Origin of the sequence: Anthropogastromicrobium aceti (assembly GCF_020687335.1) — a bacterium.
Taxonomy (GTDB): domain Bacteria; phylum Bacillota; class Clostridia; order Lachnospirales; family Lachnospiraceae; genus Anthropogastromicrobium; species Anthropogastromicrobium aceti.
The window spans coordinates 1-108,387 of sequence record NZ_JAJEQN010000008.1 but is presented as its reverse complement, the minus strand read 5'-3'; the positions used below and the strand labels follow the sequence as shown (position 1 = coordinate 108,387).

The following is a 108,387-nucleotide window of genomic DNA, read 5'->3' as shown; positions in this document are numbered from 1 at the left end:
GTTTTTGCGGGTCCCAAGCTCAAAAACCTAATCGTGCAAGCACGAACGGCTTTTGGAGCTTTTGACCCTGGTATCATTTTATTTAAAACCAACGCATGATCTGCAGCATAGATACAGCTGCCGCTGCAACTGTTGCCGCTGTCAATGCAATATGATGAAGCCACTGAATAAACAGACCTGCACGAACCTGTCTGGCCACTTGGCTCATATCATGCTCAAACTGCTGCTTTAAGTTATATGTCTTAAAGCGATCCTGATCCATTCCGTCAATTGCAGTACGAACCGTATAATAAATTTCCAGATCCTCTCTGCAGCCGGAACATTCTTTTATATGCTTCAAAAAATGATCGGTCTCCTCCAATGAAAGAGCACCCTCCAAAAAAGGAACCATCATACGGTTCGCAGTTTTACAGTCCAAACAATCCCCTCTTTTCTGTCAGGCAATGACGTATTGCAAAAACGCCTCCATCTGGTCCTTTTCACTAAACTTAGCAATATACATCTGATCTCCCATGCCCTGTGCTAAAACAGCCGGCATACGGTCACTCATCGTGATATTTGCACGGTAACGGGACAAAATCTCATTGTGAGCATTCTTATGCGGATTACAATCGCGTCTTCCCACATATATGCAATAGAACTTATCTGCATACTCAGACAAAGTACAGCGATCAAACGCGATCATATCTGCCCAGATCTTATACACATTTGTACTGTTTGCATAATTAAGCATATCTGGTGTGAAACCGCCGCTTGGACGCATATTGACTTCAAGCGCAATTATTTCACCCTTGTTTGCAACACCCGGCATGTCCTTATTCAGACGGAAAAACTCAAAATGAATAAAACGGCTCTTTACATCAAATGCTTTTACGCATCGTCTTCCTGCATCGCGCACATCATCTGGCAGCTGCTTTTCTATGTAAAAATAAGCATCTGCCTTATTATTTACAATATCCATAATAGACACAGGAGTCACATTTCCAGATTCAAAAAGAACATCTCCCTTGCTGTTGATGATCGCATCATAGGAACAGATCGTACCATCTACATACGGTTCTGCTAAATATCCTTCTCTGTCTGTTTCTGCAAAAAATTGATCAAGCTCCTGATCATTTGAGATGCGATAAGTATTTTGTGCACCAACACCATTATCTGGCTTTACTACAATTGGATAGCCATACTTTGCTGCAAAAGAAAAGCAGCCCTCGCGAGAGCCAATTTTGTAGCACTCCACTGCCGGAACACCTGCCTTTTTGTAATATTCCTTCATGTGCTTCTTGGACTTAAAAGTCTCAATCTCATTTAGCTGAAAACCACTGGTGATATGAAAATCTGTGCGCAGTCTGGCATCCTGTGTCAGCCAATACTCATTATTGCTCTCAAGCCAATCAATACGGCCATATTTAAAAGTGAAATAAGCGACTGCGCGCATCATCTGATCATAGTTTTCCATGGACTCTACCTTATAATACTCGGTAAGTACATTTTTTAGGCTATATGGCAAGGAATCATAGGCACTGTCACCGATTCCTAAAACATTTACTCCGTTGTTCTTCAGCTCCGCACAAAAATGGTAATAGTTGGTTGGAAACTGAGGCGATATAAAAATAAAATTCATAAAGATGTCCTCCCAAAGTTGTTGCAGTTCACGCATAGTATACGTCAAACTTTTTCGATTTGCAAGTAATGATTCCTTTTGCCAATTCTGGAAGTTCTGGCTTAGTAATACCATACCAAAAGTCCTTTAGTCTTGCTGCCATCTCGCGAAACTCTCTGTACAATTGCCCGCGGTAAACAATATCGCTGTCTGCTGACACGCCATATGCATTAAGCCCCATACACTGCGCCAAATAAAGTGCGCGGTAAAGATGATAGCTTTGAGTCACAATTACAATTGTTGATCCCTTATTAAAAAATTCCAGACTGTGCACAATGGTATCATATGTATTTAAACCAGTATGATCCATATATACCTCATCTGCTTCAATTCCGCCTGACACTGCAAGTTTTTTCATAACGGATACTTCATCGTAATCTTCATTTAAATTATCTCCACTGACAAGCATTTTTTTAGCAGAAGCTTCCTTATAAAAAGAAATCGCTGTCTGCATTCGATCATTCAACATTGGACTTGCTTCCTTATTTGGTCTTACTGCACAGCCCAAAACAACAACACCATCTGCTTTAAAATTTGCCCACTGATCTTTTTTTAAAATACGCCCTTTTGTCCCCCATACCATATAGACATTGATTGCTGCTGCCCCTATTGCTAAAACAATTATAACAATAACTATCAGGCAAAACAGCTGTCTGATTTTTGCGCGCATAAAATTTTCTCCTTTAATATTGACCAGTATCTTCATCCCAGTTTAAAAAGAGCCGGATTGCTCCGGCTCAAAGCTCAATTCTAATTAGAACGTTTTATTTTGTTCCGAAGATACGGTCGCCTGCATCGCCAAGACCTGGGCAAATGTATGCATTCTCATTCAGCTCGCGATCTACATGTCCAACATACAGCTGAATGTCTGGATGTGCCTTCATTAGTCTTTCGATACCTTCTGGTGCTGCGATTACGCACATAAACTTAATCTTCTTTCCACCATGCTGCTTAATAAAATTAACTGCCTCAACTGCTGATCCGCCAGTTGCAAGCATCGGATCTACAACAACTATAGTTCTCTGCTCGATTGGTGACGGCAACTTACAGTAATACTCATGCGGCTCGTGTGTAACCTCATCACGATACAGACCAATATGACCAATCTTTGCACTAGGAGTAAGTGCGGTAATACCGCTTACCATTCCCAAACCAGCTCTTAAAACAGGAACAATTGCTAACTTCTTTCCTGCAATCATAGGTGTCATACATGTTTCGATAGGTGTCTCAATCTCTACATCCTCAAGCGGCAGATCACTCAATGCCTCATATCCCATCAGCATTGCAATCTCCTCAATAAGCTTACGGAACTCATTTGTTCCTGTATTTTTATTTCTCAGCATAGAAATTTTATGCTGAACCAGCGGGTGGCTATTTACGTATACATTACTATACTCTTTATACATTTTTTCTTCCTTTCTGAGTTTTATCTCACGTTTCTTTGGCTATCATATCATTCTTTTATATTTTCTTCAACTATTTTCAAAAAAATGCTTGCTTTTTTTTGAAAAGCATGGTATTATTTACATGTTGTCAGCCGGTGTGGCGGAATGGCAGACGCACGTGACTCAAAATCACGCGGAGCGATCCGTGCCGGTTCGAGTCCGGCCACCGGCATCAAAAAGGTGTTCATGAGTAGTTTTACTTGTGAACACTTTTTTTTATTACATTTAACATAACGATTAGTATCACTTAAGCAATAACTTTCTTAATTTTGTGGAGGTATACGTAAATATGATATTAAAACCCAAAATACTAAAAAATGTAAAAGATGTTGAATATATGGATGACTTCGATGACTGGTATATCTTTAAAGAAAATTCGTCAGACTACGCAGAGCTTCCGAAAAATATGATTTTCTACGGTCCACCTGGAACTGGCAAAACATATCACACTCTCCTCTATGCTGTTGCAGTCATTGAGGAAAAGTCATTATCAGATATTGTGAATGAACCTTTAGAGGATATAATAAAACGCTATCATCACTATAAGGCAGATGGGCTAATTGAATTTACCACATTCCATCAATCATACAGCTACGAAGAATTTATCGAAGGCATTCGTCCCGTAATGACTAGTGACAGCGATAATGTGATTTCTGATGTTAAATATAAAGTCTCCTCTGGCCTTTTCAAGAATTTCTGTGACCGCGCAAAGCAATCGATTCAAACTAATCACGTTTTTATTATTGATGAGATAAACCGCGGCAATATTGCAAAGATTTTTGGTGAGCTTATCACGCTGATTGAGCCTTCAAAACGAATTGGGCAGCTGGAAGGAACTTATACTCGACTTCCATATTCAAAAGAGTCTTTCGGTGTTCCTGACAACATTTACATAATTGGAACAATGAATACAGCAGACCGTTCCATATCTACAATCGACACTGCTCTTCGCCGTCGTTTTCAATTTAAAGAAATGCAGCCTGATCCATCAGTTCTAAGTGAAATTTATGTTGAAGAGCTTTCAATTCAACAACTTCTCTCACACATGAATCAAAAAATCAGCGTGCTTTACGACCGTGAGCACACAATTGGTCATGCCTATTTCATGCCGTTAAAGAACAATCCAACAGTTGAAACGCTTGCTTCTATTTTTAAAAGTGCAATTCTCCCTCTACTGCAGGAGTACTTTTATGAGGACTATGAAAAAATTCGCCTTGTACTTGGAGACAATAAAAAGGTAAATGAGAGCGAACAGTTTATTATTAAAAATGTGGTTGACTATGATGCACTTTTTGGCAGCACAGATTTTGATCTTGGCGATTCCTTTCAATATAAAATAAATGCAGCGGCTTTTTCAATAATCAAAGCATACCATTCTATTTAAAATCTATTTTTTTAAAGTTGAAAGGATCATATATGTCAAAAACAATTTATCAGATAAGCGAATATGGATCTTTTATCACAGGCAGACAAATAGAGGGATACACTACTCTGCCGCCTACCATATTTGAGCAGCTGGAAAACTTTATTCTCTCCAGTAAAAATGTAAGCTCCACTCATACGTTTCATAAGTTTTTCGGCACAAGCAGTGACACAAATGCCTTAGAGCTAATGGGGATTTCATTCAGAAAAGAAATCGGCAAAATTATAACTGCCAAAAACTATATCGGTGTTATTACATTCGATGATGGCACTGCCATTGAAATCTTACCAAAGATTGTCTCTAACACGCAAAAAAGCAATCAAAAAATCAAAAAACTTGTGACAGACATGATCAAATCACTCACGAATATCTCATATAAAAGCTTGCAAGTTACAGATGTCGATATTGAAAAAATGCCGATTTTGGATATCTTCATACGAATGTTTATCGTTGAAGCATTTTGTTTGGCAAAACATGGACTGCGCAGCAACTATGAAACCATAGCTGAAAACAGATCTTATTTTAAGGGAAAAATTTTGTTTCCTGAGCAGCAAAAATACAATATTTCCCACAAAGAACGTGTTTTCACAGAATCTGATGAATTTACACCTAACTGCCCTGAAAACAGACTGATCAAATCGACATTAATGCTTTTATATAAACAAACACGCTCTTTGAGAAACAAGAACGATATAAAAACATTGCTTGCTGCTTTTAGTAATGTCCCGTTTTCTACAGACTATGCCAGTGATTTTTCAAAAATAGGACTTGATTACAATTCAAAAAACAATGTGAACTTTAAAAATAAAAGTCATAGCAGGGACTATTCCACACTCCTTCTATGGTGCCAACTTTTCTTGAGTGGAAAAAGTTTTTCTTCGTTTTCTGGCTCTGGTGCTGCATTTTCTCTTATGTTTCCTATGGAAACACTATTTGAGCGCTATGTTGCCGTGCAGTTAAAAAAATTTCTACCGGCAGAGGATTTTTCAATCTCCATACAAGATGCCACACATTATCTGTTCACACAGCCTAATAAGAAATTTATATTACGGCCAGATATTGTAATCACCAGAAAACATGACAACGCCATTTTTATTTGTGATACGAAATGGAAACTTCTCTCCAGCCAAAAAGTAAATTGGGGGATCTCTCAAGCGGATATGTACCAGATGTATGCATACCAGAAAAAATACAATGCCAAAAACATTACAATGCTCTATCCAATGACTGAAAAAGTCAGTCAAAAGATAGAGCATGAAAAAGAAATCAAGTTTACTTCAGATGATGGTGTGATCGTTAGGGTACGATTCATAGATTTGTTTGACATCAAAAAAAGTTTAATAGGATTGATGGACCTGTGACAAAAGCATTATAATGTACGCAGGAAATCTTCGATGAACCAACTCTCATACAGATGAGCTTTGATATTTGGATGAGAGTTTCTTCCTCCCACCTTAAATGCTTCCATGCGAAGCTCTTTTGCACGATCACAATGAGCAGGGTTTGTAGAGCGATGCATCATTGGTGTACGCTCATCTCCGTTTAAGTCGATATATGGAATGCCCCATTTCTTTGCCACCTCAATGGTTGCCAGACGATAATCATCAGTCTCACATCCATTTGACACTAAAATGCCAATATGTGCATACGGATGATGCGCAATCAGATATTCCAAAACAACATTCCAAGCACCATAAAATGTAGTATTATCAGTATCATCAATCGTGCCCAGATGAATTATTCCTGTCTGATCTTCGCCATCGCTTCCTGTTGATGATGGTCTGTGGTGTGAATCATTGATTCCGTAGTACAATGTGATATAATCAACATCCTCATCAATAGTCTTATAAATTCCATTGGAAAATGAATTGGAAAAAGTGCCTGGAACAGGCGGCATCGCCATTGTCTGGCCACCTACTGCTAAATGCTGCACTGTCATCTGATTTCTTTCAGCTATTAAATAACCATATGTCTTATATTTTCCGGCAAACGGACCATCTTCAAATGTCTCGCTATATCCTCCGGAAAAATCTCCATTTGTAAAACTATCACCGCAAACTGCCCATTTTTTTCCATAAAGAATATTTGTGTTATCCATTTTTTCTCCTTTTCGTTAAAAATGCATCGCTGCAAGACGCTCATATGACAATGTTCCGCCAAACAAATCAAGTGCACTTCCAATTGTCATATCAATCTTTCCTTTGCCCAGTTTTTTGAGAAGCTCAATATCGTCCCAACTATGAACTCCTCCGGCATATGTAACAGGAATACCGTCATAATCAGACAGCATCCTAACAAGTCCCGTCTCTATTCCTCCATTTTTGCCTTCTACATCGACAGCATGTACTAAAAATTCATCACAATATGCAGACAGCTCCTCCAATAATGGCAGTGTAACTACTTCCTTTGTAAACTTCTGCCAACGGTCTGTCATGATACAGTAGCCTTCATCTATCTTTCTACAGCTTACATCAAGAACTAGCCTTTGTTTTCCAACTAACTGTGTCAGTTTTTTTAAACGGTCATACTGAATACATCCATCGTTAAACACATATGATGTGACAATTACATGAGATGCACCTGCGCGCAAAAAATCAAGTGCATTATCTGGAGTGATACCGCCGCCAGCCTGCAATCCTCCCTCATATGCATGCAGTGCTTCAAGTGCCTGCTTTTTTGTCTTTTCATAATACGGGGAGGACTGTGGATTCAAAAGAATCACATGTCCTCCCTGCAATCCGTCTTGCTTATAACGCTTTGCAAACCACGATGCATCACGATTTGCCACATAATTCTCTGATGCCTGATCATTCTCATCCTTCAAAGAACTTCCAACAATTTGCTTCACGATACCATTATGGATATCAATACATGGTCGAAATCTCATACTCTCACCTTATCCTGTCTGATCTATTATGTCAATGCAAAACGTCTGCATACCTTATCCGATACGGTTAATTCTGTGGATTCCCCACAAATTATCCCGTTTCAGATTCAGGTATTCATTGTACGCTCTCTCGAGTATCTGCTTTTCATTTGAAAACTTCAGCAGATGATACGCCTCATGATACTTATAATATCCGGAATCTACAAAATACTCTTCCTTCTGCGGCTTACTGTAGTAACTGTCTGCCATCATTAGATACCAGTGCACTTCTTTTTCTACAATATCCTGCGGTACATGGAATGTATACTCACTTACACCGATATATTTCACAATGGATGCCTCGACACCTGTTTCTTCCCGTACCTCGCGCAGCGCTGTCTGCCAATGCTCCTCTCCGGGTTCAACGGTTCCCTTCGGTAATACCCAGCCTTCATACTTGCTCTTGTAATTCTTATATAAGACTAAAATTTTACCGCGAAATATCACCACACCGCCACAGCTCGTTGCTTCTATCATTGCAATTCCTCCTGACTATGGTGTGTTTTGGCCAGGGCAAATCTCTGCCCTGGCATCATATAAAATAAGTATACTTGAAAATGCATACAGTTTCAAGGTTTTTTTTATCTGCTGAAATAATAATCAAAAATTTGTCCCGCAACCGGTGCTGCAACAATTCCGCCGGCACCGCCCTTTTCAATCATGACACATACTGCGATTTCACTTACATCATTTGTTCCATAACCACAGAACCATGCATGATAATTTTTTGTGGAATCATACTGCGCTGATCCTGTTTTTCCAGATACTCTCGCATATTGGCTGCCTCCGGCTGCTGCCGTTCCATTTGTAATAACATATGTTAGAAATTCATCCATCAGTTCTGCTTCTGCCTTTGTGCACACACTGCGCAGCGCCTTTGGTTTTGTCTGTTCTACAACATTTCCATCTGCATCCAGATAGTGATCTACCAGATAAGGTGTCATCATTACACCATCATTTGCGATAGCTGCATATATCATCAGATTTAATAACGGTGTTACAGTTGTTGTTCCCTGTCCAATGGCAAGCTGCATTCTTGACCACACGCTGTCATCTGAGGCAATATCAAAATGGCTCTTTTTGTACGGGAAATCCACCTGACTTCTGTCACTTTGATTGTATCCAAAATCCTCTGCCAGCTTCTGCCATTTTGTTGAATTAAGTGTCTGTGCTATCGTATCAAACGCGCCATTGCACGACATACCTAAAATTCCATAAATATCCAGTTCTCCATGCGCAACACCATCATGACAATTTACAACGTAATCACCGTTTGTATATGTTCCGGTGCAAGTATAGTGAAAATCCTGCCATGTATCTGGATTTTCACGAATATATTCAAGCAATGTAATAAGCTTAAAGGTAGATCCCGGAGGATAAGTTCCCTGCGTTGCATGATTCATCATGTTCTGCGTTGTATTTTCCTCTGATGTCAGCCAGCTCCATTGCTCCTCTACTGTGTTTGGATCAAAATTAGGCGAAGAAACCATAGCCAAAATCTTTCCAGTAGATGGCTCCACCACAGTAATTGAGCCTGTCTTTCCATCAAGTTGTCTATAACAAAAATCCTGCAAACCAGAATCAAGTGTTGTCACAAGCGTATCTCCCTGTGTCTTAACACCAAGAAACTCATTTTTTAACTTTGTCCAAAAATCAACATGACTTGTCAGAAGATTTAACTTCTGAGTATCTTCAAGACCATAGCCACCAAGCACGGAATAACCTACTGTATGCGCATACCAATTTGTGTATGGATATGCGCGCACCTCAGTTCCATCCTCTCTTGTCTGCGTAGTCGCCACTACAACACCATCACTTGTAACAATATCGCCCTTTCGAATCAGCTGTGCCATATTTTGCTGTCTTGTATTATATTTACTTGAAAGAACATCATCCTTTCCTTTCACCTCAAAATAAATAAAATACAAAAGCATTGCACCAAGCAGTGATACTAAAATTGTACCTGCCACTTTAATTTCATGCTGGCGGCTTGTCGGCTTTTTTTCTTTTTTTACCCCTTTTTTAGTGGTGTTTTTTACTTTTTTCTGCACCTTTGGTTCTTGTTTTATTTCTTCTTGGTTTATTTTTTCTTTTTTGATTTCTGGCTTTTGCTCCTGTTTCTCTGCAGCTGTTTCTTCATTCTTTTTTTCTGGTTTTACTTCTTCGTTTTTCTTTACAGCTGCTTCTTTCTCGTTAATAATGGACTCTTTCTTTGATTCTCTCAAGTCTTTCCACCTCATTCTGACGTTTAATATACAGTTCCTGCATGATTCCAAAAATAATAAATGTACTTAACACAGAGCTTCCTCCATAGCTGACTAGTGGAAGTGTTACACCTGTAAGCGGAATAAATTTAATTCCGCCTCCGATTGTCAAAAAGACCTGTGTGCCATATATGGCTGTAAGACCAATTCCAATCAGCTTATAAAATGGAAGATACAGCTCTGCTGCGACTGCAATAAACATTAACAGACATGCAATACAAATTAAAATCAGACAAATGCCAATGATACCGCCAAGCTCCTCGCAGACTGCTGTAAAGATACAGTCCATGATAACCTCTGGTGTTTTAGATGGCTGTCCTTTGTAAAGTCCCTGTCCGAACCATCCGCCTGTTCCAATTCCAAACAAGGAATTTCCAATCTGATTTCCTTTTCCGTAAAAATCAGCAAATGGATGAAGCCATGTCTGAACACGCACACGCACATGGGCAAACAGATAATACGCTGCGATGCAGGCAAAAAAGCCGACAATCAATCCAATAAAAAGATAAGCTTTCTGTTTCGTTGCCACATATAACATCATCAAGTAAGAAACAAAGAAAATGAGTGCAGCACCAAGGTCTCTTGAGGCAACAAGAATTATTCCGTGAACTGCTGCGATTACTGCTGACAAGAGTACACGCTTTATATCTGTGCGCTCACGAAGCAGTACCGCAATCAGCAATACAAAGCTTATCTTTACAAACTCAGACGGCTGAAAGCTGAAAAATCCCAGATTGATGTAAAGATTTGCACCTCTTGTAATTTTACCAAGCACAAGCACTATGCCAAGCATCAAAATACCGATGATGCCCATCACAATTGCCCAGTTACGTGCAGCCTTCAGTTTTGCAAACATTTTGGGAACTATTAGAGTAAGCACAGAGGAACCTACTACTATAATATACTGCTTTATTGACTGTTTTGGATTTAGCCTTGTAAGCAGTATAAAACCAATTGACAAAAACATAAGCATATGGCTTAGCAGCGCTAAATTTGCTTTTTTGTACATATGGCGGTATACAAGTAGATACACCATAAAATAAAGCATAATAGCTGCATAGTAGCCCACTATCAGTATGCTTCTCTCTTTCACTGCGATCACAGCAAAACCTAGTGTCAAAAATGAAAAGGTCAAAAGGTTCATTCCCCAATAACACCCTCTCATATTTTCAACACTCTTATATCGAAGTGACCAAAATGCCAGCACCGTATATAAGATCATCACAATGATCATCGAATATTTACATACACTCGTTAATAATGTTGTCATCTATTCTTCCCTTTCGTTGTCTAGTATACTGCTGACCCCTTTTACTCAGCGCCTCTTTTATAATGACCGCGTGTTGTATTTTCGAGTTTTGCCGACGTCTTTCCTGTCTTAGCAAGCTCTTTGTATACAGCTAATACCTCTGCCATCTGCGTTTGTGTTTCTGTAGTAAAACTTAATCTTACACTGCGAAGCGAAAGTGTACGCACAGACGACCACTGATCGGCCAGAGACAGCGGCAGACTGTTATAAATCACGTTATAACATTCCCTGCAATTATTTTTAACAGGAAAACGGTTTCTCATTCGGTCTACAAGTGTCAGTTCTACTGGCTGTTTTTTACATCCAATCGTATTTTTACAAATACACTGTGCAGACACCATCATTGGAAGCCTGCCATACACAATAAGTTCGCTTGTCAAATCTGCCGATGCTTCCAACTCTTTTCTATTTAGCTCAACAGAAAGCGTCCTGTATTGATTTCCCCATGAAGAAAGCTCCTTCGCAGCCTGTGTATTCCAGCTATACAGACTATGATCAGCTGATACCTTTCCTGGCAGCAGATACTTCTGCGCAAATAGCCACGCCTCCGGCGTAGAAGCCAAAATGCCATCAAAGCCTGCAGCACTAATGATTTCTTTATGCTCTAAATACCATGGCTCATTCTCCTGACGAAAGACCTTTGGCAAATATAAGAAACACATTTTTCCTGCCTGATGTGCTTTTTGCACGAATTTCTCATATTGATCTGGCTCACATATATGACTGTCAATTGTCACCTGACTAATCCAATCCTGCGATAAAAGCACTTCAAATTGCTCTTTTGTCTCAGCCGATGCATGCCAAATCAATGCCAAACCTTGCACATCTGTCACTGTCTTCTGTGCTTTCTCTTTGAAAGTCTCTCCTGATATGACAGATTCTCTGTGCCATACTTTAAGAAGCTCATCTTTGATTGACTGTACTCCTGCTCTTCTAAGCTCATTTAGCACACCAACTGGGCAAAATGATGCTTCATCTGTCTCAATCATAAGAGACTCCCATGAAAAATCAGTATCGCCAAGCTTTTCCATTTGCTTTTGAATAGCTTCCTTTGTGAGCGGACGGCTTTTTGCTTCCTGCACCATGCCTGCACTGACAGTAATCTCTTTTTTTTGCAGCACGCTCACGTTACCATCTTCACACGCTGCAGCCGCAGTCACAGATAGTATAGCAGGTTTTCCCTGATAAATCTTTACCGTTCCTTTTATATTTTCTTTCAATTTTGTTCCAATATAGTCGGTACGGATCTTTTCAAGGAATACATCCTCTCCTGCACGAAAATCAGGTGCCGTATATGTTATCATGGAAGTGCCGTTATGTCTTGTATAATAGCCATCTGTAAATCCTTTTCTGTTAAACAGACCAAGCAAATGCTTCTTGTCTGCCTCAGACACACGATATGGTGCTTTGGGATTTGCCAGATAACGATCAAGATACTTGCGGTAAATGCTGACTACACCTGCTGTGTACTCTGGCTTTTTCATTCTTCCTTCAATTTTAAGGGAATACACTCCTGCCTCTATAAGTTTGGGTAAAATTTCTATTGTACATAGATCCTTTGGACTTAAAATATAGCCCTTTTGCTGCGGCAAAATCACTTTTCCATTTTGTTCAACGCTATACGCCATACGACATGGCTGCGCACAGCGTCCTCTGTTGCCGCTTCGTCCGCCTGCAATACTCGAAAACAGACACTGACCTGAGTAGCAATAGCAAAGTGCTCCATGCACAAAGCTCTCAATTTCCAGATCACAGCTTTTATGAATGCTGCGAATCTCATTAAGTGAAAGCTCACGTGGTGTTACTATACGCGTTGCACCGAGTTCTTTTAATTTTTCTGCTGAAAGTTCTCCGCTCATTATCATCTGTGTGCTGGCATGAATCGCCAGATCCGGAAACCACTCACGCACACTGCGAAAGACACCAAAATCCTGCACAATCACTGCATCAAGTCCCTGGCGATAAAAAGGCAAAAGATACTCATACAGTTCATCCATTTCCTGTTCTTTTAATAACGTGTTGACAGTAAGATATAATTTTTTTCCATGCAAATGCGCATAATCAATCGCATCTAAAAGTGATTCACTCTCTGCATTGTCTGCATAGGCTCTCGCTCCAAAGCGGCTTCCTCCTATATATACAGCATCTGCACCTGCCGCAAAGGCCGCGTACATCGTCTCTACAGACCCGGCTGGTGCAAGCAGCTCTGCTATTTGTTTCATCTTTTATGCCTGCCTTTCCTTGTAAATTATCTTTAATTAATAACTATTAACTTAAAGCACAAAGCCCCGGCACACTGCCCGGGCTTTTCTATAGTTTATTTTTTCTTGTGTACCGCTGCACTGTTTGCGAATGATCCATACGGCGGATATTGTTTTTTCTCTTGTGATGCCTGCGCGTTCTGTGTATTTTTTGCCTCTGTCTCTTTTGCTAACGACTGCAGATATGGACATACTGCCTGCGTCTTGGGCTTCTCCTGCAGCTGCTTTTTTAAGCTTGCTATTGTCATCTGCATATTGACCATCTCGCGCTTCATATTGTAAAATTCTGCTTCCTGCTGCTCGTACTTTCTTGTTGCTTCCTCTGCCTGCTGCTTCATGTGACAGTAATCATCTGCCATATTCATAAGCAAAATGATCTGGCGAAAAGCATTTGCCTGCTTGCTGTACGCTGACTGACGATGCAAAAGCTCCATTTTTTCATTAATATACTCTGCAAGCTCTCTTACGTAGGATGCGTCCTGATCGGTGCTGATCTTATACACCTTATCTTCTATTATAACATCTGTACTATTTCTTTCCATGTTCTTAAAACCCTCAAAAATCTCATACTTTAGGCACCGGTCTGTGAAGGTGCTCATAAGCTAAACGTGTGATTGCTCTTCCTCTTGGTGTACGCTCGATCAGTCCGTTTTGAATCAAATATGGCTCATAAACGTCCTCAATCGTGCCTGAATCTTCGCCTAATGCAGCTGCGATTGTATCTAATCCCACCGGACCGCCGCCAAACTTATCTGCAATTGTCTCTAAAATTGCGCGGTCTCCCTTGTCAAGTCCAAGGCGATCTACCTCAAGAAGATCAAGTGCATACTCTGCAACTTCTTTTGTGATAACACTGTCATAACGTACCTGCGCAAAATCACGCACACGCTTTAACAGACGGTTTGCAAGACGCGGTGTTCCTCTTGAGCGGCGAGCAAGCTCTAACGCACCTTCTTTCTCAAGCGTAACATCCAGTACATTAGCAGAACGCTCAAGCACTTGCACAAGCTCATTTGTCGTATAAAAATCAAGCTTATGCACAACACCAAATCTGTCACGAAGAGGTGCTGTTAAAAGACCAACTCTTGTTGTTGCACCCACTAATGTAAATTTAGGCAGGTCTAAACGGATAGAACGCGCTGTCGCGCCCTTTCCGATCATTATATCAATCTCAAAATCCTCCATTGCCGGATATAAAACTTCCTCGACCTGACGGCTCAGGCGATGAATTTCATCAACAAAAAGCACATCATTTTCAGATAAACTGTTTAAAATAGCTGCCATATCGCCTGGCTTTTCAATGGCTGGACCTGACGTAATTTTAATATTGCTGCCCATCTCATTTGCAATAATTCCGGCAAGTGTCGTCTTTCCCAGTCCCGGAGGACCATATAAAAGCACATGATCTAGTGCTTCTTTTCGCTTCTTTGCTGCCTCTATATATACCTTTAATATCTCCTTGGCTTTTTCCTGTCCAATATACTCTGACAGATACTGCGGCCTGAGATGGTTTTCCAGCATGTTTTCATTTTCTTCGAGCTGGGTCGTGATAATTCTTCTTTCCATGTTGTTCCTCTGTTCTTTTCTTCGCAGTTATTCGGCCAGATATACAGCAGACACTGCAGACACAATTTCTGACACCGCGGTTTTTACAATGTTTTCTTTAACGCAGCCTTAATTATTGCTTCTGTACTTAGTGTCTCAATATCCTTAACTCCAGAGACTGCTTTGACTGCCTCAGATGCACTAAAGCCAAGTGCTGTCAATGCCTCAATTGCCTCAGCACGATTTGCATTAGTTTTCGAATCCACAGCATCAGCTGAAACCATAGCAGACTGCTCTCCAAGAGTATCTGCAAGCGAAATTTTATCCTTTAACTCAAGAATCATTTTCTGAGCTGTCTTAATTCCAATGCCAGGTGCCTTTGCAATCGTCTTTGCATCCTGTGCATAAATTGCAAAACGAAGTGTGTCCATTGACAATGCTGACAAAATGCCAAGTGCTCCCTTCGGGCCAATACCGCTGACACCAATCAGCAGCTCAAACATTTCCTGTTCCTCTTTACTTATAAAACCATATAGCTGCATAGCATCTTCCTTCACATGAAGATATGTATACAGTTTAAATTCGCTATTCTTTGCCGGAAGACGATTCAAAACAGTCTCCGGTACCCGGATACAAAAACCAATTCCGCCACACTCAATTACCACGGCATCTGTGCTGTGTCCGGCATATATTCCTGAAATATAGGAAATCATTTCATTCTCCTTTAATACACCTTAAAACAAAAAGGCATGTTCGCTTTAGTATAACATGGAAAAAGGCACTTGGCAAGATGAAAGAAAAGACGTGTATGAGATAAAAATCCCAACACGTCTCTCTTACACTATATTAATTTACAGATTCGCATATGTTTACAGATGTTCAGCTTACAGATGCAATACACGTTCCTTAATCTCTTGTGTTCTTCCTTGATTCCAGAACTGAGTTCCGATGTAGCCGCATGTACGTCTTGCGACATTCATCTTATCCTGATTGCGGTTTCCACAATTTGGACACTCCCATACAAGCTTTCCGTCATCATCTGATACAATTTGTATCTCTCCATTGTAGCCGCATACCTGACAATAATCACTCTTTGTATTTAACTCGGCATACATGATATTTTCATAAATATATTTCATAACAGAAAGAACAGCATCGATATTGTTTTGCATGTTTGGAACCTCAACATAGCTGATTGCACCACCTGGAGACAACTTCTGAAACTGTGACTCGAACTTCAGCTTATCAAATGCATTGATCTTTTCTGTTACATGAACATGATAGCTGTTTGTGATGTAATTCTTATCTGTGATTCCAGGAATCAGTCCAAAACGCTTCTGCAGACACTTTGCAAACTTATATGTAGTGGACTCAAGCGGTGTTCCATACAAGCTAAAATCAATGTTATGCTCTGCCTTCCACTTTGCACATGCATCATTCATATGCTTCATAATCTCAAGTGCAAATGGAGTTGCCTGAGGATCAGTATGGCTTGTTCCTGTCATGTACTTAACACACTCACATAAACCTGCATAGCCTAAGGAAATTGTTGAATAGCCATTATATAACAGCTTATCAATCGTCTCGCCCTTCTTTAAACGAGCTAGTGCACCATACTGCCACAAAATCGGTGCAACATCAGACGGTGTTCCCTTTAAACGATTATGTCTGCACATTAATGCACGGTGACACAGTTCAAGACGCTCATCAAAGATCTTCCAGAAACGATCCTTATCCTTTCCTGATGAACATGCAACATCAACAAGATTGATTGTGACAACACCCTGATTGAAACGGCCATAAAACTTTGGCTTATTATTTTCATCATGATATACAGTCAAGAAGGAACGACATCCCATACATGGATAGCAGTTTCCATCTTTGAGTTCCTTCATAACCTTCTCGGAAATATAATCTGGAACAAGTCTCTTCGCTGAACACTCTGCAGCAAGCTTTGTCAGATAATAATACTTGCTGTCCTCGTGAATATTATCCTCTTCGAGTACGTAAATCAGCTTAGGGAATGCCGGTGTAATCCATACACCCTTCTCATTCTTGACACCTCTGATACGCTGATGAAGCATCTCCTCGATAATCGCTACAAGATCCTCTCTTGTCTGACCTTCCGGTACCTCATCAATATACATAAATACTGTAATAAACGGTGCCTGTCCATTTGTTGTCATAAGCGTGATAACCTGATACTGAATTACCTGAACACCACGGTTAATCTCTTCCTTTACACGCTTTTCTGCGATAAGATTGATCTGCTCCTCTGTTACCGGGATTCCTGCTTCTTCCATCTCCTTGCGAACCATACGACGGAATTTCTCACGGCTGATCTGTACAAAAGGTGCAAGATGTGCCAGTGAAATACTCTGTCCGCCATACTGTGAGCTGGCTACCTGTGCGATGGCCTGTGTTGCAATGTTACATGCAGTGGAAAAGCTCTTTGGCTTTTCAAGCATAGTCTCACTGATTACAGTGCCATTTTGCAGCATGTCCTCAAGATTAATCAGACAACAGTTGTGCATGTGCTGTGCATAATAATCTGTATCATGGAAATGAATGATTCCAGCATCATGTGCCTCCACAATATCCTCTGGCAGCAAAAATCTTCTTGTAAAATCCTTATTTACCTCACCTGCAATGTAGTCCCTTTGTACACTGTTTACAGTCGGATTCTTATTTGAGTTTTCCTGCTTTACCTCTTCGTTGTTGCACTCAAGAATACTCTTGATACGTTCATCAGTTGTATTGTGTGTTCTGGCTAACTCGCGCTCATAACGATACCTTACATAATTTCGCGCTACAGAGAAGGCCTGCTCACGCATAATGGCATTCTCCACAAGATCCTGTATTTCTTCCACGTTTAAGGAACGATTCACTGCAAGGCACTGCTTCTCTACTTTTTCCACAATATGAGCGATCTGATGATAGCTCAGTCTTTCAGCCTCAACCACGCTGTCATTGGCCTTTTTCACGGCCTGTGCAATCTTATTTGCATCAAAGATTGCCTCTGCTCCGCTTCTTTTAATAATCTTCATTATGCAGCCCCCTTAATCAAGTTGTTCCTCACCATTATACAACATCTTGTGTTTTTGTCAATGTATTTATACTGTATTTGGTGTCTATCGAATTCACAATTGTAGTGGGTGCTTTTGCAACTTTGAAAAAATTTTTCCAGTTTTTTCACGCAATACAAACCTGTGTTCCCTATATCGCCAAAATATTATGATGTCTTTAGGGAACTTTTGTCATATCGTCTGACTATACTTTCTGTGTCTTTGAAATGAAAGACTTTCGATAATCGCTCGGTGAGCATCTCATCACCTGATGAAATACCTTTCCAAAATAGGCAGGATTGGAAAATCCAACCATCTGGGCAATCGATGTGATACTGTCTTCTCCCTTGATCAAAAGGGGCAGACTTTTCTCAATGCGGTATTCCAGCAAATATTCAAATATCGTCTGATTCATATGACGCTTGAAAAAACGGCAGCATTCACTCGCGCAGATATTAACATTTTCTGCGATAGCTCCAAGAGTCACATGCTCATGATAATGCTCCTGCAAATAAGTAATCGTCTTTCTAAGACGCTCAATATCTTTGTACTGAGCCGATGGATCTGGCGAAATTTCACTCCATACGTTTGTATACAATGTATTCCATATTTGCAAAAGTGTCTGACAAATTGCAAGCTCAAATCCTGGCAAATGACCCTCATAATCTGTCACAATAGTTTGAATCGACAAAAGTACCTGTTTTTGCCACTCAGTATCTGGCACAAGATGTAGTCCTCCAAGCAAATCATTTCTTGTTACAGGCTCTACATATTTTTTGTCAACTGCACTTCCCTCAAAGCCATAAATCATTCGCGGATGAAATGTAACGGAAAGATAGCGGCAGTCTCCCTGATTCAGCATATGACCAGTGTGAAGTGCATTTGCATTGCAAAAAAGTCCTTCTCCTGCCTTAAGGCAATATACAGTGTCATTTACCTGATATTCGATTTGTCCCTCCTCAATATAAGTTAACTCCACCTCCGGATGCCAGTGCCAGGCAAATGCGCCTCTCTCGTAATCAGACAGCACTTCATGGCTAACAAACACTGGAAATTCATAGCTTCCGTGAAATTTCAGTTCTTTTTTCTCATTATTAATTTTTAATTGCATAGAAACCTCAAAATACTTATAATTTTTTCGAAAATAGTTGTTGCCATACCATTCCTCTCTCATTATAATTGTAAGTAGAGGAAAGTCAAGACGATTTCCAAATGCACGTTAAGGCAATCGGCTAGCGCTGCGGCCAAAATTGTCTATACGCCTACTAAATATTTTATTACACACGATACTACTATTTATTATTTATCGCAGCGCAGAAATGGGGTTATCATGAAGATTTTAGTTACCGGTGGCGCCGGCTATATCGGCAGCCATACCTGCGTCGAACTGTTGAACGAGGGATATGAGGTTGTCATCATGGACAACCTGTACAACGCCAACATAAAGGCCGTTGAACGCATCGAGCAGATCACCGGAAAGAAGGTTACTTTCTACCAGACTGACATGTTAGACCGTGAGGGTGTAAAGGCAATCTTCGATAATGAAAAAATTGATGCAGTCATCCACTTTGCAGGTCTCAAGGCTGTCGGCGAATCTGTTGTAAAGCCAATCGAGTACTACACTAACAACATGTCCGGCACACTGATTCTGTGTGATGAGATGCGCAATCACGGCGTTAAGAACATTATCTTTAGCTCTTCTGCTACTGTATATGGTTCTCCAGCTGAGATCCCGATTACTGAAAACTGCCCGAAGGGTACTGCAACTAACCCATATGGCTGGACCAAGTGGATGCTTGAGCAGGTATTAACTGATATTCACACTGCTGACCCAGAGTGGAATGTAATCCTGCTTCGCTACTTCAATCCAATCGGTGCTCATAAGAGCGGCCTGATCGGTGAGGATCCAAAGGGTATTCCGAACAACCTGCTTCCATATGTTGCTCAGGTTGCAATTGGAAAGCTTCAGTGCATCAACGTATTCGGAGATGACTACGATACACCAGACGGAACCGGTGTTCGTGACTACATTCATGTAGTAGACCTTGCAAGAGGCCATGTAAAGGCAATCCAGAAGTTAGCCGACAAAGACGGTGTTAACATCTACAACCTTGGTACTGGAAAGGGCTACAGCGTTCTTGATGTCATCCATGCATTCGAGAAGGCATGCGGCAAAAAGCTTCCGTATGTGATCAAACCTCGCCGTGCTGGTGATATTGCAACATGCTACTCTAAGTGCGATAAGGCTGCCGCTGAGCTTGGCTGGACTGCACAGTATGACATTGATGAGATGTGCGCAGATTCCTGGAACTGGCAGACAAAGAATCCAAACGGATATAATGACTAATTTTACCAAAAGAAGGACCAATGGCTTTTTGCCAAAGGTCCTTTTTTGTAACTATTTAAAGTCATATAGAATTGCTTGCTGTTAGTTATCTCTTACAGTGCAGCAATTGCATCTGTCAGTGCCTTGATCTGCGCATCATTTGTTGCCCAGCTTGTGCAAAAACGAACAATCGATTTGCCATCTTTTGCTTCTCCCCAATATTCAAAGGCAAAATCTTTCGCCAGTGCTTCTTTTTGTGCATCTGTTAAAATCGGAAACTGCTGATTTGTCATAGAGCTTCCATACATGGAAATTCCTTTTGCCAAAAACGCCTCACGCAGAGTCATTGCCTTTTTTACAGCCTCGCCGCAAATCGCTTCATACAAACCGTCTGTAAACAGCGTATCAAACTGAATGCCTAACAGACGACCCTTTGCAAACATGCCGCCGCGCTGCTTAATCATATAGCGAAAATCCTTTTTAAGTGATTCCTTTAAAATGACAACAGCCTCACCGAAAAGCGCACCGCACTTTGTTCCGCCGATATAAAATACATCACAAAGATTAGCAAGCTCTGGCAGTGTAACATCACATGCCGGACTCTGTAAGCCATAGCCAAGGCGTGCACCGTCAATAAAAAGCGGCATATCATGTGCTTTGCAGACTGCATATATATCAGTCAGTTCCTGCTTGCTGTAAAGTGTTCCGCTTTCAGTCGGAAATGAAATATATACCATACCTGGCTGTACGATATGCTCACGGCTGCCGTCTTCATAGTGCTTCTTCACAGTCTCCTCAATCTGAACTGCTGTAATCTTTCCATCCTCTGATGAAAGTGCCAATACCTTGTGACCAGTTGCCTCGACTGCTCCAGTTTCATGGCACGCAATATGACCTGTATCGGCACAGATTGCGCCCTGCCACGGCTTTAACGCTGCCGCGATGACAGTCATATTAGTCTGCGTTCCGCCAACAAGAAAATGCACATCGGCATCCGGTCTTCCAACCGCCTTTTTAATCTTTTCTCTTGCACTCGCACAGTACGGATCCATACTGTATCCTACCGTCTGCTCCAGATTTGTCTCATTAAGTCTTTTTAAAATGGCTGGATGACAGCCCTCCTCGTAATCACACTGAAAATATATCATGAATTTTCCTCAAATCTTGTATTTTTTTCTATCAAATAAGGTAAAACACCACATTTGTAAAACTATATTTGTGAATGTTTTATTTTATCGCAGTAAGTTTGCTGACTTTGATGGGATCACAATCTTACCATCCTCTACGACCACTGCGCCGCCAATCTCATAGAGAGTTTCTTTCCAATCACCCGGCACATTCAAAACAGCCTCACGATCGGCAGGATTTACGACAACCAAAATTTTCTCATCTGCACTGCTTCTAATATAGGCAAGCGGTGATCCATCTGCTCCATCTGATACAAACTCAATATCGCCATCGCTTAACAAAGCACTATGTTCTCTTCGAAGCGCAATCAGCTTTTTCACCTCGTAATACAATGAATTTGGATCTTTCATCTGATCCTCTACTGTCGGACTGTTCGGCTTATCATCGGTCGGAATATACAATTTTTCTGGTGATGCATTGCTGAATCCTAAATTCACCCCGTGATTCCACTGCATTGGAGAACGAGAACCGGTACGGCTGTAGCCGCCCTCAACTGATACCAGATTTTCGACATAACGAAGACCAATCTCATCTCCATAATAGATAAATGGCGCACCTGGCATTGTCAGAAGGAATGCAAATGCAACCTTTAACTCATCGCCATGCAAGGTTCTCGCCAGACGATCCATATCATGGTTTCCAGATGGAATACAGATTAATCCCTTCTCTCCTGCCTTTTTGCGGCTCTCCTTATAATTTTTTACAAAGGCTGCCGCACTACCCTTTCCTCTAGCGGAAAAATATGGCTCCTCACAGCGAAACAGGTCGTTGTAGTGAGATGGTCCAAAATGCAGCAAAAAGTCCATATCAAAGCCTGCCTGAAGTGACTTATCTGGCTCACCCCACTCTGATACCATCGCTGCCTCTGGAAATTCTTTATCAAGAAATGGGCGAATGGTCTGCCACAGGCGGATGGTTCCAAGTCCATCCGGGTCATTTTTTACAAGTGAGCCTGCCATATCGACACGAAAGCCATCACAGCCCATCTGAAGCCAAAAGCGCATAACCTTTTCCATCTCAACAATTGTTGCCTTCGGTCCCTCTGCATCCATCGGCTGCTGCCACGAGCGCTCACAGATATAGTGACCATAATTTAATGCCGGCTGGTGGGAAAAGAAATTTACCACGCAACAACCGTCTCTGTCCGAAATACCCTTGATCGAGGCAATTCCCTCTGGCTGCTCCCAGATATTGTCTGTCCAGATATAGCGATCGGTATATGGATTTTTCTGTGCCTTAAGTGATTCCTTAAACCACGGATGTTCTACTGACGTGTGTCCAGGAACCAGATCCAGAAGAATATGCATTCCTCTCTTGTGAACTTCATCAAACAGTCTCTTCAAATCACCATTGGTTCCATAACGCGGTGCTGCTGTGTAATAATCGGACACATCATAACCAGCATCGCCAAATGGAGATTCAAAGCATGGATTCATCCAAATCGCATTGCAACCCAACTCCTTAATATAGTCTAGACGATCAATGATTCCCTGAAAATCACCGATTCCATCTGCGTTGGTATCCTGAAAAGACTGCGGATAAATCTCATAGAAAACTGCATCTTTCAACCACTCTGCCATACTTCCTCCTTCTTGACTGTTATACAGTCAATTTTGTATTTTAAGTCAATTTCAGTTTTTATTCTACTTCGCTGTACGCGATCTGTCAATTTTCTATTTCAATTCTTAACTTCTTGATTTTTTTTGTGATAAGGCATACACTTATTCTACTGATACGAAAGGTAGGTTTGTTATGTCCACAAAAAAGATTACACTTCCAACACATTTTATTGACTTACATTTACATCTTGACGGTGCAATTACACTAGATATTGCAAAAGCACTTGCAAAACTTCAAAATCAAACGCTTCCCTCATCCTCCGATGCCGAGCTTTCTAAGCTTCTTAGCATCCCTCCTGACTGCGAGGACTTAAACGAATATTTGCGCCGCTTTGATCTTCCAATCTCACTATTACAGACAAAGGAAAGCATCAGCGAGGCTTTTTATCTAGTTCAAGAAAAGCTGATCGCACAAAATGTCATCTATGCAGAGCTTCGATTTGCCCCTCAATCCTTTATGCAAAGAGGCTTAAGCCAGCGCAAGGTCATTGAAGCTGCCCTTGATGGACTTTCTCGGTCTCATCTTTCTAGCAGCATCATTCTCTGCTGCATGCGTGGACTGGAACGTGAAAAAGCCAATCTGGAAACAGTTCAGCTTGCAAAAGAATATCTGACAACTCACGATGGTATTACTGCACTTGACCTTGCCGGTGCAGAAGGCTTGTTTGCGACAAGCGATTATAGAGAACTGTTTTCCCTTGCATCAAAGCTAGACGTGCCATTTACACTGCATGCCGGAGAAGCTGCCGGTGCCGACAGTGTGCGCTGTGCAATTGAGATGGGTGCCCGTCGCATTGGCCATGGTGTGCGCGCCTTTGAGGATGATGCACTTTTGTCACTTTTAAAGGGAAATCAGATTCCTCTTGAACTTTGCCCCACCAGCAACCGCCAAACGAAGGTTGTTTCTGATATGAAGACCTATCCGCTCTCAGATTTTGTAAAGCGGGAACTGGCAGTCACCTTAAATACCGATAATCCAGCGATCTCAAGCACAACGATTGCAAATGAGTTTGCCTACGCCCAGTCTCTTGGCATCACACTTGCACAGGAAGAAAAGATGCTTTTAACCGCTGTAGATGCCGCCTTTACAGACAAGGCTACAAAAGATAAATTAAAACAGTTGCTTTGCAAATCCAATTCAATTGAATAAATTTGATAAAGAAAAAATATCGACTTCCAATTATGATATCTAACGATTGGAAGCCGGTATTTTTCATTTTAAGTATTGTTAATATCACTTATTTACTTTTCGGTTTTACTCGTGTCGCAGTGCCTCAATTGGGTTTAGATTTGCCGCTGAAATGGATGGCAGTAAACCAAAGACAACTCCAATCAATGTAGAAAATCCAACTGATACTACGATGGATGTACCATTGATTGCAACTGGTGTAGATGACATCTTCGAAATCACCTCTGCCAGTCCGATTCCTGCTGCTACACCGAGCAAACCACCCATACTGGTAAGGATTGCCGCCTCGGTTAAAAACTGTCCGAGGATTCTGCCCTTTTTGGCTCCGATTGCTTTCTTCAAACCAATCTCCTTTGTACGTTCTGTAACAGAGACAAGCATGATATTCATGACACCAATTCCTCCGACAAGAAGGGAGATGCAGGCAACCCAGATTAACATGCTGTTAGTAGAGCTTTGCATATCCTGCAACTGCTTTGCCTGCTGCATCAGATCCTCTGAGCGATATGTAATACTTGAATCAGACACATTCATGTTCTGGTTCATAATATTTGCTGCAGCCTTTCCTGCTGCCGCCATCTCATCTGCTCCGCTTGCCTGCAAAACAAGGTTCTGTGCTTCATCAAACTTATAGATTGTTCCCCATACGCCCTTTGGAATATAGATATTACCACTTGAGGAACCACCCTGATAATATGTCCAGTATTCTTCCTCTGAGTTTATAACAAGCTCACTTTGACCAACCTGCGTACATACACCCACTACTGTAAATGGTTCTCCATATATCTCAATTGTTTTTCCAATTGGATCTTCATCTGGAAACAATGTACGCAAAACTGACTCATCGATAACTGCCACCTGACGCTTTTTTTTGCTGTCCTCCTGAATAATTTCACGCCCCTGCATTATCTGATAGCCTGCCGTGCCAAAATAGTATTGATCAATGCCAAGCACCGTACAGCTGCTTAACGACTGATTATTATAAAAAACAACACTATTATACTCGGAACGCACCTGATAAAATGCAGCACGCAGCACGTTTGGAATTTGCAGAATCTCCTGACGCGTATCCTCATCAAAGAGCGGCACACCCTCTGGTGATGGACTCCATGTGCTGATCTCATATGTGTAATCATCCTGTGACAGCTGAACCTTTACCGTATGACGATTATTGCCCATCATGTTCTGCTTGATTAATTCATTTGTTCCTTCAATGGTAGAAACAATAGCAATAATGGCTGCAATACCGATGATAATGCCAAGCATTGTCAGAAACGAACGCAGTTTATGTGACCAGATTCCCTGAAAGGATAATCGTATATTTTCAAACATTTACTGATCCACCTCCCCATCATCTGCCATGCTTTCATTGTACATCATGCCATCATCTGCCATACTTGCATCATACATCATTCCATCATCTGCCATACTTGCATCATACATCATTCCATTGTCATACATGCTTGCATCCATATCTGGATTCATACCTGGATCCATCTGTCCATTGCTGTCATCACCATACTCACTTGTCGTCTTAACACCTTCCTTTACAGTCTTTCCAAATGGTACTGCAATCATATCATCATTTGTTAATCCTGATTTGATCTGGTAATAGCTGCCATACAGACTCTTTCCAATCGTGACATAGCGCTTTTCAAGAAGACCAGTCTGTTGATTTCTCGCATATACAAAGTATCGATTATCTTCCTTCTTTACATACATCTGACTTATATAAAGAGAATCAGCATCACCCTGAGTCGTCAGGCTGATATCAACATAAGCGCCATTTGTAAGTCCCTTTCCATCCTCTGGCGTAATATATGCTACAAACGGATAATATGAAAGATTTGGATTCTGTGAACCTCCCATCGTATTTGTAGTTGGATACTCAGAAACTTCTGTTACTACCGCTGTACAGAAAATTGATGAATCATTCACCCAGCTGTTGCATGAAATCTCCATTCCCGGCACAAAAGTATCAAGAAGATCCTCTGTGACTGTTCCCTGAACGTAATATCCTTCGCCTCCGTTAATAACGGCAAACGGCTCAGAATAATCAATATCATCCATATTTTGCAGTTCTTCTACTGTTCCCTTTACGGTACTGCAGATAGTTGCGCTTTTTGCCAGCTCTTTCTGCTGCTTTGCATATTCAAGCTCTAACTTTCTGCGCTCCAAATCCATATCACGCAGACTCTCCTTCTGAGACTGAATCTCCTTCGCAAGTTCTTCTGCTGTGTAGCCGCTAAAATCCTCATTCTGGAATGTTGGAAGTGAGATATCGGCTGGTGCTGATCCATTGCTGTCATCATCTCCGCTGCCAGCTGCCGTCAGTGCATGACGTACAGATGCTGTTGCCAACATTGCCGTGCGCTCCTCTGTGATATTATATGCGCTCTGTGTGCCAGACTCTGTCGATGGCTCTGAAGATGGAATTGTTGGCTGCACATAATTAGGATTTGCCTCTGTCTTTGTTGCACCGCATACACTGCACTGGTAATAATTCCACGGACTTGTCGTGCCGCCATCATAATACAATACATACTGATGTGCATTCGGATCTGGGTCAGTCTGCTGCGTTTCAATCACACCACATACTGAACACTGTCTAACAAGATATCCTTTTGTCACACATGTTGCAGGGTTATTTACAATATCTACAAATACATGATCTGCCTTTTCACCCTCCTGCACAATGTAGCCATCACCGCATCCGTCGCAACGATATGTTACAATTGACGGCGACAAACATGTGGCCTCTGTGCGGCTTTCTTCTATATAATTATGTGTATGAATAATCGGCTTATCATCCTCAGAAAGAATCATCTTTGATAAATCAAGATCATACGCCGGCATTCCACTCTCATTATAAAAACGAATTGTTGCATATTTTTTCTCACTTACAAGCTTACGGATCAGTGCATTATCAAGCTTTGCATCAGCACCGCAAAGGAACAAATATGGTGACTGTTCGCTTCCATCACCGCTTGCTGCCTGCTCTATTTTTGTAATTTCTTTTCCAATCAGCTGTTCTCCATTTGCGCCTGTCGGATCAGGTGCCGTGGTCGGTTCTGGCGTTGATTCCTCACTTGGCTGCGTACTCGGATTTTCTGAGCTTGACTGCTCTGTACTAGATTCCTCTGTGCTTGACAGATCTTGACTTGACTGCTCCGCAGACGATTCTGAAGATGAGCTTTGAGATGGACTTTCCGAGGACGGCTCAGTACCTGTCGGCTGCTCTGCACTTGTCTGCTCACCGCTCGACTCCTCCGGCTTTGTTGGCTCTTCACTGCTTGATTCCTGTGATGAGGTCGGCTGCTCAGAAGAACTCTCCTGTGTTGAAGAACTTTCCTGTGCAGAGGAACTCTCTTTTTCACTTGAGCTCTCTTCCTCACTTGAGCTCTCTTCCTCACTTGAGCTCTCCTCTTCGGATGAGCTCTCTTCTTCACTTGAGCTCTCCTCTTCGGATGAGCTCTCTTCTTCACTTGAGCTCTCTTCTTCGGATGAACTTTCTTCCTCACTTGAGCTTTCTTCTTCGGATGAACTCTCCGTTGGCTCTTCCCAACCCGGATCCCAGCCTGGATCCCAGCCTGGATCAAAATCGCCCGGATTAAACGGTGCTGCCGGTGTCGTCTTCTGCAATTTGTCTAACCGTTTAAAACCATCTGAAATCTCAAGGACCTTTTTCTGAATCTGAATATCAAGATCCTGCAAATTCAAATTATCCATTGTTGTGTCCATCTTTAAAATAGGATCACCAATATTTACCTTGTCGCCTTTTTTCACTAAGACCTCTGAAATTTTCTGTGAGGTCGTAACACTTATTTGCTGGCGCTGATTATTGACAACCTGTCCATACATATACATATCGGAACCATAATCGGATGTCGATATGCTGCTGACAGGAACAACTTTTACATATGTATTTGCCTGCTTATTTTTCTGATACACATATACACCGGCTCCGCAGCTTCCTACTATCAGCGAAGGTACCAGAATATAAACTGCTAATTTTTTCATACTGCCCTCCATTTGCCATATCTTATGATGTTGCGGGTCCCAAGCTCAAAGCCTTATCGTGCAAGCACGAACGGCTTTTGGAGCTTTTGACCCTAGTATCATCTTATTATTGTTCTGCAATCTGTCCATCGCGAATGTGAATGACACGCTGCGCATGTGATGCAATTTCTGAATCATGTGTAATCATAATAATTGTTACACCTTCCTCGTGAAGACTCTGAAAAAGCTCCATAATCTGTGCACCAGACTTGGAATCAAGTGCACCCGTCGGCTCATCCGCAAGCAAAATTTTGGGATGATTGGAAATGGCTCTTGCAATAGCTACTCGCTGACACTGTCCACCTGACAGCTGTGTCGGTTTATAATTCATACGATCTTCCAGTCCGACACGCTTTAGCGCCTGCGCAGCAATCTCCTTTCTCTTTCGCTTTGGTATTCCCGCATATGTCAGCGGAAGACACACATTTTCAAGTGCCGTCTGCTTCATCATCAAAAAGAAACTCTGAAATACAAATCCAATCGTATTTAAACGCACAGTTGAAAGTGCATTGTCTTTATATTTTAAAATGTCCTTTCCATCCAGATAAAAGCTTCCTGAAGTTGGCTTATCTAAGCATCCGATAATGTTCATTAATGTTGATTTTCCGGAACCTGACGGTCCCATGATTGCCACATACTCGCCTTCCTCTACACTAAAATTGACATTTTTTAAGACGGGCATTTCCTGCTTTCCCTGAAAATAACTTTTATTTATATCTTTTAGCTCTAACAGCATACTGCCTGCCCCCTTACTCCATCACATTCATCACACCGGCATTTCCAGCATCGCCCTGATTTTCACCATTCTCCATGCTGTCCGGCAAAATAGCCTCCATACCTTCCTGTGTCAGTTCATCTGGAAAAGCAATGTAGTCATCCTCTGTCAGTCCATCAAGAATCTGGTACTCAAGCATTTCCTCATCAATCTCTCCAACACTTATCTCTTTCTTGCATACCTTTTGATTGTCATCACAGCTCCACACATAGTAAGTATTTGTCTCATCATCTGATACTACATAGTAGTTTGGAATCCAAAGACCTGTCTTTTCCTCTGTTTCTCCAGTATCCTCCTCCATGATTACATGCTGTCCAAGCATCAGATCCATTGCCTCATTGACAGTCACATAGAAGTGATACTTGCTGCTCTCTGCTGAGGAATCAGAATAACCGTTATTATTATTATTATCTGTTGCCGGCTCTGTCTCTATTTTGCTTACAACACCAGTATATATCTTATCCTCATCAGCTCTTGGACGAATTACCATCTGCTCACCCACATATAAGCTGTAAATATTCATTTCATTGCAGGTTCCCTTAATTCTGTAATCACCAGTAGCCAGAATTGTCATAAATGCATTTGAACCAGAAGAACCATAATTATATGAATCACCGCTGCCTGATGAATCAGAATTGATACTTTTTACAATACCGTCAATATCTGAATAGACAACTGCATTATCAACATTTTTCTCCAACTGTGCACGCTCTAGCTGCTTGACACTGATATTATATTCCTGCTTATGAATTGAATTTTGTGCTGAAAGAATCTGAAGATTATACGCCTGCTTCTCAGACTCCTTCGCCTTAGATGCCTGCACATTCAGCTCATTTAACTGCTGGTTCATCGTCTGGAGTGTATTATTCATCTCCTCCAATTCCAGATCAGCTTCCTGAATCTTTTGCTTCATTGCCTCAACATCATAGGAAAACAGAGGATCACCCTTTTTAACTTCATCTCCAACTTCTACAAAAGTCTCCTTGAGCTGCTTATCAGAATCAAGCTTGATATCCTTTGACTCCTGCGGATCTACAACACCGACAAGGCGCGTCTTTATGCCAAGTGCGCCCTGATCCATAATGTCAGACACCTTGCTCATATAAACAGATCCTTCTGCAGACTCTGCAGATGCCGATTTTTCCTGAGTATAATAATTTTTATAATAATACAAGCCGCCGCCTGCCGCAGCAATTAAAACAAGACCGATTAAAACGGTTCTTTTTCTCATACTTTCCATCCCTTCCCGCAATGCGGTTTGTTGTTCTTTTTTTAATTTAGATACAGTATATCACTTTCTGACAATATTTAAAAGTGTTCAATTCTTACGATAAATTTAAAATGTAATTTCAGTTATTAACTTTTCTTTAAGGCAAAAACCAAGAAAGGCCAAAACCTCATTCAAAGCGAAAGAAAGGTTTTGACCTTTTGGCAGTTTTATGAATCAAAACTTGTAAAGTGGTATATAATAAGATCAATCTAACAATTTTCCCTCTCTATATGACCACTCAAGATAGTTTGGATTTTGATAATATAAATCAGTATTAAAATTCGATATCTCATCACTAATAAAAGAAGAAAATATTTTCATCAACTCTGAAACTTCATCTCCCGGCTTCGCACAGTCCTCTATCATAATACTATATAATTTACCAATATCAAGAAAACTCGGGATCGAATACTTGCAAGCCGATATTGTATCAAAATTTCCCTGCTTTATTTTATAATAATCAACTACTTCATCGCTAACCTGTTCAAAACTAAGGCAGTGATCTACCTCTGCATCATACAAAAGCTTTTTTATACCATCTTCACCAATTTGATTCACAATATCTCCACGATGATTTTTTGTTTCTCTTGCAATATATTCAATTAGTGCGCACACATAAAAATAATCATTTCTTTCCTTCTCTGTCATAAACTACCTCACTCTTTACAAACGTCAGACAATCAAGCGCCGACAATGTATGGAAACTTATTTGATGTGTCGGATATTTAAATTCTGCCAACACCCAAAACTGCTTTCTGTTTATTCGCCCTGCTAGAAAATCATTTACGTAATTCCATACTGTATCATTTGCCATAGGTCCCTCTACAATATCATAGGAATGTGTTTTTCCACTTCTACACTCTGCAATAAAGTCTAACCACGCATCTGATATTTCTGGAAATCTTAATATATTTAATTTTTCATTCGGCTTATATTCATAGTAATTGATTATCGGATCACCAATTCCGCGATTTGCCCATCTTACTGCCTGTTTAAAATTATTGGTGCAATAAAATCCCCAAGAAAAATCTTTTGTATACCTTGCCTTTCTTACTTCTGGGTACTGAACAATCTCTTTACTCGCATGATATAGTTCCATTCTTCACCTCTTTATTAAATTACCATCTTGTTCTACTTACCTTTTAATAATAGTAATAAAAAAAGTGTCTGTCAAGTTTTTGCTCTTCCACATTTTTGGTTGTTTTCTTTCGTTTCTTGTGGTATACCTATTATGAAAAAAAGACTGACTTTGAGAAAGGCTTATTATTATACATATGAATATCCAAAACATTGATTTATTTGAAATGCACGAACCTTTAACAGGTTCTTTTCCTTTTGCTGCCCTGACGGCTGTTCTGCCTGATGACATTTCTTCTATATCGATTCACTGGCAGGACACGATGGAAATTCTTCTAATCCGTGAAGGAAATGGACGAGTATCAATTGACCTTGAAAAAATTTCGGTAAAAAAGGGCGATATCTGTCTGATCTTACCAGGTCAGCTGCATTCCATTGACGCAGATTCAAACTCCTCACTGAAGATTAGCATGATTCAATTTCCGCTGTCTCTTCTTTCTGGAGGTACAGATAATGACGATGCATTTGCATTTTTAGAGCCACTCTCAAAGGGAGAACAAGTCATTCCATGGCTTATCACGCCTGAAGACGGCTGGTACAATGAGTTTCGTCAATGTTTTGAGGAAATGTTTCAGCTGCAGACGTTTTATTCAGCAGCTTACCCGCTTGGCATAAAGAGCTGTCTCTTTCGCCTGTTTTATCTGCTATTTTACAATGAGCCGTCTGTAAAACCAAAGAGCCGCCCACAAAAATCAGTAGTAAAGACAAAGCAAATCATTAGCTATATCACAGATCATTACAGTGAACCGCTGTCTACTGAGCAAATGGCAAAAGTATGTGAATTTAGTGAGTCTCACTTTATTAAGTTCTTTAAGTCCACGATTGGCATAACATTCACAGAATGCTTAAACAGCTATCGCCTGTCTCAAGCTGCTAGACTTCTGCTTGCAGACACTGATGAACCAATCATGGACATTGCAAGAAGATGCGGTTTTAACAGCATTCCTCATTTTAACCGCGTCTTTAAGAAAAAATATGGAATTACGCCAAGTGCGCTTCGCGGCACAAAATCTTCTCCAGAGAAGGCAGATCCATCGCTCTCATAACAATATCACAATTTGCCGTCTCTCCTTCTGGTGACAAATTGGAATGAATGTAGCATGCACCCATACCAAGTGATTTTGCAGTACGTATATCATCATATTCACTATTTCCGATCATCATTACCTTTGTGGGATCTAAGCCTTCTGACGTTAATAATGCCTTAAAATAAGCAGCATCTGGCTTTTTGCAATGGTAATCTGATGACAGGCACACCTTATCAAAGTAATCGTAAATACCAAGATAGCGCAGCTCGCTAGCAGTAAATACCTGCTGCGCATTGCTAAGCACATAGAGCTTTTTTCCTTTCTTTTTCAGGTGGGCAAGAAGCTCTTTTGCACCATAATATAAGCGAACATAGCGCAGTGAAAAGCTTCGAAATACCTGCGCGGCATCCACAGCCTCCTGTATAGAAACACGCACACCCTTTTCTTCATATAAACGCATAAAGACACGCTCTACCTGCGGCTCAGGAATCTGCTTGGGATTTTCATGCAAAAGCCGCTCTTCCTCATCATGAATCAATGCACCATATCTCCAGCGAAGCTCCCATGAGCCGTACTTTGCTCCTTTGTAGGCATAATATTTTGCCATAAACTCCCAAAGCTCATGATCACCCTCTTCTGTATGAATGTCAATCAGAGTGCCATACAGATCAAAAAAATATGCCTGATAATCTGGCATGTTAGGCGCAACAATCGGTGTATACCGCTCATTTTTGATATAGCGTCCTTTTTTTCCTGCTTGTGAAATGAGGATGCCATCACCGTCATTTATGGTACAGATCTTTCGTCCTGTTTCCTCCTCGTAACTTTCCAGTATCTCCTTTGTCTGTTCATAAGCAGTCAGATATGCCAGGTAATGCGGCATAATATTTAACGGCACAATGCCAAAACCGCTGCAGTCTACATTTTCTCCAACTTCCTCAATACCACCGGGTTCAATCTGACAGGCAAACTCCATCGTATCGCCAAGAACCATGCTGCCGGCACTTATTCCTATAAGCACATGGCGGTTAGCAAGCTCAGTCAAAACTTCCAGACTATTTTTCCACTTTTTTAAATGCTTGCGCAGATAAAATGGATTTCCGCCCATCAAAATAACAACATCATATGCCAATAAAAAAGTCGCGTCCTGAAATTCCACGTCCACGCACTCCGGCTCAAGTCCAAAGCGCCTCATGAGCGCACTTAATACTGGAACATTATGATCTTTTTCTTTGTACCGGCACGAGGCGGTTGTCACAAGCGCTGCTCTTCTTGAGATTGGCACAAGTGCTTTTTTTATTTCTTCCTCCAACTGCGGGGATGTTATGCCGTCCGATGTCAGTAATATCATTTTTTCCTCATTTCCGCACAAAACTGTGCTAATTTTATAAACTAATTATACCCTTTCCCACTCCGATTTGCAAGCAAAAGGGCGCGCACCCTGCGGTACGCGCCCTAAATTTTTTATTAAGTAATTAGAAATCTACTTCTTCATCGTAGTAGCAGCACTTTAACAGCTTTGCCATCTGCTCTGGGTTAATGCTTCTTGGATTGGATCCTGTACAAGCATCACCTACTGCAAGCTCTGCAACTGTTGGCAGCTTCTCCATAAATTCTTTCTCGTCGATGATTCCGCCCTCATAATCCTTGATGCAGGTCGGGATATCAAGCTGCTTATTCATGTTCTGGATATGAGCGATCAGTGCATCTACAAGCTCTGCATCGGTGCTTCCCTCTAAGTGAAGGAATCTTGCGATATTTGCATATCTCTTCTGTGCTTCTGGCTCTACTGCATTGAAGCGGATAACCTTTGGCAGGTACATTGCGTTTGCACATCCATGAACGATATGTCCGCCACTGTAAGCTGCACCAGTCTTATGTGCCATGGAGTGAACGATTCCAAGCAGTGCGTTAGAGAATGCCATACCAGCCAGACACTGTGCATCATGCATCTTTGCACGTGCATTCATGTCGCCATTGTAGGATGGAATCAGATACTCGCTGATCAGCTCGATTGCATGAAGTGCTAACGGATCAGTGTACTCGCAGTGAAGAGTAGAAACATATGCCTCGATTGCGTGAGTCATTGCATCCATACCGGTGTGAGCAGTCAGCTTCTTTGGCATGGTCTCTGCTAACTCAGGATCTACGATTGCAACATCTGGTGTGATGTTAAAGTCTGCTAACGGGTACTTGATACCCTTCTTGTAATCGGTAATAACGGAGAATGCGGTTACCTCGGTAGCAGTACCTGATGTAGACGGAATCGCACAGAACTTAGCCTTTGTACGAAGTGTCGGGAAGTTAAACGGAATGCACAGATCCTCAAATGTAACATCCGGATACTCGTAGAATGTCCACATAGCCTTTGCTGCATCAATCGGGGAACCTCCGCCGATCGATACAATCCAGTCTGGTCCAAACTCGGTCATCGCTGCTGCACCCTTCATGACAGTATCCACTGATGGATCCGGCTCTACGCCTTCAAACAGCTTAACCTCCATACCTGCTTCCTGTAAATAGGAAACAACCTTATCCAGAAAACCGAAACGCTTCATAGAACCACCGCCGACAACGACGAATGCCTTCTTTCCTTTTAGCGTCTTTAATGCTTCAAGTGCTCCCTTGCCATGATACAGATCTCTTGGTAATGTAAATCTTGCCATGATAATTCTTCCTTTCTATTCTGGTCTGTCTAACTTCAGCCAGTTTTTATTAAATGATATATTTTTATTCCATCCTGCTTTTGCAAGACTTCGTTTGTTAATTATCAAACAAAGTTACTTTATCACATTTATCCGAAATAATCAAGCATTTTTTTGTAAATTTTCCAAGAAATTTCTGTATAAAAAGATCTGCTCATCCGTTTTTTTCAACAGATGAGCAGATCTTACTACTCGTTTAATAGTTTTACTAAAATCTCGTTTACAGCTGTTGGATTTGCCTTGCCTTTCATGACCTTCATAGTCTGTCCAACTAAGAAGCCGATAGCCTTTTGCTTTCCTGCCTTATAGTCTGCTACTGACTGTGGATTTGCGGCAATGACTTCCTCTACTGTTTTCTGCAGTGCATCTGTGTCACTTACCATACCAAGACCATGCTCTTTTACATAGCTCTCTGGCTCAATGTCGTCTGCAAAAATCTTTTCAAAAACTTCCTTTGCAATTGTCTGGTTGATTGTTTTTTTCTCAACAAGTGCGATCAGCATAGCCAAATGCTTCGGTGAAAAATCAAGCTCATCAGGATCCATCATCTGCTCTTTTAAAAGACGCATTGTTTCTGTCATCAGCCAGTTTGATACCTTCTTTGGCGCTGCACCAAGAGCAACAGTCTGCTCGAAAATATCAGCCATACGCTTAGAACCTGTGATAATATCAGCATCATAATCCGGAATCTCATATTCTTCCTTATAGCGTGCCATCTTTTCATCACGAAGCTCCGGCTGAGCAGACTTTAAGCGCTCAATCCACTCGTCTGGAATCTGAAGCGGCGGCAGATCTGGTTCTGGGAAATAGCGATAATCCTGCGCATCCTCTTTTGAACGCATAGGATATGAATATTCCTTATTGTCATCCCAGCGTCTCGTCTCCTGAACAACACTCTTGCCTTCTTCAATAAGCTCAATCTGACGCGCTCTCTCCGATTCAATGGCACGCGCAATAGCCTTAAATGAATTTAAATTCTTCATTTCGGTACGTGTTCCAAATTTCTCTGCACCAACAGGGCGAACAGACAAGTTGACATCAGCACGCATAGAACCTTCCTGAAGCTTACAGTCTGAAGCACCAAGATATTGTATAATCAGGCGAAGCTTTTCAAGATATGCAATAACTTCATCAGCACTTCTCATATCTGGCTCAGAAACAATCTCTATAAGCGGCACACCTGAACGGTTATAGTCTACTAATGAGACATCCTCCCACTCATCATGAACAAGCTTTCCTGCATCTTCCTCCATATGGATCTCATGGATACGTACAATCTTTTTCTGACCGTTTACATCTATCTTGATACCGCCATCATGACATATCGGATAATACAGCTGAGAGATCTGATAGTTCTGCGGATTATCTGGATAAAAATAGTTCTTACGATCAAATTTGCAATACTGATTGATCTGACAATTAGTTGCCAGTCCAACTGCCATTGCATACTCAACAACCTGCTTGTTTAATACAGGAAGCGAACCTGGAAGTCCAGTGCAGACAGGACATGTATGGCTGTTTGGAGCACCTCCAAATGCGGTGGAGCAGCCGCAGAAAATTTTTGTTTTTGTTGCCAGCTCCACATGAACCTCAAGACCGATCACGGTTTCATACTGTGCCATCACGCTTCCTCCTCTCTTGCCTTTTCATACGCAAAACCTGCGCGAAGCAATGTTTTTTCCTGGAAACAGCCGCCAAGAAGCTGCATTCCAATTGGAAGACCCTTATTGTCTTTTCCGCACGGAATTGACAAACCTGGGATTCCGGCAAGATTTGCAGATATTGTATAAATATCACTTAAATACATCTTGATAGGATCCTGTAAGCTGCTGCCTAAAAGCGGTGCAGTAGTTGGTGCTGCCGGTGCCAGAATAATATCATATTTTTCAAATGCCTTATCAAACTCCTGCTTGATAAGTGCTTTTGTCTTTAATGCCTTTAAATAATAAGCATCATAATATCCTGAGCTTAAAACAAAGGAACCTAACATGATACGGCGCTTTACCTCTGAACCGAAGCCTTCAGAACGTGTCTTTTTGTACATGCTGTGAAGATCACCATATTCTTTTGTGCGGTAGCCATACTTTACTCCATCAAAACGCTCAAGGTTTGAGCTAGCCTCTGCCGATGCTATGATATAGTATGCCGGAATTGCATATTGAACAAGACCTAAATCAAACTCCTCTACAATAGCTCCCATACGCTTAAAAGTTTCTGCTGCCTTAAAAATTGCTGCCTTTACTTCGCTGTCAAGACCTTCGCCAAAATAGTCCTTTGGAAGTCCGATGCGAAGACCTTTTACATCTCTTACAAGTGCAGACGTAAAATCATACTCTTCGCGTTTCATCGACGTGCTGTCTTTTTTATCATAGGAAGCAATTGTCTCAAGAACAGCTGCGCAGTCAGTAACATTTTTTGTCATCGGACCAATCTGATCAAGTGAAGAACCATAGGCAATAAGTCCATAACGGGAAACCGTGCCATATGTTGGCTTCATACCGGTGATACCGCAGAATGCAGATGGCTGACGAATGGAACCGCCTGTATCAGAACCAAGTGCAAAAAAACATTCATTTAAGGCAACTGCTGCTGCACTTCCTCCTGAAGAACCGCCTGGAACATGGTCTGGATTATGAGGATTTCTTGTAACACCATAATATGAAGTCTCTGTTGTACTTCCCATCGCAAACTCATCCATGTTTGTCTTTCCAATGATTACACAGCCTGCATCAGTTAAGTTTTGAACTGCAGATGCCGTGTAGGTTGGAATATAATTTTCCAAAATTTTTGAACTGCAGGTAGTCAACAGTCCTTTAGTGCACATATTATCCTTGATGGCTACCGGTACGCCGGCAAGTGCTCCTGTCAGCTCACCCTTGTCTATTTTTTCCTGAATAACATCAGCCTGCTTGTAAGCGCCCTCTTTATCGAGTGTCACATACGCATGATACCTGCCTTCTGTCTGATCAATCTGTGCGAAAACTGCATCAAGCGCCTCCCGCACGGAGATCTCTTTTTCTTTTATCTTTTTTCCCAGCGAAACTGCTGTCAATTTTTGAATCTCCATTAAACTGTCTCCTGTCTCTCCACTACCTGTTATCTAATCAAGCCAAATGTTTTGTAATTATTCAGAACACCATTACACAGTCTTTGGAACCTTGAATGCCCCGTTTTTCTGTTCCGGTGCATTTGCAAGTGTCTCCTCGCTTCCATCTCCATTTGTAACTACATCCTCACGGAACACATTGAAAACAGGGAATGCATGACTCATTGGCTCTACATTGGATGTGTCCAGCTCACCAAGCATATCTATATAGTCAAGCATATCAGACATATCTTTTTTTGCCTGCTCCTTTTCCTCTTCGGAAAGCGCGAGCTTTGCTAATATTCCAACATACTCTATTGTCTCATCATCAATTATATTTGCCATCGTGATTTCCTTCCAATTTTTCTTTATATTTTTACGAAAGCGTTTTGACTTCTTCGTCTCACCGCTCATTAAATGTTACGGCTCCAGTCTGGAAAGATCTCTTGGGAAGAGGCAGGTCTCACGCACGTTGTCCTCACCGATCAGCTTCATCGTCAGACGCTCTAGGCCAATGCCGAGTCCTCCGTGCGGCGGCATTCCATGCTTGAAGATATCAAGGTACTGATCCATGCCTTCAGTTGTCATACCCTTTGCCTCGATCTTGTCAAGAAGCATCTGATACTCGTGAATACGCTGTCCTCCTGTTGTAACCTCAAGTCCCTTAAATAATAGATCGAAGCTTTGAGTGAATGTCTTGTCATCTGGATCATCCATTGCATAGAATGGACGCTTCTTGCTCGGATAGTGAGTAACAAATACGAAGTCTGCGCCATATTCTTCCTCGAAGTAGCGGCCAATCAGTGCTTCCTCCTCTGGTTCAAGATCATATGGGTTTCTGATCTGTCTGTTATATTTCTCTGCCACAAGACGCTTTGCCTCATCGAATCGTACCTGTGGAATCTCATCAACCTTTGGAAGTGTAATGTCAAGCATATCAAGCTCTGTTTTATAATCCTTCTTTAACAGCTCCATTGTGTACTGTAAAAAGCCGGTTTCCATTGCCATGATATCCTGAAAGCTGTCGATAAAGCCCATCTCAAAATCGAGACTCGTATATTCATTTAAGTGGCGTTTTGTGTTATGCTTCTCTGCACGAAATACAGGTCCAGTCTCAAACACACGGTCAAACACGCCGACCATCATCTGCTTGTAAAACTGCGGGCTCTGTGCGAGTACCGCCGGACGGTGGAAATAATCAAGCTTAAATACATTAGAACCGCCCTCTGCTCCCTTTGCTCCGATCTTTGGAGTTCTGATCTGCGTGAAGCCCTGTGAAGTTAAAAATTCACAAAAGCCTCTTGCAATTCCCTCCTGAATGCGAAACTTTGCTCGCTCTTTCAAATTGCGAAGAGATAATGGACGATAGTTTAATTTTGCTTCCAGTGAAGTATTTAGTTTCCATTTGTTGACAGGTAATGGCATTGCTGCCGAAGGCTCTGATAAAATAGTCACTGATGTTAAACGAAGCTCTCTTCCAAACGGTGCTCTCTTTTCTTCATAAACAACACCCTCTACACGAATTGCGCTCTCATCCTTTAATTCGCCTAACTCAAAGCCTGCTGTTTTTTCTTCATAGACACACTGAATGAGTCCCTCTGCCTTTCGTAAGATCACAAAGCGTACATCGCCCATGTCTCTTACGGCATGAACCATTCCCTCCATGCGAACAGTCTTTCCATCACAGCTTCCCTGTGCTAATTCCTTAATACTTGCATACTCTTTTTTGCTGATTCCACTGATAAATTCCATGTTGTCCTTTCTTTTCAGCCAAAATACGAGTCTCCATGGTTGATGCTGGTACCTTTATTTATTATAATGCTTACGAATTGCTCCGTTACTCCGTAACTCTCGCAATTCTAAAAATATTCGGATTCGCTAACTTGTTTTGCAAGTTGCTGCATTATACAAAAAACCCCGGAAACTGTAACTTATTACAGTCTCCGGGGCGAAACATCTTCGTTCCGCGGTACCACCCGCATTCAATCCATATCTGGATCACTCTATGGTTATAACGTAAACCAACGTGCAAACCTACCCTTTTACTCATAATAAAAGCTCAGAATGCCCGCTCCGGAGCGTTCCCACACCCAGTCCCTCATGACGGCGCTCTCAGTCGGTGACGCCCTCTTCCTGTCAAGATCGTTGGGATAGAGTCTCCTTCAATGCGTTTCTTATGGTTCATTACTATAGCACACTAAAGTTTAAATTGCAAGTAAAAAATATCTAATCTGTGAACTGTAGTTTAGAAATTGTCAATATTCACAATATGGCCGTGTTCAAAATGCATTATTTTTGTAAATTCAATCGTTCCTTGTGGGTCATGCTCAACGACAATTATAAATTTATTCTTCTTTTTTGCAATAAGATTTAACAGCTGCTCATATTTTTCTCTTGTTTCCTGATCAAGACCAGCCTCAATTTCATCTACAATCAAAACAGATGCTTCTTCGATTCTAAGAAGCATTTTCATGATTAACAGCTTCTTTCGCTGTCCCACCGACAATGATTTTCCCTCATTTTCGATGGCACGATCCGCCGCTATATCATATTCTTTTAACAGATATGTCACAGCTTCTCCATCGTTTTGTGTGATAATGTGTAAATAATCTTCTACTGTCTCGTTTAAAAAAATCTCCTCCTGACCAACATACAAAAACTGGCGGCTCATATCCTGTTTGCTATAAACATCAACTGATTGTGAATTGATTCTTATTGTTCCACTGTCTGGTCGATAAAGTCCGAGCAAAAGCTTGATAAATGTAGACTTTCCGCAGCCATTTTCACCCATCAGGCGAACCATCTCTCCTTTTTGCAGACAGCAAGAAACTTGTGTTAAGGCAGGTGCGCCGCTTGCATAAGAAAAATAAACTGAGTTGAACTCGATTGATTCAACATCTGTTAATGACTCTGTTTTCTGGCGTGGCTCTAATTTGCACACCTTATCTACATTCTCAAAGCTTACTTGTGCACGCATAATTTGCCGCAGCAATTCCTGTACATTCTGACCCTGCGAATTAATTACAGTTGACAACATCGTAAAAAAGATCAAATTTCCAATTGATCCCCCCCATGAAGGAATTAACAATAAAACAGACAGCAACATAGTAGATATTGTGTTATAATGTTCGGACAACTTGGACCAAAAAAGCATAAGGCGATCTTCTTTTTTTGCAGTCTTAATAAAATCACTTAATTTTCTCGTTGTTTCCTGCTGAAAGTAATCGAGCACATCATTTGTCTGGACAAGTGTCATTGAGTCAATATACTGATTGCAGACGGCATGGCACTGTTTCATCTTCTGATTTGTCTTACCTGCCTTTTGTGAAATTCGTTTTCGCCCCAAAAATGACACATACCAACCAAGACCAACTGAAAACACCAAAAAAACTGCAAATTTTATGCTAAATGCAAAGGCCAATACCATACATACAATAGTTGTCAATACCGCACTGATAAACGACGGTATATGATGACCTGTCACGCGAAATACATCAAGCACATCAGCATACATTGTATGCTTTAGCACCTCTGCACCAATCTTATCAGCATCGGATAAGGAAGCGGCCGCAAGTGCTGCCTCCATCTTGAGTGTCAAGTCTCTCATACAAAGACCGCCTAACTTATCTAGCAGCAAATACCATCTAATTTCCATCCAGGTATTAAACCCCATACATGATAAAAATGCTGCGAATGCGGCAAGCAAAAAAAGAAGTTCTTTCTGCCCCAGATTGTTTGCCTGTGAGATACGGTCTACCAAAAAGCGCATTCCACACGGAATCAAAAGGTTGCTCACGGTCACTGCCGCCATGATCACAAATGACATCACAAAAAGCTTTTTATATGTGATAATCATTTTTTTGTAATAGGTCATTATCAATTTCATTATTTTATTTATCCCTCAATATTTTCTATTGCATTTTGCATATTTATGATATCATTTATTTGCTATCATTGTCTGTTCTAAGAGTGTTTTACATCTGCCTTTTTTTATGGTTCATGCGCTCTTGGCACCAGCTTCCTATCTCGGTGAGGCATAAAAAAAGGAGTATTAAAAAAAGGCCTGGAATCAAAATCATCCACCATGCGCGCATAACGAAGGCATTCTGGGCAAGTGCGAGCATACTGCCCCACGAGATTGTCTCTATTGGAAGACCAAGCCCCAGAAAGCTAAGTGTTGATTCTTCAGCTATTGCTGTTCGTACACTCATAATAATCATAAATAAAATGGATGGAAGAAAATTTGGTGCAAGATGCCAGTAAAGCACATGAAAAAAGCCGCCGCCCATGCACTGTGATGCCGTGACAAAGCCGCTTTCTTTTACTGTTTTTGCCTGTGTGCGCACGATTTTTGCCATTGAGAACCATCCACAAAGTCCTATCGCTGCACTCATTCCTATGATATTTTTTCCAAATACTGCCTGCACAAATAAGACAAGCAAAAGCGACGGAACAGAAAGAAGCACCTCTACAAGACGCATCAAAAGCCTATCCAGCCACGCAGGTGACAGTGCACTTGCTGTACCATACAAAACTGCAATAACTGCTGATATCGCAGCAGACAAAAAGCCAATGGTAAGAGAAACACGTCCGCCATGCCATATACATGAAAATAAATCGCGTCCCATCGTATCTGTTCCAAAGAAAAATTCACGCCCTGGTGCGCGGCTGCAGTTCATAAGATCCATATAGGACGCATCTTTGCAAAAAAATGGTGCAAACACACATCCCATAATCAAAATACCAAGCAGCACAAAGGAAAGAAACGGTACTTTTTTTCTCTTCATTATATGTTTTTCAGAACTCATTTTTCCTCCTGCGCCATATATGGATTTAGCCTCGCGTTTACTAGCTCTGCAATCGTGTTTGCTGCTATCATCACTACTCCTGTTAAAAGGCATAGTACCATAAGCATGTTGTAATCAGACGTTTTGGCACTCTCATACGTAAGCATACCAATTCCCGGATAGCCAAATACTGCTTCTACCAAATAAGTACCGCCAAGAATATGCGCTACCGAAACTGCCATAAGACTAATATAAGCTGGCAGCACATTTTTTAGGCAGTGCCGAAATAAGATTGTGCTGTCTTTTGTTCCCTTTGCACGTGCAAGCACGATATATTCTGAACGTGTTTCTTCGCAGAGCATATTTCGCACCATATAGGCAAAATACCACAAATGACCAGCCACTGAGGCAATCAATGGCAGCACAAGATGACGCAATCTGTCAAGTAAGCTGCCTCCTCCAATTGAATATGCACCGCTTGCCGGGAGCCAGCCAAGCAATACGCTGAACACAAAAATCAGTATGAGTGCCATCCAAAATTCAGGAATGCAGCTTGTAATCGTTCCAAGGCGCACAATAAGTCTGTCTGCAAATTTATTTTCATTCCAAGCACATAAAAGTCCTAACAGCAGTGCTCCAATAAATAAAATCACATAGCTTAATACGCCTAAAATAAGTGTATTTTGGATACGTTCTTTGATCACAATAGTAACGTCCTGCTTATATTTGTAGGAGATTCCAAAATCACCGGACAGCGCCAGCTTAAGCCAGCGCACATATTGTACCGGAATCGGATCATTTAATCCAAGGCGTTCTCTGGCACTGTCCTTTTGTTCTTCACTCATTTTCTCTACGCGCTCACCATAGTACGACTGCAACGGATCAATCGGCGTAATTCGTGATAAGAAAAACACAATGGCAGACAGCACCCATATGCTGATAAAAAATGCAGCAATCTTTTTGAAAAGCACACTAAGCCATTTGTTCTTCATCGCTCATTTCCTTTCGTTTTGTTACTGATTTTCAATTGTCCAGTCACAGATATTCCAGAAAATGCCTACACCGTGATGACCTAATACAGTATCTTCATCTATTCCCTGAATCGTATTCTCTGCTGCGTAAAGCGCATCAATATAGCAGAAGAATGTGTAAGCCGGTGTCTCTGCTAATGCTTCCTGAAACTTTGCATAAGCCTCCTTACGCTCATTTTCATCCTCTGTCTGGCGTGCCTGTGTTAAGTATTCATCTACAAGTGCATTTGAATATCCAGAATAATTTGCTCCCTTATCTGTACCAAATACCTTGTATGTATGATCATCTGCATCAAACGGAGATCCCCATCCAATGATGCAGCACTCCTGTCCTGCCCAGTCGATTCCTCCTGCCGGTACATCTGCTTTTACATCAAGTCCTGCCTCGCGAAGCTGCTGTGCTGCAATCTGCGCCATATCAATGCGCACCTGATCACCTAGTGTCGCGTTAATTGTAAAGCTAATTCTCTCTCCGTTTCTGCACCAGTAGCCATCTGCATCTTGTGTGCATCCTGCTGCCTCAAAAATCTCTGCCGACTTTTCTAAGTTATAATCGTAGTGCTCCACATTTTCATTGTTATATTTATTTCGCTGCAGAGGACCATATGCCACTTCACCCTTATCTAACAACACTGCATCAAGGATTGCCTTACGGTCAATCGCATAATTGATTGCCGGGATCAGATCGGCATTTTCCTGCCAATACTCGTTATTAAAGTTGTAGAGAATGCCTCTGTAGTCAGAAGTTGTCATATCGTACACTTTAAATTCGTCATTATCAGCAAAAAGTGATTCTTCCTTTGGTGTAATCTGCGCCAAATCAAGCTCGCCGCTTAATAGCTGCATTGCCTTTGCATTATCATCTGTCACAATCTTAAATACAATTGTATCAATATTAGCTGCACCGGCAAAATACTCCTCATTCTTTTCCATTGTAATAGTCTGTCCTGCATCCCAGCTTACAAACTTATATGGTCCTGTTCCAACTGGTGCACGGAAAAAGTCAGATGTCTGCCAATCTTCACCCTCTAACAGATGCTTTGGCATAACAGGTTTTGTCATATATTCCAAAAAAGCGGTATTAACGTTAGAAAGATGAAAAGCTACCGTATGTTCGTCAATCACCTCAATGCTCTCTATATCCTCATAATCAGGTGCATTCTCTGATTCATTTGCCGGATCCATAATTGCTTCGAATGTAAATTTTACATCCTCTGCTGTAAAAGGCTCACCATCATGCCACTTGACTCCTTCCTCAAGATGAAACGTGTATGTTAAATTCTCCTCATCATACTCCCAGCTCTTTGCCAGACGTGGAATAATTTGATTATCACCATCATGATCAGTAAGACCATCAAATAACAGCACGTTTATTTCGCAGTGCTCATCCATTGCCGGGTTAATGCGTGTATAGTCAGTGCTTCCATATACAAGTGTAGTTTTGTCTGCTTCGTCTGCAAATGCTGTTTTTGAAAAGCCTGCTGAAAATACAAATGCTGCCGCCATAAACGCAGCACAGCCTGCCGTTAAATTTCTTACATGTTTTTTTCTCATATCATTCTCCTTTTTTGTAAATAAAAATTCTAATCAGCTTTTTTATTTATCAAAGTCACTTGCAGTCTGCCTTGCTTCGCGAATGGATATTCCCTGCTTTCTTGCAATTGATGCCAAATCTTCATACTCATACTTTTCATGTGAAGTACCATAGCCTGTCGAAACTTTCTTTCTCACATCACCATATGGAGTCTTTATTGTCTTTATAGAGCGTGTCATAGTATAGCGTCTTGAAAACTGCTCTCTAACACCAAGCGTAGTTGTATGCAAAAATATAAGTTCAATCATGCGGTCGCGGTCTTCCTCACGGCACATCACCTCAAGTAAAATGCCTGGTCTGGATTTTTTCATTCCTGTGGAGACAGTAAACACTTCCAGAGCACCTGATGCTAAAATTGTCTCTGTTGCAAAGCCAATCTCCTCTGCAGTCATATCATCTATGTTGCAGCAAAGCTCAGAAACACGGCTTACATCATCTGCTGTCTCTCCTAACATCGCACGGACACAATTTGCCATCTCAAAATCCTTCTTGCCCATTCCATAACCGATAGCCTTCGTCTTCATAACTGGCATATCACCAAATTTTGTGGCAAAATGTTTTAAAAGTGCTGCGCCTGTCGGTGTACAAAGCTCTCCCTGAATCCTTCCTCCATAAATCGGCACATCCTTTAAAATATAAGCAGTTGCCGGTGCTGGTACTGGCAAAATACCATGTGCACAGCGTACTTTTCCGCTTCCAACATGAACTGGTGATACAATCACCTGATCAACAGAAAGCTCCTCCATAAGCATACATACTGCTGTAATATCAGCAACGGCATCCATAGTTCCTACTTCGTGAAAATGAATTTGATCAACTGGTACACCATGTGCTGCACTTTCAGCCTGGGCGATCAGCTGATAAACTGCCATTATATCATCCTTTACGCGATCTGATACCGGCAGATGATCTCTTACGATATGCTCAATATCATGCAGGCTGCTGTGGTGATGATGTGCACCATGCGCATGATCGTGGTCATGATGATGATCTTCATGATCGTGGTCATGGTCTTCATGATCATGATGGTGGTCGTGGTCATGGTGATGGTCTTCATGGTCATGATGATGATCGTGATCATGATGATGCACATCAAGGCTTTCCTCTTCCTCACCATTTACTGTCACCTTACTGTGTGTTCCTGTAATACCGCATTTTTGCGTTTTTTCTTTTTCAAAATGAACTCCCGGGATTCCAAGTGCATTCATTTTTTCAAAAAATGCATCCTGATCAGGCAAAAGCTCTGAAAGTGCTGCTGTCAGCATATCACCTGCTGCACCCATTCCACAATCTAAATATAATGTTCTCATTTGTTTTTTCTCCTTTATTTCAAATGATTAATAGTTACATATGATTCATCATTCCTGCCAAGTAGCCGGCGCCAAAACCATTGTCAATATTTACTACAGATACACCGCTTGCACAGGAATTAAGCATTGATAAAAGTGCTGAAACACCGCCAAAAGATGCACCGTATCCTACGCTTGTAGGAACTGCAATGACGGGGCAATCTGCTAAGCCGCCTATTACACTTGCTAGTGCGCCTTCCATTCCGGCTATTGCAATGATTACACTTGCACTCATGATTTCATCCATATGATTTAATAAACGATGCAGTCCTGCCACTCCAACATCATATAGGCGCACAACCTCGTTTGCATGAATTTCTGCTGTCAGCGCTGCTTCCTCTGCTACCGGAATGTCAGATGTTCCGCCTGTCGCCACAACAATCTTTCCCTTTCCAGTCGGTTTTGGCATTTCTCCGATAATGCCAACTCTTGCATCTTTGTGATAATGCAATGGATGTACCTGACTAATCATATCTGCTGCTTCTGATGATAAACGTGTAATTAAAATGTGATCCTGACCATTTTTTAACATAGTAGATACAATTCCAATCATCTGCTCTGGTGTCTTTCCTGCACCATAGATTACTTCTGCTGCGCCTTGGCGGATTTTTCTGTGTAAATCCACCTTTGCATATCCAATATCCTCAAAAGGCTCTTTTTTTATTTCAAGCAGTGCATCATCTATACTCATACTTCCTGCCTTCACTGCTTCTAGTATCTGTCTTGCCTCGCTATTCACAACTTTATCTCCCCATATAATCAAATTTTTTATCTGGCCTGCAAATCAAGCAGCACTTCTTTGTAATATTTTTTCAATTCTATAAGAATTTCCTCTCGCATTTCTAAAAGCTTTGTCATCTGTGCTGCCGGCATCTGAATCTTTGCAGAATCATTTAAATAACGCACACGAAAATCTGTAAAGCCAAGAGAGAACAGATAATTTTCTGCTTCTTCCGTCTTTTCAAGCTTTTCTGCAGTAATGCGCTCGTTTGTTGGGATACGTGTTGCCAGACAGGCATAAGCTGGCTTATTCCATGTAAAAAGACCTGCTTCTTTTGAACGTCTTCGAATTTCCGTCTTTGTAAGACCACAGATGCGAAGTGGTGAGTAGACACAAAGCTCTCGAAGCGCACGCATTCCTGGGCGGTCATCTTCCGCATCAGATGCATTAGTTCCATCCATCAGTACTGTAAAACCATCCTTCTTCGCCTCTGCAAGAATCATATTGAATATAACATTTTTGCAGTGATAACAGCGGTCTGACGGATTCTTCACTACTGTTTCATTTGAAAGAACATCTGCTGTTAATACCTTCATATCAGCATTTAGCTGTTTTGCAAGACGCATCGCATCATCAAGCTCAAATTGTGGCTGAAATGCAGCATTGACATAGTAGGCACGCACCTGCGCTCCACTCTTTATTGCTGCATAAAGCAGATACGAAGAATCTACTCCTCCAGAAAATGCCAATGCTACTTTATTGTGCTCTTTGAAAAATTCATTTAAATCCATTTTTGCGTCTCCATTTCTGTCTTTTTATATCATTCTAGTATTTTAATTTTGTCTTATTGAACAAAAAAAGAAGGCATATTATCTCCCTTCTGGGAAATCATATACCTTCTTAGTATATCTGTTTCTATTATATGTAAGCATCAACACACGCCCCAGTTTACTGAGGCATTTATAACGTTTTAATTGTAAATAATATATGTACTCTTCTGAGTACAGCACATGCTTCATGCATGCCACAAAAGTATGTGTATTTTACCATATTTTTCTTTGTTTGTAAACTATAACTAAACTGGTCCGTCGACAAATCCATTCACCTTCGGGCTTTGCTGCAAATACGAAAAAAGCCACAGGCATATTGCCTGCGGCTCTCTCATCTTAATGTGCCCGAAGGGATTCGAACCCCCGACCCACGGCTTAGAAGGCCGTTGCTCTATCCAACTGAGCTACGGACACATTTTCATAAAAAATAACTGAAGCGTTATGTAACAGATCAGTTATCAGCTCCCCGAGTAGGGCTCGAACCTACAACAACTCGGTTAACAGCCGAGTGCTCTACCATTGAGCTATCGAGGATTATGTGCTTGTCGGTTTCGTTTGTTCTGTGTTCTCTCAACCAACATCCTTATTATAACACATCTTGCAAATTTGTCAACACTTTTTTTAAAGAAAATTCAATTTTTTTAATTGCATGTCTAATTTGCAACGATTCAAAGCATTTCAAAGAAGATTACACCCTGAATCGCTGCTATCTTCCTTTAAATAAGATGCATCAGCCAGTAAATTAATCCGAATAGCCAGCTTGCAAACACACCGTACAAAATTACTGGTCCTGCAATCGTAAATATCTGCACACCTTTTCCAAAAATCTCACCCTCTGGCGCTGCTTCCACTGCAGGTGATGCCACTCCATTCGCAAATCCTGTTATCGGAACAAGGAGACCTGCTCCTGCATATTTTGTCAGCTTTCCAAATAAATGCAGTCCCGTCAATATAATTGCAGCTAAAACAAGAGCAATCGAGGTCCACGTACCTGCTACCTCTTTTCCCATACCCATTTTTTCAAAAAATACGCTAAGGATCTGTCCTATCACGCAGACCGTTCCGCCTGTCCAGAATGCTCTAAATATATTTCTTGGTGTGTTGTGCGTTGGTGTAATTTCCTTTACGTAATCCTGATATTCTTTTTTCTGTTCTTCACTTACCATATTTTCTCCTTTTTGTTTTAAAGATTTGAGAAGTACAAATATGCGCCTAACATTTTTCCAATGCCAATTGAAAGCACCATCCATGGAATACCGCTCTGAATGCGTCCTCTCCTGAGAAGAATTGGAAATACATCTAATACCTCTGCTAGTGACATAATAAGCCCTCCCACAAAGATCCCCATAAAAAGTCCGGCTGCTGCCTCAAGAATTTCTTTTCCAGGCAGTGATGGCTGCAGTAAAAAAATAAGATTCCCCGCCGTTCCGCCTAAAATAACACTCCATTCATACAAGCTTACATGGCGGGCTGTCCTTGTGTGACCTGCCCACCTGGGCAAAATTCCAATTACTGTAATCAACGCAAATACGCCAGCAGAGGCTGCGGCACCTGCTGATAAGCCAACTAATACCTCTGCTGCCGCTTTTATTGCTGCAAACAATTTTATTTTTATACTCATACGCGCTCACCCCTGCGCTTTTGTTTGCTTTTTATGCGTTCATTCTGGTCAAGGATTGACTGATTGACAGTTCGTTCATACTCCCTAATCTCTACTTCAAGAGGTGTCGGATCCATCACGCGTTTTTTTGTTCTAAAATGATTGTAGAAAATCAAAATGCCAAGAAACAATCCCGCTGCATATCCACCCTCTAACCAAGTAATGGCAGTTCGCTCCTGCCCTGTCATCAGCCTGTGCAGATCACCAAATACCTGATCTACGCTGACGTCGGCATTAAATGTCATAATAGAAAATGCTGAACCAAAGAAGATCATCATACAGACAAGCACTACCTTAGTATACTCCCACACAGGTCTTTTTTTTCGCTCCTGCACATACTCAATAATAAAATCAGTTTCTCCAAGATTTTCAACTTGAACTGCCGGATACTCTTTTTGAATCAGCTGTGTTACCTTTAGGATATCTCCGACAGCGCGCTGCCCATAAACAGTCGTATAATGAAGTGCCTTGCAGTGTGCTTGAATTGATGCATTGGCGCACCATAAATCTCCCAGCTCACCAATGCTTACAGATGGCTGCGTCACTCGAATTTTCTGTCCTATTTTAATATATATAGTATCTGCCAAAACAAGCCTCCTGCCGCTTGTTCTTTTTTTATTTTGCGGCTATATTTAGTATGTGCCATTCGTTTCTTTTCATTCAATAGTAAATTACATTTAAAACTACATTTCCAAAAGCGCCCTCATTTTCTTTAATACACGTTTTTCAATCCTGCTGACCTGTACCTGTGAGATTCCAAGACACTTTGCAGTCTGCACCTGAGTCTGTCCTGAATAGTAACGCATGATAATAATTTTCTGCTCTTGATCTGGAAGCTCACACATTACTTTTTTGAGTGCCAGACGATTCACAAGTTTTTCCTGTTCATTTTCCTTTGACTCAAGGCGATCCTCAAGTAAAATTGCATTACCATCACTTTGATATATCGTCTTTTGAAGACTTTCTACTTCCTGTGAGGAAGACAGCGCTGATGCCAATTCCTCTGGTGCAATCTGCATAAGACTTGCCAGCTGACAGACCGTAGGTTCAATCCCATACGCAGCCTCATATTTAGCCTGCAGCTGTCTGGCACGCACCGCCGTCTCCTTTACAGTACGGCTGACCTTAATCATTCCATCATCTCGCAGAAATCGCCTGATCTCTCCAATTATCATTGGCACTGCATAAGTTGAAAAACAAACGCCAAATGTCTGATCAAAACGATCAATTGCCTTCATAAGACCAATACAGCCTATCTGAAACAGATCCTCCTGCTCGTATCCTCTGCCGCGGTATTTTTTCACCACACTCCATACAAGCCCTGTATTATCAAGCACTAGCTGATCTCTTGCCTGTGCATTACCATTGCGGGCCTGTTCAAACAGCTTTGACAAACACTCCAGAGAAAACACCTCTATTCTGTTCTCTTGCCGCCGCAGATTTTTTTCTTCATCTGTACTAACGTTCCGTTTCCAACTGATGAGGACACCTTTAAATCATCCATAAATGCTTCCATAAAGCAAAAACCCATTCCAGAACGCTCCGTTCCGCGTACAGATTGACTGTACATTGGCTCCATTGCTTTTTTGACATTTTCAATGCCACGCCCCCAGTCACGAATCTGAACTGTCAGCGTATCTTTTTCGATTGCACACACAAGCCGGATCAATCCTTTTTCATAAGGATAGCCATGCACAATAGAATTTGTCACTGCCTCTGATACTGCCGTCTTTACATCATCAGTCTCTGCCACTGTCGGATTCATACGTGTCATAAAAGATGCCACACATACTCTGGCAAAGCTTTCATTTCTCGAATCACTCTCCAACATAACCATCATGCGCTGCACACCCTCCTGCAGCCATTTGCCATCCAATTCTTTTTGTTGTTCTTCCATATCTCCTCCATCTGCAGCAGCTGCTGCGAACCTTACTCTTATTACAGTGTTCCCACCACCTGATACACACCGGAGATGCGAAGAAGTCTTCGAATTTTCGCATCCTCACCTGTCACAAGCACTTCACCGCCCATATGATGCATGCGCTTGTAGCGTCCAAGCAAAATTCCAATACCTGAGCTGTCCATAAAGCCAGTCTTAGAAAAATCAAAAATCAGCTTCTGCACCTTTCCAGCTGAAATATAGCGGTCTGTCTCCTCACGAATGCCATTGCATACATGATCATCAACCTCCTCTGGCAAACCAATAATCAAAACAGGTCCAGCCTGCATATATGTTACATTTTCCATTTTTTCCATTTCAAATTCCTTTCCCTTATTTTTTCTAACAAAAAAGACACAGAAACAACTTCGCTTCTGTGTCTTATCTTTCGTACATTTTTTTAATTTGCTGCTGGTTCAGCTGCATTTGGATCTGCCGCTGGTTCTGCTGCGTTTTGATCAGCCGCTGCATTCGGATCTGCCGCTGGTTCTGCTGCGTTTGGATCTGCCGCTGGTTCTGCCGCGTTTGGATCTGCTGCCGGTTCCGGTGCTGCATTTGGCACCTCTGGTTTTGCATCAAGTGACCGAAGTACCTGCGGTGCAATAGCATTTAAATTTACACGCGCATCCTGAATCTGAGGTCCAACTGGGAATCGCTGTATGTACTGCGTATACATGTCAATTGCAAGGTCGTTTTGATTTAACTCCTGTGCACTGACGGCAACATAAAAATATGCTTCACTGTATGATGGATCAAGCTCAATAATCTTCTGGCACAACTCTATTGCTGCCTGACGATCACCTTCATGCTCACGCTTCCAGATCGCTTTCTCGAAAATACGATCATTTAAGTGATTTTCCATTTGTTCCTTGATTGACTGATACATTTCTTTATATGTATCATCATCTACTGCATTTGCATCAAGCGCTGCATACAGATCAATTGCCTGCGCATAATCTTCCTCAACAAATGGCTTTGCCACTGCTAAAAGAGCTTGATATGCATTGACAAGCTGCTCACTCTCACTGCTGCTGTGCTGATAGCTCTCAGCATCCTGATCTTTCTCATTCTGAAGCTTCTCTAACTTATCTTCTAACTCTGTGATATCAGCATTTAATGACGCATACTTGTCTTCATACTGCTGAATCTTTGCCTGACTCTTTTCATCAAGCTGTGCCTCCTTGCCTGGCATAATAACATAATATAATACGCCAAGAGATAGCAAAAAGCCAACCAGCACATAAGCTGCTGCCGCCAGATAGCTTCCGTAGTCGCGCATGCGGACTGGGATGATTACTTCCTCACGCTCAAGCTCGCCTGCCACACCAATAGAATTCTTTTTCTTTGAAGCCTTATAGGTTGTCTCTAGCTCTCTCTTATAAGAAAGTGCACCTGGATTTCCTCTGTCAATCTCAAGGCAGCGGTCAATGACGTCTAATGCCTGATCATATTTTTGATCTTCCATATAAAGAAGCGCCAACAGCTGATATGCCTTTATCATTCGTGGGTTAACATTTATAACCTTCTTTAACTGAATGACTGCCATATCCTTTGATCCAGTTTTCGCGTATTCAAGTGCCTGGTTAAACTTTCTTATACTGTGATCTGCACTGTCTAATGACTGGCGGTTATCACGCATATCTCTTATATAGTCATCAGCAATATTTCCTCTGTGACGAAGATTTTTACTGATAACCCATTCCTTTAATGCCAGCGCTGCCTCACCCATCTCATAATAGACAAGTCCGAGCAGATTTCTGGCGCTTATATTTTTCTTATACAGCTGCAGACTAGTTCGAAGACATTCTGCCGCTCCCGTCAAATCTCTTGCCTTAGCTCTCGCCAGACCAAGATTATAATATTGATTGGATGCGTAAATAATCTTACGGTACAGTCTAATGTCAGCTCCGCATTTTGGGCAGGTATCCCGATCCGGGGACAGCCTGCAGTTACAAGCATAGCACTTCATGCATTCCTCCGTGTGTTTATCTTTAACTATTTCTTAATCTCATTCATCAGTTCCTGAAGGATGTCGGTAATATCTACCATCTTATCATTCAAGATGGCTTTTTCCGTTTCATCCACTTCAAGACTTGGCTTAAATTTAGCCAGCTCTTCTTCAAAATTTATCATACCTTTATACCTTTCTTCATATAGTCTTTAGGCCTTCTGCATCATAATACCTATTTTTGCAAAAAAAATCAACCCTCAAACATTTTCAGTATCGCATCACGATAGATTGCCTTCGCAGTGATGTACTGTTTCTCACCTGAGGAAGCAAAATGCTCCATCATGACACCAGCGTTGACCTCGAGTACCTTCCAGCCTGCCTCAGTTTTAATCATATCAATCGAAGCAAAACGGATTCCTAGTGCCTTGGCAGTTTTCTTTACAAGACTGACAAGCTCTTCCTCCAGATCTGGAATGGAAAGTGTGAGTGCGCTTGCTCCCTGTCCAAGATTGTGCTTCCAATTTAACAAATAAGTCTTACCTTTTTCCGGTACCTTGGAAAGCTCTACCTCATTTGGCACGAGAAAGCTGTGAATCTGTCCCTTTGCAATAGCCTCTGCCAGCAATTTGCCAACTGTTGACACACCATCACCAGTAAGTGACGGACGAATCTTTGAAAAGGCAAGGCGAATCTCGCCGTCTAATACAACAAGACGATATTCGCTTTGAATGTCTTCATAGCGACAAACCGCCATTGCCTCTGATGATTTATAGATATCAGAAGCGGCCTTCTCTAGCTCCGCCTGTGTCCTAACTTTAAAAACAAGATTGCCTCCCGTTCCATAATTGTCCTTGCAGACAAGCGTTCCCTTCTCTAGCTCTGCTAAAAGTGCTTTCCAGCTGCCTTTTCCTCCAGTATACTGCAGCATAGACGGTGCCATAAAACAGGCGTGATATACACTAGGAATATCTTCCTCCTTTAGTACCTCACTTGCAATGTTTTTATCATTGCATACCTGCTGCACAGACGAAGGATTTAATCCAAACTGATACCCCAAAATGAAGGCACGCTTTTGATCCTTTCTCAGACAAAATGCCCAGTCATAGGAATAGCTGCTAAGCTTAATTCCTTCTTCTGCGCAAATCTCATTTATTATCTTTACATAACTACTCTTACTGTTTTCCATTGTATTATTTTCCTCTTGCTTTTGGAATACTTGTATTATAAAATTAAATCTGTGAAATAGCAAGAACAACTTTTCGCAAACATACACAGCAGATTCTGTATCATTCTGCAGAAAGAAGGTTTTTTATGTCCGATCTACAGTCACTCTTTACTGACTGCCTAAACGAAACGCTTATAAGAGTCATTTTAAGCAATCCTTCGTCGAAGGATGGTGTCATTAAAATTTGTGCCCGTCCGGTGCTAAAAAATAAAACGTTGCTTTTCCAGATAGAAGAATATACGAAAACTCAGGTTTTTCATAAAAATTTGACTGCAGGTGACGCTGGCTCTTATTTAACAGGTAAACTGTCTTCTGATACTTCGTCACAAACAGCATCATTTAAAAATGCACTCGTAGAAACACAAAGCTTTACCGCCAATGTTCTTGTGAGCAAAAAAGGAACCATTACTATTAAAAAGAAAATGAATGCCTCGGCCAAACAGCCAAAAATTTCTCTTTCGCATAACCGCAAAAAGAAATATATTCTTGAAGAAGGTATTCCTGTACCATTTTTAATTGATCTTGGTGTAATGACACAAAATGGAAGCATCGTTAACGCTCACTATGATAAGTTTCGTCAGATCAACCGTTTTCTTGAATATATTGAAGATATTCTTCCCTCACTTCCTACAGGCCGTGAGCTTCGCATTCTTGACTTTGGCTGTGGAAAATCTTATCTGACCTTTGCAATTTATTATTACTTAAAGGTCTTAAAGGGATATCCTGTGCGCATTACAGGTCTTGATTTAAAGGAAGATGTAATTCGCCACTGTAACGAACTCGCTGTTAAATACGGCTATGATAAGCTTGAATTTTTATGCGGTGACATTGCTTACTACGATGGATGCAGCCAGGTCGACATGGTCGTTACGCTTCATGCATGTGACACAGCTACTGACTATGCACTTGCAAAGGCCGTCGGCTGGGGTGCAAAAGTCATCCTCTCTGTTCCTTGCTGCCAGCATGAATTAAATAAGCAGATGAAAAATGATCTGCTCTCCCCAGTACTCCATTATGGCATACTAAAAGAACGCATGGCTGCACTTATGACTGATGGACTGCGCGCCCAGATCTTAGAGGCGAATGGCTATCGTACTCAGATTTTAGAGTTTATTGATATGGCACATACCCCGAAAAATCTGCTGATTCGCGCTGTGTATAACGGACACTGTGCTGACAACAAAGCTCAAATTGATGAGCTTCTCGCTGCCTTTGATGTTAATCCGACGTTATATCGCCTACTATGTAAAAAAGATAATACTATCTCAAAATAGTATGATACCAGGGTCAAAAGCTCCAAAAGCCATTCGTGGGTATCAGTTGCACACAAAAAGCCAATCCCCAAGGCAAAAGCCTAAGGGAATGGCTTTTTAACTTTTCAGTGTATTTGATTTACTTCTTTAAAGCAGCCAATCTTTCCTGAACCTGCTTCATAGTTGCCTCATACTTTTCAAGCTTAGCCTTTTCCTCGGCAATTTTTTCTGCCGGTGCCTTGCTGATAAAACGTTCATTTGACAGCATGCTGTTAGAACGCTTTAATTCGCCTTCGAGCTTTTTCTCTTCTTTTTCAAGACGCTCAATCTCCTTTGCCACATCAACTAACTCGGCAAATGGCATATACATAGTTGCGCGTGCTGTTACAGCAGATACGGCATCCTCAGCGATTCCTGCCTTATCAGACTGAATCAGGACCTCATTTGCATAACCAAGTGTTGCAAAGAATATCTTATTATGTTCAAAGATTTCTCTTACCTTCGCATCCTCAGATACAACATATACAGTAGCCTTCTTGCTCGGCGGTACATTCATGGAAGTACGAACTGTACGGATCGCACGAACTGCCTCCTTCATCATCTCTACTGCTTCCTCTTCCTCTGCAAAGTTCCACTCTTTTTTGCTTACCGGCCATGCAGATACCATGATGCTTTCTTCCTCATCCTGCAGGTTGCAGAAAATTTCTTCTGTAACAAACGGAATAAATGGATGAAGAAGCTTCAAGGACTCAATCAGAACAGTCTTTAAGGTCCAAATTGCAGCTGCCTGAGACTTATTGCCATCGTCCCACAGACGTGGCTTAACCATCTCAATGTACCAGTCACAGAACTCTTCCCATACAAAATCATATACCTTCTGAAGAGCAATACCCATCTCGTAGCGGTCAAGATTTTCTGTTACTTCCTCAATCAGACTGTTGCACTTTGTCAAAATCCACTTATCTGCCATAGTCAGATCTTCCAGTGAAACATTGTCTGTTGATGCCTTTTCCATGTTCATCATGATAAAGCGTGATGCATTCCAGATCTTGTTTGCAAAGTTTCTTGATGCCTCAACACGCTCATAGTAGAAACGCATATCGTTTCCTGGTGCGTTTCCTGTCATAAGTGTCATACGAAGTGCATCAGCGCCGTACTTGTCAATAACTTCAAGCGGATCAATTCCGTTTCCAAGTGATTTACTCATCTTGCGGCCCTGTGAGTCTCTTACAAGACCATGAATCAATACAGTATGGAATGGCTCCTTTCCTGTCTGCTCGATACCTGAGAATACCATACGGATAACCCAGAAGAAAATGATATCATATCCTGTTACAAGAACGTCTGTCGGATAGAAATATTCGTACTCTGGTGTCTTCTTTGGCCAACCAAGTGTAGAGAATGGCCATAATGCAGAGGAGAACCAGGTATCAAGTGTATCTGGATCCTGTGTCATATGTGTACATCCGCACTTCGGGCAGCATGTCGGTGCATCCTTTGATACAACCATCTCACCGCACTCATCACAATAATAAGCCGGGATTCTGTGTCCCCACCAAAGCTGTCTTGAAATACACCAGTCACGGATTCCCTCCAGCCAGTGCAAATATGTCTTTCCATAATTTTCTGGAACAAACTTAAGACGGCCTTCCTTTAATGCTGCGATTGCCGGCTTTGCCATCTCATCCATCTTTACAAACCACTGCTGCTTTACAAGCGGCTCTACGGTTGTCTTACAGCGGTCATGTGTTCCAACTGCATGAACATGAGGAACAACCTTTACTAAAAGACCCATGCTCTCAAGCTCTGCTACGATAGCCTTTCTTGCTTCATAGCGGTCCATTCCCTCATACTTGCCGCCATTTGCATTGATGGTTCCGTCATCATTCATGACATTGATCTCTGGAAGATTATGACGCTTTCCAACCTCAAAGTCATTCGGATCGTGTGCCGGTGTAATCTTTACACAGCCAGTTCCAAACTCCTTATCAACGTAAGGATCTGCGATTACCGGAATCTCCTTATTAACGATTGGAAGCAGAAGCATCTTGCCTACAATATCCTTATAGCGCTCATCATCTGGATTTACGGCAACTGCAGTATCACCAAGCATAGTCTCCGGACGTGTCGTTGCAATCTCTACAAAACGACCTTCCTCACCTACGATCGGATACTTGATATGCCAAAAATGACCTTCCTGCTCTACATGCTCAACCTCGGCATCTGAAATAGATGTCTTACAAACAGGACACCAGTTGATGATACGGCTTCCCTTATAAATATAGCCTTTTTCGTACAGGCGGATAAATACCTCCTTAACAGCCTCAGAGCAACCCTCATCCATTGTAAAGCGCTCTCTGTCCCAGTCAGCAGAGGAACCTAACTTCTTTAACTGGCGCACGATACGTCCGCCGTACTCATCTTTCCACTCCCATGCATACTTTAAGAACTGATCTCTTGTCAGATCCTTCTTCTCGATGCCCTTTGTCTTTAAGTTCTGAATTACCTTAACCTCAGTAGCAATTGCTGCATGATCAGTTCCCGGCTGCCAAAGTGCCTCATAGCCCTGCATTCTCTTATAACGGATCAGAATATCCTGCATGGTATTATCCAGTGCATGACCCATATGAAGCTGTCCGGTAATATTCGGCGGTGGCATTACAATTGTAAATGGCTTTTTGTCGCGATTTACCTCTGCGTGAAAATATTTTTTCTCCATCCACTTGTCATAAATCCTGCCCTCAATCTCAGACGGATTATATGTTTTGTCCAGTTCTTTCATAAGTCTCCTCACTTCTTTGCTCTTTTTTCTTACTCGTCCATTACCATATGGCAATAGGCACGTTTTCGCTGCGTCAGATAATCCTGTGAAATCTTTAAATTGATTTCATTATCCTCTCCGATACTGCGCACAACAGTCTCCTGCTCACTTTGCTCCTGAAGACGTGTTTCAACCTCCATGTAATGGGCCTGCCATCTGGAAATCTGGCTGCTCGCCACGCATTCAAGCTCCTTTGCAAATGGCTTTCCTGTCTGAAGCGCCAGATAATACATTTGCTCTAGTATCTCTTCTCGCTTTAATTCTGCATAAGCAGCTTCCAGACATTCCATCGCCTCATCCGCATATCCCATGCGAAGATAGGCCACACCCATATGCTGCAGAATCTGACCATAAAATTGAGGCTTCTGCCGAAGATCTCTTGGCATCTGCAGTGTCTGGCTGTAGATCTGAACCGCACATTCAAAGCGCCCTTTATCAAGCAAAAGATCTCCTCTTTCCTTGCTGCGCTCCAAAAGGCTCTGACGGTTCATACGGTCAAGACGGTTTTGAAACTGCTGAATCTGGTTTTCTTCATAGTAACCAATTTCACGCATGATCATTACCAAAACTGCACCCATGTCAGCACTTGATCCGTAGAATTTTACAATTTTATCTGCTAATTCCGGCATATGAAGCTCAACTCTAAAAAAGTCAATGACCTCCTGACGGATAAAATCCTCACCGAGCAGATACGTATTGTTGAATATATAATAGCAGAATTCTTCCGCTGTGTAAATATGGATGCCTAGTTCCTTTACGTAGAGCGGATTCTCGGCAATGTCACCGCACTGAATATATTGTTCCATTCCCGATGCCTCCTTAATCTATTTTAATTTCTTTTTTAACAACAATACCTGATGACGGGAAAAATTCGCCAAATCCAAGATCCTGCACACGCACCATTGCTGTATGCTCAGATGTAAATGTCAAAATTAGACGAACTCTTGTTGTCTTGTTTGGCCTCTTTGGAAATGCATCTAGGCTGATGTTTTCAAATACAGTCAGCTTTTCACCTGTCTTTTTTATCTTCAAGCGAATTGAGGACGCCTCATCCAAAATAAGGTCGGCTGTTGTACGGCAATCATACCAGTTACTGCCTTCTTTTGCAAGCATCAAAACCTTCTTGCTGCCGTGCACACTTGTATCCATCCACATTGAGGCACCGACACGTCCCTCACATATAATTGTGTATGGATATGAATTTCTGCCGTGCAGCTCATTGTTTGCATTTATCACAGCTCCCTTTGCGAACACGTTGCTCTCATAAAAGATACCTTTTCGCACCTTTTTTCCGACTGCAAGCGCATTTAAAAAGCTTTTTCCCCATTCCTGGCAGTTTTCCATTGCCTTGCCGCTGACAAACAAAGAGCTTACACCACGGTGATCAATTATTCGCTCAAGATGCTCTCTAATTGTTGAATCTACCATCCTGCGATGAGTCTCATTGCTCATCATATCCTGCGACAGACTAGTTTCAAGCACCTGTCTTGTTGCCTTAATTACAGGCGGATTTACACTGCGAATCAAATTTAATTCATAGCTGCTAAGCTGAGTTCCAGACCAGTCTAAAAGCAAGGCTCTATTATCAAAATTCGCCTTTGGCTGACGCAGCACAAAATACAAATAAGCCTCTGTGTGATTGATGATGCTGACATTTTCTCTTGGTATTCCAAGGCTGTCCATACAATGGATAATGCTGTCCATAACTGCCGGATCAGTCTTTTCAAGCGTAAAGACAAGTCTGGCAACGCTTCGCGTGCCGCACTGCTCATAAACAGTTTCAAGAAGCGTTCCTATATAGCTTCCTAACAGCTGCTCTGGCTGATATCGCCTGTCGCCAACTGCTACGCTGCTTTTTTTTGTCAGCAGCGTCAAAAGCTTATCAACTACAGCTCCTCCGCCCTCAAGCACAGCTTCATAGGCTTCTTTTCCTACAAGCCATCCGTCCTGTCCCTTCTTTCGTCCGAGCGCCGTCTGAATGACTGTACGATTATCCGCCTGAGGAAAGCTTATGTCTGCCGGGTTCATGTTATCAAGACGGTACCGGCTTATTTTTGTCACATCATCGCATAAATCAAAACCTAATATCAGTTTTTCCATAATCTTTCGTCCTTTTATAATAACACATACAGTTCCTTGGCTGCCTCACGGTTTCGAATCGCTTTGGCGCATTCTGCCTTCCACTGGTCGTAATTTTCCTTTCGTTCAAGTTCAATCAGCTTCTGAATCTCACCGTAAATGCTGCCCTCTCTGCAATAGCACGAGGATGGATCAAGAAGTACTTCCTTAACCTCTTTTTCCTCATCGCCATCACCACAGCGCACACTTATCTGCACCATCTCATCTGGGAAGAGGAACACACCAGCTGTATAGATACCCGGATAAATTTCCTGCATCTCATATGTAACCTTCTTTCCTCGTGGAATCAGCTCACCGCGCAGCCATACATGACAATCTGGTATACCATTCCACTGCACAATAATGCGTCCTTCCATCTGATGCGGCAGCTCAATTATATCTTTAAGACCATGGAAGCATTTCATATAAATACCCTTTGCACAATAAGCATATAATAACTGCTCACATAAGTGTCTGCTTTTTTCTGACAGCTCTTTTTGTCTGCTGTACTGCTGCAGAATAGCAAGTGAAAAAACTTCTGGAAGATCCTGCTGCTCTATTAAAAGCTGCTCTAATGTATCCTGCATTTCCTGTGAAAGCACACTTTCCTTCATCAAGCTTTCGTGGCAGCGTACCACAAGCACTGCGCGGTCAAGCTTTCCAGATACACAATGTGACTTCTTGCTAATCTCATAAGCTTCCTCTAAATGATCAATTTTGCCTGTAAAAAGCATCTGTGTTACAACACGCGCTGCCAGATCTTTACTGTCTGCCTTTGCATCATATGCTGCGCATAAAAGATTATACATATCCTGTGTTGGTCCAACATAATGCATACAAAGATAACGAAGAAGTGTCTCATGAACCTGCTCTGCCTGAAGAAGACGCACACAAAGCGTTATAAGAGTTTCGCTGTACTCGTATAATGTCTCTGTAATACGGCGCACTGTCATCTTTAATAAGAGATCTGGACTAATGCCATCACTTCCATATGCGCTGACATATTCAAATGCTTCCTTGCTGTAGCCGCGAAGTATACATAGCTCAATCAGATAAACGCGTGTCTTTTTCGTCAGCTCACCAGGATTAAGTGATACCAGCCATGCGTCAAGCTCTCTTGTCTGTTCCTCATGGAAATAGCAATACTCAACCATACGCTCTGTCAGCACATGCTTAAAGGAACGTGTAACCTCTGCTTTTTCAAGAAGCTGCTTTGCAAGCTGCAGATTTTCCTGATTTGCAAAGGGCTTTGTATAAAAATCATCAGACTCCTTAATCATAAGCATAAGCTGCTCTGGAACTTTTTGTCTGCAGACAGCAGCTAGTTCCTCACGATACATAAGAAGTACTGTTTTCATATCTGGATCAGCATATCTGTTTCCATATGCATCCTCAAAAAGAATCGCTGCATCATTAGCATAAACAGGAATGCAAACCTCGCCACCGTTTATGCGCGCACTCTGCTCTGGGCGAAGCTGCGCATAATGTACAACAACCTTTTTTGCGTAAGAAAGTGTTGTTGTAATCTGTTTTGAAAATAAAAGTGTTATAAGCACATGACCTAGATGTTCATCAATAAGGCTTGGACTAAGCCAGTTGTCATAAAGCGGTACAAGCTTCGCATTGATGCGTCCATCTAAGAGCTGGCGAATCGCAAACTCATCCATCTGCGGCTCATATGCCTGATACATATCAGATTCCTTTGGAAAATGCTCCAAAATATATGTATAAAGATTCAATCTTGTATGATTATCCAAATCATTCTTAAATGAATAATATAAAAGAATGCTATTTGGAAGTTCACGATCTAAAATCTGATCACATATTGAAGTCATAAACGCATCATTAAGTCCTGTCAGATTGATCTCCTGTGCAATGCCTAGCTCAAACCAATAAGCATATGCAGGTGAAGTTTTTCCCATGCGAATCAGTGCTGAACAAATCAATGTCAGTACCTGATTGTCTTTGCAGCTGCGATACATTCGCTTCATTACATGATATAAAAGCTGCGCATTTTCAATACCTGCAAGAGGAAGTGTTAAATACTGCTTTGCAAGTGCCGCAGTCAGACATGAATAGCGAAGCATATATGATAAAAGCTGAATCCAAAATTCTCCTGTACGTCTGATTTCATCTGGATTTTCCCTGCAGATTTTTGCTGCATACGCATAGATAATAGGCTTTGCACCGTAAATGCGATACAAACGTTCACACTGTCTTAGCTTTTCAGCATCACTTAAATCACGCTCTGTCATAAGCCATACAAGAGAAGCGACAAGACTGTCTGTCTGCTTTTGCAATTCAAGTGCAGCTGACGCTGCCTCCTTTTTATCATGCTCCTTCTTTGTAAGCTCCCACTGTAAATAAAGCGTCATAAGATATTCTTCCTGCTGACGTTTTGTGCTGATGCGTGTCAAATTTGAACTATACCAGGCAAGAAGCTTCTTTGCTTCATCTATACGTTCCTGCTTAGCAAGCAGCCATACACGGTACAGGAAAAGACCTGAACTAGCCGGATATTTCTTCATATTTTCTTCCAGACACTGATCCATCTGTGAAAAAATCTCTGTTTCTTCGTGGCTCTCATTTAAATATGCAAGCAGAAGATGATACAGATAACGTACAACTGCCTTTGGCGGCCTGCCATCTGAACGCAGTGCATTCTTTGTGTTTTTTCCTTTATAATCGCGATTGACCTGAATACAAACTTCTAGTGTCTGCATTGGTGTTTCGATCTGCACATGCGCTGTATTACGCCCATTATGCATCTTTGCTACATCTGCAAATGCTGTCAGTACACCTTGCTGATTTGAAAAATCGCGCGATGTAATCTTTTTTTGAGGAAAAATAAGCCATGGCACATCTGTCTTGATTTGTGCCGCAAACCATCCCCATGTACTTGCTGTCACCACAAGCTCAATGCCATCCTGCGGCAGCTCCTCCTCGGTAAATGACAGCGTCTTGGCCTGTACTGTAAGCTGCACCGGCTTCTTTAACTCCATAGCAACAGCAAAGGCTTCCAATGCCTGATGCTCAGAACTTCCTTCAAGAAGTCCTTCGTAGAGAGCTGTGCGCTGTACCTGATCCTTCATAAAATCAAGCTCTTTAAATTTGTCTGATACAAATAGGTGACGTGCCTGTGACGGATTTTCCAGATAAAAAGCACCAAATTCTGTAAGTGTATGCGGCATTGCCTTTTGGCCTGACGCTTCACCTACACTGTAATGGTACTCAATCTTTTGCTCACCTGCATTGCCAACCACAACGACTGCACCAGTAATCTCATCGCCTGATTTTAAATCAATTGTGTTAATCTCAAACAAGACAGCTGCACTCTGACCAGCCGCCTGCTTTGTTTCTATTTTTACTCTTTCATTTGTTGAGTAGAAAAAGCCTTTAAAGGGTACTCTGTTTCGTACCCGGATCACAAGTTCTTTATTCTGCACAGTACCGGCTTCCACTCTTCCCTCCAGATATGCCGGTGAAAAATCCAGCTCTGGCTTTTTTACCAGCACCTCTCCGGCTGCCAACTGTTCGATCCGCTCCTTCAACCTTTTCTCCTCCTTCTCGTTTTCTTGTTTTTTCTGCCAGTATTTCTTCTAGCTTTAATTCTTAATTGTTCTGATAAGTGCAAATTCCAATTTTGCACATATGTTGTATTATTCTATCGCAAATACGAATAACAATCAAGCATTTCTATTGATTTTTTTGTCACGCAGTCTTTTTTTGTCATATCTTATATCAAGTACAAAGCACGCAAAGGAGTCTCTATGGACTACAATGGAAATAGAACCTGCATCCAACGCGGGAATTATCATAGAATGGCAGCAAACTGCTCTTGCGAAAATCGCACTTTTCCTGTTGAAGTAAATATTCCAAACCGCCCTGTCGGAATCTCTTATGTGACAGTACAGACCTTTGGCGATATTTATCCGCCGCAAAAGGCTCTGAACGTTGGAACAGTCTTTGCCGCCCTCGATTATCCCTTCACATCCACCTGCTGCTTTTCTAAACGCATGAAAGGAGGCGCGTATGAATAACCGTAATGTCTATATGCATGGTTTTGTCTGCGATGATGCTGCTCTCTTTTTGGATACTCATCCTGACTGTCCTCATGCACGTCATCTATATCAGGAAAATGCTGCACAATATAATCAGGCACGAAAACAGTATGCTGCTGCTGGCAAACCGCTTTTTCGTACTGATGCCGTATCTGACCGCGGTTGGAGCTGGACTGATGAACCATGGCCATGGGAAGGAGGTAACTGCTAATGTGGGTTTATGAAAAGCGTCTTCAATATCCTGTTAATATCACACAGACAAATGCCAAGCTTGCCCAGATAATTATCTCTCAGTTTGGCGGACCTGACGGAGAACTCGCTGCCTCCCAGCGCTATCTTTCACAGCGCTATACAATGCCAGACGGTATGACAAAGGGACTGTTAAATGATATTGGAACAGAGGAATACAGCCGTCAATTATTGAGATTGAGCGTGGATATTCTTCCTTATATTATATTGCATACAATACAGTGCCCTCCGGTTTATTTCCGGAGGGACTTTTTATGCGATTATCACATACTTACTCACTTAGCTTTAATCGCATAGTCAAGGCTGATCCATCCTGCACCAGACTTGAGCTTGCCCCAACGTTTCGCACCTTTACCAGAGGCTTCCTCTATGATGGTCAGCGACATCGTCTCTCGGATCTGGCCTGTGATTGGCGCGTTAGTGCTTGGCCACTGACGTATGTTTAAGGCTTTGCCAGGAATAGTTTCTGGTGTTACCTTTACCATATATGGCTTAGTTGACGGTGTATAATTAAGTCCAAAGCCCTGCTGGATACCTGCAACGATTGCGCTTGCAATCTTAGTTTTGTTTGCCAGATACCAGCTCACGTCATCCCAATCGCTAATAAAGCAGGTTTCCAGCACTGCATGAGACACACCCTGCGCACGTACCTTTGACTGAACCATCAATCCATTTTTGTAGCTTTCCTGCCTCTGAGTGACTACCACACCATCCCATGCCTGTCTGCTGCCAATGGAGTAGAGGTTGCGTAGAATCGCATCCTCGACAGAGTGACCAGTTTCGGATTTGTCAATATAGACCATACTGCCTTTCATTTTTCCATCGCCTGTTAAATCGCCAGCTGCAGATGCGTTGAAATGCACCTCAAGCACGTAGGTGTATGGTGTAAAGTCGTACTGGCCACCATGTTTGAAATACGAATAGTGATTGCGATCTGGTGCAACATCACACGGTACACCAGCTCGATCAGCTGCTGCCTTAATCAGATCTCGCAGCTCACGTGTAAGTGCTGCCTCCTGATAACCACATCCTACTGCACCCGGATCCCATGATCCATCTACGTTTCGACCGTGTCCAGCCATAACTAACATACGAAAACTCATCTTCTTTTCCTCCTTCTTTTTGCCAAAATAAAAGTGTCCCCACTCTTGTGATATGGAATCACTGCCCAAATAGTCATAGGCTGCGTACAAGTTTGCAAGCTTTTCTTTGTCTGGTTGTCCATGCCCGTCTGAGTACTTGGTGAAACTTCGAAATTGTAAGATCTGTGCAGTTGGGAAGCGACGCTGTCCCTGCTCGAATACTGCCTGCGCCGCCTGCAAACACTGTGTATCGTGCTTGTCTGATGGCGATGTAAATGCAGATGCCAGGCAAGTATCTAAATCTTTGTATGATGGTAACAAATCATGGATACACTGAGCGATGGCAAGCAAAGCATTGTAGTTCTTTCCAGAGAAAATTCCGCCTTCGGCATATATCACTTTTGCAATCTTTATTAGTTCTGCTGTAGTCATTTTCATCCCTTCTGCCAGCTTGCGCCAGCGCAAAAAAGGAAGGCCGAAGCCCTCCCAAATTAAATTACTCGTTATCCTTTTTCTCACTGATTGGCATCTTATCAGCCACCTGAGACTTGATATTTTTCATCAACGGTTCGAGGAATGGTGGCAGCGCCACTCCGATATCTTTCAGATTTTCAAGGATGGATAGCACCTCGTTACAGATGATCCAGCAAGCCACGATGCAGGCCACCAGAAAAGATCCTGGCAATGTGATACCTACCGTAGTGGATGCATACAAGATCAGCTGATCGATGATCGCACCAACCGCCACCAGAAGCCACATGCACACTTTTTTCCAGATGCCGCGCATGGACTTGTAGGAGTTGATATCCTCCGATCGTTTCGGTGCCGCGATCAAGCCTGTGATGTAGTCGATCACATTGGTACCCACCATCAGCAGGATCGGCACCGCCAACACCCCAAAAAGTGATGTCAGCACGCTAAAAATTGCGGTAAAAATCCCCTTGATGTAGTTTACATTTTCGTTCATGATTTGTCCTTTCCCGCTGCTTTCCGGCAGCGCTTTGATGTACTTTGCTGCGAAAAACGCAGCATAAAAAATAGACCCTCACGGGCCTGCTCTGATATAAACCATATTTCACCTACTTTCTGGCATAAAAATACCGCGAGCAGATGCCCGCGGTATAACCTTATACTACATAGCTTGGTTTGCAACAATTACATATCATTTTTTATAAGCTAACTTTCCGTTCTCCCATACTATTTCAGGGAAATTTTCGCTTATAATTATAATTTCCCCTTTCAACATTTCCTGCTTTGGCATAGTACTTGTCCCATCGCTATATTTGTTATTTTCTTTTTTTTCGTTCATATAAGCTCCATTTCATTGCTGCGAAACAGAGCGTTTTCTCAGTTTCGCCAAATATCCGTTACTTCTAAAATATCAGATACGCCATTTTCTGAGAGCAATTCCGATAGAAGCATGTTACATTTTTGTGGCTTTCCAGTACCGACTATATCCATCCTTTTAACGAAATCTTTGCTTTCTTTTAATATAATAGGCATCTTATTTTTCGCTACCGTTTCGAATGAATTCGGAATGGCATTATGGATTATTCTCCATTCTAAAAGTTTTTCAATCAATAGGCATTTAAAATAGTGGTGATCCAGTGTACTTAGATTTTTTTCATCTGGGCATTGCACTAATTGCCCCACCTGAGCCTGTATAGCTTTCAGCATATAGTTGACAACATCCATCTTGTAAGAAAACAATATCTTATTAATCAGTGGATCTTGAATCACGTTTGATGCAATTGTTTTATAGTACGCAGGAATCTTTTCATCTCCAATTACATAAGGGTAACCAACGGTTCCAAGATAGCAGTGTCCTAATTCATGGCAAATCTCCAGCAGCGCTATCTCATTCTGCGGAATCTCTTTTATTGCAACAATATGGCATGTATTGGGTATGTAGTAATTGCTCATATTTGCATGCAAATCATTTTTCAAGAAATAGCCTATTGGATATTTTAATTTTTTAGTTACAAATTCCAAGAATTTGTTCTCTTTCTCTCCAAATTGATCGTTCACATCTGCATACGGAATATATTTTGCTCCAAGAGTCTCTTCTGCATAGCGAATTACGTGGGGATTTAAATTAAAAATATCATTCTTGTTCATAAATTGCCTCCTCTGCATCTTTACTTTTTTTGTTTTTTGTGATACAATAGGAGTAAGGTATCTATTGTATCAATAACCCAGATAAAGGTTGCCGCCTTCTGGGTTATTTTTATTTTACTCCGATTTGTGTCGATATGCAATTGTTTTCTCAGATCAGATCATTTTACTGAACTATTGTATTCTTTAGCTAATTGCCAGTAGCCAAGTTCTTTTCCACGTTCAGAAGCAAGAGTAGCAATTATATTGTAGCCTTTATCATTATAATGTACATCATCGTATAGTAAAGATGTTGGTATTTTACCCTGCGAAATGGCTGTTATATCTTCAGCTGTTGGAGTAATCCTTGCATCAGATAAGCCATATTCAAGCATATATTTTCTTTGATTTATAAAATGTCTGCCAAAATGTATTGACATATTTTTTTCTATCGTTTCAAACGTTTCGGTAACTGTACTAACTAAGTGATGGACTCCAATCACAATATATTTTTTGTTGATAGGACTCATATAGTCAATCATTGCTTCTATACATTCAATCAGTTCGGCTGAGGTAGTAAACCCACCATTAGTTCCAATCCATATAATGTTAATATTATCACGCATTGATTTCATTGCATAAGTAATTAAGGGAGTTGGGCGAGAAACAATTACGGACTCTCCATTTTCGGAACGAGAAAAATAATATTTTCCATTTTCATAGGTAAGTGTACCCTCTACTCCATTGATAGAACAGGGATTTATTTGTGCGGTCATAACATATTTACCTGTCGTTGGGTCTAATGCCGAACCGCCTTGTAACAAAATGCCAGTACTATCACCATATATGTTAGTTAATTCAATTTCTACTTTACTTGCATTTGCAGGTATGGTAAATGGCTTTACAATATTTGGTAAACCACCTTGTCTTGAAGCTATGTTAATCGTGTTTTCCCCGCCTACGCCACAATTAATCACTTTTCTACCATCAAGTAAGCCGTGTAAAACATATGGGAATGCTTTAGAATATGAATCACCAACCCCCACTCCACGAGTGAGTGAATCACCCCAACAATTTACAGTTTCTTTTCCGTTTATTTTAGAAATATTTATAGTTTCTATTTTATTAACTACTAAGGGATATGTCTGTGTTGGAAATTCATTCAAATACATTTCAACACCATTATCAGGTATCGTTATATCAGTTGTGAGATAAGTATTTGGCGAAACACCCATTTTTGCTGAATTTATCACTTTACCGTTCGAATCACATATAGCATATAACAATGTGTTTACAGACCCATGTGTTTGTGACATTATTCTATATTTTTCTCCACTAATAACGTTTTTGTGCATCACATAAGCGTTTGCGTTTTCATAAGTCATAACTTCATTATTAGTATCAATATACGCAACTTTATTTTCTAATAAGTTGTAATCAGACGAATCAACAGCAATTTCTCTCTCTTCTTTTTTATACAATTCATTTGAAGTGTCACCTAAATCCGACTTTAATCCAGAGACATCCTCATTCAGCTTCACGTAATCTTGTGGAATACTTCCAGCTACCTGATCGACAATCTTCTGCGTTGCTTTTGCAACTGCATCAACTACATCTGATTTGGACATGTCAGCATTAACTGGCATACTCTTCGGATTTACTACAAAATAAAATGGAGCAGATTCTATTGTTTCGGCTCCAGATACCAGTTTTATTTTACATCGTACCTTTCCGGCCACCGCAACCATCTGCTGCTGTACAATAACTGTGACTTCTCCATTTGAATATGTACATGCAAAAGAGAAAAATTTTCCATCATCTTTTCTGCCTTCTATTGTTGCAGTTGCAGATGCAGGTGCTGTCCAGCTGCCATCTGAAGAATACAGCTTAAAAATAAAAGTCCTGCACTTATCATCATTCTGCGATACATTAATATGTATTGGTGAACCCTTATCTGGCACCATGTTCAAATTATATCTTACTTCAATCATGATTATTCCTTTCCAGTTTCTCTACTCGAGCTGTAAGCGCCTTTACTGCTCCGATCAGATCTGATATCAGCTCGATGTAACCCAATGCTCCATACTCAACCTGCTTTGATTTTCCGTCTGGCTGCTTCTCCCAGCGCAAGAATTTTCCAAGCAGCGCGCAATTCTTGCTTTTAACGATGGGTTCAACATCCTGATATATGAGGCCATAGTGATACATCTCGTCCTGATCAGCACTGTATCGGTACGCTGCTGGGCGAAGCTTGTTGATAAATGCCAGGCTTGTCTCCTCGTCCAGATACTGCACCTTGTCTTTCAGACGCGCATCCGATGCGGTATTGACTACGGCAACATTAAGCGTGCAACTCTGCGGCGTGTCTCCGTCACCTTGTCTCTTACCATACATGCTTATCACGTTGGAGCTGCTCTGCTCGATACGTGCTGTATAATCAGCAGTTTGCTGATCTATGCTTTCTGCTAAATGGAAATCTATGTAAGGTGTATGAGCTGCTGAGTCATTATTTCCAAATATTTCTAACCCGTAATCAACAAAGATCGCCTTGTCGAAGTACACATCCTGATCCGTATATACCCCATTTGCAAACTTTCCGTTTCGGGATGACATAGGACCCAGCTGAAAACGGCCATTCGTGCTGATGAAGCCACTTCCAACTTTTAAAATACCATTGTTGATCAAGACCTCACCTGTCTTCATGTTTACACAAAATAGTATATTGCCATCCCCATCCTCGACCAACAGCTTTCCTGTTTTGATATAAGTCGCATTTAAGCCAATAACATAAATCTTATTCAATATCGCCATTCCAGTTGCATCAATTCCAGTAGGATATGTTTTTCCACCATCCGTACTGATACCTATCGCTTCTGCTGTCATTTTCCATATAATCATTGATTCAGACAGCTTAGCTTTGTCATGCATATAATAAATTGTACTTCCATCTGGCTGCTCATCCTTCGTACAATACAGTCCCGAACTACTCTCCAACTTTCTTGCCAGATTTTCAATTGCAGTATCTCTTGCCTTACGCTCATTCGTTATCAGATTTCTTGCCTCTTCATACGTCTTAGAAGCCTCTGATGAAAACTTACTGCTATTTCTTATTGCAGAAACAGCACTATTTTTTAATGTCGTGATTCCGAAAAAAGTAAAATCAATATCGGTCAATACTGACGGATATTTTCGTCCTTTCCTGTCCTCCACATATACTGGATCCATAAATTCTGCCAACGGATACGCAATGTGATCACCACTAAAATCACGTAAATGTACTCCAATCAGCCTCTGCCCAATTGAATCCACCAGTTGCTGCTCCTGTCCTGCAACCAGCGGATTCTCAACTTCAATAAGATATCCTTCTTTCCCACATAAAAATGTCTGATCCTCTTCAGCTGTTTTTCCTTTTACTTTCATTCGGATTCCAGTGATTACTACATCTTCGGTTCCAATCTTCAAGGAATTGAAGTTTCGAAGTTCCTGTATATGCACCCCTTCTTGATCGAATACCGAAAAATCATAGGACAAAATTTCCAACATACCCTGTCGACTAATCCGCGCATTTCCAGCAGCCAACATTGCCAGATATCCAAACACAGCACGAAATGTCAAATCACTTCCGGATGGCTTTTCCTTGATTGTAAAGTCATTATTGCGGAACAATGTATTGCCAGGCTGAATGCCGCAATGTTCACACATCTCAATAAATAGTTCAGATGCAGATACAGGGAAAATCAGATCACTATAGAACGCTTTATCTGCTCGGTACATATCGTCCACTGCTGCTACAATCACTGTATGTCCGTAAGTTTCCGGCTTTGTTACAGTAAAATATCCGCATTCAATTTTCTCGATGCGTTCTTTAAGTTCTTTCGTTTTCGGCAACCAGAATGTCATATATAACAGGATTCGTGCTCCAACAAAATCATACTTTTCGAGGTGATCATCATCATTCATTAGTTCAATCTGAACCTGCCGTTGAATAGCAGCTCCTAGAGGCAGGCCATTACTCCCAGCTCCATCCGTAATCGAATTGTTCGATACTGTAAAGTCATTCTCTGTTAATGAAAGTTTGGTTCCATCTAAAAACGTCACCTCTGCCTGCTCTTTAAAATCTGTTCGCATTTCCATTTGCTCACGAAATTCACTGGATACATGAATCATTAGCCATCACCTCACCTTCTTTACTGGATTAATCCCTGTCATATTAAAGCTCAAAGAACTAAATTTCTCTTCATTTTCTTTTAAAGTGCCAATTTTACAGTCACCTTTTCCCACATAAAATGTATCATCACGCCAACAACCATAATATGGACTAAAATAATGCAGCGTGAAATTGCGTTGAATTACTAATTGTAGAATCTCTGATACCTTCTCTGCCGGAACATTTGTAGCTGTATAGTTTTCCTGCTCAGCTGTAAAAAGCGGAGTGAAATGCCCCACTCCGCTCTGTACTCTTACACTGTCTTCTGAATAGGTTGTGACAAAGCTATGCTGCAGATCTTTATCTGGCTGATGAATTACAATCCCATCAATCATTATCACTTCGTCCTGCATGATTCCTCCTTACGCTAACTCAAATGGATTATTACCTGACTTATCCTGTCTTGCCCGAGCTTCTTCCATCATCTCATCAAACAGCACTCGTCGATTGATCTGCGCGGTAAAACGGTATGTCCGACTTCCACCACTATCCCTACTTTGCAATTCTTCTCGCATGATCTGGCGCAGTAGACTTTCTGGTGTCTCAATGTTCGTTCCCCGCTTCTGATCACCCAAAACTGCAAGAAATTCGCTTTGCGGAGGAATAACAGCTCCGGTTGCCAATCGTGGGATTCTCCCCCAACTTACCGTGCCAACATTCGGATGCCAGCCAGTTCCGCCCAATCCTGGAACCCAATCTGGAACTGTGAAACCAATCTTATTGATTCCGCCTATTACCCAATTCAATCCGCTTTCAACCGCACTGATCATACCATTAACCAAATCAATTACGGCATTAATTGGTGTTTTTGCCAATCCAACAATCATGTCAAAAAAGCCTCCGAAAATCGTAACAATTCCACTCCAAGCCTTACTCCAATTTCCCGTAAATACTCCAGTTAAGAAATCAATTAAACCACTAAAGATCTTCTTTATTCCTCCAAAAAACTGTGATACTCCGCTGAAAAAATCATTAATGACCTGCCCGGCTGAGCCAAAAACTGTGGTCCAATCCGTAAGAAATAATGATTTTAACCATTCTACAAAGCCTGCCATCCATTCTTTCACTTCGTCCCAATGCATGATAATCAGCGCAACCGCACCGGCTACAACCGCAACTATCGCCACTATAGCAAGCGTTGTCGGTCCTCCAATCATCGCTACAACCGCTTTCAGTGCTGAAATTAGTCCGCCTGCGCCCTGAATCGTAGTTATTATGGTTTTAATTGCTGATACTGCAGATGCTATCGCCGGTCCCATCTTTATCGCTGCCAAAAATGCAAGAATCAATGTTGTTGCAAGAATCACAGGTGCTGGTAACTCACTAAATGCAGTCAAAAGTCCATCAATCAGAGCTTTTCCAGCCTCATATAGCTGTGATGCCAAACCAATCCAATCAATGGCATTTAGCATATCTGCAATTGTCTGACCAACTGCATGCCAATCTGTGTTTTGAGCTGCTGTAGTAATCATTGTCAGCAATCCCAACACAAACACTGAAATACTTGCACCAATCGTTTCACCATCAATTGCCGCAATTGCTCCATTGATTCCATTCGCCAATGCCAATCCTACTTGTGACCAATTAAGCGTTGTAACAAAACCATAGAACATATTCCATGCAATCATAAATTTCTGTCCGATAAGATTTCCCAGATTCCACCAATTGACCGTATCCACCAAGCTGTTCATTCCTCTGGCGAAGGAAGATCCCAACAATTTCCAGTCTATTCCAGTGATCAACAGTAACAGTGTATTAACGATTGTATTGATTCCATCTCCAACGGTCTTTCCCATCAATTCCCAATTGATATTTCGAACCAGGCTATTAAAAGTTTGAGTAAATGCATTGACAAAATATGTTATCTTGGGTCCGACTTTTTCCCAGGATATTGCATCATCTACTTTTGCCAGTACGAAATTGATCTTAGAAGCCAATAACTCACCAAGGCCATCCCAATCTTGAGCAGCAATTAGTGCCTTTATCTTGTCTGCAAAGTCTTTAATCGCTGAATCAATCGGAACTTCTTCAAACATCTCCGATGCACTCGGCGGCTTATATCCAGGAATGGAACTTCCACCATTTTCTCCTACATCTCCTGCCCCTGAGTCCTTATTGGATTCATACCTATCAATCTCATCCAGAGGGCTTAGGTAACTATCTGCTGCTTTTGCCGCATCCTTTAATCCCTTAGCTGCATCTCCTGCTCCTGATGCAGTATCTTGTAATCCCGCTGCAAAATCTTCCTGCACTGGAATCGCTTTTTTAAACGATTTTGCACCAGTCAGCGTAGCAAAAAACATTCCAACATATGTTGCCGCTCTAGCCAACATATTGATGAAACCACTAAGAATCGGGGCCACTACTGTCAAAATCGGTGAAAATGCTGTTGCAAACGCATTCTTCAAATACGTTAATGCCGTCAATAACATCGAAATAGATGTGTTGGTTTGAACTGATGCCTGTGCTAAATTCTGAAAGCCACCAGTTACGCCAGATGTCAGCATCTGTAAAAGACGCGATACACCCCCAAACAGGATCGTTGTTTGAATAACACGTAAAAGAGACATTCCTGTTTGATCAGAATGTCTCCCAAGATTTTTCATAGCTGCAATACCTTTTCCAGACATCGCAGCCATTCTCTTTACTGCTGATGATGCTTTATCAAACTTTCCACTTAACGTATTGGTCAGACGGTTTAATACGGATTCCTGTTTATTGACTTTTGACAGACTTTTTTCATACTCCTGCAGCTGTGCGTTTAATTGTTGAATTTTAGCAGCATTTTGATCATATTCTTTATAACCTGGCCCTACTCCAGCTTTTGACAGTTCCTCCTGTCTTTCCTTTAACCACCTTAAGTTTTTGCTATCATCTGCAATATGTCGGTCGCTATATTCCGAGTTCTTAAAGGTCTCGTATAGATGATCAGCCCCTCTTATTGCCGCATCTTCTTTCTGACGCAATTTTTCTAATTTTTTTTGCTCGTCTTCAAGTTTTTGACTAATAGACGACACATCTGGCAAAAGCCAAGCTTCTCCACTCTCTTCTAATTTTCTTTTTTGATCTTCCAGCTTCTCAATGGCAGTTCTAATTTCGTTTAAGCCTGCTAATCTTCTGTCCACATCTGCTTCACTGAATCCTAAATCAATCCATGCCTCTTTCTTATTTGTAAGTTCAGTTTTTTTCTTCATTAGATCTTCAAGTTCAGCTGATAATTTCTTGTATTGTTCTGTCTCAATTTTCTGCTCTGACAGTTCTTTTAATTTTTCTTTCAGTTGCTCAACTTTCCGTTCCTGCTTCTTATATCCATCACTTAACTCTGAAAGTACATCAATCTGCTTTTTGAGTGAAACAGAAGCTTCATCGCCAATTGCAGATATCTTATCAGCCGTTCTTTTTGCTGCCCATTCCAGATCTTTCACCCCAATTTTAAAACCTTTTGTATCAAGATCTACTTGTATCCTCAGGCTACCATCTGACTCTGCCATTGGCGTCTCACCTCCTTAATCAAATAGTGCAAGCAGTTCCTTTTGTTTCTGCTTTTCTTCCTTTGAATAACGCTTTTTCAGATCGATCATGCTGCGATTTTTCTGATAAAATTCCTGCTCCCACTTTTCCAGTTTCTGATGCTTCTGCTTTTTCTGACGGATACTCAATACTTGTGAAAAAAGGCTCTCACCAATTTCCATATATGCACCAGCAAATGTCCACCAATGCATATATGGAATGGCTCGAACCTCTTTTCCGATTACTTTATTTACCGCAGGGATAATCAGTCCAGCGTCCTGTTCCCAGTTCATGAATGCAGGAGATTGTGTCTCTTCTGTCTTTTCTTCTCCAAGATCAAGGAACCAGCGTGCTTTCCCACAAGCTTCCTGGTAAAGTTTAGGCGACATTGATGCAAAATCCTTAAATAAAATATCAAGACAAATCATCCACTGCTCATCTTCTTCATAATTGGGATCCCCGAAATATTTTAAAATATCCAATGCCACCCGAAAATCACTACGAATATTCCACTCTTTATTACCTACAGTCAGGGACTGAGGAAGCTCCCACGCACTCATTTCACAACATGATATTTTGCAGTGGCTTTCCGGATCTTCTTCATCTTCTTTTCTACACGCTCATTCGTCACCTTTTCTATGATACCTCGAATGCCATCAAGTACGACCTCAAAGAAGAAATCACCATTCTGAACCGGGGTAAGCGGACCGCATTTGCCAAAAATACTGTCTGACACTGGGTAATTAAATAAATGGTCAAACTGCTCTCTGATCTGACTAGAAAACTTCTTTACAATCTCTTCATTCCCCTCATTTTCATTAAATGACACATTATTAAAGAATTCAACCACAGAGCCATATCTGTTTACAATATCGGTATCAGTCGGTACAAACTCGAACTCTCCTATCTTCTTGCCGTTTTCGTTTTCTACATCGACTGTAACGGCACCAGTATCAACTTTTAATGTTAATTTTTCCATTAGCTCTCCTTTTCATTACTCTTCCGGTGTAAACTTCTTTGTTCCCGGAACATAAAGACCCTTTACTCTGTTCCCTGTATAATCCACCTGATACGGAATCTGATATCCTGCCACAGAACCGCCATAGCTCTTCGGAGTTACATAACAGTCTTCCTTCCAAGCAACAAATCCAGCTGTTACATCGCCTTCCCACATATGCACTTCAAGAACTTCTGTCTTACAATGCGTATCATCCTTATATCGATGATCAACAATCTCCTGAAGCTTCTCAAAAAGTGGATCTCCAACAACCGCATAAAATGTATCTGCATCAATCGCTGGACTATATCCGCTATTTGTAAAGGAAACTGCTCCTGTTACATCTTCTTTTGTTTCTGTATCTGGATTCAGTTCAATAGTTAACTCTTTCAAATCCTTTCCCAGACGTACCCAGTTAGGTGTTTCTTCTCCAATTGCGGTATTAAGCAGATGTGCCATATACTTTCGCTCAATTTTGCCTGTTATTTTCTCACTTGCGTGTAACTGTAAATTTAACTTAATCATTCTTTCCCTCCAATCTACAATCCAAGCAGATCTGATTCTATTTCTTTATAAGTGATCTGGCACTGCACCATGTACCTTGCCAATCCTGACTCTGTATTTACCCCAGCCAGATTCGGCATGTTCTGTAAGACTTCCATCTTTTCAATCTTGCAGTTATCTGGAAACACAGGATACCTCTTCTGGCGATTTTGTGTTTCTAACCATTCCATAAAGCTCTGAACAAAATTCATGCACTGCAGGTTCAGATCATCGCCATCTGTTGAATAATTTTTTACTATGACAATGGCAAATCCGTAAGCTTTTTTCTTATCACCATTTACATATTCGCTGATGATTTTCCCCGAGTAATTGGTGACAAGCGCAAAGCTATCTCGTGATTCTGGGGAAAAATTAAAGCTTAGGATATCGCCAACAAGCTCCTCCACTTTAGGCTCGAAGTACGCCTTTACTGCTTCATGAATCGTCATGCTTTTCCCCTTTCCAGATACGCGGCATAACTAGTAACCAGATCCTGTTTTCTAGCAGTCATCATTGCTTTATCCCAGTGCGAAGTTGCCAATGGATGAACTGTTTTCTTATGCTTCAGCGGCCGATCAGTAGGCTTTTTTGCCACACCAGGACGAGACCAAAAAAGACCCTCTCCATTAGTAAACGCACCTTTTTTAGTAATTGGATCGACATATAACTTGCCCTCCCACTGATAATGCGCATATGGAGATAAATAATGGATTACTGCATGATCATCTTCTTGATAAACTGCTAAATTTTGTGCCAACACCTCTGCCTGTGATGCTGGCACATATGGATCCATAAGTCGTGCTGCTTCATTTGCCAAAAACAAGAGGCCATCTGATCCTCCTGTTTTCTCACTCACTAAAGTTGAAAAATCTTTTTTCCATTCAAAATCAACTTTCATGTCAGCCTCCTAACCGATAGTGCTTATTTGTCAAATGATTTGTATTGTCTGAAAACGCTGTAACCTTAAAAGCACTCGGTTTGTTACGAGTTAAAAGCTGCGTTGCTGCATGTCCGTCCGCTCCGGTTATTTCTTCCTGACAAATACCTACTACCACAATATCATCCATAGACACAGTAAAATGACCTGCCGGATTTTTCAAAAATTCTGGATACGACAGATATCTGGAATCTTTTGGGATGCGAACCGTATATGTATTTGACACTGTAGCTTGTGTAGTCAAAACAGTATTAACCTGCGCCTTATAGAAGCATCCGGAAATTACAGTTCGAATCCACTTTTCTTTTCTGTCTTTCGTATCTGCCGCACGAATCCGGTTATACAACGTAATCGTGTAGACATAGTTCGGATTCATTTTAGCCCCCTGTACATCAATCCTGTGTTACAGAGGTACTGCGCGATCAGGCGCCGCACTTCCTTCATTTTGCCTGTTTCAGTCAGCGTTGAATTTGACAGATCTACCGTTCCACTCTGACCATCATTTGACCAGGATGCTAATGGACCTGCCAGGCCGCTTTCCTGCTGCTCGGCCTTAGCCTTGTCTGCCTTATACAACACCTCTGCCACGGCGCAGGTACACAATTTTACCTCTTCCGGTGGCTCTGGCATAACCTTGACTCTTCCAAAGGTGTACAAATCAATCTGCACTCTGGCCTCACGCTCCCAGTACAGGAAGGATTCTTCTGGTACTACTGGGGATTTTCCCAGCAGGTATCCAGATGTGTAAAATTCATAATCTGCGTACATTGCTCGCCTCTCTTTACTTTGACTTCAGCACTGAGAACGGGCATCTCTTAGTCCTGTCCGTCTGCACGCTGTTGATCGGATTTGGAATCTCCCATCCCATTCTCATGACGGCTCGGAGTGCAACCATGTCATTCTGCATCAGGTTATATGCAATAGAACCATCTGTGTTCTGAACAACGCCTTCCGTAAATAACTTAAAGGTGATATCCTGTCGAATAGAGTAAACCAGCTGAGAAAAATCACCTGAAATCATCAGTGCCTTGCTCTTATCAAAAGAGCCATTGTTTGGGAAGTTCATAGGGCTGCCATCCAGAGAATATGTAGTGCCGCTCTGAATGTCACTTTTGAACAGCGGATCGCCGTTGGCATTCTTCAAGCCTCTCAACTTTGCTCTCATAGAAATATCAGCCATGTGGCCATTTACAAAGTAACCACTATTTTCAACCATGGCAATAGATCCCTCTTCTCCCATGATCTTATCATACAAATTGTCTTCGGCCGCCAATGTTACTACTGTCTTAGCTGTAGTTGCTGTGGACACAACATCAGCTCTCCAAGAAGTCGGCTTATCATCGCCGAACAGAATGGCGCCGTCAATCTTCTTGCCAAATGCTTCAATAATTCTTGGCTTTGTCTCAGCCCAGATATCATACTCCGCATCATCAAGAACCGCCTCTGGAATCGGAACAATAACTGCAATCTCCTCTGCAACAATGAATTTCTTATCCCATGCCATTTTTGTTGTCTTTTTCTGTCCGGAATCACCGTTCACAAAATAAGCAATTGGCAGCATATCAAGTACAGGCATCTTATACTGTCTTGATGTCATATTAGGAAGCTTACGTCCTCTCTGAAGCACTGCAGACTGTGTAACAATTCCCTGAATGATTTCGTTAGCCTCCTGCACTGGAATCAAAGACTCAGCGCCAGTACGATCAATAATGTTTGTGTCATTCTCAAAAATGTGTAAATCCATTACATATTTACTTTTCATATTTCACTTTCCTCCGTCATCTTTTTGCGGCAGCACGAATCCGGTCATTGATTGTCATATTCATATTTCCCCCGGAATTCTGGTTATCAGATCCTGTAGAAGTTGATACTCTATATGTACCAGCTCCTGTATATCTTGGATTTTCTTTTAAAAATTTCTCTGCTGCCTTTGCAAAATCAGTTTTCTCATCAACCAATTTGCTTACTTTAAACATTACATAGTCCAGATCCGCGTTCTTTACACCCTTATTGATAAGCGTTTTCTCCTGCTCATACTGTTGTAACTTCTCTCGTGCTTCATCACGCTCTCTGGTAAGCAATTCTACATCAGGCTGCTGTGCCTTCTGCTTTGCCTTAAAATCTGCGATTGCCGTTGTAATCTGCTCTTCACTAAGTCCCTGTTTTCTGTAAAAGTCTGCAAGTGCTGCTCGTGTTGCTTTCTCAGCTCTACTGGTGGCAATCTCTTCTGCCTGTTCAAATGTATACCCAGCGCTGCCGCCGTTATTATTCCCACTTTTTCCCCCAGCGTTTCCAGATGCGCCTTCCGCGCCAGAAGCACCTTCATCAAAAATGTGTAAATTCATTAATTTTTTCATATTTACCTCCGTTTTGCCTCGACAGGCTCCCACAGCTTTTTCTGCCTTCATGTTTTGGGCATAAAGAAAACCGGCTATTTGCAGCCGGTTAACCAAATTTTATGCAATTGTATTTCTGGTTAATTGATGCAAGTCCCAAGAACCATGAATTGACAAGAAGTTTTCCTTTCTCGTCCAGACCATCCCACTCAATTACCGTCTTCCCTGAAGCAGTTTCTGCGCGAATCCGATTATCCGTAAGCTCTTCCAGCGAATTTATCAAATTGCAAGTCAGTGCCGAGATAGCAGAACAAACAATGTCCTGACCATTTACAGATCTACAAGCATGTCCTTGCATTTTGATTCCTGCTGGAGATACTTTCACCACTATCATCGTTTCATCCTCCATTTTTTCTAATAAGCATTAAAAATACCACCAGCCTCTCGACTGGTGGTATCAATCAATATTCATTTACATGCCCTCTACATTCCCGATCTGGTCAATGATATCCTGCAATGCTTTGCCCTCAAAGAAAGGCTCCTGCATTACTTCCTCAATGCTGTGTGCCTCCATGAAGTCCTCTCCACACCACATATCGAAATGACCAGCATCAAACGGATCTACTCCACATGCTTTTCCATTATAATCAAAAAGAACGTGTGTACACAAACTTTCAATTCGGTCTCGAAGTTTTTTTGCCGTCATAATATATCTGCATTCTCCTTTCTTTCATTTTCCGTCAGTTCTCTAGTTGGTCTTCCAATAAGTTTTCCATTCACATCATACTTATAGTCATGAGCATGTTCTCCATTTTTGCCATATGGATGCATTTTGGCATTCCCATGATTATTGTTGCTGATCTGCTTGAACTGCTTTCCCTTTTCATCGTAATAATTTCTGTCAATTCCACCTTTCTTGCCAGTCAGCTGAGTAATACTATTCGGTTTTCCTGTCAAAGTGGTCTTTTCAACTTCAATTATATCGTGTCCGGCCGCATTTTTCAATGTTGTTGGCATTGTTTTTTTTAGCTCTGCCTTAGTCGGTGTGAACTTGCCTCGTAAGCCATCCTGATACACTCGCTCCATCTGTTCTGGCAGTTCCATAGCTTTTGAAAAGTCCTTATAAGTTTGCATCTGGCCCTGATACTTGGCTTTTTTTAGCACGATGTCATTCTGATCCGCGCCACCATCCTGCATTAAACGGATATCTTGACGCGTTTTGCGCATATGAGTTTCCATTCTTCGCTGTGCCTGAAGCGCCTCATAGGTGGTATATTGCTTCCCCAAATATTCTTTCGGGGTGTTTTCCTCTTTGATCATCTGGTCAAGTTGCTCATCTGTGTAGGTGCGGACGGATACGCCAGGAATGAACGGCTTGTAATCATGGTAACAATTCCAGCCATGAAGACCCGGCCCCGTTCCCAGTCCGCAGACATCTTTCAGCTGCTGCATCGACCAAACACGGCCTTGCCACGGTTGATGAGTCGGACGCGCTCCAACGTGGTATGAGACTTCGTAATAGTCTGTTTTAAGTTCCTCTGCCACCTGCTCGTTGATTTTTCCTTGCACCTGACGGAAACCTGTCATAATGGCTCGTCTGGCTGCCACATCCACTCGATTATGCCAACCGGAATCGTAATCAATCCACCTGAGTCCCGATGTGGTCATCGTGTTGATTGTACGCTGGAGCACTGTGTTGTAGGAGAAGGCACCTGACTTGATGTCCATTATAGCAGCATCAAGCGTCTGCTGGTAGAACTTCATTGTAGGCGAATATACAATATTTTTTGTTACAGGGTCACGAATTGCAAATCCCATCGAGCCTGTAAGATTTCGGAACGTGTCCTTAGTCTGCCTTTTGGATGCCTCAATCGCTTGTAACAGCTGGATATTCTGTTCAAGAGGAATCTGTTCAAAGCCAGACACCTGACACTCTCGGTCGTGCCCGTAGTATTCACGATACACGTCATCCGAGAAGATCTTGTCTACCTCATCGTCCGTCTTTTCAAGCATTTCCTTAATCCATTTTCGGATCTGTTCTTCCGATTCTCCCAACTGATGCAGTCTGGAAATCTCCCAGTCCGCAGAAGCTGGAGAAAAGCCATTTGCCCTAATGCGTTCCACAACATCTTTCATGATACGTCTTTCAAGTTCAGACATCAATTCTACGAAAGGCTGCGGAATCTGTTCGAGTTCGCCCTGTGTCATTCAATCACCTCTGCCGGTTGTTGAACGGCTGCTTTTGCCTGCTCTTCAGATTCGCCGTAATACTTGGCGCGGTACTCCCACAACTGCATAGCTCCCATACTGACATCTTGCCGATCAGACTGTCTCTCAGCTTCTTTATCCTCGATGATTGAATCATCAAAATCAATTGTTACCTCTGTCTCAAGATTCAACTGATTTCCCAGAACGATTCCTAAGCGTATAATAATCTTCACAAGTTCTTTCAAAACATCTTCAAGAATAACCTCGTGCTTTTTGATCATTCGATACATATCTGAATTTTCTGAAATAACTTCTGTAGCAGTCTTTACGCCCGAGCAATCAAATTTATATCTTTCAGTGCCAAATCCGCACTTCAAAGAAAGATAATTCAAATCGTCATTGATTGCTTTTGAATGCTGTTCTGTTCTGAGGTCCATATTTATTTCTTTTATCAGACCTTCTTTGTCCTTGTCGTAGTTGTCTGGAAGCTGATAGAATACCGTATCTTCTGGATCAAATGCAGGAGTGCCATCTGCATTTTTGACCATCTCCGGAGCGACAAATATTCTTTTGCGCCCTAAGTCAAACTCATTAGTATAAGAGTCATACTCAATATCCAGTTTTTTCAATACATCAATAGCATTTGCATAGATCGCAATTCCCATAGGATTGCTCTCGTCCTCATCTGCATTGTTCACGATGTTCAGTCGATCAATCACATATTGCGGATCTGGAGAGCCAGTCTCAATTCTGGCAGAAAGATAACGAAATGGACTCAGCCGTTTCCATTCCTCTTCTGCCAGTTCCTTGCCTTCCTGGCTTCCCTGCTGGCATTCCAGCACATTATTTTCAATCACATATTGCATTCCGGTTTCAGTTTCTTCCAGTCTATGAAACTGCACCTGCACATACTTCTTCCTGGCTACAGTCTTATAAAAAGTGAATGCACATTCTGTAATTTTGCCATTGCTCCAGCTGATTGGAAAGATATTCGCCGCGCTTACATAATCAATTCCGATCTTGCCGGTTCCCGGAATAATGTGTCCGTCATCTGTCGCTGTTGCATCATACAGATATGGAATGTATGCAACAGTTCCGGAATATGCTTTTCTTTCCTGGTAATCATTTCCCAACACCAGAAAGTGATTTTGCTGAAGAATTTCTTCTACAAAGTTGCCTGTAGCCTCGTCTGATAAAGTAATCTGTACACGTTCATTCAAAAGCAGGTCTGCAATGTCCTCCGAAAGCTTCTTTGCCATTCCAAGGCTTTTCCTCTTCTTTCTGGAGTATGTTCCCTTTCCGGAATAAATGCGGTAAAAAGTGAAATTTCTCACTTTCCCCTTATACCAGCTCTCCCACAAAGCAATCATTCTATAGAAAGATCTATCCACAGTATCAATTCCTTTTTTCTGAAAATAGCTAAATATATCCATCCTCTTCAACCTCCTTTCTCGCAATATCTGCGCTATATTCTCTTTTTTCTGCTTCTATTGGAAGCCATTGCTTTATATAACGCCAAGCCGTCATCACTGCGTATCTTAACGCATCACAGCTGTGATCATTTTCCTTTATCGGCACCTCTTTGCCTTTTTCAATGGACTTCTTATCATACTCATAGGTTCCAAGCTCCCTGTCCAAGTTCTCCTGCTTGGGTGAGATGCTCAAAATATCAAATACAAATGCTTTCTGTACACGGCTGATACCAAGTGCAACATCATTGTCTGCATCTCTGATCAGAACGCCGTATTCCGGAAGTGATCTGGTTGCTCTTCGGATTTCTTCTTGAAGGCCCTTTGCCGATGGATCTAAGCATATATAAAAGACTTTGATTTCATACTCTTCATGTAGCTCATTCATGAACTCCACAAGATCCTGCGCATATTCAGAAGGGCTTCTCTGCGTTCCTGAATCGCGTCCGCTATGATAATATTCTCCCAGCCCCGGAAACTTTTGCCGATACACATCGAGTCCAAATGCCTGATAGGTCGTTGCGTTCTGCTGTCCGTAATCACCACCAATATATGCCCTCTCGTAGGTTCGACCTTTCTCAGGTCTCTTCCGGTTTCGGCTGGAATACATGTAGTAAATCAGCTCATCAACACCCACTGACTCTCCAAGCCATGTCCAGCGATACATCTTTGGGTCTACTGCTTTCATGGCCTCTGCGGAACTGATCAAGTCTTGTCCAAGCCAATCAACAGGGACGTCTCTGTAATCGGTATGTATGTGAATGCAGTCAGGTCTCTGCTCCATCTTCTTGCACCAAAGATTTACAGCTGCATTTGGATTCTTCGGAGGGTTATAGAGGTAGATCATCTGGAATCCTGCCTTATTTCCACGAACGAATGTCGCCTCTATATTGGCAAGTTCATCCTCGCCTTCACCATCGTCAAAGAACTCTGTCAGCTCATCCAAGACAACTAACTTGATTGGCTTGTCTTCGTCAATAATACCTTTTGTATCGTCGATGCCATCTGAGCCAGAGAAGTAAATTGTGGTGTTGTACTTCTTATAGGTGATCTCCATCGGGCTTTTCGTTATGTAGAACCTATTCTTTGGAATCTGCAAGCGATTGATTCCGCGGAGCATTTCTTTGTAGACGGTCTTCCGAAGCTTGTTATGATGTTTACGAAGCACCACTACAGACCCATGCCGATCTGATACAATTTGGTAGTCTGTTCGGATCGCAGCAAAGCTAGATTTCGTGCCAGCTCGGCCAGAAGTCAAAATTATATGTTTATACATTTTATTGTTAAACACCGGAAGATACTTCGGTATTACTATCTCTGATATCCTGACTTGTTTTTTCGTCCGCATCATTTATAATCTCAACTCCATCATCTTCATTTTCAACTGGCTGCGTAGATAATCTCTCTGTTTGGGCTTTGATCTGGGCAATCCGCGCTCGCTGCTCATCTGTTGCCAGATCCATGTGTGCTGCAAGCCAATCAAGAGCTTTCATTCGATCCGCAAGTTTGATGCTTGCTCCATCACGGCCTTGCTTCACCTCTGCCACAATGGTGCCATCTACCTCAGCGGAAGATCTGAATCGAACAGTATTTACTGTCTTGGTAAGTTCTTTTTCTTCGCCAGTATCAGGGTCTTTGACCTTTACCGGGCCATACAGCGCCATGACAGGGACCTCTTCAGTGCCAAATTCGAGATAGTCTGTGATGTCAGCAAAAGCAATGTCGATATATTTTTGAAAGATATCAGACTCATCCAGCAATTCCCGACTCAATCGGGTCTGCTTCAAGCGCCGAATTTCTTCCCGAATGTTATCAAATGTTATCATTCGAGAACCATTTGTGCGGGCTGAATATTCATCGCATTGATATGCTTTTTGGTATGCTTTGGTCGCGTTGAAGCAGCGAACGTAAAGCAAGCAGAAAAGCCGCTGTTTATCAGTTAAATCCGGAGCTTCAATTATCTGCTCAACCTCTTTTTCTGCCGTTACCTTTTCCTTTTGTTTTTCTTCTTTTTTTCTTTTGGAGCGTTCCGTATTTTTACGGAGCGTTCCATTCAATTGATCATCCCAAGAATCTTTTGATTTCCATCCTCTAATTGTTCCTGGCGAAACATTTAGTTGACTTGCAATCTCAACTAAATCAATATTTCCAGCATTCTTTTTATAGATCTCGAAAGCTTTCCCCCTGTTCGGGTCTCTCGCTCTTGCCAAACCTCACCACCTCTCATTCGTGTTGTTTTGGGTATAAGAAAAGCAGCCCCGAAGGACTGCCTTTTAATTTTATTTTACATTTAATCTTTAATCATAATGATCTTCAAAATCATCTTCTTCAAAGTCATCTTCTTCATCGATATCATTTAATAACTCTGCTTGTTCCATTTGTTCTTCTAAACTCGGTTCGGCTTCTTCTTCCGATTTTTCTCTCATCTTTTCAAATGCTGCAGTTTCTTCCGCTGTAAATTCTTTACTATAACCACACCATGGAGTACTACAGACATATTTTTCTTCAAAAAGATCTACTTCTAATACTCCTTCCTTACATTTGGGACAAATTCTTTTATCAAAATCACCAACTCCACCTTTTGCCAATAATTTTGAACTCATATCATCCTCTCCTTTCGAATAATGGACATACTTACAAGATCTTATTCGAAGATATCACATTTACAATAGAAAATCAAGTAATAGCCGGTATTTTATTAAACTTTCGCATTATTGTATTATAACAAAAACACATGCCGCCAGTATGTTTGCTGGCGGCTCCAAGGGAGAAATATACCGGAGGCCTATGACCTCTATTGTTATTATAAATGTGTTTTTTGTGTTTTGTGTGCAAATTTCAAATATGAATCAATTTTTCTGCTTACAACACTCCTATCCATATTCATCTTTCTTCCGACCTTCTCTTGTGTCAATCCTTCAAGAAAGTACATCTGGAAAATCCTTCGTGTCCTGCTGTCCCGGATTCCGAAGACCCACTCCTCAATACAATCCTGTTCAGCTTCAAGCTTCACAATCTGAGTCTTATACCGTTTACGACGTTTTGCTCCAAGCTCGTAATCATATCCGACAACTGCCTGTGGCATTGGATACCCTTTCCGGTAATCGAAGATCACATCATTTCCGATTAGGCTGTCACCCTCACCCAGATGATCAAGCTTGTACTTCAGCTCCTTGATCTCGTCCCGATTGCTCCGGTACGCTTCCAGGCGCTCCCGTGTCATGCCTTCTGTTTCCATCGGTATCACCTCCTCTCACCCTACTACAAGCTACTCTTCGGTGTCTTCCTGGCTAACAATCTCCGCCGCAGTTGGCACAGCATTAATCACATCTCTAAACATATCGTATATTGGCTTATGCTCAGGATACTCCTGTTCAGCCTCATCAAGTATAGAAATGATAAAATCTGCATCAATTAGTCTCATAATCGCTTACCTCCGTTTCTTCGATACGGCTCTGGCAGAGGCATCCATGCCACAACATCACGAATCGGTAATGTACGACACTCAAAATATTCATCTCCAAACACCCTGATGTAATGAGCGATCATCATACCACCGCTTCTTGTCTGTACCAGATATCCTGTGCAATGATCAATGCTTATGTCATGCAGATCTTCCACATCAGGGATCTGATCCGGACTGAATCCAGTATTCTCGTACTCCATAAGCTTCCACAATGCGCCGTAGATCTTTTCCCACATTTCATCCGTGATGACTTGTCCTGCATACAATGATTTCCATGCAACACCACTTAAAGCCCAATTACCTTGACTATCAGTTTCTGTTAATCTACTCATCTTGTTCTCCTCCACCAACGTGCCTTACTTCTTGGCCGCTGCTTAATACTTTCAAGGAATCCCGAATATGTACGGTTTACTCGTTCCTTCTCTGCTTCTACCAATCTACACTCTGTGTACTTGATTGTATCGCTGATCTGCAGCTGGATCCGATCTTCTTCGCCCGGATTGTAACCGTGTCGCTGCTGATATAGCTTCTTACTCTGACGTTTGTTCATGTGATTCTCCTTTCTGAAGGTCCTGAAAATCAACGTATGTATTTGCAATAGCCAGATCGGTTGATGTCTTTTCAAGATAATATTCCTTGATCGCTTCCCTTGCTGCCCATTCTGGAATATCCTGAATCATTGTCAAACCACACACTGCTGCAATCTCGTCTGGCAATTCATTCCGTGCCTTGCTTTGTAGTCTGAGCAGATGTCCAACACATCCAAGTAACGATCTCTTATTGCTGATAACTGCCTCCTGTAACTTAGGATCTTCTCTCACTGCCTTATTGACCACGATTAATATTCCTGTTAAGACCACCGACTGACGCAAATCCAGATCAACGCTCTCAAGAAGTAATCTACCGATCGCCAACTCTTTCTGAGTTGTAAGCGTAGGTTCTTCGCCCATCAGGTAGCGCTCTGCTGTTCGCACTGTAAGTCCGTTCGCTTCTGCCAGGCGGATCACACCTTCCAGATCGCCTTTGCCCTTCAGCATTGCTGCCTGCAGGTTTAATTCCTTCAGTGTACACATATTTTTGTTTTTCATCTCTTTTACCTTCCTTCTCACGATTGTTGATAAATGCGATTAACATATCCTCTACGAATGAATCCGTATACTTTTTAGATAACTGCTGGCAATCACTAATCAATGCGTTCCAGTATGCATCTGTATTTTCTGGAATCCAGTACTTCTTCGTTAGCGTCCAGAACTCCTGCATGAACTCACTGATCTGAGGGATATCTTTCTTCATCACACTTGCCATATCAATACCCCATATGCTTCTTTCTTACTTCTTCGTAGTTCTCATCGATCACTAAACCCTCAGAGTCAAGTACCGCACATATTGCTGCTGCGCATTTGACATTATCTAACTGTGTCCGCACATATGCAGATACGATTCTATCCAGGATACGCTTTGCTTCACGCTCTGGCATGCGATTGATGTCCAATTCACCTTTCACCTGCATAATCTACCTCCTGTATGTGATGCACATCACCCGTTGTAACCGTTTTTGAATTTTTGTAACCACTCCGTTACCACATGTTGGGTAACGCTTCAAACCCGCATATTTACTTGATTTTATGAGCATGTTACCAGTGTTACCGGTGATTTTGTGCTTTTTTATTTTTGAAATTTAAAATTACGTGATTCTTATTATTTTTTTATTTTCTGTATATAAGACACGGTTTTCCCTTGGTTTCAGTGGTAACGTGGTAACACCATGCATTTTTTCCAGCAAAATCAAGGGTTTTCGTTGTTACCGTTACCGGTTACACAAACGGTAATGTTTCCTGTTCATTCTGTGGTATCGGCACAAAACCGCCCTCATCGGCCGGCTCCTCTCCCTGCTCGATCAGTATGCAGATGCACCTGGTCAGCTTCCCATTGATGCGTTTCACCTTGGTAACACGACCCTGATCCTGCAAAGATAGCTTCTTCTTTTCCAGCCAAGACATAATACTCTTGCGTGAAAATCCACCAGCTTCACACAGCTCGTCAAATGCCTGGGTAAAGAAATACACATAGTCTCCATCCAGCACACCCCACTTCTCACAATTCGTCTCATCATCAAAGCGAGCAGGGTTCATCTCCACCTTATCGCAGATAAACCGATATGCCCTGTCATTGTCAGAAAGCTCTGAGCGGTCAACTAAGACGTTCTTCGCATCGGTAATGGAAATATACTGCTTGTCCTTAAAAATGCGCTCTGTGGCGATTCTGTCCGCTGTGAGGATAATCGAGAGAGCCGTTGCCTGCTTCTGCATCTTGCTATCATCAATCAGTTCATTCAGAATACCCTCCTGAATGGTTCGTACCGCCTCTCTGCCCATATCCGTCACGATCTGGACAAATTCTTCACCAGCAAAGCCATAATTGCCCTTGACCGTCTCAGCGGTCTCACGTGGATCCTGATAGATATAGTCTCCGCACTCAATTTCCAGAATACGATTTATCGCACCGCCCTGGCTCACATAGGTTTGCAGAGCACGTTCGCCACTAGTCAGGATGCAGTTCTGCCACCGATTCTCCCTGTTGACGCCCAGATCGCGGTTTGAGCGGCTTTTACCCTTACCAGAGCATAAATCATACACCATGCCCTCAAAATTGCCTCTGATGCGATCTGAGACCTTGCTGGTGTCATCCATTACAAGCGGCAGATGATTCAACATGTCCGCTCTGGACTCTAGCGCAGTATCTGTAGTCTTAAAGTCTCCGATGTACTTATTCTCGGCCGGATCCGCCCAGACCGATGCAGCCACCATCAGCGTCACCGTCTTGCCACCCTCTGTCTCTCCCCACAGATCTACGATGAATGGCAGCCCTCCAAGCAAAGAAACCAGAACCGATGCAAACGATGCTGCCAGCATCAGCTTAATCTCCATCTTTCCTGATGCACGCAGCTTCTTTATATGTCGGATCCAAAGCTCTCTACTGCCATACTTTGAGATACTCTCGTACAGATCCCGGAAGCGATTGTCACCATCGAACACGACCTCCGTGTTATACGGCATAAAACCGTCCTTGATCCAGCCCAGCTTGCTCGTAGAATACTGCACATCAATCTCATCATCGTTCATATTTTCCACATCTGATAAATACCGAACCAGATACTTTGCGTTCTCAGATGTCACTGCCACACCTTTCGCGGACAATGAAACAATCTTTGCGGCAGAGGTAATCGTAGTCTTTGCAACAATTACCTCCTCCCAGCGGCCAGATCGCTTAAAAGCCAACTTAATCTGTTCGTCACCGGTCTCAATGTTCTTCAGGCGCTCGATCGGCAAGATCGGATGGTAACATGCCAGGATATCAGGAGAGAATGGATTTGTGGTCTGCTGGTAGATGCCATCCTGAGTTGCAATCCATGATCGACACTTCATTTTCGGATATGGCGGTCCAAAGTTTGTCCAATTCTCAACGCTCTGTGTTTCCTGTTTACGTGGCTTCTCCTCTGCCACTTTCTTATACGCTTTTAATAGCTGCTTAAACTGTCGACCAACCTTCAGCTCATCAGCCCTCTCCTCCGCTGACAAGATCATCCTTGCTTTCTGGATCTCATCCTCCTGTGAGAAGATCTCAATGAAGATCTCCTCACTCAAAATCGTCTTTGCTGTATAGTTATTAAGTGGTTCCATATCACCACCTCGTTTCCAGACCGTACAGACAGCACTGCTCATAAAGCTGCAGCTGATAATTGTTGTATGCTTCGCACCAGGCATCTGACAACGGTTCAGCCATCTTCAGTGCATCCCTGTACAGATCTATTTTTTTCCCATTTTCCTGTTTTTTTACATCAAGAGCTGCTTGTTCTTTCTGGCGCATCTCACGCTGCTTCTCAAAGTGATACTGCTTCATCCGGCGCGCAAAATTGGATTCCTTGCTCTTATCCGGATAATCACCGCCTAACAGCAGGAAGGCATCCTTAAAGGATACGCCCTCCATACGCTCAACAAACTTAAAGATATCTCCTGATGCTCCACAGCCAAAACAGTAAAAGCTGTCCTTATATATCTTGAGAGATGCTGTCTTCTCCTTGTGGAACGGGCAGCAAATGAAACCTGCTCGATTTGGATGCAGTCCATACAGCGCCACAACATCTCCCATTGATCTGCTCTGCTTTATCTCTTCTCGATCCATGCAGTATCCTCCAAAAGCTCCACGATACGACGCCCTGTGCTGCGCTTATCACAGAACAAGAACTCGACACCATAGGCAATATGCACCCGATAGATCTCAGCTGCCAGCTGCCGTCCGGTAACACGACTGTATGTACTTTTCCATTCAGCCACGTCCTTGATCGACTTAATCTTTCCACCATGCTCACAGAGGATGACCATCTTCACCTTCTGCTCTCGTGATCGTCTGACCTCCCGCCAGAAACGTCCTGAGTCCTTCGTACACAGATTGCTGCAAAGCTCATCCAAATTCTGCTTGCGATCGATCACAAACTTGTCCTGCCCTTCCAACATGTAATCTGCAATGTCAAGCTTCTGAATCTGGTACAGAATGCCATGCTGTTGGAAGTACTTCTCAATGTGCTGCCATTTCTTTTCCCGGCTGTCAACGATGATCAATTAAATGGCAGCCCTTCATCATCTACATTATCCGGAATCGGTTTGAAGCCAGATGGCGGCCGTGACGCAACTGGACGCTGATAACCGGTATTGTTATCAGACTTACTTCCACAAAAGCTTACGGAGTCCACCAGACAGATCAACCGGGAATTTTTCTTTCCGTCTGCTTCCCACTCCTCCGTTATCATGCGACCTTCTACAATGATCTCCTGTCCCTTAAGGAACCACTTGTTCAAGAACTCAGCTGTGTGTCCCCATGCCTTGCAGGGCAGATAACACAGCTTTTCCGATTCCTTATACTTGTCCGACCAGGCAACTGAAACCTGTGCCATAGCAACATTGCTCGGCGTATACTTCATTACTGGATCACTTACCAGTCGGCCCTGCAGGATTGTTCTGTTTATCATCCGACTCCTCCTTCATCTTCGCCATTGCCTTTCTCGCACATTCGATGCACAGTGCTCTTCCATACTGCTGCTTTCCAAGCGCTGCAATCTCCTCTGCGCTTTTGCTTCCTGCACCCTGAATTGGCTGTCTACAGTCTGCACAGATATATGTCTTAATTGACGGAGCCTTTGGACGAATCCGAAGCGCCTCAACAACATCACCAAATGCACGAACCTTTGCTGCATAAAGCGTGATATACTTGCCATTCCAATCCTCTATGTAAGGACCATATAGCTTTTCAATGGTCTTGCAGTTGGTCACGTTTAAGATCATCGGCTTCTGATCCTTCAGGTACGCAACCGTACACTCTTCCTTCTTTCCGTCCGCTCCCGTTACCATTTCTCTGCGAACCTGGCTGATCTGAACCGTCAGATCTTTACCTGGATCCAACGCATATGCTCCAATATAATCTGGATTGATTAACTTCTTCCAATGTGTCTGTGCCATTATACTTCCTCCCCATACGCAAACAGTCCCGTCTCAATTCGATCCGGACCTTCATATCCATACCAGTTACCACTGACCCTGCACTCATGCAGCATTCCGATATACTCCCGGAACTTATCATAGCCCTGCTGGATAAACTCCTCGCTGCAATCGTAAACTCTCACCGCATAAGGTGGCTTCTTTTCCTGCGCCACAAACTTGAATCCATAACGCTGAAATGTATTTGCAAAGACGCCCTCCGTGTACATTCCAGCCTGGAAGTCATATCCATACTTTCTGACAGATCGCTCGAAATCCATTCCGGCACAGCTGTCTGTTGTCTTATAATCCACCAGATACAGCTGCCCTTCGTACTCTGTCATGCAGTCTGGGCGGCACTTGCACCGCTCCCCTGTATCTGGATCTGTCCAGAAGAAACTCTGCTCATGCTCTCCTGTCAGCAGCTTCTTTGCCAGTTGGTGTTTGTTGATTACCTCTGCCATCTCGCACATAACCTCATAGTCATCCTGGCTTACAATATCCTTGCCCTCATTCTCTGCCATAAATGCTGCATACTGCTCCTGGCCTGCCTTTGTTCTTCTATTCACGGTCGGGCATACCACAAATTCACTTTCAAAGTCCCCCGGCTCCAGAATCATCTTGTGAAGTGCTCTGCCAAACAACAGAGCTGGTGTGTCCTCCTTTGGATGAGTCATCTGGTACTGAAAATGCAACGGGCTCTTGCGCATCTCAAACAGATCCGAACGGCTAATACCAGGATCTTGTCTATATTCTTTATTTGTCATCTTCCTGCTCCTCTCTGATCTGTGCTTCTGCTCGCACAGTTTCCTGTTCTTTCTTTTCGATCTGACAATCACAGGTTTCTCCTGGATCCAGATTTGCACCGCAATACTGGCATGTTCTGTAGTAACTCATATCATCACTTCTTTCTAAAGGCTTGCATTTTCCATCAAACTGAGGTATACTGCAAATGATTAGTTTATTTGTGCCGCTGACTGGGTCTGCCAACCCGCAGCGGCTTTTTCAATGTGCGGCTGACTCCAGCGCCACGGCTGACGATATGTAGCTCTTCATCGGATTCCGATAATACCAACCAGTTCTGCCAGATCAGTCTAGCAGCCATGATAATTGCCTTCTGATCACGTGTTGGCTTTGTCGCTTTGCTCTTTCCCATTGTGCTTCTCCTTTCGTTAAATCAACGCAATAATCCATCCGATCATAACGCAGACCACCGACCATGCGATCATATTGACCGTGTTCGCGATCGGCTGTTCCTCCTCTGCCGTTCTCTGCTCTTCCTCCTGCATCAGACGGCGCAAACGCATCTTGTTACGCTCTGGATCGCTCATAAAGCTTGGAACCTGTGGTGCACGGCTCTGATCCACTTCGTCCATTACGTACTTTCCGTTTACCTCGATAATCTCGAACATCTTTCCTCCAATTTCTGTATGTACTTTACATACTCAGTAACTTCTTTTCTTCCATTGCTTTTCTTTCAGCCTCTTTACGTTCTCTCTCCTGGCGCTCCAACGCAGCGTCAATCTTTAACCACAGATTTGCACTGGCCTTCTCCCACTCCACTGGATCCTTGATCGCACAGCTATCATCAATTGCGATGTCCGTGTTTCCGATTTTGGTTCTGTCAATAATCACCTTGCTACCTCCTGACTTTCTGTTTTACTCTATGCCTTACGGCTTGTTCATTAAAACTACAAGGTCGGCCGACCATTCCCCTCTGCCGGAGTCGGACCGGCAGTACACCATAGGGGTAAATTTAATTTCTTCTAAAATAAATTACTTTCTTATCACATTTTTTCTAAATTTTTCTTTCCCTTGAAATATTTACGTCGCTATGATAGAATGCATTTAATATTTCAAAGGAGAAATGTATGTTAGGACTAATTGCTGATATTACTGGTATACTAAGTTTCATTATGTCTATTGCTATATTTTTCGTATCACATAGTCTTTTACGCGATATGGCAAAACGTCAACAGGATTATAATTCCAAACGAATTGACATTCAGTCTGATTTGATTGCACTCAGAGATAACATATGGAAAGATCATTTAGACAACCTAGAAATTCGAAGCCGTCTACGCCAAGCTCTCTATTCATATCGTAATCAATACTGGTTAATTGCATTTCCGTTTCGCCTGTATCACATACAATGTAGCCTGCATTATATAAAAGGTCCTATAAAGCCTAAGAACAAAGAACGGCTTTGTAATCATATAGATTACTTAATAGGCAACATGGATAAGGAGGAAATAATTAAAAATGGATAACAACTTGCTTCTTGAGAAACTAATAAAAATGACAAAAGATAATTCTCTTTGTTGGGTACGATATTGTCAATCTCAAATTGAATTAAAACCTCTTCCTCCATCTCCATTGGATGATGGGCCGTTCAATATAGCAAATTCGTTTGCTCCGCTTAGTAAGGGAATAGATACCGAAAACAGTTATGTTTGCCACTATAATCAGGGTTATTTCTTTTTGCTACTGTATGACAATCTTTTACAGAATTCCCTTACATTACGTGTCCAAACTGATAGTGCCGAATATTCCCGAATATATCTATCTACGTCAGATACTGATGATGTTAATGTTGTAGCCCAGCTAAAACGCTTATACAACTTAATTTCTTCTCATGAATCAACTCAAGACGTAGACAATTTCATAAATTCGTTTATTAATGGCGAATAAATTCATTTACAAAGGCATCTACTTTTTTTTGGCTATCAATTTCCTTAGACAGTTCTTCTGGCTGTCTAAGGATTTTTTCTGCCATTTGCATTACTTGCTCATTCATTTCATGTTTTAGGTTTTGGACTTCTTTTCTGCATTCAGTAATTTCCTGTTCTAAAAGCATGATACGTTTTCTTGATAACCACATTACTGTTTTTCTATGCTCCTTTCTGCTCAGTTCCACTTATTGATCAACTTCGCTTGACTTCCTATCTCTTCTGCTCTATCCTTTCTTTACAGGCTGCTGCAACAGCCGAGTACATTATCAAGAAAGGACTTATATATGTCAGAAGAAACAACTACAGACATTAGCGTTATCAAATTACCCAAATCGGTTGATAAAGCTGTCAAAAACCTTACGGATGAACCCACAAAAAATATAGGCCATACTTTTGGTGACATCTGGTATCTGGTCTTCGGTAGGTTTTCTCATGCTGCCGATAAAAGACGTATAAAATACGATCTGGAGCTAAAGCAGTATCAGAAGGAACTCACAGAAAAAATGAATGCTATTCCTGATGATGAAAAGCAGGAACCTTCATTACAAGTAACCGCTCAAGCTCTCGAAAATTCCAAATACTGCATTTCGGAACCAGAATTAAGAGAAATGTTTGTTAATCTTATTTCAGGCTCTATGGATCGTCGTGTTTCTAATTTTGTTCATCCATCTTTTCCTGAAATAATTAAACAGATGTCACCACTTGATGCAGAAATAATTAGTGGATTTAAAAAACAGCCTAGTCAGCCTATTGCTAATTTTGTTTTAAGGGACAAAATTAGCAATTCTAGCACCATGTTGGACAGCTATCTATATTTTGATTTAAACACAAGTCACTCTTATGTCTATGCATCCTCTATCTCATCCTTAGAGCGCTTTGGCCTGCTATCAGTTGACTTCATGAGCTGGTTTACTAACGATTCGCATTATGAAATTTTCTCCAAATGGAGTTATTACCAGCATCTAAAAAAAGAATATGAACAGCCTGGCTCTAATAAATTTGTAGAAATTAATAAAGGAATATGCTCTCTTACTCCTCTTGGTCATTTTTTTGTTGATATCTGCATATCATAGACTCTGTCTCGTGAACAAAGTCCTTCGTCATATTGCAAATATCATCTACATGGCCATCCACTATGTTAAAGTAGTGAATGGCCAATAGCTTTGTCGTAATGACTGACACTACTACTGAGCATCCGATACAAACTAATACCAACATTCTTTCCTCCTATGCTGTCTTCTGGGGCTGTGAATCTGGAATCCGACAAAGGATTCCAAAAAGCATTCCATATACCTTGCACTGGTCCTCTTTAGATAACAGTGGAGCCATAATCTGGATGTTAGTTAATGTGTCGTCAGTTAACTGGATTTTACTGATATCTACTGTCTGTGTCATAAGCTCACCTCCTTTTGTGCTTCTGAGACTATTTTAAGTCCTATACGCACTTTTGTCAATATCTTTTTGTTGACATTCGCACTTTTTTTTGTTATATTGTGCTTGGAAGGAGGTATCTTACAATGGATAAGCGTTTAAAACTGGTTCGAAAAAAATTAGGACTCACTCAGCAGGAAATGGCCGATCGTTTACACATTAAGCGAAATACTTTCGCCAATTATGAATTAGGTCGTAACGCACCTATAGACGCGGTTGTTACATTAATTTGTAAGGAATTTGGTATCAACGAAGTGTGGCTAAGGACTGGTGAAGGTGGCGAAGATAGTATGTTTACCAAAGTTGATGAAGATGATCGCTACTCAATCAACCTTGGCAAGCTAAGTGCTACTGATAATGAAACTGCTCAGAGGATGGTTAATGCAATTGCTGAAAGTAGTCCTGAAGAGCTGAAAATTATTGAAGCTTTTATGAAAAAATGTCTTGGTCTATAAAGAAAGAGGCCGGCCCTTACAGGTCAGCCCCTTTCTTTTTTCATTGTCACGATAATCAGATAAATTCGTCTCAATATTTCGCTATCCGTTATTTCATCCAGTAACTTTTTAATTTCTCTTTTGTAATCCATTCCCCCTGCATCTCCTTCCTCTTATGCGGATTCGACACTCTTGCTTATGTACAAACATGTGTTTGCTTATATAATAACAGCAAACACATGTTTTGTCAAGATTTTTACATTTCTTTTTGATACATTTACAATATCACATATTTTCACAAATGTAAATACATGTCCGGTAAGCCGGACAACCTACTTATATGGACTATCAAACAGATCTGTTATATGCAATCCAAGCCCCTGCGCAATCTTCTCCAACGTGTCTAATCTTGGACTTGCACCATCACAGATGTCCCCGATCGTAGACTTTGGCACCCCACACAGCTCCGCAGCTTGTCGGATCGTCAGGCACTTCTGCTCCAATATTTCTTTTACTTTGATCTTCACAATCTATACACCTCCTATTTTTCAATAGTTTGTGTATTCCACTTGAATTAATGCGTTTTATGTTGTATTTTATATTTATAAATTATTGGAGGTCACCAAATGTCTGAACAATCTGAACAAACTTATCCTAAATTGCATACGAGGAAGATCATTATTGTCACAGCCGTTATTCTCAATCTATTATTTGGCAATGCTGCATACCACAGTACACTTGATGGAAAGCCTGTTACTATTATCAACTGGTTATTTTTAATGGCTGCAGCAAACATTATGTGTATTATTCCTATATGTCTTATAATTCTTTTATATTGCAAAATAAAGAATAGATCAATAGAGCGCGCTGAAGCCAAGGCTCAAAATACTACTCAAAGTAAATCTTCAAAGGTCTACTTTTCTAATGCTTCAGTAAAACAACATAAAACTACCATTGCTTCAAAGCAACCTATTAAAGAAGCTACTGTTCCAAATTCTCCGCCTTCAATAAATTCAGCGGTTCAAAAATCTGTTTCATCCAATAATGCCCTAAAAGCTGTTTCAGAAAATATTGATATTCAAGAGCCTTTGCCTTCATCAAGTTCAGAGAAAGAACAGATTTCTATTTCTTTAACGCCTATAGTCGATGCAGAACCCAAAAGAAAAACTTCCGTCTCTGTTAATTCTGCCCATCAAGAGTTACTGAAAAAATATGCAATCATTACCCCACTTGATACTACAGACTTTACAGATTTTGATTTCTTCGTGGAAGCAGGAATGCTATGCATAGAACACTTTTCTGATCCCTATAAAATCAAGCTGCTTCAACGCCATCTTGGAATTGGATTCAATCGCGCCAGTAGGCTATGCGACCAGTTAGTTTATTATAAAGTCCTGAATTCAAAAGGAAGCCATTACGATGTAATTATGGATCGGGATTCTTTTTACGCACTTGTGACAACTTTTCATGGACGCATGCCTGAAAAGCAATTTCGTCCTGTTACAGCCTTAACCAATGAAGACGTAATTACTCCTATTGATACAACAGACTTCACTGACTTTGATTTTTTCTTACATGCTGGTATAGTAAGTATAACAGATCCAGATCACGACAAACTCAGACTAATTCAACGTCATCTCGGGATCGGATTTAGCCATGCCGCCAGATTGTGTGACATATTATATTATTATAAGGTTTTAAAATCAGATATGGAAAAACAATGCGGTTATAGTTATTATAATGTAATCATGGACCTAGATTCTTTTCTTAAGCTTACAGGCAGCTTTCATGGACATATGCCAGAGGAATCTACATCAAAAGAACTCGATTATATGATGAACGATCATATCCCTTCAAGTAAACGCGGTCAGCACTTTGAAACTCAATGCGCAGAACTCTTGAAGAAAAATGGGTTTATAAATGTTATTGTTACTAAAAAAAGTGGAGATCACGGTGCTGACGTTCTTGCTGAAAAAGATGGTATTTCCTATGCAATTCAATGCAAGTATTATTCTAGCGCTGTAGGCAATTCAGCAGTGCAGGAAGCTTTCTCTGCAAAATCATACTATAGAAAAGATATTGCTGTTGTCATGACAAACTCATATTTTACACGTCCAGCTAAAGAAGAAGCTGCCAAGAACCAAGTAAAACTTTGGGATAAAGATAAACTCCAAATTTTTCTTAAGAATAGTCAATCAACTGATAGTTCTCAATAATTACTTTACTTTTCAATGATCGCCTGATAAAATGAAACATATTCCCCGTATATGCGGGGGTGATCCTCTGGCACTTCTTTCCATGACAAAGCTGCTTAAATATTCCCCGCGTAGGCGGGAGTGATCCTGGTCAAATACTTTTCTTCTTTTCCATCCTCAGATATTTCCCCGCGCCCGCAGGGTACCGCCCCGACACATTTGTGCCGGGGCAATTTATTTGCTTATTGGATTAAATCGGCATTTTTTATCTAAATATGTTTATTAAGTTCACTTTACATTTTTATTGTTTTTACAAGATAATATTGACTATTTTGTTCTATTCATATATAATAATTAATGTATTATTTGTAAAGGAGCAATACTATGAATATTATAGAAGCATTTAATTTTGATTTCAACCACAATCTCTCTTCTTATCTGTGTAAGCAGGTACTTACTGCCACAGCAGCATTCCATATTTTATTGAAAGAGAATTCTGACTTTTTCTCTTATCCTGAATTTAGCTCTGTAAAAGGAACTCTGCTGAACTACAGTATTGAACGCAGTTTATATGACGCTGCATTTTCTGCAGATGCTTCGTATAAAGCTTACCAGCAAAAAGTCAATAATTTTAACCGTTCTATTCTTCACCTTGAAACCGAACATTTTCGCGTAACAGCCGCAAAAACCATGAAGTGGAATACGCTTCCTTATGCATCCAACTATAAAAGAAATTATGCCGCAGCCAATTCCGGATGTTCTGGTCAGCTTTCGTTCGACTTCGTTACTCAATCAGTATCACAGGAGCCTTATTATGCAATCCTCACATACGGATATAATTCGTTAGCGCAAGAATGTAATCATATAGATTTACTTCTCCCAGATGAAAATTTTGCCAATTTCATTTATCGTAAAGATCTTTTATCCTTGCAAACCTCTGTATCAGCTGTTCCTTCCGCAAGCGAAGTTGAAGAAACTCTTGCAAAATTAAAGCCGGAATTCGAAGCACAAATTGTAAATTTAAAAGCAAATTAAAGGTGATTATTATGACTAAAAAAGATATTATTCCATATAGAATAAAACAAGCCCGAGTCTCCCGTGGATATTCCATGGGTGAACTCGCTGATCTCCTTGGTATAACACGTTCAGCTGTGTCTCAATATGAGCTGGGTACAATCGGCCCTACAGATTATATCATAGGGCAAATGTCTTCTGTACTTAAATATCCAATTTCTTTCTTTAGCAAAAAGCTCCCTGAAACAACCAATGCTAATAGTGCTGTATATTTTCGTAGCAGACGTACAACCGCTCAGAAAGCAAAAAATGCAGCAAGAGAAAAGATATCAATTTTTAGGGAAATTAATGACTATTTATCGTTCTATGTTGATTTCCCTAAACCCAACTTGCCCAACATAGGATGTAATAACCCTGTGACTCCCTTAAGTCTAAATGAATTGGAGAATTATGCTTCCCTTCTTAGAAATTATTGGAAACTTGGTTCTGGTCCAATTGAAAATCTTACATCCGTTTTACAAAAAAACGGCATTATGATATCTGTCATGGATCTTAATAATAAAAAAATAGATGCTTTTTCTGTTTGGTATAACAGTATCCCCTATATTTTTATTAGTAAAGATAAGTACAGTAATGCTCGCCTTAGATTTGATCTTGCTCACGAATTAGCTCATCTGCTACTTCACGCTAACACTTACGTTGATGATGATTTAGAGAATAAAGCTATTTCAGAAAAGCTCGAAACCGAAGCTGATACTTTTGCTGCTTGTTTCTTGTTACCTAAAGAAACCTTTTCTCGTGATGTCTATTCAACTTCAATAAACCATTTTATTCAGTTAAAGAAGAAATGGAAGGTTTCTATCGGTGCCATGATCTACAGATGCGCTGACTTGGATATCCTTAGTCCTAATCAAATTAAATATCTTAAAGATCAAATGACATATGGACATTATTGGAAGCGTGAGCCGCTTGATGATCAAATCCCACTAGAAACTCCTATTGCTCACAAGCAAGCTTTTGAATTACTTCTCGATAATAATATTGTTACTGTCAGCGATATTGTTGACTCCATTGGTTGTTCTCCATCCGAAATTGAGGAATATTCTTTTTTGCCTGAAGGGATGTTAAAACCATCTGCTCCGACTGGTATAATTAAGTTAAAAGACAAGATTGCCCAATATCGCAATTAATAAAAACTCAAAAAAACATAAGGAAGGACTTAACTATGACATGTTTTTATTGCAAAGGCAATGTTCAGCCCTCTACCACTACTTGCATGACCGACCATAATGGTTGCCACATCATTATTAAAAATGTTCCATGTGAGAAATGTACTCAATGCGGAGAAGAATATTTATCAGACGAAACACTACAAAATATCATTAAGCAGGTCAATGGAATGTTGACAGAAATTGCAGTCGTTGATTATAAAAAGACTGCTTAATCTTTCAGATGTAAAAATTTAAATATTGAAAAGGAGATTACTTATTATGATGTATCCGTTTATGACACTGAATGATAATACAGAAATCGTTCACTCCGAAATGCATCCAGGCGGTAAAGTAAAGGTATATATTGAGACACCTGATGAGCAATATTGTTTCCGCCACGCTACTTGCTGGCTTCCAGATTACAAGTGGGAAGATATTTACCACTACTCAGAAGAAGAAATTGATAAGTTCGATGAGATCATCCACTCAATGGCTCATCTCATTATGGAATTTTCTCAGAAAGGTGGGTTTGAAAATGCCGCAAGTTTTTAGATTCGGCCAATATTGTGTGTACTTCTGGACCAATGAAAATGAACCACTTGAACCAATTCACGTTCATGTCTCCGCAGGTACACCATCTTCTAATGCAACCAAGATATGGCTAACAAGCTCTGGAAACTGTCTGCTTTGTCACAATCGCTCTCAAATACCAAATCATGTACTTCGTAACATCATGCGAATGATTGAAGCGCGGCACAATGATGTTGTTCGTGCATGGCTAAAGTATTTTGGAGAAATTCGATACTATATTTAATAACTCTTATGAAAGGAATTTTCTATGGAACTAAACAGAACCGGCAGATATGTAATGTATCTGCGTAAGTCCCGAAAGGACGATGAATACGGTGCTGCATCCAATGAAGACGTACTCGCGCGGCATGAGCAGCTGCTGCGCGATACCGCCAAGCGAAACAAGATCATTGTCTCCGAGATCTACCGCGAAGTCCGATCTGGTGACAGCATTTCAGCTAGGCCAATGATGCAGCAGTTACTCTCTGAACTCGCTGATGGTCGATGGGACGGCGTACTGGTTGTTGAGATTGAGCGATTGGCTCGCGGTGACACAATTGACCAGGGCATCGTTGCGCGAGCTTTTCAGGACTCTGGTGCGATGATCATCACACCAATTAAAATCTATGACCCAAACGATGAATACGATGAGGAATATTTTGAATTTGGACTTTTCATGAGCCGCCGCGAATACAAAACGATCAAGCGCCGTATGCAGCGTGGCCGTGTGGCAGCTTCAAAGGAAGGCAAATTTTGTGGAAACAAAACACCTTATGGATACAAAAGAGAAAAGCTCTCTGGAGAAAGTGGTTTCCAGCTTGTTCCTGATCCGGAAGAAGCCGAAGTGATCCGGAAGATCTATGACTGGTATGTAAACGGTATTCCTCAGCCAAGCGGTAGCCGTACTATGGCTGGTATGGCTGCGATTGCAAATCAGCTCACTGCCGAAGGATATGCGCCACGATTCACCAGTGTCTGGAGCCATAATACTGTGTCTGATCTCTTAAAGAATCCAGTGTACATTGGAAAAATCACATGGGGAAAGAATAAAACGATTGATTGTCTGCAAGAAGATGGAACGCTTCGCTTTCGTGATCACAGGCAGTCATCGGCGAATGTCTTTGATGGACGCCATGAGCCGCTGATCACAGAAGATCTGTATTTTGCCGCTCAGCGCAGACGTCACAGCAGCCCACATTCACACACACACTATGTTGCAGACTGCAGCAATGCCCTAACCGGGCTTATCAGATGTAAATACTGTGGGCGCAACCTCTTCTACCGAAAGGCCAGCGCCAGAAGCCCCAAGGACATCATGCTGTGTGGCAACCACGAATGCCTTAACATTGGTTGCTTTTACGATGTCCTTGAAGCGCGAATCATCGATGCAATTCGCATGTACGCTGATCAAAATTCCAAGCCTGTGAAAAAACCTAAGCACGATGGCTCTTTGCAAACATCCATTAACAGAATCCAAAAAGAATTGGATGCCTCTGCTACACAGCTTGACCGCATCTACACAGCTTATGAGCGCGGTGTCTATGCAGATGATGTCTTTCTGGAGCGTTCTTCCTCCGTGAAGAAAAAGATCTCTGATCTGCAGCGTACACTCAAAGATCTGCAAGACCAAGAAGCAAAGCAAAAACAGGCAGATCAGGAACAGGTTGATATGATTCCGAAAATGCGGCATCTGGTTGAGACCTACTGGACGCTTAGTACGCCCTCTGATCGCAATGCAGCCTTAAAAGAGGTCATTGATCATATCGAATACGAGAAACACAAGAAAAGCCCAAAAGGCGGCCCTTTTGACAACTTCTCTCTTGTGATCTATCCTCGTCTTTTTTCTTCGCCTTTTTACTTCAATAACTGACGCTTATATGAACTTGCCCATATCGAAATCGTCTGCGCGATTATCTATCAGCTGACAAAAAATCTTTCTGTAGAAGAAATTAAGGCTTCTGGTTTTGATAAATATTATGTTGATCATACGCTCGGCATCTGGCCTCAGGCTGCTGGCGGTATCCCATTTAATGCCTGCGTTTTTCAGGTCAAGGGTGATCCCATCACTGATCTGACGGAAGACCTCGCTGCTGAACAAAAAGCACGCTCCACCTACGATAATATTCTGCGCTTAATAAGCGATCCAGAAATTTGTGATCCTATTCGTTTCCTGCGCCAGCGCGAAATTGTCCACTTCCAGCGTTTCGGTGAAGCACTCGTCCATGTTCAAGAGGGCCTTCCGAAAAATGTTTATGCCTACAATCCGGCCTTTGATAATAAAAACCGTTGCTAAGTGCAGCCCTTGACGATGCCTCTGCTCATATGATAAAATCCTTTCTGTAGCATCATGTATAATGCAGTAATTAAAATATCTATGCAAAATACAAAAGTACAGAAAGGATTTTTGAAATGAACCCAGCTAAAATATTTCAGTTAAAGGCTTCATGGGACCGCTTTGCAGCAGCCCACCCGAAGTTTCCGCTTTTTTTACGTGCTGTCTCTGACGGTAACGTAATGCATGAAGGCACTATTGCCGAAATTACTATTACAACAGCCGACGGACGCAAATATGAAACAAATTTAAAGCTTACAGCAAATGATCTGCAGCTTTTTGATGATGTCCGTCAGATAGTAAAATAAAAAAATTCAACGGTCTGCTGTTTATTTGAGCAAAGGCCGTTGAATTTTTTATTTTTTATTTATCGAAATGTCACATCAAACTCCATTAGAAAAAGCCACAAATTAATTGAGATCATTTACACGAAGCGAAGCACGTCCTCTGCCGTCTTTCTTGTCGGTGCATCTGGTGTAAATTTTTCATATCCAGCAGCAAGTAACACGGCAACTTCCTCTGTCTGCGGAATGCCAAGCTTTTCCTGAATATACGCTGCGTCATAGATACCAAGCATGACCGTTCCAACTCCCTGTGCATGAGCAGCGAGTGCGAATGTTTGTGCTGCTACTCCAGCGTCAAACATCTGCCAACCTTCTTTTTTGTCGGTGCTGTAGGAGCCATCCTTTTCAAAACCGCAGATGCCCTTTACATACGATACCACAATCAATACTGGTGTCTGCTTAAGTGTCTTTGTATTAAAGGCAAAGTCGCAGCAGCCATTTTCTGCGATATCATCAATGATTTCTCGTTTGTCTACCACAGTATAGCGCGGTGTCTGAGAATTTTTCCATGATGGTGCCCAAATTGCAGCATCTACGATTTTTTGAATCGTCTCACGCTCTACTGGGCGATCTTCAAATCTTCTTACACTTCTTCTTGTTTTGATGCATTCGAATACTTCCATTTATTGTTCTCCTCTCTACTTAAACTCACATTAATGATTAGTGTTAAAATCAATTAACCCACAAATGGATTATAAAACCTTCCAAACCGAATTGTCACGAATAAGCTTATGGCAAGTAGCACTACGCCAATTGCAATTGCGATAAAATCTCTTCGTGCAAATGGTCTTTTTGTATACCATGTGCGCTTTTTATTTTTACCAAAGCCACGCAGCTCCATTGCATTTGAGATCGTGTCGATTCGGTTTAAGCTTGTTAATATAAGCGGCAGCAAAATGTTTACCGAGTTTTTCAGTCTGGCAAAAAAGTGCTCGTTTTTGCCAAGCTCCACTCCTCTTGCCTGCTGCGCCTGACTTATGCTGTGATAATCTCTCTGAATATCAGGAATATAGCGAAGTGCAATTGCAACAGAATAGCCTACTTTATAGGAAATTCCGATACTATTTAAGCTGGCAGCAAACTCACTTGGATTGGTTGCCGAGATAAAAAGGATTGCAACTGGCAGCGCCACAAAATATTTCAGTGAAATGTTCAGCATGTAAAATAACTGTTCTGCTGTCACATCATAGCGCCAGAATAAATGAAACAGTACATGTCTGGTGCCATAAAGAGTTGTTCCCTGATTCGGGTCAAATAAGAAAATAAATAAATTATTGAGTACCAAAAATACAAGCATGAAAATCATCATAAAGCGCACTTCACGGTACTTAATATGGCTTAGCCTAAATGCAACAAGACTTACAGCAAACAATCCGAGCAATACCCAGGTGTTGTATGTAATCATGCTGGCAAAGGTAAAGAGCAGGAAAAACGCCAGCTTGGTCGTTCCCGTCATTTTATGAATCACACTGTCGCGTTCTAGATAATTTAATACCGTTTTAGCGGCCATGGCTGCGAACCTCCCTGTCTTCATGAATAAATCTCTCTACAAAGCTTTCCGGCGGCGTGATTTCACAGCGATTTGCCAGCGTAAAAAGGCTCGTTTCCTTTAATGCGGCGCGCGCTACAAGTGATGGATCACACAGCACCTGTGATGCTCTGCAATCGGCAATCAGCTGTCCATCAGAAAATACAAGCGCTCTTGGTGTGTACTCTAACATCAGATGCATATCATGTGTAATCATGCTGACTTAACCCAGCGGCAAGCCACTGGTGTTCCATTGACGGAGTTCTAGTGTCTGCGTACATCGCAAGGACTTTGGCAGACACATCTGTTCCGGAGCAACAAAACTCGCGAACAAGCAGTCCTACGACC

Annotated in this window: 115 protein-coding genes, 3 tRNA genes and 2 pseudogenes; 23 read left to right on the top strand and 97 right to left on the bottom strand. The window is 41.6% G+C overall.

What is annotated here, in order from left to right; translation table 11 throughout:
- Positions 1-82: 82 nt before the first annotated feature.
- The 4 genes from LKD48_RS04870 to upp form a co-directional block, all read right to left on the bottom strand.
- Entirely contained in the window at positions 83-418 is a 336-nt protein-coding gene (locus tag LKD48_RS04870) for an anti-sigma factor family protein (RefSeq protein ID WP_227102071.1), read from the bottom strand.
- Between the two features lie 18 nt (positions 419-436).
- The gene (locus LKD48_RS04865; protein ID WP_227102072.1) at positions 437-1,621 is read right to left on the bottom strand and encodes an ATP-grasp domain-containing protein; all 1,185 of its coding nucleotides are present in this window, start codon (positions 1,619-1,621) and stop codon (positions 437-439) included.
- A gap of 28 nt (positions 1,622-1,649) precedes the next feature.
- Complete coding sequence (locus LKD48_RS04860; RefSeq protein WP_227102073.1) at positions 1,650-2,330, bottom strand: SanA/YdcF family protein; 681 nt, start codon at positions 2,328-2,330, stop codon at positions 1,650-1,652.
- Positions 2,331-2,424: 94 nt separating this feature from the next.
- A complete protein-coding gene (upp, locus tag LKD48_RS04855; RefSeq protein ID WP_066557877.1) occupies positions 2,425-3,066 on the bottom strand; it encodes a uracil phosphoribosyltransferase in 642 nt (213 codons plus the stop codon).
- Between the two features lie 130 nt (positions 3,067-3,196).
- On the opposite strand from upp, the gene LKD48_RS04850 reads away from it, so the two are divergent.
- From LKD48_RS04850 to LKD48_RS04840, 3 genes are all read left to right on the top strand, one after another.
- A tRNA-Leu gene (locus tag LKD48_RS04850) sits at positions 3,197-3,277 on the top strand.
- Positions 3,278-3,394: 117 nt separating this feature from the next.
- Positions 3,395-4,489, top strand: coding sequence for an McrB family protein (locus tag LKD48_RS04845; RefSeq protein WP_262537010.1), 1,095 nt, complete (start codon positions 3,395-3,397; stop codon positions 4,487-4,489).
- Between the two features lie 32 nt (positions 4,490-4,521).
- Positions 4,522-5,889, top strand: a complete 1,368-nt coding sequence (locus LKD48_RS04840) for an McrC family protein (RefSeq protein WP_308731380.1) — start codon at positions 4,522-4,524, stop codon at positions 5,887-5,889.
- A gap of 8 nt (positions 5,890-5,897) precedes the next feature.
- Here the strand turns inward: LKD48_RS04840 and LKD48_RS04835 are convergent, their stop codons facing one another.
- The 11 genes from LKD48_RS04835 to LKD48_RS04785 all read right to left on the bottom strand — a co-directional run bounded on the left by LKD48_RS04835 (position 5,898) and on the right by LKD48_RS04785 (position 19,009).
- Positions 5,898-6,626 (bottom strand): SGNH/GDSL hydrolase family protein, encoded by a 729-nt coding sequence (locus LKD48_RS04835; RefSeq protein WP_227102076.1) that lies wholly within the window; start codon positions 6,624-6,626, stop codon positions 5,898-5,900.
- A 15-nt stretch (positions 6,627-6,641) separates the two neighbouring features.
- The gene (hisA, locus tag LKD48_RS04830; RefSeq protein WP_227102077.1) at positions 6,642-7,415 is read right to left on the bottom strand and encodes a phosphoribosylformimino-5-aminoimidazole carboxamide ribotide isomerase; all 774 of its coding nucleotides are present in this window, start codon (positions 7,413-7,415) and stop codon (positions 6,642-6,644) included.
- A 54-nt stretch (positions 7,416-7,469) separates the two neighbouring features.
- Positions 7,470-7,931, bottom strand: coding sequence for an NUDIX hydrolase (locus tag LKD48_RS04825; RefSeq protein ID WP_066557863.1), 462 nt, complete (start codon positions 7,929-7,931; stop codon positions 7,470-7,472).
- Between the two features lie 104 nt (positions 7,932-8,035).
- Positions 8,036-9,679 (bottom strand): penicillin-binding transpeptidase domain-containing protein, encoded by a 1,644-nt coding sequence (locus LKD48_RS04820; protein WP_308731379.1) that lies wholly within the window; start codon positions 9,677-9,679, stop codon positions 8,036-8,038.
- Positions 9,648-10,988: an FtsW/RodA/SpoVE family cell cycle protein gene (locus tag LKD48_RS04815; protein ID WP_227102079.1), complete on the bottom strand. Its 1,341-nt coding sequence runs from the start codon at positions 10,986-10,988 to the stop codon at positions 9,648-9,650. Before LKD48_RS04815 ends, LKD48_RS04820 begins: the two co-directional genes overlap by 32 nt.
- 41 nt (positions 10,989-11,029) lie before the next feature.
- On the bottom strand, positions 11,030-13,249 hold the full coding sequence (locus tag LKD48_RS04810) for a U32 family peptidase (RefSeq protein WP_308731378.1): 2,220 nt from the start codon (positions 13,247-13,249) through the stop codon (positions 11,030-11,032).
- A gap of 95 nt (positions 13,250-13,344) precedes the next feature.
- Positions 13,345-13,830: a cell division protein ZapA gene (locus tag LKD48_RS04805; protein ID WP_308731377.1), complete on the bottom strand. Its 486-nt coding sequence runs from the start codon at positions 13,828-13,830 to the stop codon at positions 13,345-13,347.
- 22 nt (positions 13,831-13,852) lie between these two features.
- Entirely contained in the window at positions 13,853-14,854 is a 1,002-nt protein-coding gene (ruvB, locus tag LKD48_RS04800; protein ID WP_066557852.1) for a Holliday junction branch migration DNA helicase RuvB, read from the bottom strand.
- 83 nt (positions 14,855-14,937) lie between these two features.
- A complete protein-coding gene (gene ruvA, locus LKD48_RS04795) occupies positions 14,938-15,546 on the bottom strand; it encodes a Holliday junction branch migration protein RuvA (protein ID WP_262536989.1) in 609 nt (202 codons plus the stop codon).
- A gap of 171 nt (positions 15,547-15,717) precedes the next feature.
- Positions 15,718-17,880: an anaerobic ribonucleoside-triphosphate reductase gene (gene nrdD, locus LKD48_RS04790; RefSeq protein WP_227102083.1), complete on the bottom strand. Its 2,163-nt coding sequence runs from the start codon at positions 17,878-17,880 to the stop codon at positions 15,718-15,720.
- A 223-nt stretch (positions 17,881-18,103) separates the two neighbouring features.
- A complete protein-coding gene (locus tag LKD48_RS04785; RefSeq protein ID WP_227102084.1) occupies positions 18,104-19,009 on the bottom strand; it encodes an AraC family transcriptional regulator in 906 nt (301 codons plus the stop codon).
- A 219-nt stretch (positions 19,010-19,228) separates the two neighbouring features.
- Here LKD48_RS04785 and galE point away from each other — a divergent pair, with 219 nt between their 5' ends.
- On the top strand, positions 19,229-20,245 hold the full coding sequence (galE, locus tag LKD48_RS04780) for a UDP-glucose 4-epimerase GalE (RefSeq protein ID WP_066557842.1): 1,017 nt from the start codon (positions 19,229-19,231) through the stop codon (positions 20,243-20,245).
- A 92-nt stretch (positions 20,246-20,337) separates the two neighbouring features.
- Here galE and LKD48_RS04775 read toward each other — a convergent pair whose 3' ends face one another.
- Both LKD48_RS04775 and LKD48_RS04770 read right to left on the bottom strand, forming a co-directional pair.
- Complete coding sequence (locus tag LKD48_RS04775) at positions 20,338-21,372, bottom strand: threonine aldolase family protein (protein ID WP_227102085.1); 1,035 nt, start codon at positions 21,370-21,372, stop codon at positions 20,338-20,340.
- Positions 21,373-21,456: 84 nt separating this feature from the next.
- The gene (locus tag LKD48_RS04770) at positions 21,457-22,992 is read right to left on the bottom strand and encodes an alpha-amylase family glycosyl hydrolase (protein ID WP_308731376.1); all 1,536 of its coding nucleotides are present in this window, start codon (positions 22,990-22,992) and stop codon (positions 21,457-21,459) included.
- 172 nt (positions 22,993-23,164) lie between these two features.
- On the opposite strand from LKD48_RS04770, the gene add reads away from it, so the two are divergent.
- Complete coding sequence (gene add, locus LKD48_RS04765) at positions 23,165-24,181, top strand: adenosine deaminase (RefSeq protein WP_308731375.1); 1,017 nt, start codon at positions 23,165-23,167, stop codon at positions 24,179-24,181.
- A gap of 105 nt (positions 24,182-24,286) precedes the next feature.
- Here add and LKD48_RS04760 read toward each other — a convergent pair whose 3' ends face one another.
- The 6 genes from LKD48_RS04760 to LKD48_RS04735 form a co-directional block, all read right to left on the bottom strand.
- Positions 24,287-25,552 carry an ABC transporter permease gene (locus LKD48_RS04760; RefSeq protein ID WP_262538417.1) on the bottom strand — a complete coding sequence of 422 codons (1,266 nt, stop codon included), beginning with the start codon at positions 25,550-25,552 and terminating at the stop codon, positions 24,287-24,289.
- A complete protein-coding gene (locus tag LKD48_RS04755; RefSeq protein WP_308731374.1) occupies positions 25,553-28,240 on the bottom strand; it encodes a hypothetical protein in 2,688 nt (895 codons plus the stop codon). It abuts the gene before it with no gap.
- Positions 28,241-28,346: 106 nt separating this feature from the next.
- On the bottom strand, positions 28,347-29,015 hold the full coding sequence (locus tag LKD48_RS04750; RefSeq protein ID WP_066557831.1) for an ABC transporter ATP-binding protein: 669 nt from the start codon (positions 29,013-29,015) through the stop codon (positions 28,347-28,349).
- A gap of 13 nt (positions 29,016-29,028) precedes the next feature.
- Positions 29,029-30,285, bottom strand: a complete 1,257-nt coding sequence (locus LKD48_RS04745) for an efflux RND transporter periplasmic adaptor subunit (protein ID WP_308731373.1) — start codon at positions 30,283-30,285, stop codon at positions 29,029-29,031.
- A 243-nt stretch (positions 30,286-30,528) separates the two neighbouring features.
- Entirely contained in the window at positions 30,529-30,972 is a 444-nt protein-coding gene (locus LKD48_RS04740) for a hypothetical protein (protein ID WP_308731372.1), read from the bottom strand.
- Positions 30,950-31,423: a DUF3990 domain-containing protein gene (locus tag LKD48_RS04735; RefSeq protein WP_066557806.1), complete on the bottom strand. Its 474-nt coding sequence runs from the start codon at positions 31,421-31,423 to the stop codon at positions 30,950-30,952. The genes LKD48_RS04740 and LKD48_RS04735 overlap by 23 nt, the downstream gene beginning before the upstream one ends.
- A gap of 175 nt (positions 31,424-31,598) precedes the next feature.
- On the opposite strand from LKD48_RS04735, the gene LKD48_RS04730 reads away from it, so the two are divergent.
- Positions 31,599-32,507 carry an AraC family transcriptional regulator gene (locus LKD48_RS04730; protein WP_308731371.1) on the top strand — a complete coding sequence of 303 codons (909 nt, stop codon included), beginning with the start codon at positions 31,599-31,601 and terminating at the stop codon, positions 32,505-32,507.
- On the opposite strand, the gene LKD48_RS04725 is transcribed toward LKD48_RS04730, so the two are convergent.
- From LKD48_RS04725 to LKD48_RS04610, 24 genes are all read right to left on the bottom strand, one after another.
- Positions 32,443-33,840 carry an HAD-IA family hydrolase gene (locus LKD48_RS04725; RefSeq protein ID WP_308731370.1) on the bottom strand — a complete coding sequence of 466 codons (1,398 nt, stop codon included), beginning with the start codon at positions 33,838-33,840 and terminating at the stop codon, positions 32,443-32,445. The two genes, LKD48_RS04730 and LKD48_RS04725, sit on opposite strands and share 65 nt — an antisense overlap.
- A 124-nt stretch (positions 33,841-33,964) precedes the next feature.
- Positions 33,965-35,155, bottom strand: coding sequence for an iron-containing alcohol dehydrogenase (locus LKD48_RS04720; protein WP_308731369.1), 1,191 nt, complete (start codon positions 35,153-35,155; stop codon positions 33,965-33,967).
- 227 nt (positions 35,156-35,382) lie between these two features.
- Complete coding sequence (gene gatB, locus LKD48_RS04715; protein WP_308731368.1) at positions 35,383-36,819, bottom strand: Asp-tRNA(Asn)/Glu-tRNA(Gln) amidotransferase subunit GatB; 1,437 nt, start codon at positions 36,817-36,819, stop codon at positions 35,383-35,385.
- The gene (gatA, locus tag LKD48_RS04710; RefSeq protein ID WP_308731367.1) at positions 36,816-38,261 is read right to left on the bottom strand and encodes an Asp-tRNA(Asn)/Glu-tRNA(Gln) amidotransferase subunit GatA; all 1,446 of its coding nucleotides are present in this window, start codon (positions 38,259-38,261) and stop codon (positions 36,816-36,818) included. Before gatA ends, gatB begins: the two co-directional genes overlap by 4 nt.
- Before the next feature lie 72 nt (positions 38,262-38,333).
- Entirely contained in the window at positions 38,334-38,624 is a 291-nt protein-coding gene (gene gatC / locus LKD48_RS04705; RefSeq protein ID WP_066557962.1) for an Asp-tRNA(Asn)/Glu-tRNA(Gln) amidotransferase subunit GatC, read from the bottom strand.
- A 75-nt stretch (positions 38,625-38,699) separates the two neighbouring features.
- The gene (aspS, locus tag LKD48_RS04700; RefSeq protein ID WP_308731366.1) at positions 38,700-40,031 is read right to left on the bottom strand and encodes an aspartate--tRNA(Asn) ligase; all 1,332 of its coding nucleotides are present in this window, start codon (positions 40,029-40,031) and stop codon (positions 38,700-38,702) included.
- A gap of 493 nt (positions 40,032-40,524) precedes the next feature.
- Positions 40,525-42,165, bottom strand: coding sequence for an ATP-binding cassette domain-containing protein (locus LKD48_RS04695; protein ID WP_308731365.1), 1,641 nt, complete (start codon positions 42,163-42,165; stop codon positions 40,525-40,527).
- 88 nt (positions 42,166-42,253) lie between these two features.
- Complete coding sequence (locus tag LKD48_RS04690) at positions 42,254-43,087, bottom strand: ABC transporter permease (protein WP_308731364.1); 834 nt, start codon at positions 43,085-43,087, stop codon at positions 42,254-42,256.
- Positions 43,084-44,058 (bottom strand): ABC transporter permease, encoded by a 975-nt coding sequence (locus LKD48_RS04685; RefSeq protein WP_308731363.1) that lies wholly within the window; start codon positions 44,056-44,058, stop codon positions 43,084-43,086. The genes LKD48_RS04690 and LKD48_RS04685 overlap by 4 nt, the downstream gene beginning before the upstream one ends.
- A 21-nt stretch (positions 44,059-44,079) precedes the next feature.
- Complete coding sequence (locus tag LKD48_RS04680; RefSeq protein ID WP_331466795.1) at positions 44,080-45,651, bottom strand: ABC transporter substrate-binding protein; 1,572 nt, start codon at positions 45,649-45,651, stop codon at positions 44,080-44,082.
- Between the two features lie 42 nt (positions 45,652-45,693).
- On the bottom strand, positions 45,694-47,001 hold the full coding sequence (gene larC / locus LKD48_RS04675; protein WP_308731362.1) for a nickel pincer cofactor biosynthesis protein LarC: 1,308 nt from the start codon (positions 46,999-47,001) through the stop codon (positions 45,694-45,696).
- A gap of 34 nt (positions 47,002-47,035) precedes the next feature.
- A complete protein-coding gene (gene larB / locus LKD48_RS04670) occupies positions 47,036-47,731 on the bottom strand; it encodes a nickel pincer cofactor biosynthesis protein LarB (RefSeq protein ID WP_308731381.1) in 696 nt (231 codons plus the stop codon).
- A 77-nt stretch (positions 47,732-47,808) separates the two neighbouring features.
- On the bottom strand, positions 47,809-48,552 hold the full coding sequence (larE, locus tag LKD48_RS04665; protein ID WP_308731361.1) for an ATP-dependent sacrificial sulfur transferase LarE: 744 nt from the start codon (positions 48,550-48,552) through the stop codon (positions 47,809-47,811).
- Positions 48,553-48,931: 379 nt separating this feature from the next.
- Positions 48,932-49,005: transfer RNA gene (locus LKD48_RS04660), tRNA-Arg, on the bottom strand.
- Between the two features lie 48 nt (positions 49,006-49,053).
- Positions 49,054-49,125, bottom strand: a tRNA-Asn gene (locus tag LKD48_RS04655).
- Positions 49,126-49,307: 182 nt separating this feature from the next.
- Positions 49,308-49,757, bottom strand: a complete 450-nt coding sequence (locus LKD48_RS04650) for a SpoVA/SpoVAEb family sporulation membrane protein (RefSeq protein WP_308731360.1) — start codon at positions 49,755-49,757, stop codon at positions 49,308-49,310.
- Positions 49,758-49,774: 17 nt separating this feature from the next.
- On the bottom strand, positions 49,775-50,212 hold the full coding sequence (locus tag LKD48_RS04645) for a stage V sporulation protein AB (protein ID WP_118614838.1): 438 nt from the start codon (positions 50,210-50,212) through the stop codon (positions 49,775-49,777).
- Entirely contained in the window at positions 50,209-50,838 is a 630-nt protein-coding gene (locus LKD48_RS04640; protein ID WP_066557770.1) for a stage V sporulation protein AA, read from the bottom strand. Before LKD48_RS04640 ends, LKD48_RS04645 begins: the two co-directional genes overlap by 4 nt.
- 96 nt (positions 50,839-50,934) lie before the next feature.
- On the bottom strand, positions 50,935-51,663 hold the full coding sequence (locus LKD48_RS04635) for a SigB/SigF/SigG family RNA polymerase sigma factor (RefSeq protein ID WP_308731359.1): 729 nt from the start codon (positions 51,661-51,663) through the stop codon (positions 50,935-50,937).
- Between the two features lie 2 nt (positions 51,664-51,665).
- On the bottom strand, positions 51,666-52,148 hold the full coding sequence (gene spoIIAB, locus LKD48_RS04630; protein ID WP_066557767.1) for an anti-sigma F factor: 483 nt from the start codon (positions 52,146-52,148) through the stop codon (positions 51,666-51,668).
- Between the two features lie 41 nt (positions 52,149-52,189).
- Positions 52,190-52,507, bottom strand: a complete 318-nt coding sequence (locus tag LKD48_RS04625; RefSeq protein ID WP_066557762.1) for an anti-sigma factor antagonist — start codon at positions 52,505-52,507, stop codon at positions 52,190-52,192.
- Positions 52,508-52,590: 83 nt separating this feature from the next.
- On the bottom strand, positions 52,591-54,159 hold the full coding sequence (locus tag LKD48_RS04620; RefSeq protein WP_308731358.1) for a tetratricopeptide repeat protein: 1,569 nt from the start codon (positions 54,157-54,159) through the stop codon (positions 52,591-52,593).
- Positions 54,160-54,185: 26 nt separating this feature from the next.
- Complete coding sequence (locus tag LKD48_RS04615) at positions 54,186-54,323, bottom strand: hypothetical protein (RefSeq protein ID WP_227101808.1); 138 nt, start codon at positions 54,321-54,323, stop codon at positions 54,186-54,188.
- 68 nt (positions 54,324-54,391) lie between these two features.
- Positions 54,392-55,327, bottom strand: coding sequence for an ATP-grasp domain-containing protein (locus LKD48_RS04610; RefSeq protein WP_308731357.1), 936 nt, complete (start codon positions 55,325-55,327; stop codon positions 54,392-54,394).
- 125 nt (positions 55,328-55,452) lie between these two features.
- Between LKD48_RS04610 and LKD48_RS04605 the strand changes: the two genes are divergently transcribed.
- The gene (locus tag LKD48_RS04605; protein WP_308731356.1) at positions 55,453-56,640 is read left to right on the top strand and encodes a class I SAM-dependent methyltransferase; all 1,188 of its coding nucleotides are present in this window, start codon (positions 55,453-55,455) and stop codon (positions 56,638-56,640) included.
- A 118-nt stretch (positions 56,641-56,758) separates the two neighbouring features.
- Here the strand turns inward: LKD48_RS04605 and LKD48_RS04600 are convergent, their stop codons facing one another.
- From LKD48_RS04600 to LKD48_RS04585, 4 genes are read right to left on the bottom strand one after another with little or no spacing between them, the layout of a single operon-like run.
- The gene (locus LKD48_RS04600; RefSeq protein ID WP_308731355.1) at positions 56,759-59,401 is read right to left on the bottom strand and encodes a valine--tRNA ligase; all 2,643 of its coding nucleotides are present in this window, start codon (positions 59,399-59,401) and stop codon (positions 56,759-56,761) included.
- A 29-nt stretch (positions 59,402-59,430) separates the two neighbouring features.
- Positions 59,431-60,246 carry a hypothetical protein gene (locus tag LKD48_RS04595; RefSeq protein WP_066557752.1) on the bottom strand — a complete coding sequence of 272 codons (816 nt, stop codon included), beginning with the start codon at positions 60,244-60,246 and terminating at the stop codon, positions 59,431-59,433.
- Positions 60,247-60,259: 13 nt separating this feature from the next.
- A complete protein-coding gene (locus LKD48_RS04590) occupies positions 60,260-61,540 on the bottom strand; it encodes a DUF5716 family protein (protein WP_118614826.1) in 1,281 nt (426 codons plus the stop codon).
- A 14-nt stretch (positions 61,541-61,554) separates the two neighbouring features.
- A complete protein-coding gene (locus LKD48_RS04585; RefSeq protein WP_308731354.1) occupies positions 61,555-65,109 on the bottom strand; it encodes a DUF5717 family protein in 3,555 nt (1,184 codons plus the stop codon).
- A 219-nt stretch (positions 65,110-65,328) separates the two neighbouring features.
- Between LKD48_RS04585 and LKD48_RS04580 the strand changes: the two genes are divergently transcribed.
- The 3 genes and pseudogenes from LKD48_RS04580 to LKD48_RS16495 form a co-directional block, all read left to right on the top strand.
- Positions 65,329-65,598: a spore coat associated protein CotJA gene (locus LKD48_RS04580; protein ID WP_308731353.1), complete on the top strand. Its 270-nt coding sequence runs from the start codon at positions 65,329-65,331 to the stop codon at positions 65,596-65,598.
- Positions 65,591-65,830: a spore coat protein CotJB gene (locus LKD48_RS04575; protein WP_308731352.1), complete on the top strand. Its 240-nt coding sequence runs from the start codon at positions 65,591-65,593 to the stop codon at positions 65,828-65,830. Before LKD48_RS04580 ends, LKD48_RS04575 begins: the two co-directional genes overlap by 8 nt.
- Positions 65,830-66,024, top strand: a pseudogene (locus LKD48_RS16495) (manganese catalase family protein); the annotation flags it as partial. The gene LKD48_RS04575 and the pseudogene LKD48_RS16495, both read left to right, overlap by 1 nt.
- A gap of 119 nt (positions 66,025-66,143) precedes the next feature.
- Here LKD48_RS16495 and LKD48_RS04565 read toward each other — a convergent pair.
- The 40 genes from LKD48_RS04565 to LKD48_RS04370 form a co-directional block, all read right to left on the bottom strand.
- Positions 66,144-67,382 carry an N-acetylmuramoyl-L-alanine amidase gene (locus LKD48_RS04565; RefSeq protein ID WP_308731351.1) on the bottom strand — a complete coding sequence of 413 codons (1,239 nt, stop codon included), beginning with the start codon at positions 67,380-67,382 and terminating at the stop codon, positions 66,144-66,146.
- Positions 67,383-67,446: 64 nt separating this feature from the next.
- Positions 67,447-67,917 (bottom strand): phage holin family protein, encoded by a 471-nt coding sequence (locus LKD48_RS04560; protein WP_308731350.1) that lies wholly within the window; start codon positions 67,915-67,917, stop codon positions 67,447-67,449.
- 195 nt (positions 67,918-68,112) lie between these two features.
- On the bottom strand, positions 68,113-68,259 hold the full coding sequence (locus tag LKD48_RS04555) for a hypothetical protein (protein WP_308731349.1): 147 nt from the start codon (positions 68,257-68,259) through the stop codon (positions 68,113-68,115).
- 38 nt (positions 68,260-68,297) lie between these two features.
- Positions 68,298-69,068: a hypothetical protein gene (locus tag LKD48_RS04550; protein WP_308731348.1), complete on the bottom strand. Its 771-nt coding sequence runs from the start codon at positions 69,066-69,068 to the stop codon at positions 68,298-68,300.
- A 158-nt stretch (positions 69,069-69,226) separates the two neighbouring features.
- On the bottom strand, positions 69,227-71,035 hold the full coding sequence (locus tag LKD48_RS04545; protein WP_308731347.1) for a BppU family phage baseplate upper protein: 1,809 nt from the start codon (positions 71,033-71,035) through the stop codon (positions 69,227-69,229).
- Complete coding sequence (locus LKD48_RS04540; RefSeq protein WP_308731346.1) at positions 71,028-73,211, bottom strand: tail fiber domain-containing protein; 2,184 nt, start codon at positions 73,209-73,211, stop codon at positions 71,028-71,030. The genes LKD48_RS04545 and LKD48_RS04540 overlap by 8 nt, the downstream gene beginning before the upstream one ends.
- Positions 73,212-73,217: 6 nt before the next feature.
- Positions 73,218-73,604, bottom strand: a complete 387-nt coding sequence (locus tag LKD48_RS04535; protein ID WP_308731345.1) for a hypothetical protein — start codon at positions 73,602-73,604, stop codon at positions 73,218-73,220.
- Between the two features lie 9 nt (positions 73,605-73,613).
- The gene (locus LKD48_RS04530) at positions 73,614-76,742 is read right to left on the bottom strand and encodes a hypothetical protein (protein ID WP_308731344.1); all 3,129 of its coding nucleotides are present in this window, start codon (positions 76,740-76,742) and stop codon (positions 73,614-73,616) included.
- 15 nt (positions 76,743-76,757) lie between these two features.
- The gene (locus tag LKD48_RS04525; RefSeq protein WP_308731343.1) at positions 76,758-77,321 is read right to left on the bottom strand and encodes a Gp15 family bacteriophage protein; all 564 of its coding nucleotides are present in this window, start codon (positions 77,319-77,321) and stop codon (positions 76,758-76,760) included.
- Complete coding sequence (locus tag LKD48_RS04520; protein ID WP_308731342.1) at positions 77,318-77,740, bottom strand: hypothetical protein; 423 nt, start codon at positions 77,738-77,740, stop codon at positions 77,318-77,320. The genes LKD48_RS04525 and LKD48_RS04520 overlap by 4 nt, the downstream gene beginning before the upstream one ends.
- Before the next feature lie 15 nt (positions 77,741-77,755).
- Positions 77,756-78,283, bottom strand: coding sequence for a hypothetical protein (locus LKD48_RS04515; RefSeq protein WP_308731341.1), 528 nt, complete (start codon positions 78,281-78,283; stop codon positions 77,756-77,758).
- A gap of 14 nt (positions 78,284-78,297) precedes the next feature.
- A complete protein-coding gene (locus LKD48_RS04510) occupies positions 78,298-78,750 on the bottom strand; it encodes a hypothetical protein (RefSeq protein WP_308731340.1) in 453 nt (150 codons plus the stop codon).
- Entirely contained in the window at positions 78,747-79,199 is a 453-nt protein-coding gene (locus LKD48_RS04505; protein ID WP_308731339.1) for a minor capsid protein, read from the bottom strand. Before LKD48_RS04505 ends, LKD48_RS04510 begins: the two co-directional genes overlap by 4 nt.
- Before the next feature lies 1 nt (position 79,200).
- Positions 79,201-79,614: a DUF6751 family protein gene (locus tag LKD48_RS04500; RefSeq protein WP_308731338.1), complete on the bottom strand. Its 414-nt coding sequence runs from the start codon at positions 79,612-79,614 to the stop codon at positions 79,201-79,203.
- The gene (locus LKD48_RS04495; RefSeq protein WP_308731337.1) at positions 79,611-80,006 is read right to left on the bottom strand and encodes a head-tail connector protein; all 396 of its coding nucleotides are present in this window, start codon (positions 80,004-80,006) and stop codon (positions 79,611-79,613) included. Before LKD48_RS04495 ends, LKD48_RS04500 begins: the two co-directional genes overlap by 4 nt.
- 13 nt (positions 80,007-80,019) lie before the next feature.
- Positions 80,020-81,000, bottom strand: a complete 981-nt coding sequence (locus LKD48_RS04490) for a phage major capsid protein (RefSeq protein WP_308731336.1) — start codon at positions 80,998-81,000, stop codon at positions 80,020-80,022.
- Positions 81,001-81,016: 16 nt separating this feature from the next.
- Positions 81,017-81,595 carry a hypothetical protein gene (locus LKD48_RS04485; protein ID WP_308731335.1) on the bottom strand — a complete coding sequence of 193 codons (579 nt, stop codon included), beginning with the start codon at positions 81,593-81,595 and terminating at the stop codon, positions 81,017-81,019.
- 88 nt (positions 81,596-81,683) lie between these two features.
- Positions 81,684-81,968, bottom strand: coding sequence for a ribosomal-processing cysteine protease Prp (locus LKD48_RS04480; RefSeq protein ID WP_308731334.1), 285 nt, complete (start codon positions 81,966-81,968; stop codon positions 81,684-81,686).
- A gap of 78 nt (positions 81,969-82,046) precedes the next feature.
- Positions 82,047-82,280, bottom strand: a complete 234-nt coding sequence (locus LKD48_RS04475; protein WP_308731333.1) for a hypothetical protein — start codon at positions 82,278-82,280, stop codon at positions 82,047-82,049.
- Positions 82,277-83,782: a phage minor capsid protein gene (locus LKD48_RS04470; protein ID WP_308731332.1), complete on the bottom strand. Its 1,506-nt coding sequence runs from the start codon at positions 83,780-83,782 to the stop codon at positions 82,277-82,279. The genes LKD48_RS04475 and LKD48_RS04470 overlap by 4 nt, the downstream gene beginning before the upstream one ends.
- Positions 83,779-85,215 (bottom strand): phage portal protein, encoded by a 1,437-nt coding sequence (locus tag LKD48_RS04465; RefSeq protein ID WP_308731331.1) that lies wholly within the window; start codon positions 85,213-85,215, stop codon positions 83,779-83,781. Before LKD48_RS04465 ends, LKD48_RS04470 begins: the two co-directional genes overlap by 4 nt.
- Complete coding sequence (locus LKD48_RS04460) at positions 85,202-86,527, bottom strand: PBSX family phage terminase large subunit (RefSeq protein WP_308731330.1); 1,326 nt, start codon at positions 86,525-86,527, stop codon at positions 85,202-85,204. Before LKD48_RS04460 ends, LKD48_RS04465 begins: the two co-directional genes overlap by 14 nt.
- Before the next feature lie 7 nt (positions 86,528-86,534).
- On the bottom strand, positions 86,535-87,461 hold the full coding sequence (locus tag LKD48_RS04455) for a terminase small subunit (RefSeq protein WP_308731329.1): 927 nt from the start codon (positions 87,459-87,461) through the stop codon (positions 86,535-86,537).
- A gap of 87 nt (positions 87,462-87,548) precedes the next feature.
- A complete protein-coding gene (locus tag LKD48_RS04450) occupies positions 87,549-87,854 on the bottom strand; it encodes a hypothetical protein (RefSeq protein WP_308731328.1) in 306 nt (101 codons plus the stop codon).
- Between the two features lie 200 nt (positions 87,855-88,054).
- Entirely contained in the window at positions 88,055-88,489 is a 435-nt protein-coding gene (locus LKD48_RS04445; RefSeq protein WP_308731327.1) for a sigma factor-like helix-turn-helix DNA-binding protein, read from the bottom strand.
- Positions 88,490-88,519: 30 nt separating this feature from the next.
- Entirely contained in the window at positions 88,520-88,675 is a 156-nt protein-coding gene (locus tag LKD48_RS04440; protein WP_308731326.1) for a hypothetical protein, read from the bottom strand.
- Positions 88,672-89,049, bottom strand: coding sequence for a hypothetical protein (locus LKD48_RS04435; protein WP_308731325.1), 378 nt, complete (start codon positions 89,047-89,049; stop codon positions 88,672-88,674). The genes LKD48_RS04440 and LKD48_RS04435 overlap by 4 nt, the downstream gene beginning before the upstream one ends.
- On the bottom strand, positions 89,046-89,267 hold the full coding sequence (locus LKD48_RS04430; RefSeq protein ID WP_308731324.1) for a hypothetical protein: 222 nt from the start codon (positions 89,265-89,267) through the stop codon (positions 89,046-89,048). Before LKD48_RS04430 ends, LKD48_RS04435 begins: the two co-directional genes overlap by 4 nt.
- Positions 89,248-89,805: a hypothetical protein gene (locus LKD48_RS04425; RefSeq protein WP_308731323.1), complete on the bottom strand. Its 558-nt coding sequence runs from the start codon at positions 89,803-89,805 to the stop codon at positions 89,248-89,250. Before LKD48_RS04425 ends, LKD48_RS04430 begins: the two co-directional genes overlap by 20 nt.
- 218 nt (positions 89,806-90,023) lie before the next feature.
- Positions 90,024-90,227, bottom strand: coding sequence for a hypothetical protein (locus LKD48_RS04420; protein WP_308731322.1), 204 nt, complete (start codon positions 90,225-90,227; stop codon positions 90,024-90,026).
- Between the two features lie 304 nt (positions 90,228-90,531).
- On the bottom strand, positions 90,532-92,397 hold the full coding sequence (locus tag LKD48_RS04415) for a DUF927 domain-containing protein (protein WP_308731321.1): 1,866 nt from the start codon (positions 92,395-92,397) through the stop codon (positions 90,532-90,534).
- 1 nt (position 92,398) lies between these two features.
- A complete protein-coding gene (locus LKD48_RS04410) occupies positions 92,399-92,899 on the bottom strand; it encodes a CHC2 zinc finger domain-containing protein (protein ID WP_308731320.1) in 501 nt (166 codons plus the stop codon).
- Positions 92,881-93,336: an ERCC4 domain-containing protein gene (locus tag LKD48_RS04405; RefSeq protein ID WP_308731319.1), complete on the bottom strand. Its 456-nt coding sequence runs from the start codon at positions 93,334-93,336 to the stop codon at positions 92,881-92,883. Before LKD48_RS04405 ends, LKD48_RS04410 begins: the two co-directional genes overlap by 19 nt.
- Positions 93,333-93,743, bottom strand: coding sequence for a single-stranded DNA-binding protein (locus LKD48_RS04400; RefSeq protein ID WP_308731318.1), 411 nt, complete (start codon positions 93,741-93,743; stop codon positions 93,333-93,335). Before LKD48_RS04400 ends, LKD48_RS04405 begins: the two co-directional genes overlap by 4 nt.
- Positions 93,703-94,230, bottom strand: coding sequence for a hypothetical protein (locus LKD48_RS04395; protein WP_308731317.1), 528 nt, complete (start codon positions 94,228-94,230; stop codon positions 93,703-93,705). Before LKD48_RS04395 ends, LKD48_RS04400 begins: the two co-directional genes overlap by 41 nt.
- Entirely contained in the window at positions 94,230-95,015 is a 786-nt protein-coding gene (locus LKD48_RS04390; protein WP_308731316.1) for a PD-(D/E)XK nuclease-like domain-containing protein, read from the bottom strand. The genes LKD48_RS04395 and LKD48_RS04390 overlap by 1 nt, the downstream gene beginning before the upstream one ends.
- On the bottom strand, positions 95,005-95,145 hold the full coding sequence (locus tag LKD48_RS04385; protein WP_308731315.1) for a hypothetical protein: 141 nt from the start codon (positions 95,143-95,145) through the stop codon (positions 95,005-95,007). Before LKD48_RS04385 ends, LKD48_RS04390 begins: the two co-directional genes overlap by 11 nt.
- Positions 95,146-95,209: 64 nt before the next feature.
- On the bottom strand, positions 95,210-95,404 hold the full coding sequence (locus LKD48_RS04380; RefSeq protein WP_308731314.1) for a DUF6906 family protein: 195 nt from the start codon (positions 95,402-95,404) through the stop codon (positions 95,210-95,212).
- A 16-nt stretch (positions 95,405-95,420) separates the two neighbouring features.
- On the bottom strand, positions 95,421-95,660 hold the full coding sequence (locus tag LKD48_RS04375) for a hypothetical protein (protein ID WP_308731313.1): 240 nt from the start codon (positions 95,658-95,660) through the stop codon (positions 95,421-95,423).
- 25 nt (positions 95,661-95,685) lie between these two features.
- Entirely contained in the window at positions 95,686-95,883 is a 198-nt protein-coding gene (locus LKD48_RS04370) for a hypothetical protein (RefSeq protein ID WP_308731312.1), read from the bottom strand.
- 236 nt (positions 95,884-96,119) lie between these two features.
- Here LKD48_RS04370 and LKD48_RS04365 point away from each other — a divergent pair, with 236 nt between their 5' ends.
- Entirely contained in the window at positions 96,120-96,518 is a 399-nt protein-coding gene (locus LKD48_RS04365) for a hypothetical protein (protein WP_308731311.1), read from the top strand.
- Positions 96,511-96,939: a hypothetical protein gene (locus LKD48_RS04360; protein WP_308731310.1), complete on the top strand. Its 429-nt coding sequence runs from the start codon at positions 96,511-96,513 to the stop codon at positions 96,937-96,939. The genes LKD48_RS04365 and LKD48_RS04360 overlap by 8 nt, the downstream gene beginning before the upstream one ends.
- Here the strand turns inward: LKD48_RS04360 and LKD48_RS04355 are convergent.
- On the bottom strand, positions 96,926-97,165 hold the full coding sequence (locus tag LKD48_RS04355; protein WP_308731309.1) for a hypothetical protein: 240 nt from the start codon (positions 97,163-97,165) through the stop codon (positions 96,926-96,928). The two genes, LKD48_RS04360 and LKD48_RS04355, sit on opposite strands and share 14 nt — an antisense overlap.
- A 99-nt stretch (positions 97,166-97,264) precedes the next feature.
- Between LKD48_RS04355 and LKD48_RS04350 the strand changes: the two genes are divergently transcribed.
- Positions 97,265-98,053 carry a DUF4393 domain-containing protein gene (locus LKD48_RS04350; RefSeq protein ID WP_308731308.1) on the top strand — a complete coding sequence of 263 codons (789 nt, stop codon included), beginning with the start codon at positions 97,265-97,267 and terminating at the stop codon, positions 98,051-98,053.
- Between the two features lie 154 nt (positions 98,054-98,207).
- Here the strand turns inward: LKD48_RS04350 and LKD48_RS04345 are convergent, their stop codons facing one another.
- A complete protein-coding gene (locus LKD48_RS04345; RefSeq protein WP_308731307.1) occupies positions 98,208-98,375 on the bottom strand; it encodes a hypothetical protein in 168 nt (55 codons plus the stop codon).
- 122 nt (positions 98,376-98,497) lie between these two features.
- On the opposite strand from LKD48_RS04345, the gene LKD48_RS04340 reads away from it, so the two are divergent.
- The gene (locus tag LKD48_RS04340) at positions 98,498-98,866 is read left to right on the top strand and encodes a helix-turn-helix domain-containing protein (protein ID WP_308731306.1); all 369 of its coding nucleotides are present in this window, start codon (positions 98,498-98,500) and stop codon (positions 98,864-98,866) included.
- 311 nt (positions 98,867-99,177) lie between these two features.
- On the opposite strand, the gene LKD48_RS04335 is transcribed toward LKD48_RS04340, so the two are convergent.
- Positions 99,178-99,372 carry a helix-turn-helix transcriptional regulator gene (locus LKD48_RS04335; protein WP_308731305.1) on the bottom strand — a complete coding sequence of 65 codons (195 nt, stop codon included), beginning with the start codon at positions 99,370-99,372 and terminating at the stop codon, positions 99,178-99,180.
- Between the two features lie 99 nt (positions 99,373-99,471).
- Between LKD48_RS04335 and LKD48_RS04330 the strand changes: the two genes are divergently transcribed.
- The 9 genes and pseudogenes from LKD48_RS04330 (at position 99,472) to LKD48_RS04290 (ending at position 106,475) form a co-directional block, all read left to right on the top strand.
- A complete protein-coding gene (locus LKD48_RS04330; protein WP_308731304.1) occupies positions 99,472-101,061 on the top strand; it encodes a restriction endonuclease in 1,590 nt (529 codons plus the stop codon).
- Positions 101,062-101,424: 363 nt separating this feature from the next.
- Entirely contained in the window at positions 101,425-102,075 is a 651-nt protein-coding gene (locus LKD48_RS04325; RefSeq protein WP_308731303.1) for a hypothetical protein, read from the top strand.
- Positions 102,076-102,086: 11 nt separating this feature from the next.
- Positions 102,087-103,244, top strand: a complete 1,158-nt coding sequence (locus LKD48_RS04320; protein ID WP_308731302.1) for a helix-turn-helix domain-containing protein — start codon at positions 102,087-102,089, stop codon at positions 103,242-103,244.
- Between the two features lie 35 nt (positions 103,245-103,279).
- On the top strand, positions 103,280-103,498 hold the full coding sequence (locus tag LKD48_RS04315) for a type II toxin-antitoxin system MqsA family antitoxin (protein WP_308731301.1): 219 nt from the start codon (positions 103,280-103,282) through the stop codon (positions 103,496-103,498).
- Positions 103,499-103,544: 46 nt separating this feature from the next.
- Complete coding sequence (locus LKD48_RS04310) at positions 103,545-103,817, top strand: hypothetical protein (RefSeq protein WP_308731300.1); 273 nt, start codon at positions 103,545-103,547, stop codon at positions 103,815-103,817.
- A complete protein-coding gene (locus LKD48_RS04305) occupies positions 103,801-104,079 on the top strand; it encodes a DUF4160 domain-containing protein (RefSeq protein ID WP_308731299.1) in 279 nt (92 codons plus the stop codon). Before LKD48_RS04310 ends, LKD48_RS04305 begins: the two co-directional genes overlap by 17 nt.
- A 24-nt stretch (positions 104,080-104,103) precedes the next feature.
- Positions 104,104-105,705, top strand: a complete 1,602-nt coding sequence (locus LKD48_RS04300) for a recombinase family protein (RefSeq protein ID WP_308731298.1) — start codon at positions 104,104-104,106, stop codon at positions 105,703-105,705.
- Positions 105,706-105,714: 9 nt separating this feature from the next.
- A pseudogene (locus LKD48_RS16490) lies at positions 105,715-106,128 on the top strand (manganese catalase family protein); the annotation flags it as partial.
- Between the two features lie 116 nt (positions 106,129-106,244).
- The gene (locus LKD48_RS04290; RefSeq protein WP_308731297.1) at positions 106,245-106,475 is read left to right on the top strand and encodes a hypothetical protein; all 231 of its coding nucleotides are present in this window, start codon (positions 106,245-106,247) and stop codon (positions 106,473-106,475) included.
- A gap of 116 nt (positions 106,476-106,591) precedes the next feature.
- On the opposite strand, the gene LKD48_RS04285 is transcribed toward LKD48_RS04290, so the two are convergent.
- Genes LKD48_RS04285 through LKD48_RS04275 form a run of 3 tightly spaced genes read right to left on the bottom strand, consistent with a single transcriptional unit; the run spans position 106,592 to position 108,256 of the window.
- Positions 106,592-107,134, bottom strand: coding sequence for a nitroreductase family protein (locus tag LKD48_RS04285; protein WP_308731296.1), 543 nt, complete (start codon positions 107,132-107,134; stop codon positions 106,592-106,594).
- A gap of 53 nt (positions 107,135-107,187) precedes the next feature.
- Entirely contained in the window at positions 107,188-108,021 is an 834-nt protein-coding gene (locus tag LKD48_RS04280) for an energy-coupling factor transporter transmembrane component T family protein (RefSeq protein WP_308731295.1), read from the bottom strand.
- A complete protein-coding gene (locus LKD48_RS04275; RefSeq protein ID WP_308731294.1) occupies positions 108,011-108,256 on the bottom strand; it encodes a hypothetical protein in 246 nt (81 codons plus the stop codon). The genes LKD48_RS04280 and LKD48_RS04275 overlap by 11 nt, the downstream gene beginning before the upstream one ends.
- Between the last annotated feature and the right edge of the window lie 131 nt (positions 108,257-108,387).

Excerpts from the sequence above, each read along its gene's own strand:
- LKD48_RS04315 (WP_308731301.1), top strand. The coding sequence starts at position 103,280 with ATGACATGTTTTTATTGCAAAGGCAATGTTCAGCCCTCTACCACTACT.
- LKD48_RS04360 (WP_308731310.1), top strand. The coding sequence starts at position 96,511 with ATGGATAACAACTTGCTTCTTGAGAAACTAATAAAAATGACAAAAGAT.
- LKD48_RS04515 (WP_308731341.1), bottom strand. The coding sequence starts at position 78,283 with ATGATTAAGTTAAATTTACAGTTACACGCAAGTGAGAAAATAACAGGC.
- LKD48_RS04865 (WP_227102072.1), bottom strand. The coding sequence starts at position 1,621 with ATGAATTTTATTTTTATATCGCCTCAGTTTCCAACCAACTATTACCAT.
- LKD48_RS04580 (WP_308731353.1), top strand. The coding sequence starts at position 65,329 with ATGGACTACAATGGAAATAGAACCTGCATCCAACGCGGGAATTATCAT.
- larC (WP_308731362.1), bottom strand. The coding sequence starts at position 47,001 with ATGAGAACATTATATTTAGATTGTGGAATGGGTGCAGCAGGTGATATG.
- LKD48_RS04520 (WP_308731342.1), bottom strand. The coding sequence starts at position 77,740 with ATGGAAAAATTAACATTAAAAGTTGATACTGGTGCCGTTACAGTCGAT.
- LKD48_RS04365 (WP_308731311.1), top strand. The coding sequence starts at position 96,120 with ATGTTAGGACTAATTGCTGATATTACTGGTATACTAAGTTTCATTATG.
- LKD48_RS04460 (WP_308731330.1), bottom strand. The coding sequence starts at position 86,527 with ATGTATAAACATATAATTTTGACTTCTGGCCGAGCTGGCACGAAATCT.
- gatA (WP_308731367.1), bottom strand. The coding sequence starts at position 38,261 with ATGGAGATTCAAAAATTGACAGCAGTTTCGCTGGGAAAAAAGATAAAA.
- LKD48_RS04310 (WP_308731300.1), top strand. The coding sequence starts at position 103,545 with ATGATGTATCCGTTTATGACACTGAATGATAATACAGAAATCGTTCAC.
- LKD48_RS04690 (WP_308731364.1), bottom strand. The coding sequence starts at position 43,087 with ATGAGTTCTGAAAAACATATAATGAAGAGAAAAAAAGTACCGTTTCTT.
- LKD48_RS04650 (WP_308731360.1), bottom strand. The coding sequence starts at position 49,757 with ATGGTAAGTGAAGAACAGAAAAAAGAATATCAGGATTACGTAAAGGAA.
- LKD48_RS04350 (WP_308731308.1), top strand. The coding sequence starts at position 97,265 with ATGTCAGAAGAAACAACTACAGACATTAGCGTTATCAAATTACCCAAA.
- LKD48_RS04550 (WP_308731348.1), bottom strand. The coding sequence starts at position 69,068 with ATGAACAAGAATGATATTTTTAATTTAAATCCCCACGTAATTCGCTAT.
- LKD48_RS04595 (WP_066557752.1), bottom strand. The coding sequence starts at position 60,246 with ATGGAACAATATATTCAGTGCGGTGACATTGCCGAGAATCCGCTCTAC.
- LKD48_RS04825 (WP_066557863.1), bottom strand. The coding sequence starts at position 7,931 with ATGATAGAAGCAACGAGCTGTGGCGGTGTGGTGATATTTCGCGGTAAA.
- LKD48_RS04435 (WP_308731325.1), bottom strand. The coding sequence starts at position 89,049 with ATGAGTAGATTAACAGAAACTGATAGTCAAGGTAATTGGGCTTTAAGT.
- hisA (WP_227102077.1), bottom strand. The coding sequence starts at position 7,415 with ATGAGATTTCGACCATGTATTGATATCCATAATGGTATCGTGAAGCAA.
- LKD48_RS04560 (WP_308731350.1), bottom strand. The coding sequence starts at position 67,917 with ATGAACGAAAATGTAAACTACATCAAGGGGATTTTTACCGCAATTTTT.
- LKD48_RS04680 (WP_331466795.1), bottom strand. The coding sequence starts at position 45,651 with ATGAGAAAAAAACATGTAAGAAATTTAACGGCAGGCTGTGCTGCGTTT.
- LKD48_RS04480 (WP_308731334.1), bottom strand. The coding sequence starts at position 81,968 with ATGATAGTGGTGAAAGTATCTCCAGCAGGAATCAAAATGCAAGGACAT.
- LKD48_RS04470 (WP_308731332.1), bottom strand. The coding sequence starts at position 83,782 with ATGACACAGGGCGAACTCGAACAGATTCCGCAGCCTTTCGTAGAATTG.
- LKD48_RS04620 (WP_308731358.1), bottom strand. The coding sequence starts at position 54,159 with ATGAAGTGCTATGCTTGTAACTGCAGGCTGTCCCCGGATCGGGATACC.
- LKD48_RS04590 (WP_118614826.1), bottom strand. The coding sequence starts at position 61,540 with ATGGAAAAACTGATATTAGGTTTTGATTTATGCGATGATGTGACAAAA.
- LKD48_RS04625 (WP_066557762.1), bottom strand. The coding sequence starts at position 52,507 with ATGGAAAAAATGGAAAATGTAACATATATGCAGGCTGGACCTGTTTTG.
- gatC (WP_066557962.1), bottom strand. The coding sequence starts at position 38,624 with ATGGCAAATATAATTGATGATGAGACAATAGAGTATGTTGGAATATTA.
- spoIIAB (WP_066557767.1), bottom strand. The coding sequence starts at position 52,148 with ATGGAAGAACAACAAAAAGAATTGGATGGCAAATGGCTGCAGGAGGGT.
- LKD48_RS04575 (WP_308731352.1), top strand. The coding sequence starts at position 65,591 with ATGAATAACCGTAATGTCTATATGCATGGTTTTGTCTGCGATGATGCT.
- LKD48_RS04375 (WP_308731313.1), bottom strand. The coding sequence starts at position 95,660 with ATGTTCGAGATTATCGAGGTAAACGGAAAGTACGTAATGGACGAAGTG.
- aspS (WP_308731366.1), bottom strand. The coding sequence starts at position 40,031 with ATGGAATTTATCAGTGGAATCAGCAAAAAAGAGTATGCAAGTATTAAG.
- ruvA (WP_262536989.1), bottom strand. The coding sequence starts at position 15,546 with ATGATTTCCTATATTTCAGGAATATATGCCGGACACAGCACAGATGCC.
- LKD48_RS04420 (WP_308731322.1), bottom strand. The coding sequence starts at position 90,227 with ATGCAGGTGAAAGGTGAATTGGACATCAATCGCATGCCAGAGCGTGAA.
- LKD48_RS04685 (WP_308731363.1), bottom strand. The coding sequence starts at position 44,058 with ATGAAGAACAAATGGCTTAGTGTGCTTTTCAAAAAGATTGCTGCATTT.
- ruvB (WP_066557852.1), bottom strand. The coding sequence starts at position 14,854 with ATGGAAAGAAGAATTATCACGACCCAGCTCGAAGAAAATGAAAACATG.
- LKD48_RS04835 (WP_227102076.1), bottom strand. The coding sequence starts at position 6,626 with ATGGATAACACAAATATTCTTTATGGAAAAAAATGGGCAGTTTGCGGT.
- LKD48_RS04285 (WP_308731296.1), bottom strand. The coding sequence starts at position 107,134 with ATGGAAGTATTCGAATGCATCAAAACAAGAAGAAGTGTAAGAAGATTT.
- LKD48_RS04750 (WP_066557831.1), bottom strand. The coding sequence starts at position 29,015 with ATGCTGTTAGAGCTAAAAGATATAAATAAAAGTTATTTTCAGGGAAAG.
- LKD48_RS04775 (WP_227102085.1), bottom strand. The coding sequence starts at position 21,372 with ATGATATATTTTCAGTGTGATTACGAGGAGGGCTGTCATCCAGCCATT.
- LKD48_RS04840 (WP_308731380.1), top strand. The coding sequence starts at position 4,522 with ATGTCAAAAACAATTTATCAGATAAGCGAATATGGATCTTTTATCACA.
- LKD48_RS04330 (WP_308731304.1), top strand. The coding sequence starts at position 99,472 with ATGTCTGAACAATCTGAACAAACTTATCCTAAATTGCATACGAGGAAG.
- LKD48_RS04815 (WP_227102079.1), bottom strand. The coding sequence starts at position 10,988 with ATGACAACATTATTAACGAGTGTATGTAAATATTCGATGATCATTGTG.
- larE (WP_308731361.1), bottom strand. The coding sequence starts at position 48,552 with ATGGATTTAAATGAATTTTTCAAAGAGCACAATAAAGTAGCATTGGCA.
- LKD48_RS04445 (WP_308731327.1), bottom strand. The coding sequence starts at position 88,489 with ATGGAAACAGAAGGCATGACACGGGAGCGCCTGGAAGCGTACCGGAGC.
- LKD48_RS04305 (WP_308731299.1), top strand. The coding sequence starts at position 103,801 with ATGCCGCAAGTTTTTAGATTCGGCCAATATTGTGTGTACTTCTGGACC.
- larB (WP_308731381.1), bottom strand. The coding sequence starts at position 47,731 with ATGAGTATAGATGATGCACTGCTTGAAATAAAAAAAGAGCCTTTTGAG.
- LKD48_RS04755 (WP_308731374.1), bottom strand. The coding sequence starts at position 28,240 with ATGAAAAAATTAGCAGTTTATATTCTGGTACCTTCGCTGATAGTAGGA.
- LKD48_RS04300 (WP_308731298.1), top strand. The coding sequence starts at position 104,104 with ATGGAACTAAACAGAACCGGCAGATATGTAATGTATCTGCGTAAGTCC.
- galE (WP_066557842.1), top strand. The coding sequence starts at position 19,229 with ATGAAGATTTTAGTTACCGGTGGCGCCGGCTATATCGGCAGCCATACC.
- LKD48_RS04395 (WP_308731317.1), bottom strand. The coding sequence starts at position 94,230 with ATGGCACAGACACATTGGAAGAAGTTAATCAATCCAGATTATATTGGA.
- LKD48_RS04525 (WP_308731343.1), bottom strand. The coding sequence starts at position 77,321 with ATGAGTGCGTGGGAGCTTCCTCAGTCCCTGACTGTAGGTAATAAAGAG.
- LKD48_RS04490 (WP_308731336.1), bottom strand. The coding sequence starts at position 81,000 with ATGAAAAGTAAATATGTAATGGATTTACACATTTTTGAGAATGACACA.
- LKD48_RS04545 (WP_308731347.1), bottom strand. The coding sequence starts at position 71,035 with ATGATTGAAGTAAGATATAATTTGAACATGGTGCCAGATAAGGGTTCA.
- LKD48_RS04605 (WP_308731356.1), top strand. The coding sequence starts at position 55,453 with ATGTCCGATCTACAGTCACTCTTTACTGACTGCCTAAACGAAACGCTT.
- LKD48_RS04845 (WP_262537010.1), top strand. The coding sequence starts at position 3,395 with ATGATATTAAAACCCAAAATACTAAAAAATGTAAAAGATGTTGAATAT.
- LKD48_RS04510 (WP_308731340.1), bottom strand. The coding sequence starts at position 78,750 with ATGACGATTCATGAAGCAGTAAAGGCGTACTTCGAGCCTAAAGTGGAG.
- LKD48_RS04280 (WP_308731295.1), bottom strand. The coding sequence starts at position 108,021 with ATGGCCGCTAAAACGGTATTAAATTATCTAGAACGCGACAGTGTGATT.
- LKD48_RS04440 (WP_308731326.1), bottom strand. The coding sequence starts at position 88,675 with ATGAGACTAATTGATGCAGATTTTATCATTTCTATACTTGATGAGGCT.
- LKD48_RS04380 (WP_308731314.1), bottom strand. The coding sequence starts at position 95,404 with ATGGGAAAGAGCAAAGCGACAAAGCCAACACGTGATCAGAAGGCAATT.
- LKD48_RS04805 (WP_308731377.1), bottom strand. The coding sequence starts at position 13,830 with ATGGAAAGAAATAGTACAGATGTTATAATAGAAGATAAGGTGTATAAG.
- LKD48_RS04535 (WP_308731345.1), bottom strand. The coding sequence starts at position 73,604 with ATGCAGGACGAAGTGATAATGATTGATGGGATTGTAATTCATCAGCCA.
- LKD48_RS04770 (WP_308731376.1), bottom strand. The coding sequence starts at position 22,992 with ATGGCAGAGTGGTTGAAAGATGCAGTTTTCTATGAGATTTATCCGCAG.
- LKD48_RS04720 (WP_308731369.1), bottom strand. The coding sequence starts at position 35,155 with ATGGCAAGATTTACATTACCAAGAGATCTGTATCATGGCAAGGGAGCA.
- LKD48_RS04740 (WP_308731372.1), bottom strand. The coding sequence starts at position 30,972 with ATGACAGAGAAGGAAAGAAATGATTATTTTTATGTGTGCGCACTAATT.
- LKD48_RS04735 (WP_066557806.1), bottom strand. The coding sequence starts at position 31,423 with ATGGAACTATATCATGCGAGTAAAGAGATTGTTCAGTACCCAGAAGTA.
- LKD48_RS04745 (WP_308731373.1), bottom strand. The coding sequence starts at position 30,285 with ATGAGAAAAAGAACCGTTTTAATCGGTCTTGTTTTAATTGCTGCGGCA.
- LKD48_RS04430 (WP_308731324.1), bottom strand. The coding sequence starts at position 89,267 with ATGAACAAACGTCAGAGTAAGAAGCTATATCAGCAGCGACACGGTTAC.
- nrdD (WP_227102083.1), bottom strand. The coding sequence starts at position 17,880 with ATGAAGATTATTAAAAGAAGCGGAGCAGAGGCAATCTTTGATGCAAAT.
- LKD48_RS04785 (WP_227102084.1), bottom strand. The coding sequence starts at position 19,009 with ATGCAATTAAAAATTAATAATGAGAAAAAAGAACTGAAATTTCACGGA.
- LKD48_RS04410 (WP_308731320.1), bottom strand. The coding sequence starts at position 92,899 with ATGGATCGAGAAGAGATAAAGCAGAGCAGATCAATGGGAGATGTTGTG.
- LKD48_RS04320 (WP_308731302.1), top strand. The coding sequence starts at position 102,087 with ATGACTAAAAAAGATATTATTCCATATAGAATAAAACAAGCCCGAGTC.
- LKD48_RS04725 (WP_308731370.1), bottom strand. The coding sequence starts at position 33,840 with ATGATATTACTGACATCGGACGGCATAACATCCCCGCAGTTGGAGGAA.
- LKD48_RS04555 (WP_308731349.1), bottom strand. The coding sequence starts at position 68,259 with ATGAACGAAAAAAAAGAAAATAACAAATATAGCGATGGGACAAGTACT.
- LKD48_RS04540 (WP_308731346.1), bottom strand. The coding sequence starts at position 73,211 with ATGATTCATGTATCCAGTGAATTTCGTGAGCAAATGGAAATGCGAACA.
- LKD48_RS04565 (WP_308731351.1), bottom strand. The coding sequence starts at position 67,382 with ATGACTACAGCAGAACTAATAAAGATTGCAAAAGTGATATATGCCGAA.
- LKD48_RS04615 (WP_227101808.1), bottom strand. The coding sequence starts at position 54,323 with ATGATAAATTTTGAAGAAGAGCTGGCTAAATTTAAGCCAAGTCTTGAA.
- LKD48_RS04465 (WP_308731331.1), bottom strand. The coding sequence starts at position 85,215 with ATGGATATATTTAGCTATTTTCAGAAAAAAGGAATTGATACTGTGGAT.
- LKD48_RS04810 (WP_308731378.1), bottom strand. The coding sequence starts at position 13,249 with ATGAAACAAATAGCAGAGCTGCTTGCACCAGCCGGGTCTGTAGAGACG.
- LKD48_RS04610 (WP_308731357.1), bottom strand. The coding sequence starts at position 55,327 with ATGGAAAACAGTAAGAGTAGTTATGTAAAGATAATAAATGAGATTTGC.
- LKD48_RS04275 (WP_308731294.1), bottom strand. The coding sequence starts at position 108,256 with ATGATTACACATGATATGCATCTGATGTTAGAGTACACACCAAGAGCG.
- LKD48_RS04475 (WP_308731333.1), bottom strand. The coding sequence starts at position 82,280 with ATGACGGCAAAAAAACTTCGAGACCGAATTGAAAGTTTGTGTACACAC.
- upp (WP_066557877.1), bottom strand. The coding sequence starts at position 3,066 with ATGTATAAAGAGTATAGTAATGTATACGTAAATAGCCACCCGCTGGTT.
- LKD48_RS04730 (WP_308731371.1), top strand. The coding sequence starts at position 31,599 with ATGAATATCCAAAACATTGATTTATTTGAAATGCACGAACCTTTAACA.
- LKD48_RS04325 (WP_308731303.1), top strand. The coding sequence starts at position 101,425 with ATGAATATTATAGAAGCATTTAATTTTGATTTCAACCACAATCTCTCT.
- LKD48_RS04500 (WP_308731338.1), bottom strand. The coding sequence starts at position 79,614 with ATGAATCCGAACTATGTCTACACGATTACGTTGTATAACCGGATTCGT.
- LKD48_RS04450 (WP_308731328.1), bottom strand. The coding sequence starts at position 87,854 with ATGAGTTCAAAATTATTGGCAAAAGGTGGAGTTGGTGATTTTGATAAA.
- add (WP_308731375.1), top strand. The coding sequence starts at position 23,165 with ATGTCCACAAAAAAGATTACACTTCCAACACATTTTATTGACTTACAT.
- LKD48_RS04695 (WP_308731365.1), bottom strand. The coding sequence starts at position 42,165 with ATGAAATTGATAATGACCTATTACAAAAAAATGATTATCACATATAAA.
- LKD48_RS04345 (WP_308731307.1), bottom strand. The coding sequence starts at position 98,375 with ATGACACAGACAGTAGATATCAGTAAAATCCAGTTAACTGACGACACA.
- LKD48_RS04390 (WP_308731316.1), bottom strand. The coding sequence starts at position 95,015 with ATGACAAATAAAGAATATAGACAAGATCCTGGTATTAGCCGTTCGGAT.
- LKD48_RS04415 (WP_308731321.1), bottom strand. The coding sequence starts at position 92,397 with ATGGAACCACTTAATAACTATACAGCAAAGACGATTTTGAGTGAGGAG.
- LKD48_RS04760 (WP_262538417.1), bottom strand. The coding sequence starts at position 25,552 with ATGTTTGAAAATATACGATTATCCTTTCAGGGAATCTGGTCACATAAA.
- LKD48_RS04385 (WP_308731315.1), bottom strand. The coding sequence starts at position 95,145 with ATGAGTTACTACAGAACATGCCAGTATTGCGGTGCAAATCTGGATCCA.
- LKD48_RS04860 (WP_227102073.1), bottom strand. The coding sequence starts at position 2,330 with ATGCGCGCAAAAATCAGACAGCTGTTTTGCCTGATAGTTATTGTTATA.
- LKD48_RS04495 (WP_308731337.1), bottom strand. The coding sequence starts at position 80,006 with ATGTACGCAGATTATGAATTTTACACATCTGGATACCTGCTGGGAAAA.
- LKD48_RS04530 (WP_308731344.1), bottom strand. The coding sequence starts at position 76,742 with ATGGCAGAGTCAGATGGTAGCCTGAGGATACAAGTAGATCTTGATACA.
- LKD48_RS04340 (WP_308731306.1), top strand. The coding sequence starts at position 98,498 with ATGGATAAGCGTTTAAAACTGGTTCGAAAAAAATTAGGACTCACTCAG.
- LKD48_RS04485 (WP_308731335.1), bottom strand. The coding sequence starts at position 81,595 with ATGAAAAAATTAATGAATTTACACATTTTTGATGAAGGTGCTTCTGGC.
- LKD48_RS04425 (WP_308731323.1), bottom strand. The coding sequence starts at position 89,805 with ATGAAAAACAAAAATATGTGTACACTGAAGGAATTAAACCTGCAGGCA.
- LKD48_RS04290 (WP_308731297.1), top strand. The coding sequence starts at position 106,245 with ATGAACCCAGCTAAAATATTTCAGTTAAAGGCTTCATGGGACCGCTTT.
- LKD48_RS04505 (WP_308731339.1), bottom strand. The coding sequence starts at position 79,199 with ATGAAAGTTGATTTTGAATGGAAAAAAGATTTTTCAACTTTAGTGAGT.
- LKD48_RS04645 (WP_118614838.1), bottom strand. The coding sequence starts at position 50,212 with ATGAGTATAAAAATAAAATTGTTTGCAGCAATAAAAGCGGCAGCAGAG.
- LKD48_RS04600 (WP_308731355.1), bottom strand. The coding sequence starts at position 59,401 with ATGAAAGAACTGGACAAAACATATAATCCGTCTGAGATTGAGGGCAGG.
- LKD48_RS04400 (WP_308731318.1), bottom strand. The coding sequence starts at position 93,743 with ATGATAAACAGAACAATCCTGCAGGGCCGACTGGTAAGTGATCCAGTA.